The 110956-nt window shown below is 60.7% G+C and carries 114 protein-coding genes, 3 tRNA genes and 2 pseudogenes; 64 read left to right on the top strand and 55 right to left on the bottom strand.

Annotation, left to right across the window (positions count from 1 at the left end; genetic code table 11):
* Positions 1–352: 352 nt before the first annotated feature.
* Positions 353–676, top strand: a complete 324-nt coding sequence (locus tag ACM5SV_RS18090) for a hypothetical protein (RefSeq protein ID WP_113547020.1) — start codon at positions 353–355, stop codon at positions 674–676.
* On the opposite strand, the pseudogene ACM5SV_RS18085 reads toward ACM5SV_RS18090, so the two are convergent.
* A pseudogene (locus ACM5SV_RS18085) lies at positions 673–870 on the bottom strand (ATP-dependent DNA ligase); the annotation flags it as partial. The gene ACM5SV_RS18090 and the pseudogene ACM5SV_RS18085 overlap by 4 nt on opposite strands.
* 287 nt (positions 871–1157) lie before the next feature.
* Here ACM5SV_RS18085 and ACM5SV_RS18080 point away from each other — a divergent pair.
* On the top strand, positions 1158–1361 hold the full coding sequence (locus ACM5SV_RS18080; protein WP_113547021.1) for a hypothetical protein: 204 nt from the start codon (positions 1158–1160) through the stop codon (positions 1359–1361).
* Between the two features lie 119 nt (positions 1362–1480).
* Here ACM5SV_RS18080 and ACM5SV_RS18075 read toward each other — a convergent pair.
* Positions 1481–1554: transfer RNA gene (locus tag ACM5SV_RS18075), tRNA-Cys, on the bottom strand.
* Positions 1555–1816: 262 nt separating this feature from the next.
* Here ACM5SV_RS18075 and ACM5SV_RS18070 point away from each other — a divergent pair.
* On the top strand, positions 1817–2155 hold the full coding sequence (locus ACM5SV_RS18070) for a KTSC domain-containing protein (protein WP_222015722.1): 339 nt from the start codon (positions 1817–1819) through the stop codon (positions 2153–2155).
* On the opposite strand, the gene ACM5SV_RS18065 is transcribed toward ACM5SV_RS18070, so the two are convergent.
* Together ACM5SV_RS18065 and ACM5SV_RS18060 are read right to left on the bottom strand one after the other, a co-directional pair.
* Positions 2152–2490: a hypothetical protein gene (locus ACM5SV_RS18065; RefSeq protein WP_222015720.1), complete on the bottom strand. Its 339-nt coding sequence runs from the start codon at positions 2488–2490 to the stop codon at positions 2152–2154. The genes ACM5SV_RS18070 and ACM5SV_RS18065 overlap by 4 nt on opposite strands.
* 95 nt (positions 2491–2585) lie before the next feature.
* Complete coding sequence (locus ACM5SV_RS18060) at positions 2586–2903, bottom strand: hypothetical protein (RefSeq protein ID WP_113547023.1); 318 nt, start codon at positions 2901–2903, stop codon at positions 2586–2588.
* A gap of 117 nt (positions 2904–3020) precedes the next feature.
* Here ACM5SV_RS18060 and ACM5SV_RS18055 point away from each other — a divergent pair.
* Both ACM5SV_RS18055 and ACM5SV_RS18050 read left to right on the top strand, forming a co-directional pair.
* A tRNA-Asn gene (locus ACM5SV_RS18055) sits at positions 3021–3095 on the top strand.
* A 606-nt stretch (positions 3096–3701) separates the two neighbouring features.
* The gene (locus ACM5SV_RS18050; RefSeq protein ID WP_113547024.1) at positions 3702–3956 is read left to right on the top strand and encodes a hypothetical protein; all 255 of its coding nucleotides are present in this window, start codon (positions 3702–3704) and stop codon (positions 3954–3956) included.
* 259 nt (positions 3957–4215) lie between these two features.
* Here the strand turns inward: ACM5SV_RS18050 and ACM5SV_RS18045 are convergent, their stop codons facing one another.
* Together ACM5SV_RS18045 and ACM5SV_RS18040 are read right to left on the bottom strand one after the other, a co-directional pair.
* Complete coding sequence (locus tag ACM5SV_RS18045) at positions 4216–4395, bottom strand: hypothetical protein (protein WP_017993757.1); 180 nt, start codon at positions 4393–4395, stop codon at positions 4216–4218.
* 74 nt (positions 4396–4469) lie between these two features.
* Positions 4470–4646 carry a hypothetical protein gene (locus ACM5SV_RS18040; protein ID WP_012757220.1) on the bottom strand — a complete coding sequence of 59 codons (177 nt, stop codon included), beginning with the start codon at positions 4644–4646 and terminating at the stop codon, positions 4470–4472.
* Positions 4647–4731: 85 nt separating this feature from the next.
* On the opposite strand from ACM5SV_RS18040, the gene ACM5SV_RS18035 reads away from it, so the two are divergent.
* On the top strand, positions 4732–5628 hold the full coding sequence (locus ACM5SV_RS18035; RefSeq protein ID WP_222015719.1) for a hypothetical protein: 897 nt from the start codon (positions 4732–4734) through the stop codon (positions 5626–5628).
* 206 nt (positions 5629–5834) lie between these two features.
* Positions 5835–7952, top strand: a complete 2118-nt coding sequence (locus ACM5SV_RS18030; RefSeq protein WP_222015716.1) for a catalase — start codon at positions 5835–5837, stop codon at positions 7950–7952.
* A 198-nt stretch (positions 7953–8150) separates the two neighbouring features.
* On the opposite strand, the gene ACM5SV_RS18025 is transcribed toward ACM5SV_RS18030, so the two are convergent.
* Both ACM5SV_RS18025 and ACM5SV_RS18020 read right to left on the bottom strand, forming a co-directional pair.
* Positions 8151–8900, bottom strand: a complete 750-nt coding sequence (locus tag ACM5SV_RS18025) for an SDR family oxidoreductase (RefSeq protein ID WP_012757217.1) — start codon at positions 8898–8900, stop codon at positions 8151–8153.
* A gap of 101 nt (positions 8901–9001) precedes the next feature.
* Complete coding sequence (locus ACM5SV_RS18020; RefSeq protein WP_221991969.1) at positions 9002–10000, bottom strand: zinc-dependent alcohol dehydrogenase family protein; 999 nt, start codon at positions 9998–10000, stop codon at positions 9002–9004.
* Positions 10001–10027: 27 nt separating this feature from the next.
* Here ACM5SV_RS18020 and ACM5SV_RS18015 point away from each other — a divergent pair, with 27 nt between their 5' ends.
* From ACM5SV_RS18015 to ACM5SV_RS17980, 8 genes are all read left to right on the top strand, one after another.
* Entirely contained in the window at positions 10028–11074 is a 1047-nt protein-coding gene (locus tag ACM5SV_RS18015; RefSeq protein ID WP_012757215.1) for an AraC family transcriptional regulator, read from the top strand.
* 233 nt (positions 11075–11307) lie between these two features.
* A complete protein-coding gene (locus ACM5SV_RS18010) occupies positions 11308–12399 on the top strand; it encodes a PHB depolymerase family esterase (RefSeq protein ID WP_222015714.1) in 1092 nt (363 codons plus the stop codon).
* 56 nt (positions 12400–12455) lie between these two features.
* The gene (locus tag ACM5SV_RS18005; RefSeq protein WP_222015712.1) at positions 12456–13589 is read left to right on the top strand and encodes an ABC transporter substrate-binding protein; all 1134 of its coding nucleotides are present in this window, start codon (positions 12456–12458) and stop codon (positions 13587–13589) included.
* A 4-nt stretch (positions 13590–13593) separates the two neighbouring features.
* A complete protein-coding gene (locus tag ACM5SV_RS18000) occupies positions 13594–14658 on the top strand; it encodes a FecCD family ABC transporter permease (RefSeq protein ID WP_029873068.1) in 1065 nt (354 codons plus the stop codon).
* The gene (locus ACM5SV_RS17995; RefSeq protein ID WP_017993747.1) at positions 14655–15413 is read left to right on the top strand and encodes an ABC transporter ATP-binding protein; all 759 of its coding nucleotides are present in this window, start codon (positions 14655–14657) and stop codon (positions 15411–15413) included. The genes ACM5SV_RS18000 and ACM5SV_RS17995 overlap by 4 nt, the downstream gene beginning before the upstream one ends.
* Positions 15410–16027 (top strand): hypothetical protein, encoded by a 618-nt coding sequence (locus ACM5SV_RS17990; protein WP_017993746.1) that lies wholly within the window; start codon positions 15410–15412, stop codon positions 16025–16027. The genes ACM5SV_RS17995 and ACM5SV_RS17990 overlap by 4 nt, the downstream gene beginning before the upstream one ends.
* Positions 16024–16644, top strand: a complete 621-nt coding sequence (locus ACM5SV_RS17985; protein WP_003538914.1) for a hypothetical protein — start codon at positions 16024–16026, stop codon at positions 16642–16644. Before ACM5SV_RS17990 ends, ACM5SV_RS17985 begins: the two co-directional genes overlap by 4 nt.
* Positions 16641–17147, top strand: coding sequence for a hypothetical protein (locus ACM5SV_RS17980; RefSeq protein WP_017993744.1), 507 nt, complete (start codon positions 16641–16643; stop codon positions 17145–17147). The genes ACM5SV_RS17985 and ACM5SV_RS17980 overlap by 4 nt, the downstream gene beginning before the upstream one ends.
* Before the next feature lie 41 nt (positions 17148–17188).
* On the opposite strand, the gene ACM5SV_RS17975 is transcribed toward ACM5SV_RS17980, so the two are convergent.
* On the bottom strand, positions 17189–17488 hold the full coding sequence (locus tag ACM5SV_RS17975; protein ID WP_017993743.1) for a DUF6074 family protein: 300 nt from the start codon (positions 17486–17488) through the stop codon (positions 17189–17191).
* A 109-nt stretch (positions 17489–17597) separates the two neighbouring features.
* The gene (locus ACM5SV_RS17970) at positions 17598–19616 is read right to left on the bottom strand and encodes an adenine deaminase (RefSeq protein ID WP_222015710.1); all 2019 of its coding nucleotides are present in this window, start codon (positions 19614–19616) and stop codon (positions 17598–17600) included.
* 73 nt (positions 19617–19689) lie between these two features.
* Here ACM5SV_RS17970 and ACM5SV_RS17965 point away from each other — a divergent pair, with 73 nt between their 5' ends.
* The 6 genes from ACM5SV_RS17965 (at position 19690) to ACM5SV_RS17940 (ending at position 26341) form a co-directional block, all read left to right on the top strand.
* A complete protein-coding gene (locus ACM5SV_RS17965; RefSeq protein WP_128405734.1) occupies positions 19690–20730 on the top strand; it encodes an ABC transporter substrate-binding protein in 1041 nt (346 codons plus the stop codon).
* A gap of 113 nt (positions 20731–20843) precedes the next feature.
* Positions 20844–21668 carry an ABC transporter permease gene (locus tag ACM5SV_RS17960; RefSeq protein ID WP_003538905.1) on the top strand — a complete coding sequence of 275 codons (825 nt, stop codon included), beginning with the start codon at positions 20844–20846 and terminating at the stop codon, positions 21666–21668.
* Positions 21665–22456: an ABC transporter permease gene (locus tag ACM5SV_RS17955; protein ID WP_130668054.1), complete on the top strand. Its 792-nt coding sequence runs from the start codon at positions 21665–21667 to the stop codon at positions 22454–22456. The genes ACM5SV_RS17960 and ACM5SV_RS17955 overlap by 4 nt, the downstream gene beginning before the upstream one ends.
* 7 nt (positions 22457–22463) lie before the next feature.
* Complete coding sequence (locus ACM5SV_RS17950; RefSeq protein ID WP_222015708.1) at positions 22464–23522, top strand: ABC transporter ATP-binding protein; 1059 nt, start codon at positions 22464–22466, stop codon at positions 23520–23522.
* 17 nt (positions 23523–23539) lie between these two features.
* On the top strand, positions 23540–24937 hold the full coding sequence (locus tag ACM5SV_RS17945) for a dipeptidase (protein WP_017993738.1): 1398 nt from the start codon (positions 23540–23542) through the stop codon (positions 24935–24937).
* 138 nt (positions 24938–25075) lie between these two features.
* Entirely contained in the window at positions 25076–26341 is a 1266-nt protein-coding gene (locus tag ACM5SV_RS17940; RefSeq protein ID WP_221969162.1) for a glycerate kinase type-2 family protein, read from the top strand.
* A gap of 87 nt (positions 26342–26428) precedes the next feature.
* On the opposite strand, the gene ACM5SV_RS17935 is transcribed toward ACM5SV_RS17940, so the two are convergent.
* Together ACM5SV_RS17935 and ACM5SV_RS17930 are read right to left on the bottom strand one after the other, a co-directional pair.
* Complete coding sequence (locus tag ACM5SV_RS17935) at positions 26429–27385, bottom strand: NAD-dependent epimerase/dehydratase family protein (RefSeq protein ID WP_222015706.1); 957 nt, start codon at positions 27383–27385, stop codon at positions 26429–26431.
* Positions 27386–27477: 92 nt separating this feature from the next.
* Positions 27478–28434 carry a lytic transglycosylase domain-containing protein gene (locus tag ACM5SV_RS17930; protein ID WP_222015704.1) on the bottom strand — a complete coding sequence of 319 codons (957 nt, stop codon included), beginning with the start codon at positions 28432–28434 and terminating at the stop codon, positions 27478–27480.
* A 221-nt stretch (positions 28435–28655) separates the two neighbouring features.
* Between ACM5SV_RS17930 and ACM5SV_RS17925 the strand changes: the two genes are divergently transcribed.
* Both ACM5SV_RS17925 and ACM5SV_RS17920 read left to right on the top strand, forming a co-directional pair.
* Complete coding sequence (locus ACM5SV_RS17925; protein ID WP_222015702.1) at positions 28656–29378, top strand: glutathione binding-like protein; 723 nt, start codon at positions 28656–28658, stop codon at positions 29376–29378.
* A 244-nt stretch (positions 29379–29622) separates the two neighbouring features.
* The gene (locus ACM5SV_RS17920; RefSeq protein ID WP_017993734.1) at positions 29623–30393 is read left to right on the top strand and encodes a gamma-glutamyl-gamma-aminobutyrate hydrolase family protein; all 771 of its coding nucleotides are present in this window, start codon (positions 29623–29625) and stop codon (positions 30391–30393) included.
* A gap of 67 nt (positions 30394–30460) precedes the next feature.
* Here ACM5SV_RS17920 and ACM5SV_RS17915 read toward each other — a convergent pair whose 3' ends face one another.
* Genes ACM5SV_RS17915 through ACM5SV_RS17890 form a run of 6 tightly spaced genes read right to left on the bottom strand, consistent with a single transcriptional unit; the run spans position 30461 to position 36306 of the window.
* On the bottom strand, positions 30461–31120 hold the full coding sequence (locus ACM5SV_RS17915) for a peroxiredoxin (RefSeq protein WP_003538881.1): 660 nt from the start codon (positions 31118–31120) through the stop codon (positions 30461–30463).
* The gene (locus tag ACM5SV_RS17910; RefSeq protein ID WP_244432251.1) at positions 31117–31371 is read right to left on the bottom strand and encodes a hypothetical protein; all 255 of its coding nucleotides are present in this window, start codon (positions 31369–31371) and stop codon (positions 31117–31119) included. Before ACM5SV_RS17910 ends, ACM5SV_RS17915 begins: the two co-directional genes overlap by 4 nt.
* 42 nt (positions 31372–31413) lie before the next feature.
* Entirely contained in the window at positions 31414–32412 is a 999-nt protein-coding gene (locus ACM5SV_RS17905) for a TRAP transporter substrate-binding protein (protein WP_012757197.1), read from the bottom strand.
* A 13-nt stretch (positions 32413–32425) separates the two neighbouring features.
* Positions 32426–34258, bottom strand: a complete 1833-nt coding sequence (locus ACM5SV_RS17900) for a TRAP transporter large permease subunit (protein ID WP_222015701.1) — start codon at positions 34256–34258, stop codon at positions 32426–32428.
* A gap of 24 nt (positions 34259–34282) precedes the next feature.
* A complete protein-coding gene (locus ACM5SV_RS17895) occupies positions 34283–35413 on the bottom strand; it encodes an LLM class flavin-dependent oxidoreductase (RefSeq protein ID WP_222015700.1) in 1131 nt (376 codons plus the stop codon).
* 14 nt (positions 35414–35427) lie between these two features.
* Positions 35428–36306: an ABC transporter substrate-binding protein gene (locus ACM5SV_RS17890; RefSeq protein WP_222015699.1), complete on the bottom strand. Its 879-nt coding sequence runs from the start codon at positions 36304–36306 to the stop codon at positions 35428–35430.
* A gap of 219 nt (positions 36307–36525) precedes the next feature.
* Here ACM5SV_RS17890 and ACM5SV_RS17885 point away from each other — a divergent pair, with 219 nt between their 5' ends.
* From ACM5SV_RS17885 to ACM5SV_RS17850, 8 genes are all read left to right on the top strand, one after another.
* On the top strand, positions 36526–36891 hold the full coding sequence (locus ACM5SV_RS17885; protein WP_164068201.1) for an ArsR/SmtB family transcription factor: 366 nt from the start codon (positions 36526–36528) through the stop codon (positions 36889–36891).
* Between the two features lie 7 nt (positions 36892–36898).
* Positions 36899–37528, top strand: a complete 630-nt coding sequence (locus ACM5SV_RS17880) for a glutathione S-transferase family protein (protein ID WP_221991952.1) — start codon at positions 36899–36901, stop codon at positions 37526–37528.
* A 134-nt stretch (positions 37529–37662) separates the two neighbouring features.
* Positions 37663–38250, top strand: a complete 588-nt coding sequence (locus ACM5SV_RS17875; protein ID WP_018241751.1) for an ANTAR domain-containing response regulator — start codon at positions 37663–37665, stop codon at positions 38248–38250.
* A gap of 34 nt (positions 38251–38284) precedes the next feature.
* The gene (locus tag ACM5SV_RS17870; RefSeq protein WP_222015698.1) at positions 38285–39565 is read left to right on the top strand and encodes a CmpA/NrtA family ABC transporter substrate-binding protein; all 1281 of its coding nucleotides are present in this window, start codon (positions 38285–38287) and stop codon (positions 39563–39565) included.
* A 478-nt stretch (positions 39566–40043) separates the two neighbouring features.
* The gene (locus ACM5SV_RS17865; protein WP_012757189.1) at positions 40044–41312 is read left to right on the top strand and encodes an MFS transporter; all 1269 of its coding nucleotides are present in this window, start codon (positions 40044–40046) and stop codon (positions 41310–41312) included.
* Positions 41313–41329: 17 nt separating this feature from the next.
* Positions 41330–43780, top strand: a complete 2451-nt coding sequence (gene nirB / locus ACM5SV_RS17860) for a nitrite reductase large subunit NirB (RefSeq protein WP_113547042.1) — start codon at positions 41330–41332, stop codon at positions 43778–43780.
* A gap of 4 nt (positions 43781–43784) precedes the next feature.
* The gene (gene nirD, locus ACM5SV_RS17855; protein ID WP_017993726.1) at positions 43785–44120 is read left to right on the top strand and encodes a nitrite reductase small subunit NirD; all 336 of its coding nucleotides are present in this window, start codon (positions 43785–43787) and stop codon (positions 44118–44120) included.
* On the top strand, positions 44121–46778 hold the full coding sequence (locus ACM5SV_RS17850; protein WP_222015697.1) for a nitrate reductase: 2658 nt from the start codon (positions 44121–44123) through the stop codon (positions 46776–46778).
* A 29-nt stretch (positions 46779–46807) separates the two neighbouring features.
* On the opposite strand, the gene ACM5SV_RS17845 is transcribed toward ACM5SV_RS17850, so the two are convergent.
* Together ACM5SV_RS17845 and ACM5SV_RS17840 are read right to left on the bottom strand one after the other, a co-directional pair.
* On the bottom strand, positions 46808–47485 hold the full coding sequence (locus tag ACM5SV_RS17845; RefSeq protein WP_017993725.1) for an HAD family hydrolase: 678 nt from the start codon (positions 47483–47485) through the stop codon (positions 46808–46810).
* A gap of 116 nt (positions 47486–47601) precedes the next feature.
* Positions 47602–47919: a hypothetical protein gene (locus ACM5SV_RS17840; RefSeq protein ID WP_012757184.1), complete on the bottom strand. Its 318-nt coding sequence runs from the start codon at positions 47917–47919 to the stop codon at positions 47602–47604.
* Positions 47920–48129: 210 nt separating this feature from the next.
* On the opposite strand from ACM5SV_RS17840, the gene ACM5SV_RS17835 reads away from it, so the two are divergent.
* The 5 genes from ACM5SV_RS17835 (at position 48130) to ACM5SV_RS17815 (ending at position 53699) form a co-directional block, all read left to right on the top strand.
* Entirely contained in the window at positions 48130–48456 is a 327-nt protein-coding gene (locus ACM5SV_RS17835; RefSeq protein WP_012757183.1) for a hypothetical protein, read from the top strand.
* 261 nt (positions 48457–48717) lie between these two features.
* A complete protein-coding gene (locus ACM5SV_RS17830; RefSeq protein ID WP_128439342.1) occupies positions 48718–50166 on the top strand; it encodes a cryptochrome/photolyase family protein in 1449 nt (482 codons plus the stop codon).
* The gene (locus ACM5SV_RS17825) at positions 50163–51494 is read left to right on the top strand and encodes an NAD(P)/FAD-dependent oxidoreductase (protein ID WP_222015695.1); all 1332 of its coding nucleotides are present in this window, start codon (positions 50163–50165) and stop codon (positions 51492–51494) included. The genes ACM5SV_RS17830 and ACM5SV_RS17825 overlap by 4 nt, the downstream gene beginning before the upstream one ends.
* Entirely contained in the window at positions 51491–52342 is an 852-nt protein-coding gene (locus tag ACM5SV_RS17820; protein WP_113547044.1) for a DUF1365 domain-containing protein, read from the top strand. The genes ACM5SV_RS17825 and ACM5SV_RS17820 overlap by 4 nt, the downstream gene beginning before the upstream one ends.
* A 97-nt stretch (positions 52343–52439) precedes the next feature.
* The gene (locus tag ACM5SV_RS17815; protein ID WP_017993721.1) at positions 52440–53699 is read left to right on the top strand and encodes an SAM-dependent methyltransferase; all 1260 of its coding nucleotides are present in this window, start codon (positions 52440–52442) and stop codon (positions 53697–53699) included.
* Here ACM5SV_RS17815 and ACM5SV_RS17810 read toward each other — a convergent pair whose 3' ends face one another.
* Both ACM5SV_RS17810 and ACM5SV_RS17805 read right to left on the bottom strand, forming a co-directional pair.
* Positions 53700–54533 carry an SDR family NAD(P)-dependent oxidoreductase gene (locus tag ACM5SV_RS17810; RefSeq protein ID WP_012757178.1) on the bottom strand — a complete coding sequence of 278 codons (834 nt, stop codon included), beginning with the start codon at positions 54531–54533 and terminating at the stop codon, positions 53700–53702. It abuts the gene before it with no gap.
* A 98-nt stretch (positions 54534–54631) separates the two neighbouring features.
* Entirely contained in the window at positions 54632–55291 is a 660-nt protein-coding gene (locus ACM5SV_RS17805; protein WP_017993720.1) for a ChrR family anti-sigma-E factor, read from the bottom strand.
* Positions 55292–55517: 226 nt separating this feature from the next.
* Here ACM5SV_RS17805 and ACM5SV_RS17800 point away from each other — a divergent pair, with 226 nt between their 5' ends.
* Genes ACM5SV_RS17800 through ACM5SV_RS17785 form a run of 4 tightly spaced genes read left to right on the top strand, consistent with a single transcriptional unit; the run spans position 55518 to position 58753 of the window.
* Positions 55518–56555 (top strand): cysteine synthase A, encoded by a 1038-nt coding sequence (locus tag ACM5SV_RS17800; protein WP_012757176.1) that lies wholly within the window; start codon positions 55518–55520, stop codon positions 56553–56555.
* Positions 56556–56561: 6 nt separating this feature from the next.
* Positions 56562–57299 (top strand): alanyl-tRNA editing protein, encoded by a 738-nt coding sequence (locus ACM5SV_RS17795; protein ID WP_012757175.1) that lies wholly within the window; start codon positions 56562–56564, stop codon positions 57297–57299.
* A gap of 18 nt (positions 57300–57317) precedes the next feature.
* Complete coding sequence (gene sseA / locus ACM5SV_RS17790) at positions 57318–58187, top strand: 3-mercaptopyruvate sulfurtransferase (protein ID WP_012757174.1); 870 nt, start codon at positions 57318–57320, stop codon at positions 58185–58187.
* 5 nt (positions 58188–58192) lie between these two features.
* Positions 58193–58753 (top strand): GNAT family N-acetyltransferase, encoded by a 561-nt coding sequence (locus ACM5SV_RS17785; protein WP_012757173.1) that lies wholly within the window; start codon positions 58193–58195, stop codon positions 58751–58753.
* A gap of 31 nt (positions 58754–58784) precedes the next feature.
* On the opposite strand, the gene ACM5SV_RS17780 is transcribed toward ACM5SV_RS17785, so the two are convergent.
* Both ACM5SV_RS17780 and ACM5SV_RS17775 read right to left on the bottom strand, forming a co-directional pair.
* The gene (locus tag ACM5SV_RS17780; RefSeq protein ID WP_003558735.1) at positions 58785–58952 is read right to left on the bottom strand and encodes a hypothetical protein; all 168 of its coding nucleotides are present in this window, start codon (positions 58950–58952) and stop codon (positions 58785–58787) included.
* Between the two features lie 96 nt (positions 58953–59048).
* On the bottom strand, positions 59049–59858 hold the full coding sequence (locus tag ACM5SV_RS17775) for a class I SAM-dependent methyltransferase (RefSeq protein ID WP_017993717.1): 810 nt from the start codon (positions 59856–59858) through the stop codon (positions 59049–59051).
* Positions 59859–60250: 392 nt separating this feature from the next.
* Between ACM5SV_RS17775 and ACM5SV_RS17770 the strand changes: the two genes are divergently transcribed.
* On the top strand, positions 60251–60754 hold the full coding sequence (locus ACM5SV_RS17770) for a DUF1203 domain-containing protein (RefSeq protein ID WP_012757171.1): 504 nt from the start codon (positions 60251–60253) through the stop codon (positions 60752–60754).
* Between the two features lie 16 nt (positions 60755–60770).
* Here ACM5SV_RS17770 and ald read toward each other — a convergent pair whose 3' ends face one another.
* Positions 60771–61889, bottom strand: coding sequence for an alanine dehydrogenase (ald, locus tag ACM5SV_RS17765; RefSeq protein WP_222015694.1), 1119 nt, complete (start codon positions 61887–61889; stop codon positions 60771–60773).
* 156 nt (positions 61890–62045) lie between these two features.
* Here ald and ACM5SV_RS17760 point away from each other — a divergent pair, with 156 nt between their 5' ends.
* From ACM5SV_RS17760 to ACM5SV_RS17745, 4 genes are all read left to right on the top strand, one after another.
* The gene (locus tag ACM5SV_RS17760) at positions 62046–62507 is read left to right on the top strand and encodes an Lrp/AsnC family transcriptional regulator (protein ID WP_017993715.1); all 462 of its coding nucleotides are present in this window, start codon (positions 62046–62048) and stop codon (positions 62505–62507) included.
* Positions 62508–62579: 72 nt separating this feature from the next.
* Entirely contained in the window at positions 62580–63461 is an 882-nt protein-coding gene (locus tag ACM5SV_RS17755; RefSeq protein WP_222015693.1) for a DMT family transporter, read from the top strand.
* Between the two features lie 84 nt (positions 63462–63545).
* Entirely contained in the window at positions 63546–63950 is a 405-nt protein-coding gene (locus ACM5SV_RS17750) for a PilZ domain-containing protein (protein ID WP_012757168.1), read from the top strand.
* A gap of 254 nt (positions 63951–64204) precedes the next feature.
* Positions 64205–66193: a bifunctional 2',3'-cyclic-nucleotide 2'-phosphodiesterase/3'-nucleotidase gene (locus ACM5SV_RS17745; RefSeq protein WP_221991946.1), complete on the top strand. Its 1989-nt coding sequence runs from the start codon at positions 64205–64207 to the stop codon at positions 66191–66193.
* A 42-nt stretch (positions 66194–66235) separates the two neighbouring features.
* Here the strand turns inward: ACM5SV_RS17745 and ACM5SV_RS17740 are convergent, their stop codons facing one another.
* Entirely contained in the window at positions 66236–67204 is a 969-nt protein-coding gene (locus ACM5SV_RS17740; protein ID WP_017993711.1) for a LysR family transcriptional regulator, read from the bottom strand.
* Between the two features lie 139 nt (positions 67205–67343).
* Here ACM5SV_RS17740 and ACM5SV_RS17735 point away from each other — a divergent pair, with 139 nt between their 5' ends.
* The gene (locus tag ACM5SV_RS17735; protein WP_012757164.1) at positions 67344–67958 is read left to right on the top strand and encodes an FMN-dependent NADH-azoreductase; all 615 of its coding nucleotides are present in this window, start codon (positions 67344–67346) and stop codon (positions 67956–67958) included.
* A gap of 48 nt (positions 67959–68006) precedes the next feature.
* Here the strand turns inward: ACM5SV_RS17735 and ACM5SV_RS17730 are convergent, their stop codons facing one another.
* Entirely contained in the window at positions 68007–68582 is a 576-nt protein-coding gene (locus ACM5SV_RS17730) for a TetR/AcrR family transcriptional regulator (protein ID WP_221974941.1), read from the bottom strand.
* A 108-nt stretch (positions 68583–68690) separates the two neighbouring features.
* Here ACM5SV_RS17730 and ACM5SV_RS17725 point away from each other — a divergent pair, with 108 nt between their 5' ends.
* On the top strand, positions 68691–69467 hold the full coding sequence (locus ACM5SV_RS17725; RefSeq protein WP_222015691.1) for an SDR family oxidoreductase: 777 nt from the start codon (positions 68691–68693) through the stop codon (positions 69465–69467).
* A 58-nt stretch (positions 69468–69525) separates the two neighbouring features.
* Here the strand turns inward: ACM5SV_RS17725 and ACM5SV_RS17720 are convergent, their stop codons facing one another.
* The 4 genes from ACM5SV_RS17720 to ilvA form a co-directional block, all read right to left on the bottom strand.
* A complete protein-coding gene (locus ACM5SV_RS17720) occupies positions 69526–70755 on the bottom strand; it encodes an MFS transporter (protein WP_222015817.1) in 1230 nt (409 codons plus the stop codon).
* A 197-nt stretch (positions 70756–70952) separates the two neighbouring features.
* Positions 70953–72224: a sensor domain-containing diguanylate cyclase gene (locus ACM5SV_RS17715; protein ID WP_017993707.1), complete on the bottom strand. Its 1272-nt coding sequence runs from the start codon at positions 72222–72224 to the stop codon at positions 70953–70955.
* Positions 72225–72458: 234 nt separating this feature from the next.
* A complete protein-coding gene (locus tag ACM5SV_RS17710; protein WP_003538786.1) occupies positions 72459–72785 on the bottom strand; it encodes an HlyU family transcriptional regulator in 327 nt (108 codons plus the stop codon).
* Positions 72786–72822: 37 nt separating this feature from the next.
* Positions 72823–74073, bottom strand: a complete 1251-nt coding sequence (ilvA, locus tag ACM5SV_RS17705) for a threonine ammonia-lyase (protein WP_012757159.1) — start codon at positions 74071–74073, stop codon at positions 72823–72825.
* Between the two features lie 137 nt (positions 74074–74210).
* Between ilvA and ACM5SV_RS17700 the strand changes: the two genes are divergently transcribed.
* Positions 74211–74645, top strand: a complete 435-nt coding sequence (locus ACM5SV_RS17700) for a VanZ family protein (RefSeq protein ID WP_206642389.1) — start codon at positions 74211–74213, stop codon at positions 74643–74645.
* Between the two features lie 10 nt (positions 74646–74655).
* Here the strand turns inward: ACM5SV_RS17700 and ACM5SV_RS17695 are convergent, their stop codons facing one another.
* From ACM5SV_RS17695 to wrbA, 3 genes are all read right to left on the bottom strand, one after another.
* Entirely contained in the window at positions 74656–74787 is a 132-nt protein-coding gene (locus ACM5SV_RS17695; RefSeq protein WP_012757157.1) for a hypothetical protein, read from the bottom strand.
* Positions 74788–74920: 133 nt separating this feature from the next.
* Positions 74921–75005 (bottom strand) — tRNA-Leu (locus ACM5SV_RS17690).
* A gap of 210 nt (positions 75006–75215) precedes the next feature.
* Positions 75216–75812 (bottom strand): NAD(P)H:quinone oxidoreductase type IV, encoded by a 597-nt coding sequence (wrbA, locus tag ACM5SV_RS17685; RefSeq protein WP_003538774.1) that lies wholly within the window; start codon positions 75810–75812, stop codon positions 75216–75218.
* Positions 75813–76096: 284 nt separating this feature from the next.
* Between wrbA and ACM5SV_RS17680 the strand changes: the two genes are divergently transcribed.
* The 4 genes from ACM5SV_RS17680 to ACM5SV_RS17665 all read left to right on the top strand — a co-directional run bounded on the left by ACM5SV_RS17680 (position 76097) and on the right by ACM5SV_RS17665 (position 79283).
* Entirely contained in the window at positions 76097–76873 is a 777-nt protein-coding gene (locus ACM5SV_RS17680) for a competence/damage-inducible protein A (protein ID WP_012757156.1), read from the top strand.
* A 107-nt stretch (positions 76874–76980) separates the two neighbouring features.
* Complete coding sequence (locus ACM5SV_RS17675; RefSeq protein ID WP_064648899.1) at positions 76981–77823, top strand: universal stress protein; 843 nt, start codon at positions 76981–76983, stop codon at positions 77821–77823.
* Positions 77824–78003: 180 nt separating this feature from the next.
* Positions 78004–78498 carry a xanthine phosphoribosyltransferase gene (gpt, locus tag ACM5SV_RS17670; protein ID WP_017993700.1) on the top strand — a complete coding sequence of 165 codons (495 nt, stop codon included), beginning with the start codon at positions 78004–78006 and terminating at the stop codon, positions 78496–78498.
* A gap of 194 nt (positions 78499–78692) precedes the next feature.
* Entirely contained in the window at positions 78693–79283 is a 591-nt protein-coding gene (locus tag ACM5SV_RS17665) for a hypothetical protein (protein ID WP_017993699.1), read from the top strand.
* A 235-nt stretch (positions 79284–79518) separates the two neighbouring features.
* On the opposite strand, the gene ACM5SV_RS17660 is transcribed toward ACM5SV_RS17665, so the two are convergent.
* On the bottom strand, positions 79519–79800 hold the full coding sequence (locus ACM5SV_RS17660; RefSeq protein WP_157628321.1) for a hypothetical protein: 282 nt from the start codon (positions 79798–79800) through the stop codon (positions 79519–79521).
* Between the two features lie 121 nt (positions 79801–79921).
* Here ACM5SV_RS17660 and ACM5SV_RS17655 point away from each other — a divergent pair, with 121 nt between their 5' ends.
* On the top strand, positions 79922–83737 hold the full coding sequence (locus ACM5SV_RS17655; protein WP_222015689.1) for a vitamin B12-dependent ribonucleotide reductase: 3816 nt from the start codon (positions 79922–79924) through the stop codon (positions 83735–83737).
* A 240-nt stretch (positions 83738–83977) separates the two neighbouring features.
* A complete protein-coding gene (locus ACM5SV_RS17650) occupies positions 83978–84886 on the top strand; it encodes a hypothetical protein (RefSeq protein WP_012757080.1) in 909 nt (302 codons plus the stop codon).
* A gap of 186 nt (positions 84887–85072) precedes the next feature.
* Here the strand turns inward: ACM5SV_RS17650 and maiA are convergent, their stop codons facing one another.
* The 4 genes from maiA to hppD all read right to left on the bottom strand — a co-directional run bounded on the left by maiA (position 85073) and on the right by hppD (position 89299).
* Positions 85073–85705: a maleylacetoacetate isomerase gene (gene maiA, locus ACM5SV_RS17645; protein ID WP_207579916.1), complete on the bottom strand. Its 633-nt coding sequence runs from the start codon at positions 85703–85705 to the stop codon at positions 85073–85075.
* On the bottom strand, positions 85702–86727 hold the full coding sequence (locus ACM5SV_RS17640; RefSeq protein ID WP_222015687.1) for a fumarylacetoacetate hydrolase family protein: 1026 nt from the start codon (positions 86725–86727) through the stop codon (positions 85702–85704). The genes maiA and ACM5SV_RS17640 overlap by 4 nt, the downstream gene beginning before the upstream one ends.
* 39 nt (positions 86728–86766) lie before the next feature.
* Positions 86767–88128 carry a homogentisate 1,2-dioxygenase gene (gene hmgA / locus ACM5SV_RS17635; protein ID WP_012757077.1) on the bottom strand — a complete coding sequence of 454 codons (1362 nt, stop codon included), beginning with the start codon at positions 88126–88128 and terminating at the stop codon, positions 86767–86769.
* A gap of 61 nt (positions 88129–88189) precedes the next feature.
* Positions 88190–89299, bottom strand: a complete 1110-nt coding sequence (gene hppD, locus ACM5SV_RS17630; protein ID WP_012757076.1) for a 4-hydroxyphenylpyruvate dioxygenase — start codon at positions 89297–89299, stop codon at positions 88190–88192.
* Positions 89300–89429: 130 nt separating this feature from the next.
* Here hppD and ACM5SV_RS17625 point away from each other — a divergent pair, with 130 nt between their 5' ends.
* Positions 89430–89909, top strand: a complete 480-nt coding sequence (locus tag ACM5SV_RS17625) for an Lrp/AsnC family transcriptional regulator (RefSeq protein ID WP_003558671.1) — start codon at positions 89430–89432, stop codon at positions 89907–89909.
* A gap of 51 nt (positions 89910–89960) precedes the next feature.
* Here the strand turns inward: ACM5SV_RS17625 and ACM5SV_RS17620 are convergent, their stop codons facing one another.
* Positions 89961–90422 (bottom strand): Lrp/AsnC family transcriptional regulator, encoded by a 462-nt coding sequence (locus ACM5SV_RS17620; RefSeq protein WP_012757075.1) that lies wholly within the window; start codon positions 90420–90422, stop codon positions 89961–89963.
* Positions 90423–90545: 123 nt separating this feature from the next.
* Between ACM5SV_RS17620 and ACM5SV_RS17615 the strand changes: the two genes are divergently transcribed.
* A complete protein-coding gene (locus tag ACM5SV_RS17615) occupies positions 90546–91337 on the top strand; it encodes a phenylalanine 4-monooxygenase (protein ID WP_222015685.1) in 792 nt (263 codons plus the stop codon).
* A gap of 60 nt (positions 91338–91397) precedes the next feature.
* Here the strand turns inward: ACM5SV_RS17615 and ACM5SV_RS17610 are convergent, their stop codons facing one another.
* Complete coding sequence (locus tag ACM5SV_RS17610) at positions 91398–92411, bottom strand: L,D-transpeptidase family protein (protein WP_041935502.1); 1014 nt, start codon at positions 92409–92411, stop codon at positions 91398–91400.
* Between the two features lie 119 nt (positions 92412–92530).
* Between ACM5SV_RS17610 and ACM5SV_RS17605 the strand changes: the two genes are divergently transcribed.
* The gene (locus tag ACM5SV_RS17605) at positions 92531–93424 is read left to right on the top strand and encodes a LysR family transcriptional regulator (protein ID WP_419425341.1); all 894 of its coding nucleotides are present in this window, start codon (positions 92531–92533) and stop codon (positions 93422–93424) included.
* A 47-nt stretch (positions 93425–93471) separates the two neighbouring features.
* Here ACM5SV_RS17605 and ACM5SV_RS17600 read toward each other — a convergent pair whose 3' ends face one another.
* The 5 genes from ACM5SV_RS17600 to ACM5SV_RS17580 all read right to left on the bottom strand — a co-directional run bounded on the left by ACM5SV_RS17600 (position 93472) and on the right by ACM5SV_RS17580 (position 96166).
* Positions 93472–94356 carry a hypothetical protein gene (locus tag ACM5SV_RS17600; protein ID WP_012757071.1) on the bottom strand — a complete coding sequence of 295 codons (885 nt, stop codon included), beginning with the start codon at positions 94354–94356 and terminating at the stop codon, positions 93472–93474.
* Between the two features lie 71 nt (positions 94357–94427).
* On the bottom strand, positions 94428–94742 hold the full coding sequence (locus ACM5SV_RS17595) for a hypothetical protein (protein ID WP_012757070.1): 315 nt from the start codon (positions 94740–94742) through the stop codon (positions 94428–94430).
* 121 nt (positions 94743–94863) lie between these two features.
* Positions 94864–95445, bottom strand: coding sequence for a BA14K family protein (locus tag ACM5SV_RS17590; RefSeq protein ID WP_221974948.1), 582 nt, complete (start codon positions 95443–95445; stop codon positions 94864–94866).
* The gene (locus tag ACM5SV_RS17585) at positions 95442–95609 is read right to left on the bottom strand and encodes a hypothetical protein (protein ID WP_012757068.1); all 168 of its coding nucleotides are present in this window, start codon (positions 95607–95609) and stop codon (positions 95442–95444) included. Before ACM5SV_RS17585 ends, ACM5SV_RS17590 begins: the two co-directional genes overlap by 4 nt.
* 158 nt (positions 95610–95767) lie before the next feature.
* Positions 95768–96166, bottom strand: a complete 399-nt coding sequence (locus ACM5SV_RS17580; protein ID WP_113545418.1) for a DUF1236 domain-containing protein — start codon at positions 96164–96166, stop codon at positions 95768–95770.
* A gap of 298 nt (positions 96167–96464) precedes the next feature.
* Here ACM5SV_RS17580 and ACM5SV_RS17575 point away from each other — a divergent pair, with 298 nt between their 5' ends.
* Positions 96465–96731, top strand: coding sequence for a hypothetical protein (locus ACM5SV_RS17575; protein WP_012757066.1), 267 nt, complete (start codon positions 96465–96467; stop codon positions 96729–96731).
* A 73-nt stretch (positions 96732–96804) separates the two neighbouring features.
* Here the strand turns inward: ACM5SV_RS17575 and ACM5SV_RS17570 are convergent.
* Positions 96805–96948, bottom strand: a pseudogene (locus ACM5SV_RS17570) (ubiquinone biosynthesis methyltransferase UbiE); the annotation flags it as partial.
* 175 nt (positions 96949–97123) lie between these two features.
* Between ACM5SV_RS17570 and ACM5SV_RS17565 the strand changes: the two are divergent.
* From ACM5SV_RS17565 to ACM5SV_RS17555, 3 genes are all read left to right on the top strand, one after another.
* Entirely contained in the window at positions 97124–97300 is a 177-nt protein-coding gene (locus ACM5SV_RS17565; protein WP_164902301.1) for a hypothetical protein, read from the top strand.
* 62 nt (positions 97301–97362) lie between these two features.
* On the top strand, positions 97363–98751 hold the full coding sequence (locus tag ACM5SV_RS17560) for a sensor histidine kinase (RefSeq protein ID WP_222015683.1): 1389 nt from the start codon (positions 97363–97365) through the stop codon (positions 98749–98751).
* Positions 98752–98753: 2 nt separating this feature from the next.
* On the top strand, positions 98754–99377 hold the full coding sequence (locus ACM5SV_RS17555; protein WP_012757062.1) for a response regulator: 624 nt from the start codon (positions 98754–98756) through the stop codon (positions 99375–99377).
* A 27-nt stretch (positions 99378–99404) separates the two neighbouring features.
* Here ACM5SV_RS17555 and ACM5SV_RS17550 read toward each other — a convergent pair whose 3' ends face one another.
* Positions 99405–99911, bottom strand: coding sequence for a hypothetical protein (locus tag ACM5SV_RS17550; protein ID WP_012757061.1), 507 nt, complete (start codon positions 99909–99911; stop codon positions 99405–99407).
* 216 nt (positions 99912–100127) lie between these two features.
* On the opposite strand from ACM5SV_RS17550, the gene ACM5SV_RS17545 reads away from it, so the two are divergent.
* From ACM5SV_RS17545 to ACM5SV_RS17535, 3 genes are all read left to right on the top strand, one after another.
* Positions 100128–100625 (top strand): hypothetical protein, encoded by a 498-nt coding sequence (locus ACM5SV_RS17545; RefSeq protein WP_222015816.1) that lies wholly within the window; start codon positions 100128–100130, stop codon positions 100623–100625.
* A gap of 169 nt (positions 100626–100794) precedes the next feature.
* Complete coding sequence (gene xth / locus ACM5SV_RS17540; RefSeq protein WP_222015681.1) at positions 100795–101589, top strand: exodeoxyribonuclease III; 795 nt, start codon at positions 100795–100797, stop codon at positions 101587–101589.
* A gap of 105 nt (positions 101590–101694) precedes the next feature.
* Positions 101695–101877, top strand: coding sequence for a hypothetical protein (locus tag ACM5SV_RS17535; RefSeq protein WP_012757058.1), 183 nt, complete (start codon positions 101695–101697; stop codon positions 101875–101877).
* Positions 101878–101922: 45 nt separating this feature from the next.
* On the opposite strand, the gene ACM5SV_RS17530 is transcribed toward ACM5SV_RS17535, so the two are convergent.
* The 7 genes from ACM5SV_RS17530 to ACM5SV_RS17500 form a co-directional block, all read right to left on the bottom strand.
* Positions 101923–104007 (bottom strand): FAD-binding protein, encoded by a 2085-nt coding sequence (locus ACM5SV_RS17530; RefSeq protein ID WP_222015680.1) that lies wholly within the window; start codon positions 104005–104007, stop codon positions 101923–101925.
* A gap of 6 nt (positions 104008–104013) precedes the next feature.
* A complete protein-coding gene (locus ACM5SV_RS17525; RefSeq protein ID WP_222015679.1) occupies positions 104014–105183 on the bottom strand; it encodes a Gfo/Idh/MocA family protein in 1170 nt (389 codons plus the stop codon).
* Positions 105184–105207: 24 nt separating this feature from the next.
* Positions 105208–106863 (bottom strand): GMC family oxidoreductase, encoded by a 1656-nt coding sequence (locus tag ACM5SV_RS17520; RefSeq protein ID WP_419425340.1) that lies wholly within the window; start codon positions 106861–106863, stop codon positions 105208–105210.
* 9 nt (positions 106864–106872) lie between these two features.
* Positions 106873–108411 (bottom strand): GMC oxidoreductase, encoded by a 1539-nt coding sequence (locus ACM5SV_RS17515; protein ID WP_222015677.1) that lies wholly within the window; start codon positions 108409–108411, stop codon positions 106873–106875.
* Positions 108412–108426: 15 nt separating this feature from the next.
* Entirely contained in the window at positions 108427–109542 is a 1116-nt protein-coding gene (locus ACM5SV_RS17510; RefSeq protein WP_012759100.1) for an ABC transporter ATP-binding protein, read from the bottom strand.
* Between the two features lie 3 nt (positions 109543–109545).
* Positions 109546–110490: a carbohydrate ABC transporter permease gene (locus ACM5SV_RS17505; RefSeq protein ID WP_419425339.1), complete on the bottom strand. Its 945-nt coding sequence runs from the start codon at positions 110488–110490 to the stop codon at positions 109546–109548.
* A partial coding sequence (locus tag ACM5SV_RS17500; protein ID WP_419425338.1) for a carbohydrate ABC transporter permease occupies positions 110487–110956 on the bottom strand: 470 nt, incomplete at its 5' end. The genes ACM5SV_RS17500 and ACM5SV_RS17505, both read right to left, overlap by 4 nt.

Below are 110956 nucleotides of genomic sequence, written 5' to 3'. Positions count from 1 at the left end.
GCGTTTCACATAGATTATGTCATGTGGAAGATGTTCGAGGCCTCGCCCGGGAACGACGCAAGCGGGCGGAGTCAAATGGTCACCGAGATTATCGCCACACCTCCGCCAAAATATTTCTCATTGGAAATCAACGGCGGCTGCCACACCCTACCACACCTCAAGTGAATGCAAAGCTCGCAGAGATGCCGGTTCCGAAGGCAGCATCGTCCCCACCGATGCACATCATCTCTGAAACTCAAACACCTGTTGAACAACCGCGCACTTGGTAACCAATGTCACAAAAGTCCAGAAATAGTGCTTGCGCAAATTACTCGCGTGGGCTGTAGCTAATTACTTGGGTGGGGGAGAATTGATGAACATAATTAATCACGCAGGCATGTCCTCTGCGGCTGCCATAGCGTCACTGGACGAGGATGTTATTCAGCTTCTGTATATGACTGCGAAGGAAGTCGATCTCTGCTGTCTCATGACTGACGGGGAATGGGAAGACTACGACAAAACTGTTGTAAATCGCGCATGCGATCTTGGCCTCATCACCATTCATAGTCCTGGTGGCGGGTGGAGTTACGTCACGGGTTGGCGGCTCACAAAGCTCGGCGAAGAAACAATAGGAATCCCGTACAAGCTTAGCATCCTATCGCGTCTTCTGGCATTCGTCACCCGCGTTGAACGCTAGTCGATCTCATAAATCGCCGCATTGTCCTGCAGCTCGCGAAGCCCCTTGAACTGGCGGAGCTTGCCGTCATCCGTCCATGCCCTGTATTCGATCTCGGCGATCAGCGTCAGCTGTAATCAGACGACGTCCCTCCGCCTGCCGTCATAGGGAACCGCCGTCGTCTTTCGCTTGACCCTGTCCATCATGCCGCGCAGCCCGCCTCGTCGAACCTTTCGCCGTCCTTACAGGCGGCCACGCGACGGCGACGCCCAAGGAGCTGGCTTCAAGCTCATCGAACACCATGATCGCGCTCTAAGGCCACTCTGTGTGTCGCTATTTTGATATTCACCGGCTTCCGAGTGCCTGATGTCTCGCAGCTCGGCCCGCAGCACCGTCGCAGGGACATGTTCAAGCTTCGCTTGCCGGCCTCGACCATCTCACCGCCAATTCTGTTCGGAAGAGCCTCGCGACCGACGTCGCTTGTAACGAAGCGACCTCGAGCATGCTGTTGGTCGCTTGTAACGAAGCGACCGGCAGCATGCTCGAGGCGATGCTCGGCTGGGGCGATGGAAAGACCTCAAAAATTTATACGAAAATGCCGATCGCGCGCGCCTGGCACGACAGACTTGTCGCGGGAATCAACTGGGATGGCGTAAGTACCAAACTGCTTGCGCTGACCGACGAAAGCGCCGTGGCGAACGGATAAACCGGGAACACATTGCCACACCCTGCCTTTGGCGTGGCGGAACGATTCAAGTCCAAGCGGCCACACCTCGGAAATTATCGAGGCTTTTGCAATAGTTTATCGCTGTGGTGAAAAGATGTTGGAGGCCTCGCCCGGAATTGAACCGGGGTACAAGGATTTGCAGTCCTCTGCGTCACCACTCCGCCACGAGGCCTCACGCGCTCGTTATCTGAGCCGTGGCGAGCGTTTAGAATGATCGTAAGGAAATCGCAAGAGGGCATTCCGGAAAAACGCTATTCCGCGGTTGTCGAAACGACCATTTTTCCATCCCGAAACGGAGCGGGCGCGGGCTGGAATTTCCGCGGCCGTGACGATGCCCCATTTCCTGCCAATGATGGCATTTGAAACAAATTCTTGACTTGACTTCGATCACCGTCCGGGACTCAATTGCCCGCGGGAGGGTATAGGAGCTTGAGATGGATTGGGCTGCCCTCAAATCGAAGCGCGTGCGTGCAGCATACGACGCCGAAACCCGGGATCTGCATGTAAAATTCCCTGGTTCTCCGCCGGTGAAACATGCGGATATTCCGCCGCACGTCCACCAGAACCTGCTGGAAACGGACGATCCATACTTCTATTACCAGTACTATATAGCGCCGTCTCGCGTATCACCGGGCTCTCGACAACCGGCCTCCGTGGCGGCCTACGCAGTGAAGCTCGTCCTTCTCCTTGCCGCCTGCAGCCTGCTGATGACGACTGGCCTCGATCCGGACCACGGCGGAACTTTCGAGGAAAGCGAACTCAGATCCAACTAGACGCGAATGTGGATGAGCTGCGCGCCCAGCCCAATCTCAGGGCCTGCGACAAGGCGGCTGGTTCCGGCGTCGAAATTGTCGCTCCTGTTCTGAGAACGGTAGCGCCGATTATCCCGCTCGCGGTCGTTCCTCCCATCGCGCTCATTCCGGCCGTTGAAATTGCGATAGTTGCGAGGCCCGTTGTAGCTGCCGCCTTGACCGTGGTCGACCACGCAACCTTCGGGACGGCGACAGATGCCGCGAGCGTCGAAACCGCCGCTGTCTACTTGGGCCTCGGCGGAAACACCTGAGAGAAGCGCCGCTGCCGACAGGACGACAACAAAAGATACCTTCATTTCCTCACCTGGACCATTGTGACGCAATTTTGCGTTTTACATTCCATAAACCACGAATGCGAAAAGCCATCCACAGGTCCACGCCCTCCTGCCGATCAGCCAGCCGGTTTTCGCCGTCTGTGCCACCAGACAGCCAGCCGCCGCCGAAGCCGGCGCGCGAACGGCAGATCGTGCGAGAGCACGAGGAAACCGAGCGGCAGCATCCAGAAGCCGAGGATGGGCAGGAAACCCAACACGCCGCAGAAGATGAGGGCCATGCCGAGTGCCATCCGCGCGATGCGCGAGCGCGGCATGCCGATGCTGAAAGAGCCGAGCACAAGCCTGCCGCTTGCATGATCGATGCCGAAGCGCACTGCCCGTGCCTTGCGCTTCTCCCCGCCTCTAGTCTCCTGACGATCATTCACGTTTGTCATTCCCCAGAGATGGGCGCAGGCATCCCAAATACAAGTTCATTTCATTTTTTTGAAAAAACCGCTTGGCAAATCGGGAAAGCGTTTGTATTAGCCCACTCACACCGCGCCAAGCAGTGATCCCTGGTAGCTCAGCGGTAGAGCATTCGACTGTTAATCGACAGGTCGCCGGTTCGAATCCGGCCCGGGGAGCCATTTTTTCAAGTAATCGCCTGTTTCGTTGATAATCCGAAAGCAGGCGTTTTCTTCCCCACTTCCCTCCCCGGTTTTGAGATTTGATTTTTCGAAATGGGGCTCAACAAATTTTTCTTATTGATTTCTCCTGAATCTTAAATCCGCTACTGGCAGCGGATCGCACTGTAGGATTGTCTGTCGCCAAGGTTAAGAGCGTTGGGCCGGTCCATGCAATCGCACTGTCTTTCGATCGACTGACCGATCAGCCAGGCAACTAGCGCCCTCAAAGCGCGTGTCGTGCTTCTCGTCGTACCCTGGTTATTGCGCCTCCCACACCTAGCCCTAAATCAGCACCCCCCTAATCCTTGCGAAAATTCACGAGGCGGATAAATTCAATCTATCAGATGGCTTTTGCTGGTGACCACGGATGTACTGGCACCCTGCTAATGCAATCAAAGAAGGGTCGGCGCGAGCATTCGCCCGACCCTTTCTTTTTATCCAAGACCATCCCTGCCCGGGTCGCCATCCGCGCGCACATCGCCGTCAAGCCGGCGGCCTAGTCATGTGCATTTACGATGGGTAGGCAACCGCTGGCCAACCAACCGCCGGCGGTGTAAAGCAAACGCCATGGCGCTAGATCCTGAAAAAGCATTTTTAGATTACAGTGCGGCGGACTGCAGCGTGCAGTTCTGGACCGCCAACGCACCGGTCGTGCAATTCACCTCTTTGGAAGCCGCCGTCAGGTTCGCAAAAGACCATGGCGGCAGGTGGGAAGAGATTGAGATAACAGTCCATCTGCCGCGCGAGGACATCGTATTCGCCACCGGAAAAGTGCATCAACTCATTGATGCTTTACCAGGTGACCTCCGGAAAAAACCGTAATGAAGTGGATCGGCAGTCAATAGGACCGCCGACGCTCCGCCGGGCGCAGCGAAACACATACTATCGCCACAGCACCGGGATAAATCACGGCCATGGCTTTGGGTATGGCGATAGGAATCGGAATAGGCGCCGCAGTCGGGCCGACGCTGTTCGATGACGCCGCGATCGGCGCCGCCGTCGGGGCTGTCATCAAACGGAAATGACCGCCCGCCTGACGCTCCGGACGATCCCGTTCATTGTACGGGCAAGGCGACCACCTCTAATAGCTGCACGAACGGCCGTCACCGGGTCGGAAGCCATCGGCACAGGCCGGATTCATTGAATCTCCCGGCTGATATCCTGACGCCGAGCCATATGAATTCGGCGGCGTCGAGCAGGCCGAAGTCATGGCGGCAAGACTGATTGCTCCGGCTGCTACAAATGCCCGAAATCTCTTCATCGATTCCTCTCCAGTTTAGGCTATGACCGAGTGATGAGAGCTTCTGCTCTCTCCTGCCAAGATCACCTTGTTCCTCAAGATATGGCGCTCTCTTCGCCGGACGTCAGCTCCGAACGCGCAAGATTCTTATCGATCTCGATCAGCTCCGCATGAAGATCGTCGATGACCAAGCCGGCCGGGAACAAAGACCGTGGTTCAAAGTTGAGTGGCATCAACCACGTAACGTCAGTTTCTGACAGGAGGTCTTTCATGGGTCGCGGTATTCTTCTTTGGCTGCTTGGTGTTCCACTGCCGATCATCATCCTTCTTGCTCTGTTTATGCGATAGGAACAGATCATGTCGGTTTCAATGACAGGTTCCGGAGAGATTGCTACTCCGGTCGAATCCTCCAAATCCGCCATGACATGGGGACCTATCTTCGGAGGCGCCGCTGCTGCCATCGGAGTGACCCTCATTCTTTTGCTGCTTGGATCCGGGGTTGGGTTGACGATGGTGTCGCCCTGGTCGGGTCAAAGCAGTTCGCTCGGCACGGTCGGGGTGACGGCGGCGATCTGGCTGGTTGTCGTCCAATGGCTCTCCTCCGGGCTCGGTGGCTATATCACCGGCCGGCTGCGCACGAAGTGGGCGGCCGTCCATACCGACGAGGTGTTCTTCCGTGACACGGCGCATGGCTTCATCAGCTGGGCGCTGGCGACGATCTTCGTTGCCGGCTTTTTGGCCTCGTCGCTGACCTCGCTTGCCGGTGCCAGCGCACAAGCCGTGGGTTCGGCGGCCACCGCCGCAGGTACGGCGGCGTCCTCGGCGGCATCGACCGCGGATCTGCCCACCGCCTATTTTACCGACGCTTTGCTGCGTCCTGAACAGGCCCGTGCTGGAGCAACATCCGATGATACCGCAGCAACAGCAGAAGTCTCCCGCATCCTCCTCAACGGTGCGGCCGCGGGCCAGATCCCGGATGACGACAAGGCCTATCTTGCCACCATCGTCTCTGCTCGCACCGGTCTTTCCGAGGCCGATGCGCGCACCCGCGTCGACACTGTGCTGAAGCGCATCGACGACGCCAAGGTCGCCGCCCAGAAAGCCGCCGATGAGGCACGCAAGGCTGCCTCCACCACGGCATTGCTCGGCGCGTTGTCACTTCTGATCGGGGCTTTCATCGCTGCCGCCGCAGCAGCGTTTGGCGGGTCGCAACGCGACGAAGAGGAAGACCTCCTCGTCACGCCCCGGATCTAAGGCCCGAGGCTCAGGATCAACGGAAACCGGGGCGCGGGGTCGAAAGGCCCCGCGCGCCATTTATGTGGAGCCATCCCCGGCTCTGCTGTGGTTGGATCATCGTCCGCCCCCAGGCCTTTTTCTCAGTGGCGGTTTATTTCGCATCGGGCGGAACATGTGGCCGTTGGCGAGCTTCGGTTAGGTAAAACCCTTTCCGGAGAACATAGATGGCCAAGAAAACCTCCCAAACCTCGCCCTCGGACACGGCAACGATCCATGATCAGAAACTGCACCGGGGTGCAGGCGGCGAGCTTCATCAGTTTGCCGAAGACGGCATGCCGGTGCTGACCACAGCGCAAGGTGGCCCCGTTTCCGACGATCAGAACACGCTTCGTCTCGGCGCCCGCGGCCCCGCTCTCATCGATGACTTCCACTTCCGTGAGAAAATCTTTCATTTCGACCACGAGCGCATTCCCGAGCGGGTCGTGCATGCGCGCGGTTACGGCGCGCATGGCTACTTCGAAACATATGAATCCCTGGCCGCCTATACCCGGGCCGATCTTTTCCAGCGGCCCGGCGAAAAGACGCCAGCCTTCGTCCGGTTTTCGACCGTTGCCGGCAGCAAGGGTTCCTTCGATCTGGCGCGCGACGTGCGCGGTTTCGCCGTGAAGATCTACACCCAGCAGGGGAATTGGGACCTGGTCGGTAATAATATCCCGGTTTTCTTCATTCAGGACGCGATCAAATTTCCCGACATCATCCATTCCGTAAAGCCGGAGCCCGACAAGGAATTCCCGCAGGCGCAGTCGGCGCATGACAATTTCTGGGACTTCATTACGCTGACGCCCGAAAGCATGCACATGATCATGTGGGTGATGTCGGACCGCGCCATTCCGCGATCGTTCCGCTTCATGGAGGGTTTCGGCGTTCATACCTTCCGCTTCGTCAATGCAGCGGATGAATCGACCTTCGTCAAATTCCACTGGAAACCGAAGCTCGGGCTGCAGTCCGTCGCCTGGAACGAGGCAGTCAAGATCAATGGTGCGGATCCGGATTTCCACCGCCGCGACCTCTGGCAGGCGATCCAGTCGGGAAACTTTCCCGAATGGGAACTCTGCGTGCAGCTTTTCGACCAAGACTTCGCCGACACGTTCGACTTCGACATCCTCGATCCGACGAAGATCATCCCCGAGGAGATCCTTCCGGTCAAACCGATCGGCCGTCTCGTGCTCGACCGAATGCCCGACAACTTTTTTGCTGAGACCGAGCAGGTCGCATTCATGACGCAGAACGTTCCCCCCGGCATCGACTTCAGCAACGATCCCCTTCTGCAGGGACGGAATTTCTCCTATCTCGACACGCAGCTGAAACGTCTGGGCGGTCCGAATTTCACACATTTGCCGATCAACGCGCCGAAGTGTCCCTTCCACAATTTTCAGCAGGATGGCCATATGGCGATGCGCAATCCCGTCGGGCGCGTCAATTACCAGCCGAATTCCTGGAATCAGGGCCCGCGGGAATCGCCGGTTCAGGGCTATCGGCACTTCCCGGCCGAGGAGCAGGGTCCCAAGGTTCGGCTGCGCCCGGAAAGCTTTGCCGATCACTACAGCCAAGCCCGGCAATTCTACATCAGCCAGACGCCGCCGGAGCAACGCCATATCGCCGCAGCGCTGATCTTCGAACTGAGCAAGGTCGAAACACCGGTCATTCGCGAGCGTATGGTCTCGCATCTCTTGAACATCGACGAGACGTTGGCCAGCAAGGTCGGCCACGCACTCGGCTTCAAATCGATGCCGAAGCCTGCCGATGCGGCCATGCCGACGCGGCAGGATCTCGAGCCGTCGCCGGCGCTCAGCATCGTCGAGCGCGGTCCGAAACGGTTCGAAGGACGCAAGCTCGGCATTCTTGTCAGCGATGGCACCGATGCCGCTATCTTCAAGGCGCTGCTTGCCGAGATCACCGAGCAGAAGGCAACATTCGAAGTGATCGCGCCAAAGATCGGCGGCGTGACGCTCTCGGACGGCAACTGGATCGAGGCGCATCAGATGATCGACGGCGGACCTTCGGTGCTTTACGACGCCGTCGCCCTCCTCCCCTCAGCCGAGGGAACCGGCGATCTGCTGAAGGAGGCTACGGCCCGCGATTTCGTGGCAGATGCCTTCGTGCACTGCAAGTTCATCGGCTATGTGGAAACAGCGCTACCGCTCATGCAGAAGGCCGGAATTGCCGATTCACTGGATGAGGGCGTGATTGCGCTCGGAGCGGCGAAGGATGTCACGGCTTTTATCAAGGCGCTTGGCAAACTGCGTGTCTGGGGCCGGGAGCCATCGGTCAAATTGAATTGACTGACTCGTCGCCGCCGTCCGCGCCCGGGAATGCCCGTTGTAATCATAAAACCCGCGGAAACGCGGGTTTTATCTCACACTGATTGTGTTGCAGCCGTGTGGGCTCCGGTCCTAGGAAACCTTGCAGCAGGCCAGGAGGCTTAACGGCGGAATCGCCGACAACGCACCCTGTTCTCACCTTTTCCAGCCGCCTAGAGCTTATACCTGTCCCATTCCACCATCGACGGGAAGGTCGATGCCGGTCACGAACGAACTGTCTGCGCTTGCCAGGAACAGCGCGACGGTGGCCGCCTCTTCCGGCCTGCCGACCCGGCCCATCGGCATCTGGGCAAGCATCGCGGGTAGCCCTTCCTTGATGGCCTCGGCCGGGACGCCCAGCTTGCCGAAGATCGGAGTCTCGACCAGCCCGGGGCTGAGCGAGTTGACGCGAATCTTCCGATGTTTGAGGTCGGTCGTCCAACTGCGTGCAAAGGACCGTACGGCCGCCTTGGTCGCCGCATAGACCGAGTGCATCGGGGTACCCTTGCCATGCGCCACAGAGGCGTTGAGAATCACCGATGCCCCATCGCTGAGCAGCGGCAGCGCCTTCTGCACGGTGAAGAAGAGACCGCGAACATTGGCGTTGAACTGGGTGTCGAAATCCTCAACCGTTACCGCCTCGAACGGCGCGAGATTGTTGACGCCCGCGTTGGCAAAGATCACGTCGATCCTGCCGAAACGCTTGCCGACCTCCGCATAGAGCGCGTCCAGCGCGTCCAGGTCCGCGACATCCGCGACGATCGCCGCCGCGCTGCCGCCGATTTCGGCGGCGGCTTTGTCGAGCGCATCCTTATTGCGCCCGACGATGACGACCGTTGCGCCTTCCTGGGCGAAGAGCTTGGCTGACGCCAGGCCGATGCCGCTCCCGCCGCCGGTGATCACGGCGACCTTGTCAGTCAGTTTTGCCATTTCGTATGCTCCATGTGATGAGAAGGTGGGATAAAGCGCGTCGGAACTGCGCGGTTAGATTGCTTTCTGGGCGATATATACCGCCCTGGGGTGCAGATCTCTCAGCCCTCATTGGTGATGACGACCTTGCCGAACACGTTGCGTTTGCCGAAATGCTCGAATGCGGCTTTGCCGTCGGCGAGCGTGAAGCGGCTGTCGATCACCGGGCGGATGCCATTCTGCGCGACGGCGGCGATCACGTCTTCCAGATCCAGACGATTGCCGGTGGCGATCGTCTGGAACCGCGCGAAGGTGAGGAACATGTCGAGGTAGGCGGGCATCTCCCCCTGCGACAGCACTCCCACCATCGACACCTGGCCGCTAAGTGCCACCGCTTTCAACGACTGGGCGAATGTGCCGGGGCCGCCAACCTCGACCACGCGGTCGACGCCACGCCCGCCGGTGAGCGCCTTGGCTAGCTCGCCCCAATCGGGATTCTCGGCGTAGTTGATCACATGGTCGGCGCCGAGTGCGCGCAGACGCTCCGCCTTCTCGTTCGACGAGGTCGTCGCGATCACTTCCGCGCCGCGCGCCTTGGCGAACTGCAGCGCGAACAACGACACACCTCCGGTTCCCTGCGTCAGCACGCGGTGCTGCGGACCGACGCCGGCGACCGCATTCCACCCGGTGACGGCGGCGCATGGCAGAGTCGCGGCATCGTCGAAGCTGATCGAATCGGGAATGGCGACCAGCTCGTTCTGGTCGACGGTGCGATATTCGGCCATCCAGCCATCAATCTGGGTGCCATATTGGGGCACAAATTCACGAAATGGTCCCGCATGCCAGCCCGGCATGAAATTGTTCGCCACCCGGTCGCCAACCGCGAAACGGACGACCCCCGAGCCGACCGCCTCGACGATCCCGGCGGCGTCGGACAGCTGCACCCGCCCTTCTTCGAGCGGAAAGGGCGACCAGCCGTTGATGATCGTGAGGTCGCGGAAATTGAGCGAGGTCGCCTTGATGTTAACGAGGACTTCGCCCGGACCGGGACTTGGCGTGGGCTCTTCGCGTAACTCCAGGCCGTTGACGGAGCCGATTTTCTGCAAACGATAGATCTTCATGCGCAACCTCCAGATTGTGTAAGTGATATGGTGGAGATTGACGGGATCATCTATTACGTGGAGTATGCATTTTATAACCTATCGTCCGAGATTCCCATGGACCCCTTCGATTCCGTCCTCAGCGCCATGCAGCTCCAAAGCTCGCTCTTCGTCCGCATGCGTGCTCATGCACCATGGGCGATGTCGTTCGATAGCGGCGGTCAGGCGCGGCTGATCGTCATCGCTAAGGGCCGGGGCTGGTTCACCCAAGTCGGCCACCCCCCGGTCGTTGTCGAGGAAGGCGACTGCCTCATCATCAAGCAGGGGGTCATGGGCATATTGGGCGACGCTCCGGACCGGGTCGCAGTGCCCTGCTGGCAGATTGCCGACCATGTGACGGGCGAGACGGTGTCCTTCGGTGGAGACGGCGAAGCGTGCGAGTTCTTCTCGACCCTGTTTACGTTCGACCACGCTGCGGGCGAGCCCTTGTCGGCGCTGTTGCCCGATGTTGTTCATGTCGCCATGGCGAAGTCCGACGCAGGGCGGATGGTCTCGATCCTCGAACAGATCGGAAAAGAGGAGGCGCAGGCGTCGCTTGGCGGCTCCTATGTCGTCGGCAGGCTGCTCGACGTGCTGTTCATCCAAGCGATCCGAAGCTGGGCCAGTTCGGAGGGGAATATGCCCGAGGGCTGGCTCGCCGGACTGACCCATCGCCAGTTGGCGCAAACGCTGCACCGGATTCATGCCGATCTGGCGCACCCGTGGACGCTGGAGCAGCTCGCCCGCGATGTGGGGATGTCGCGCTCCACCTTTGCAGTGCTGTTCAAGTCGGTCGTCGGAGTGCCGCCGCTGACCTACATCACGACTTGGCGCATTTATCGTGCGAAACTCATTCTCGCCGCCGGCCACTCAATCTCAGCGGCGGCCGCGCAGACCGGCTATGGCACCGACATCGCCCTCAGCCGCGCTTTTAAAGCTGCGACCGGCGTGGCGCCGGGGCAGTGGCGGCGCGAGCGACGTGGCGTCGACCGTCCCGTTCCCAGTGGAGATCGATCAAGGGCGCCGGTCAGGCACCCTGTTCCGGCTGATTTGTAATCAGAAGTCATGGCGAAGACGTTCGCAGCTTTTCCGCAGGTCTTGGGATCTTTCGCCTACATTCAGGATCAAAATGTTCATGGCCCGCTGACTGCTGAAATGAGCACACGGGCAGAGTGTATTGAGAAGCTCGATGGTACGAAAAACATTGTGCACCGCAGCAACCTTTTCGTAGATTGACGCGTTTAGTTCAGCATCACCGCCATCCCGGCTGCTGATTGGCGGAGACTTTCATGAAATCTATGTCGGACACGCTCGCACGCCTTGCTGCGCTGCGAGGAACCCTTCGCGCCCAACCCACGCAGAACAACCCCGACCTAGTCGCCTTGGATGCGTTTGGCTCAAACCCCGGCGCCTTGGGGGGCTACACCTATTTGCCGTCGAAGCGCGGGAAAAACCTGGCCCTGGTCGTCGTCCTGCACGGCTGCACCCAGACTGCCGCCGGGTACGATATCGGGTCCGGTTGGTCGCGATTGGCCGAGGACTACGGCTTCGCGCTGCTGTTTCCCGAGCAACGGCGGGCAAACAATCCAAACCTCTGCTTCAATTGGTTTAACCCGGAGGACATAAGCCGCGATCACGGCGAGGTATTTTCCATTCGCCAGATGATCGCAAAGGTCGTTGCGGAACACGGTATCGACGGCAGGCGCGTGTTCGTGACCGGGCTTTCGGCCGGCGGCGCCATGGCCGCAGCCATGCTCGCCACCTATCCCGAGATTTTTGCGGGCGGCGCGATCATCGCGGGCCTGCCATATGCAAGTGCCGGGACCATTCCCGAGGCATTCGACCGAATGCGCGGTCACGGCAGCCCAACTGCCAAGGAGCTTGAACTGCGATTGAGAAACGCTTCAGGGCACAAAGGCCCATGGCCGACATTATCGCTCTGGCAGGGGAGCGCAGACAGAACCGTCGTGCCATCCAATGCAAATGCGATCGTGGAGCAATGGAGAAATATCCACGGCGTCGACGCATCGCCGGGGCGCGTCGCAGATATCGGACGACACCAGCGAAAGGTCTGGACCGATGCTCACGGTGTCGATGTAATCGAGCTGTATACGATTGCCGGGATGGATCACGGCACGCCGCTCGATGTCGACACCGGCTACGGCGCAAGCGGCCCCTTCATGCTTGACGTCGGAATTTCATCGACCGTCGAAACTGCCAGGTCCTGGGGTCTGGTCCCCTCATTTGAAAAACGGCGCGACGCAAAACCCTCGGCTGCGCAACCGGAAAACGCCGCAGGCCCATTCGGCGCGGGCAGCGACCGGGGCGGCATTCAGAAGGTCATTGAAGATGCCCTCCGGTCCGCTGGGCTGATGCGGTAGTCATATCGCTAATTAAAGTGGAGATTTGTAGACAAGAATAAATACGCGGAATAGGAATGGCGCTCATCGTCATACGGGGAGACACCATGGTTCCGCTTTCGCTTTTCATCACAACTGCTTCGCGCCGCCGCATGGCGGCTGCACTTGCCGCCGCGCTGTTGGCACCTGCAGCTTTTGCCGAAGAGATCGTCTTCAAGGATCAGGGGAACCACGAGGTGCGGCTGGCAAAGGCTGCCGAACGTGTCGTCTCGATCGTCATCCCAATGGCTTCCACCGTCATCGCGCTGGATGGCAGCACCCGGAAGCTCATTGGGATGAACCCGACGGCAAAGAGCGCCGTGGTCGAAGGGATTCTCGGAAAGATCTTCCCCGAGGCGAAGGATATTTCGTCTGATGTGACGGCGCCGAATTTCGTGCCTAATGTCGAGGCGCTCACCGCCGCCAATCCCGATCTCGTCATCCAATGGGGCGATCGCGGCGCCGATATCGTCGCACCCATCACCAATGCCGGGCTCACCACGATGCTGATCCTCTATGGCACGGAAGAGCTGACCCGCGATTATATGACCATGGCCGCAAACGCGATCGGCAAGCCGGAGCGGATCGACGAACTGGTGGAATGGCGTGATCGCGTCCAGAAGGATATCGAGGCCAAGACGACTGCTATCCCCGATGACAAGAAGCCGAATGTTCTCTACCTCGGCCGTGCGCTCTCCGATATCAGCGCCTCCGGCACCAAGGGCAATTACAATGCCTGGTCCATCGAGCTTGCGGGCGGGAGAAACGCCTCGGACGAACTCAACGGCACGGTCTCGGTGAACAAGGAACAGATCGCAGCGTGGAACCCCGACGTCATCTTCCTCAATGCATTCGAGGCAAAGCTGAATGTCGACTGGGTCTATAACGATCCGATCCTGTCTCTGACCAATGCCGCCAAATCCAAGCGGGTCTACAAGATGCCGCTCGGCGGCTATCGCTGGGATCCGCCGAGCCAGGAATCGCCGTTGTCCTGGATGTGGACGGCCAACCTGCTCCATCCCCAGATCTTCAAATACGACCTGCGGACGGAAATGAAGACGGCCTACAAGACGCTTTACAACTACGACCTGGCCGATAGCGATATCGACAATATCCTTTGGCTGAAGGAACAGGGCGCTGCCGCCGACTACGCGCAGTTCGAGGCGAAGTGACGTCATGGCGACGATAACGCAGGAGGAGACGGCGCCGGCTGCCCGCCGGATTCACCTCGCCAGGCAGACACTGGTCTTCACGTTGCTGCTGGCGCTGCTAGTGATCGCCTTCACCGTCAGCCTCTGCGTCGGACGGTTCTCCGTGCCGGCTGGACGCGCGCTGGAACTGATCTGGCAAGGGATCAGCGATCCCTCGCGGGAGCTTGCCGGGATCGACGAACGCATCGTGCTGCTGGTGCGTGCGCCGCGTGTCGTGCTTGCTGCACTTGCCGGCGCCGGGCTTGCGATCTCGGGCGCCGGCCTTCAGGGCGTGTTTCGAAATCCGCTGGTTTCGCCAGACATACTGGGCATTTCCCAGGGTGCCGCCTTCGGCGGCGCGCTGGCGATCATGCTCGGCATCTGGGGATTTCCGCTGATTGCCATGGTGTTCCTCTGCGGCATGGTGGCCGTCATCCTGGTGGGGCTGCTCTCGCGCATCAACGGCCGGTCGGAAACGGTCACCGTGATCCTGTCGGGGCTGGTCATCAGCTCGATGTTCTCGGCGGTCGTCTCGCTGCTGCAGTTCATCGCCGATCCCAATACGTCCCTTCCCGCCATCGTCTACTGGCTGATGGGGTCCTTTGCGACAGCCACCTGGGAACGCACGCTGGTGGCGGCACCCGGCCTCATCCTCGGAAGCTGCTTCCTGTGGATGCTCCGCTTCCGGCTCAACATCCTGTCGCTCGACGAAGCCGAAGCCCGCAGCCTCGGCGCCAATACGATACGCGAGAGATGGCTGGTCTTCTGCCTCATCGCCGTCATCGTCGGCAGCCAGGTCGCGGTTTCGGGCATCATCGGCTGGATCGGCATCGTCATTCCCCACGCCGCCCGCCTGCTGGTCGGCCATGATCACCGCGCGCTGCTGCCGGCAGCCGCCGTGCTCGGCGCAGGATTCATGGTCTGCATCGACACCCTCGCCCGCACGGCGACGGCCGCGGAAATCCCGCTCGGCGTCATCACCGCCCTTGTCGGCGCGCCGATCTTTGCGGCTCTCCTGCGCCATCACTATCGCGAAAGGACCGGATCATGATCGGATTGACGGATGCGGTCGTCAGGTTCGGGCCGCGCACCATCCTCGACCGCCTGAGTTTCTCTGTTCCCGTCGGGCGGTCGCTCGCCATTCTTGGCCCCAACGGACGTGGCAAGACGACCACGCTGAAAGCCATGCTCGGCTTTCAGCGGCTGGACGAAGGCGGCCGCGTCGCGCCCGCCATCGTCGGCTACGTCCCGCAGACCGGAAGCAGCAACCAGCGCTACCGCGCCATCGACGTCGCCGTCATGGGGCGGGCAGCGCATCTCGGCCTGTTCGGGCAACCGGGACCTTCCGATTTCGAGATTGCCCATTCAGCACTCGAGCGGGCGGGAGCGGCCCGCTTTGCCGATCATTTCTTCGACCGGCTTTCCGGCGGCGAACGGCAACTCGTGCTTCTGGCGCGAGCGATCGCCACCGGGTCGCAGGCGATCGTCCTCGACGAGCCGGCGGCGGCACTCGACCTTCGCAACCAGGAGCGGCTGCTGAACCTGCTCAAAAGCCTGCGCGAACCGCGCGACAAGGCGATCGCCTTCACGACGCATGATCCGAACCATGCGCTTGCCGCCGCCGACGATGCGCTGCTGATGATGCCGGATGGTCAATCGCTGTTCGGTCCAGTCGCGGAGGCGATCACGCCGGAACATCTGGAACGGCTTTACGGTGTCCCGATGCGGGTGGTCGAGCTTATCGGCCCGACAGGCGACAGGCATCAGGCGGTTCTGCCCGCCTTTGCAGGAATTTGCGCCGCATGAGCATCCTTCTGATCCAATCGCATTATCAAGACCCTTTCGGCATGAGCCCGCCGGCTTTCGCCGAGGCGACCGCGCAGGGCAAGCTGATCACCGTACGCGAGATGGAGCTGACCGAGGCGCATTTCGCCGCCGTAAGCGGCCTCATCACCACCACCCATCTCGATCAGGTCGGCTTCCTCAGATACGCGCCGGCGGTGGCGTCCTTCCTCGACCGAGGCGGCCGGTGGATCTTCAGCGGCCACATGCTTCGGCCGATCCTGCCGGAACTCGGCGCCTATATCCCGATGCCGCAGCCGAAAAGAGCCGACTTCGTACAGGTCAGGCAATTCGATCATCCTGTTTTTGCCGGCATCGACCAGAGGATGCTGGAAACGAACCGCGGCGTCGCCGGTTTCTACGGCCGCGGACACAACCCGATGCCATCAGGCGCCGTTGCGATCAATACGTTGGGACCGGCTGCGGTTCCCGTCGACTGGATCTGGGCGCGGCCGGCGGGCGGAGAAATATTGTCGCATGCCGGAAACGAGTTCTGGGGCTGCGGAGACGATCCCGACATCAAAAAGCAACTGGCCGGCCGTGTTGTCGCCTGGCTGGCGGGGGAGCTGAACCGATGAGCGTGCTCGCGATCCATCCCGGCGCCTACTACCACATCGAGACGCTGGAAGCGCCGCGTTACCGGCATCATTTCGACAGGCTGGTGCGCCCGGAGGAGCTGCCCTCGGTCGAACTCAGCGAACACCAGGTGCTGTTCATTCCCTGCCGGACGCCGGCGGACCGGATGGCGCCGCATGCGGCGCAGCTGCGCGCCTATCTCGACCAGGGCGGCACGATCGTTGCGACCGGCGAGACGGCATGGGAAGCGTTCCTGCCGGCGATCCATTTCACGCCGCAACCGACAAACTGGTGGTGGTGGCTGACCGAGGGCGCCGATCTCGGCGTCAGGATCGCAGCACCCGGCCATTCGCTGTTCGAACATCTCAGGCAGGACGATCTGACCTGGCACCTTCATGGCTGGTTCGCTCCACCAGAGGGCGTCGAGGTTCTGGCAGTGAACGAGGAAGGCAAGCCGATCCTCTATGTAGACGAGGTCACGACGGCGGGGCGCATGGTGATCACCAGCCTCGACCCCTGCTTCCACCACGGATCGCATTTCATGCCGGCGACGACGCGCTTCCTGGATGGTTTCCTTCCCTGGATGCGCAAGGAACTGGACAAGGGAAAATCGGAATGAACGAAACGAAGATCGAAGTCCTCGAAGACGGCAAGCCGCTTGCCTACGGCTTCGCCGACATCATGCATTATCACGGCTATGGTTTTCCCGGTGGTGTCGCCCATGCCTTCAAGGTGATGGAGCGCGCCTTTCCGCTGCTCAGCGCCGACGGACCGCCGGAGCGCCGCGAAATTTCGATCCGCACGGCCTTTCGCGGCCCGGGCGGGCGTGACGCCTTCGAAATGGTGACACGCGCATTGACGGAAGGGCGCTATAGCGTCGACCCCTTGCTCGATCGGCCGGAGCGCGGCGATATCCTCGCCCGCTACGTCTTCGAGCTCAGCTATCGTGGCCGCACCGTCACCCTGCAACTGTGCGACGGCCATGTCCGCGAGGAATTCATCATGCTCGGCCGCAAGCCCGACCGGACACCCCAGGAAGAGGAGCGTCTCGCCTGGCTAAAGCAGGAGATGGCGGACCGCCTGCTCGCGTTGCCGCCGGAGGCGGTTTACGAAGAGGGATAGGACGACCACTCAGATTCGGCAGACGTCCCCGAAGATCGCCACTATCGGTTTTGAGACTTGGGCAGTGGTCCGTTTTGATGGCTGAAGACGAGTTCGCTCTGGACATCTTGCTGAAACTGCAGCACCCGCTGACCGACTTCGCTCTCCGGCATACCGGCCGCCAGAAGCTGATCGGCAAGCCTGCGGCATTCGGCCTTCCAGAATTCTATCGCATCTGCGCCATGCCGCCGGCCGAGTTCGCGCGCGCAGCGCTCAATGTTGGCAGTTCCGGTTCCAGCGGGAAAGGCAATAATCTTGCCTTCATTGGCGCCGGCAGGCCGGCGGGTCATTTCAGTAGCCATCGAACACAGGTTCCTTTGATCCTGTTCGTTGTCTACGGGACTATGGTTAATGCTTTCTATTTGTTGCAGTAAGAAGATCAATCAGGTGGAAATTTAGCGGGCGGCAATGTCACCAGACAATCGGATGGGTTTTGCCGGTGAGCACGTTCACGAACCCCTGCGGCGCCAGCTCCGAGGGCGCGACCAGCACCCAGCGCCAGGGCGAACAGGTCAGCGTCGCAAACGACAGGCGCTCGGGAAATCCCGGCCACCATCGAGGCGAAAATGTCGGCTCGTACATCCAGTCGATCCCGGCACCGGCGGCATAAAGAGCCTGCATCTCCGCATCGAGAACTTCGGCCGAACGCGCCGTCATCAGGCCGCCGATTTCGTAGCGGACGCGGGCGAGAATCTTGCCGGCGGATATCAGCACCCAGCCGCCCTGCTGCTCGTTCAGGGCATTGACTGATATCGCCATCGCCTCGTCCGATGAGCCGACCGTCCAGATATTGTGCTTGTCGTGCCCGAGCGTGGAGGCAAGCGCCGTCTCCGGCGTGCGCGGCCCGGTGCCCAGCCAAAACATCCTGGAGACCTTGGCCTCCCCGGAGAACCGGTCGACAATCGAGAATTTGGTGACATTGCGCGCGGGATCCCGCTGCACGGCGCCCTCTTCCACCGGCAATTCCATGGTAATGAAATCGTCGTGCCAGTGAAACGGCCGCAAAAGTGCTGCGTTCACCGTCGTCCGGTTCGTCGGCGCCTCGATGCGGAAATCGTCAGCCGTGACCGTCCGGTCTATTTTCACGGTCCGCGTCGCCCATTGCGGCCAGTCGATTTCGGGACGCACGCCAATGAATGTCGCGCCCTCGGACACAGGACGCCCGTCGGCCCATACCTTTTCGATCGACAGGCTGGCGACGTCGCTGAGAAGAACAATATCGGCGAAGCGGCCCGGCGCGATCGATCCGACCCAAGGCGTCAGCCGCATATGGCGTGCCGGATTGAGGGTGACGCACTGGATGGCAACCTCCGGCGCAAGGCCGTTTTCAATGGCGAGCCGGACATTGTGGTCGGTCGCACCGATTTTCAGTGTGTCCGAGGCGCTGCGATCGTCGGTCACCAGGGCGATCTGCGACCAGTCCGTCAGTCCCTTGTCGATCAGACCGCGGATGACCTCCGGCAGGGAATGCGGCCTGAGCTCGATGAAAAGGCCGTGGAGAAGTTTCTGCCAGATTTCATCGAGAAACCAGCCTTCGTGATCGGAGGCGAGACCTGCCGCGGCAAAGGCATTGATCGAGGCGATGTCGCGCAGTCCGGCACCGTGGCCTTCGACCACACCGCGCTGCTCGAAGGTCGCGCCGATCATGCCCCACAGCCGATCGTAGGAGGGATTGCCGGGATCGGATATGGACGGCCAGTCCATGACCTCGTCGAGCCCGGCGACCATCAGGCTTTCGGAAAGGAAGGCCTTCTGCTCGTCGTAGCCGAACCAGCCGCCACCCCATTCATAGGCGGTCGGAGGGACGGCGGAGCCAGGCAGGGGAAAGATTTTCATCGGCGATCCGCGCCGGCGCGCTTCCAGCCAGAATTCCAGATTGCGGGCGCCGTTGACGTTGGAAAATTCGTGGCTCGCCTCGCATGTCCAGGTCACGCCATGCGGCATCACCAAAGCCGCCTCCCATTCCGGCGTCAGATGGGAGCTTTCGATATGTTTGTGTGCCTCGCCGAAGCCCGGCACCGCCTTAAGATCCGGCTCGGAGAACCGCTCGTTCACTTCGCCTTCGTAACTGCCGGCGGGGCCGACGTAAGCGATGCGGCGGCCCTTGATGACGATCTCCTGATCGTCAAGCCATGTCCTCGAATGGACATCGAGCAACCTTCCCACGCGCAACAGCCTGTCGGCGGGCCGGCGTCCGAGCGCCGTCAGCACGAGATCCTGGCGCGTCAGCACCTCGTCGGACGCGTTGATCAGCAGATCGTCGGGAAGAGCAGTGCGCGAAGTGGCCATGAATGAAATGCCCGTGAGAAGCTGGAACCGCCGGACCGTAAAGACCACACGCCGATGTGTAAAGCGATGCTCCGGTCTTGGAAAATTCTCGGCACAAGAGCGTATTTGCCCAAGTATTGAGCTTGCGACCCGACCGATCAAAAAATAGTATCCCTAAAATCCAGGGGGTATGATCCCGATTATCAACGCCGTTTTTCACAGAAGGACATTGCTCATGAAGGCCAGCCGTTTTGCCCGAATCCTGTCTCTTGCGCTGCTTGCCGCCGTCGGCAGCACCGCGGCGGCACAGGCGCAATCGAAGACGCTGACCATCTCCTGGTGGGGCTATAACGGCGAGAAGATGAATGCGAACATCATCACGCCCTTCAAGAAGATCTGCGGCTGCGAGATCGTGTTCGAGACCGGCAACAATGCCGACCGGCTCAACAAGCTGAAATTGCGCGATGGCAAAGGCGTCGATGTCATCTATCTCACCGACAGCTTCTCGCAGCTCGGCATCGAACAGGGATTGTTCCAGGAAGTCGACGCGTCGAAGATCCCCAACCTTGCGGATATCTACGAGCTGGGCAAGGCGCCTCAGGGCAAATACGGGCCTGCCTACACGATCGGACGCGTCGGCATCGTCTACGACTCCGCCAAGGTCAATCCGCCGATCACCGCCTGGGGCGACCTGTGGCGCGGCGATCTGAAAAGCTCCGTCTCCTTGCCCGGAATCACCACTACGGCCGGCCCGCTGGTCGTGCTGGAAGCCGGCAAGCATGGCGGCACCGATGCCTATGAAGACGCCGACAAGGCCTTTTCGGAAATCGAGGCACTTAAGCCCAATGTCGTCAAGAACTACAACACCGGCTCGGAGCTGGTGAACCTGATATCAACAGGCGAAGTTCGCGTTGCGCTGGCCCAGGACTTTACCCTGGCATCGATGCAGGCGGCCGTTCCGACGATGACATGGGCCAAGCTCAAGGACGGCGACATCGCCACGCTGAACACCGTGAACATCCCGAAGGGTTCGGAAAATGTCGAACTCGCCCATCAGTTCATCAACTTCATCCTGTCAAAGGACGTCCAGCAGGCCGAAGCCGAACAAGGCGTCGATGCGCCGATCTCGACAAAGGTCAGCCTGACGCCGGACCAGGCGAAGATCTGGACCTATGGCCCGGATATGGTCGCCAGCCTCACCCGCATCGACTATGCCAAGATGAACGCTGCCAAGGCCGACTGGATAGACCGCTGGAACGAAGTCTTCGGCCAATAAGCTGCGCGGTATCCGGCCTGAGGCCGGTTTATTGCCAAGCTGAACTGGAAGCGCCGCACATTCGAACCCGAGATGCGGCGCTCCTGATATCAGGACATGCCACGAGTTTTGAGATGAAGCATTTTGCCAGATGGGGATTGACGATGCCGGCGACGATTGCCGTCGTTGTGCTTCTCATCATTCCCGTCGCCATCACCATCGCCGCGACGTTTGCGGAACCGAAGGGCGTGTTTGCGCCCTATGTGACATTCTTCAGCAGCGGCTTTCGCCGGGCGGTTCTTTATCGGACGCTGGAGGTCGCCCTGGTCACGACGGCGATTTCACTCACTGTGGGTTTCATCACGGCCTATGTGATCGCGCAGATGCCCGGTCGCGCGAAGAGCATCATGATCGTCGCAGCAGTTTTTCCGCTGCTGACGGGTGTCGTCGTCCGATCCTTCGCATGGCTGATCATTCTCGGGAAGAACGGCATCCTGAACGCCATGCTGATCTCGACCGGCATTATCGGGGAGCCGCTTTCGATGCTCTATACCGAAGGTTCGGTGATCGTCGCCATGGTCTATCTCTTCGTTCCCCTGATGATCCTGACGCTCGTCGGGGTGCTTGAAGGCATCCCGCGCGATCTGATCGATGCCTCCGCCTCGCTCGGCGCGAAACCGCTGATGACATTCTTTCAGGTGATCCTGCCGCTTGCGACGCCCGGCCTCATCGTCGGCGCGGTCCTGGTCTTCACCGGCAGCTTCACCTCCTATGCGACACCGCAACTGCTCGGCGGAGAAAAGCAGATGATGATGGGGACCTTCCTCTACCAGCGCGCCATGGTGACCTTCGATTGGGTCGGCGCATCGACCATCGCCGCCATCATGGTGGTGCTGACGCTCGGCGTCGTCCTCATCATGAGCCGCATTGCACGCCGGCTCAATCCGATGGCGGTGTGATGGAGAGGCGCATTCACCCGATCCTCGCCGCCTTCGCGGCCTGCGTTTTCTTCTTCCTGCTCGCACCGCTGGTCATCATCATCGGTGCGGCCGTCAGCGACACGACCTATCTGACCTTCCCGCCGCAGGGCCTGACATTGCGGTGGTTCGTCAATATCTTCGAAATCGAGGCCTTCCGCACGACCGCGCTGACCAGCCTGCAGGTCGCTTTTTTCGGCACGGCGCTCTCCCTGCTGATCGGTGTGCCGGCCGCCTACGCGATCAACCGCTACCGCGTGGAATTGCCGCGCTGGCTTTCCACCATCTTCGTGCTGCCGATCCTGGTGCCGGAGATCGTTTTCGGCTTTTCGCTGATGAAATCGGTGACGATCGGCCTCGGGCTGCCGATCTTCATCAGCCTGCTGGTCGGCCATGCCCTGCTGATCCTGCCCTATTCGGTGCGTGTCGTCGGCGCCAGCCTGGCGGCCTTCGATTTTTCCGTCGAGGAGGCGGCGATCAGCCTCGGCTGCCCGCCGCTGAAAACCTTCCTGACCGTGGTCCTGCCGAACATCCGCGCCGGCGTCATTGCCGCCTTCATCCTCGCCTTCATCACCTCAATCAACGATGTGTCGGTTTCGGTCTTCCTGACGGGGCCGGGCATCTCGACGCTGCCGATCCAGATCCTTGCGCATATGGAACAGTTCTTCGATCCGACGATCGCATCGGTCTCGGTGCTGCTGATGTTCGTCACAGTCGGCGTCATGGCCGTCGTCGAGGCCACGCTCGGCCTCACCTTCCTGACAAAGTAGAACGCTCTTGACCGTATCCCTCACCATCGATTCCATCTCCGCCCATTACGGCAGCACGCAGGTGCTGAAGGACCTGTCGATTTCAATCATGGCCGGGGAACTGGTCTCCCTGCTCGGCTCCAGCGGCTGCGGCAAGACGACGACATTGCGCCTCGTGGCCGGTTTTCTGCAGCCGAGCAGCGGCAGCATCAAGCTCGGCGAGCGCGACCTGACCGGCCTTCCCGCACATGCGCGCGACATCGGCCTGGTCTTTCAGAACTACGCGCTTTTTCCTCACCTGAGCGTGCAGGACAATGTCGCCTTCGGCCTGAGGCAGCGTCGTATTCCCCTGCCGGAACGGACGAAAAGAACGATGGCCATGCTGGAGCGTGTCGATCTTGCCGCCCTCGCCGACCGCCTGCCGTCGGCTCTGTCAGGCGGCCAGAAACAGCGTGTGGCTCTCGCCCGGGCCCTGGTCATCGAGCCGCCGCTTCTGATGTTCGACGAGCCGCTTTCCAACCTGGATGCAAAGCTCAGGATCGACATGCGCGTCGAGATCAGGCAGCTCCAGCGCGCCAACGGCACGACCTCGCTTTACGTCACCCATGACCAGGAGGAGGCATTCTCGATCTCCGACAGGGTTGCGATCATGAATGCCGGGCGCATCATGCAGCTTGACGCACCGGAGGTGCTGTATCGCCAGCCGGCCAACGCTTTCGTCGCCCGCTTCGTCGGCTTCGAGAACCTGATCGGCATGAAGGTGACCGCGCGCAACGGCGCGCTTGTGACCGCCGAAACAACGGGCGGAGCGCGGCTGCAGCTGTCTCAGGAAACATTCGGGCCAATCAAGGACGACTTCATACTGGCCTGCCGTGCAGACGGTCTTGCCGTCAGCCGTGACGGTGATGGCATCGCGGCCGTGCTCGGCACGCGCACCTATCTCGGCCGGGCCTATCAGTATAAATGCATGACAGCCGCAGGAGAGATCACCGCCAATGGCGCGCTGTCCGACCCGCTGGAAACGGGCGCGTCCGCCGTGTTGACACCCGTGGCCGAGCAATGCTGCATTCTCGACCCGGAAGATTGAGCCGCTGAGGAGTAACGATGACCAGTGCCAACAATCAGCATATCGATGCCGTTCTTGCCCATGTGGACCGGAGCCTCGATGACAGCCTGGCGCGGCTTTTCGACCTGATCCGCATTCCGAGCATCTCGACCGATCCGGCCTATCGCGAACAATGCCGCACTGCCGCCGAATGGCTGAGCCGAGACCTAACGGACATCGGCTTCGAAGCATCGGTGCGCAAAACGACCGGCCATCCGATGGTCGTCGCCCATGAAAAGGCGGCGTCCGGACCGCATCTGCTGTTCTACGGCCATTACGATGTCCAGCCGGTCGATCCGCTGGCGCTGTGGAAGAGCGATCCGTTCGAGCCGCGCATGGAAGCCTTGCCAAACGGCGACACTGCGATCGTGGCGCGCGGTGCGTCCGACGACAAGGGGCAGTTGATGACCTTCGTCGAAGCCTGCCGCGCCTGGAAAAGTGTCACCGGGAAACTGCCAGTGCAGGTGAGCGTGCTGTTCGAAGGTGAGGAAGAGGCCGGCAGTCCGAGCCTCGCACCCTTTCTGGATACCACGGCAGAAGAATTGAAGGCCGATGCGGTTTTCGTCTGCGACACGGATATGTGGGATCGCGAAACGCCTGCCGTCACGACGATGCTGCGCGGTATCTTCAGCACGGAAATCGAGATCACCTGCGCCGATCAAGACCTTCATTCCGGCATGTTCGGCAATGCCGCGCGCAATCCGCTGCAGGTACTGTCAGATATCGTTTCGAGCCTGCGGCGCGCCGACGGTAGCGTCGCGGTCGAGGGTTTCTATGATGACGTGAAAGAACTCCCCGACTCCATCAAGGCGCTGTGGAAGAGACTGCCCTTCGACGAGAAGGCCTTTCTTCGCGATATCGGCCTGAGAGATCCGGCCGGCGAGGCAGGCCGTTCCGTCCTCGAACAGATCTGGGCGCGCCCGAGCTGCGAAATCAACGGCGTGAGCGGCGGCTATACCGGCGAAGGCTTTAAGACGGTCATTCCGGCAAAGGCGAGCGCCAAGATTTCGTTTCGCCTGGTGGAGGGACAGGATCCTTACGCGATCCGCGATGCTTTCCAGCGGCACGTGCGCGAGCGAATCCCAAGAGATTGTTCGGTCAGCTTCAGGGATTACGGGCTTTCGCCGGCAACCGTCATGCCGATAGACAGTCCGTTTCTCACCAGGACGCTTCAGGCGCTTTCGACGGAATGGCAATGCGAAGCAGCCCTTGCCGGCACCGGAGGCTCGATCCCGATCATCGGCGAATTCAAACGGCGGCTCGGATGCGATGCCCTGCTGGTCGGCTTCGCCCGCTTCGACAACCGCGTCCACAGCCCGAACGAAAAATACGATCTCTCCAGCTTCCACAAAGGCATACGATCCTGGGTTCGCATCCTGGCGGCCCTCGCCGACTGACGCGGGTGTATCGCGCCGCGCGGTTTTTCGAGAGCGGCAAAGGACGCTGTAACACTTTGAATTGCTGCATTATGCAGTAGGCTATGGTGCAGCAAGCGCCCCACATCACCATCGACACCGAGGCAGCAGAGACCACCGATGACGATAACCGCTCCCCGCGATTTCCTGAAAGGCCTGTTTGACGCGGCGGTTCGCGCCGCCGATCCGCTGACCGGCATCAAGGCGCATCTGCCTGAAAGGCCGAAGGGAAGGACCGTGGTGATCGGTGCCGGCAAGGGCGCGGCGCAGATGGCGCGGGCGCTCGAAAGCGTCTGGGACGGGCCGCTCGAAGGTGTGGTGGTCACCCGTTACGGCTATGGCTGCGAGACACGCGGCATCGAGATTATCGAGGCCGCCCATCCGGTGCCGGATGCGGCTGGCCTTGCCGCCGCAAAGCGGCTGACCGAGACGGTGAACGGGCTGACGGAAGACGATCTGGTGATCGCGCTGATCTGCGGCGGCGGCTCGGCGCTGCTGCCCGCCCCACCGGACGGGCTGACCCTAGAAGACGAGATCGCGCTCAACGAAATGCTGCTTGCCTCGGGCGCGCCGATTTCGGCGATGAATGTCGTGCGCAAGCATCTCTCCACCATCAAGGGCGGCAGACTTGCGGCAGCGACCAAAGCGAGGGTCGTCAGCCTGATCGTCTCCGATATTCCCGGCGACAACCCGGCTCATGTCGCCTCCGGGCCGACCGTGCCCGATGGTTCGACACGGCACGATGCGCTTGAGATCATCAGGCAATACGAATTGCAGCTGCCGCAGGCAGCACTCGACCATCTGAACTCGCCGAAGGCCGATGCACCGCGGCCGGACGATCCGGTCTTCTTGCGGCACGCGCATCACATCATCGCCTCCGCCGGCGTCTCGCTGGAGGCCGCCGCCGCCCTGGCGAAGTCGCAGGGGATCGAGCCGGCCATTCTTTCGGATGCGATCGAGGGGGAATCGCGCGACGTGGCGCTGGTGCATGCGGCCATCGCCCGCGAAGTGTCGGGCCGGAACCGGCCGTTTCCGAAGCCGGTCGTCATCCTTTCCGGCGGCGAGACGACGGTGACGCTGAGAACCAAGGGTGGCAAGGGCGGACGCAACGGCGAATTCGCGCTCGCCATGGCGCTTGCGATCGACGGACAGGAGGGCATTCATGTCCTCGCCGCCGACACGGACGGGATCGACGGCTCGGAGGATAATGCCGGCGCCTTTGTCGATGGCAGCACGGCAAGGCGCTTGCGCGCCGCCGGGCTCGATCCGCGCCGGCTGCTCGACGGCAATAGCAGCTATTCGGGCTTTGCGGCCACCAGCGATCTCTTCGAAACCGGCCCGACCGGAACCAATGTCAATGATTTCAGGGCTATCCTGATCCGTTAGAGCAATTTCAGGAAAAGTGCGAAGCGGTTTCCCGTCCGGAATTGCGTAAAATAAAAGCAGCCGACCGCTACGCGCGGCGCTGGCGGATCAGGTCTCGATCCGCCCCTGCCCGACCAGCCAACCCACGGATTCCTGCACCGCCTGCAGGGAGGTGTATCTCGGGGTGTAACCGAGCAGGCGTTTGGCTTTGGCGATCGAGCAATTCGGGCTGCGGGCGATATGCTCCCAGGTCGCCTTCGCATCCTCAGCCGTCTGACTTTCGGCCCAGGCGTCGAATGGGGCGAAGGTGAGTTTCGGCTCGTGTCCGAACCATCGCGACATGGCTTCCGCATAACCGCGAAGGGTCAGCGCCTGCTCCGAGACCGCGTGAAAACTTTCACCGGTCGACGCATTCCAGTTGGCGATCGCATCCATGAACATTGCCGCGACATCATCGGCATGGACGTGATGAACGGTTTCCATGCCGAAATTCGGCAGCGCCAGGGTCTCTCCGCGGGCAAGGGTTGAAAAGACCTGCAGGTTGAAATTGCCGGCCGGATTGAGCGGCGTCCAGCCGGGACCGACAATGTGCCCGGGATGGATGATGGTTGCCGGAAATCCGCGAAGCCTTGCCTGCTGCAGCAGATAGGTTTCGATTGCCGCCTTCTGCGTCCCATAGTCGCCGAAGGGAAATTTCGGCGTCTCCTCCAGCGTGGGTACGACCGTCGAATGGCCATGCGTCCAGATCGTGCCGGTATGCAGGAAGTGACCGACATGCCCCGACAGCGCCGTCACCAGATGCTCGGCACTTTCCAGCGAGAAGCAGATCATGTCGATGACGATGTCGGCTTTCACACCACGCACGGCCGGGCCGAAATCACCCGTCTGCTCCATCGCTGCCCGATCCATCTGACGCTGATCGACGGCAGCCCAGGCGTGGTTTGCCGTATAGGGCTTTGCCGTGCCGCGGCTGATCGTGACGACGTCGTGACCGGCTTCCACCAGACGGGGAACGAGATAGGTTCCGACATGGCCCGTTGCTCCGATTACCAAAACCCGCATCATCGTTCCTCCCTTGGCATTTCCGTGTTGAATATGCTGCGCTTGGGTGATCCTGCAAGCGGACTTTTCGTGATCAAGGGGCTGGACCAGGCCCGCTATCGATTTTTGAAAACAAGGCAGGTGCCGCCGTGTTTGCGGATCTGGTTGCAGAGGTCGTTGGCGTCCATGCGCGTCTGCCGGCCGACGCGGGCAGCATAACGTGGGCGAAAACCAAAGCTGCGATCACGCTGGCGCAAGATCAGCGGCTGCTCCGCATTCAGGGGCGCGGGCAGATCCTGCACGGCATCGAGAAACATTCGCCTGACTATCGCGACATTCGCATTCGCGGCGATCTGGACGCCCCAGGGCGCCCATTCACCCTCCTGACGCCAGGGCGTGTCCTTCAACGTCCGTCTCTCCGCAAGCGCCACGCAGCCGTCCAGGAAGGACTTGTCCTTGTCGAGCGGGGCAGCCGCGTCTTCCGGCGGATTATCCTTCCATTCCTCGACCGTATGCGCGGTAATCGCCAGGACGTAACCGCGCGTCTCGTAAGGTAATCTCCCTGACGTAAGGTAAGAGGAAAGTCCATTTTCGCCGGCATTGTAGGCAGCGGCGGCAAGGCCGAGATTGCCGAAACGATTGCGCAATTCGTTGAGATACTGCGCCGATTTCCGCAGGGCTTCCAATACCTGGTAGCTGTCCTCGAGACCGCGCAGTTTCGCCGTTCCGGGCATGAATTGCGCAATCCCCTGCGCTCCCTTGAAGCTAACGGCATCGGGGCGAAAGGTGCTTTCCCGCCAGATGAGACGGGCGAAATAATCCGGCGGCAAGTGACTGGCGCTGGCGAAATGCTCGATCGCGACGCAAAGATCGCGGTTGAAACTATCTTTCCGGATGCAGAGCGTCTCACCGGATCCCAACGCCGAAGGTCCCGAATACAAGCAGGCCGCCGGCCCGACGCTCCCCTCAGGCTGGGCCTTTACCGTGTCCACTTGGGAAAACAGAAGACAGAGCGAAAGCATGGCCTTGGCCAATCTCTTCCCAATGTCGGACTGACGTTTTCGGCGTGTCATCGGATCTCATGAGGTTCGAACTTCCATCGCGACGCTGGATTCTAGATACCATCGATCAAGGCGCGACGCTTCCCCATTTCCATATCTGCACCTCGGTTGTTGGCACGGACGGTCACAGGTTTCTAATTTCGCCATCGATTTTGGAACAAACATATTCGACCTGCCATGGTCGTAGCGGCATCCTGTTTGCCAGGAAGTCCCGAGCGAACGAGGATACGCAGATGATTGATCTCCACTACTGGCCGACGCCGAACGGCAAGAAGGTCTCGATCTTCCTGGAGGAAACCGGCACGCCCTACCGGCTGGTGTCGGTCAATATCGGCCGAGGCGACCAGTTCAAGCCTGATTATCTCAAACTCAACCCCAATCACCGCATGCCTGCCATCGTCGATCACGAGCCTGCCGATGGCGGCGGTCCGTTGAGCGTGTTCGAATCCGGCGCGATCCTCTTCTATCTCGCCGAGAAGACCGGCAAATTCTGGCCGCAGGATCTGCGCGGCAAATACGAGGTTACGCAATGGGTGATCTGGCAGATGGCGAACCAGGGGCCGAAGCTCGGCGAGGCAGGTCACTTCCGTCGCCTTGGCGATCGCGAAGGCGATCAGTCCTATGCGGTGCGGCGCTTCACCGACGAAGCCAACCGCCTCTACGGCGTTCTCAACATGCGGCTTCGCGACCGGCGCTATCTGGCCGGTGACGAATTCACCATCGCCGATATCGTCAGCTATCCATGGACCGTCAACTGGCAGGCACAGGGTCAGGACATCAACGAGTTCAAGCATTTCAAGCGATGGTTCGAGGAGGTCGGCGCAAGACCTGGCGTCCAGCGCGGCCTTGCGGTCGGCGCCGATCTTAGCACCGACAACAGTAAGCTCTCAGAAGAGGAACAGGCACGCATCCGCAAGATCCTCTACAACCAGCGCGCCCTTCCCGTTCCGGATTGAGCATCGGCTCGGCCAAGGAAATTCGCTTCTCCGAGCTTCGCCTTGTTCAGGCTTTTTACGGACCTGCCTTGGCGGTCGCAAAAGCTCTTGCACCTGCATCGCGACCAAGGATAACCATATAGTGACAACCGAGCCGGCAGTCAGCCCGGGGCCGGTTCCGGTTTCGCGGCGTTGCAAATCACCTGCCCGAGGGGCCAGGCGGCTTGGGTAGCAGCTGGCGTTGCGACTTGGGGTGTGACAAGCAATGGCAAGACCTGTAATCGGCATCATCGGGAACGCCCGCATCATCGAAAGCCGATTCTCGACCCAGCTTGTCGGAGAATACAATTTGCGGGCTGTGGCCGATGTCGCCGAAGCGTTGCCGCTGATGTTTGCCGGCAATCCTAAACTGGCCGATATCGCGGATCTGCTGGCTGTCGTCGACGGCATTCTGCTGACGGGTGCCAGAGCCAATGTCCATCCCAGCCGATTCAACATGGTGCCGGATCCCAAGCATGAGCCTTATGATGAGGATCGTGACGGGCTGGCGCTGCCCTTGATCGAAGCCTGTGTTGCGCAAGGCGTTCCTATTTTCGGCATATGCCGCGGTTTTCAGGAAATGAATGTCGCCGCCGGGGGCTCGCTGCATCCCGAAATCCGGGAATTGCCCGGACGCATGAACCACCGGATGCCGCGCCTTGAGACCGGCGAGATCCATCCCGACCCCACCATCGTTTTCGGCGATCGTCACGATGTTCGACTTATAGAGGACGGGATGTTTGCCCGCATCCTCGGCCGGGAGACGATCCGGGTGAACTCCCTGCATGGACAGGGAATCCTCGAACTTGGTGAGAGGGTCGTTGCCGAAGGCATTGCCGAGGACGGGACGATCGAGGCGATACGGTTCAAGGACGCGTCGGGATTTGCTCTGGGTGTGCAATGGCATGCCGAATACGATCCGCAAACCAACCCTGTTAATCGTGCGCTGTTTCAGGCATTCGGCGATGCGGTGAGAGCTCATAAAGCCATCGCTTAGTCTGATCAATAAAAAGCCGCCGCGAAGTGCTTTCGCGGCGGCTTGAGGAATGGCTTGAAAGCAGTAGTCAGGCCGTCGGCTGCTTGGTCTTCCTGAGATAGGGCAGAACCGTATCGAAGGAGCCGAAACGCGTGATCGCGTCTTCGTTGGAAACCGCGGCGGTGATGATGACGTCTTCGCCCTGGTTCCAGTTCGCCGGTGTGGCCACCTGGTGCTTGGCCGTCAGCTGGATGGAATCGATGGCGCGCAGGATCTCATTGAAATTGCGGCCCGTCGTCATCGGATAGGTCAGAATCAGCTTGATCTTCTTATCGGGACCGATGATGAAGACCGAACGCACGGTGGCGTTGTCGGCAGGCGTACGGCCTTCCGAGCTCTCGCCGGCGCCGGCCGGCAGCATGTCGTAGAGCTTGGCGACCTTGAGGTCCTTGTCACCGATCAGCGGATATTCGACGTCGAAGCCGGTGGCGGTCTTGATGTCGTTTTTCCATTTGGCGTGGCTTTCCACCGGATCGACGGAGATGCCGATGACCTTGGCGCCACGCTTGGAAAATTCCCCGGCCAGGCCGGCCATGGCGCCGAGCTCGGTCGTGCAAACCGGCGTGAAATTCTTCGGATGCGAGAACAGGACGGCCCAGCCGCTGCCGATCCACTCATGGAAGCTGATCGGTCCCTGGGTGGTATCGGCGGTAAAATCGGGGGCAATATCGTTGATGCGTAAGCTCATGGTCGGCCCTCCAAAGCCTTGTGTTCAATGTTGTTTATCTCAAATCGAGGCCATGGGATCCGTCCGCCGGAAGCGGTAGCAACATTGCGGTCAACAGGATCGCACCGGCCGAAGGTAAAAACTTCCCATTCCAGGATTTTAAGTAAGTCATATACCACGATCACCGAAGGCATGCTCTTTCGATTTCCGGCCTGCTCCGGCATTATTTTTCCGGCAAGTGCGCGCGATGAAGAGACCGATGGTTTTTCCATCGGTCCCCGTTCAAAGCTGCAGGAGAACCGTCCGCCGCTTGCTCAGGCGGCCTGGATCGATTTGATCCTGTCGATGCCGCCGACAACCGGCGCGAAATCGTCCCACACCCCCTGGGCGCCCTTCTGCCATTCGTCGAAGGCTTCCGGCTTCAAGAGTTTTCCGCCGTTGGCAAGCGCCGTCTCGACGGATTTGGATTCGTCATCGACGATCAACTGGTTGAAATAGGCAGCCCCCTCGCTGGAGGCCTGCTGGAACACCGCCTTCTGCTCGTCATTGAGGCCGGCCCAGAAGGTCGAGGCATAATAGATGACGCCGGATGCCCAGATGTGGCCGGTCTCGGTCATATCGGGCACGACCTCGTAGAGCTTGAAGCCGGCATAGGCCGACTTGGTCAGATCCATCGCGTCGGCGACGCCGGTTGCGAGCGCATTATAGGTCTCGGTGATCGGAATGCCGATCGGCGTCGTGCCGAATGCGCTCCAGAGCTTGGTGTGCAGAGGGCTCTGGATGACGCGAATGCGCTTGCCCTTGAGTTGTTCTGGCCGCGTCACCGGCTCCTTGGTCAGGAGATGGCGGGCGCCGTAATTGATGAAATCGCCGACGACGAAATTCTGCGCCTGCAGTTTCTGCTTGAGATCGGCGCCGACATCACCGGCGACGGTCCTGCGAACATGGTCGGCATCGCGGAAGAGAAAGGGCAGATCGAGGATCTGCAGTTCCGGCGCCCAGCCGGAGAGCGACGAGACCGTCGAGAGGCTGGCCTGGATGGAGCCGAGGCGCACGCCTTCGGCCACTTCCTTCTCGCCGCCGAGCGCGCCGTTCCTGACGATATTGAACTTGAACTGGCCGGGGAGTTTCGCTTCGACCAGTTCGCCGATCTTCACCCAGATCTTCGTTTCCGGCTTGTCGTCACCGAGCAGCGAGGCGATCGTGATCGTCGTCGTGCGGGCGGCGGCCGTGCGGACGAAGGCGGGCGCTGCAAGCGCCGTTCCGGCGAGAGCTGCGGTCTTCAGGAAATTGCGTCGGTTGAAATTGTCCATGGGGTTGTCCTGTTTACGAGAAGATGATGGCCCATGCGCAGAGGATTGCGAGCGAGACCAGGAGAGCGAGCAGATAGGGAACCACCGCCCGAAAGAGCTCTGAGGCGGGAATGCGCGTGACGCCGCTGACGACGAAGATCAGCATGCCGAGCGGCGGTGTGAGTCCGTGGATCATCAGGTTGACGACGATGATCACCCCGAACTGGATGGGATCGATACCGGCGGCGACCGCTGCCGGCAGCAGGATCGGGCCGAAGAGTAGGATCGCGGCGCCGATATCGAGAACGAGGCCGACGACCAGCAGGATGACATTCGACAGCAGGATGACCGTAAGCGCGCTGCCGCCGAGCACTGTCGTCAGGTGCGAGATCAGTCCGGACACGTCGTCGACCGCCAGCAAAAAGGCAAAGGGGCCGGCCGTGCCGATGAGAAGGCCGATCGCCGCCGCTTCGACTGCTGCCTGACGGAAGGCGGCATAGAGCGAGAGAATGCCGAGGCGCGCGCCGATGCCGAGCAGCAGCGTGTAGAAAGCAGCAAGAGCGGCTGCTTCCGTGGTCGTGACGATACCGATGCGGATGCCAACGACGACGATGACGCCGAGCCCGAAAGCCGGGATTGCCTGGACCGCCGATTGCCAGCGCTGTCTCGCATTTGCGCGCGGCAAGGGCACCTGTTCGCTGACCGTCAGATGGATTGCGACCGCCAGGCATATGGCCATCAAGCCGCCGGCAAAGAAGCCGCCGACGAGCAGCGAACCGACGGAGAGATTGGTCGCGGTCGCAAGGATGAGAAATGCGATCGACGGCGGGATGACATTGTCGAGAACCGATGTCGAGGCGATGATCGCCGCCGCCTGCGCCGGCCGGTAGCCGTGTTTGACCAGCTCGGGCTGGAAGGTCGATGCGCCGAATGCGGCATTTGCGACCGACGAGCCGGAGGCGCCGGAAAAGAGGACGCTGGTCAACAGCGTCGTCTGCGCCAGCCCGGCCCGGCGATGGCCGACCATGGCGGCGGCGAAGCGCACGAGCTGGTTGGCGACTCCGGAGGCCGTCAGCAGGCCGCCGGCGAGCAGGAAGAAGGGAATGGCGAGCAGCAGGAATTTCGATATGCCGGTGACGGTCGCGGAAACGATCGCCGGCTCCGGCAGGCTGCTACCGAAGGCGATGACGACATAGGCTGCGGCAAGAAAGGCGTGCGGCAGCGGCGCAGCAAGCACGAGGCCGACCGCGGCGATCAGTCCGAGGAAAATGCTCGGCGGCCAGTCGAGATCGAGCGAGATATGCGGAATGCCGGCATAGAGCGCGACACCGACGGCAAGCGAGAGCAAAACCGGCAGGATCTTGCCTTCGGCGATGCGCTGCAGCAGCAGCACGACGAGGATCAGCGCGCCGCCGGCGCCAAGAAAGCCGAAGCGGATCCATTCCGGCACGCCGAGCGTCGGCGACACGCCGCCAAGCATCGTCATGATCTCGCTGCCGCCGAAGCTCAGGATCAGCGCCGAAAGCACGGTGAACACATCGGCGCCGATCGGCGTGACCTTCTGCAGGCTTTCCGGCAGCATCTTGACGAAGACGTCGAGGCGCATGGCAAGCGCGCTGTTGAGGCTGAGCGGCGCGCCGAGCGCGATCAGGCCCACATGCAGCCAGATACCGAGATCCTCGGCGCCGATGAAGCCGGCGCTGAAGAAATAACGCAGGCAGACTGTGACGAGCACCATGGAGAGCAGCACGGCGAGAACGAGTGCCGCGGCAATGCCGAGAACCGCTTCGATCGCCCGCAGCAGGCGCGCTGCCACCCCGCTGTCCGGTGCGGCCTGTTCGATCGGATGAAATTCACTGGTGGCCACAAAACTTACCTTCTGGCGAGAGGATCAGGCGCTCTTGACGGTCGAAAGATCGCGATCGAAGAGCGTCGACCAGGTGTAGTTCCGCGCCTTCGAGACTTCCCTGCTGACATCGAGCCGCGGCAGCACCTTTTCGCCGAAACGATAGGCTTCCTCAAGCAGCGGCATGCCAGAAAGAATAAAAGTATCGACACCCGCCTTCTGATAGGCTTCGAGCGTGCGCAGAACCGTATCCGGCGAACCGACGATCGCCGTACCGGGGCCGGGCCTGACCAGGCCTATGCCGGCCCAGAGGTTCGGCGCGACTTCGAGATCGCGCAGGTTTTCCGGCTTGAGACCGCCATGCAGTGCGGTCATGCGCTGCTGGCCAACGGAATCGCTTCTTGAGACGAAACGCTGGTTGGCGGTGATCGCCGCATCATCCATACGGTCATAGAGATCGGCCGCCGCCTCCCAGGCCTTTTGGTCGGTGTCGCGAACGATGACATAGAGGCGGATGCCATATTCCAGTTCACGGCCGTAGTGGGCGGCCCGCGCCTTTACGGCTTCGACCTTCTCGCCGATCTGGGCGGGCGTCTCGCCCCAGGAGAGATAGGTGTCCACATGTTTTGCCGCGACTTCAAGCGCCTTATCCGAGGAGCCGCCGAACCAGAGCGGCGGTGGTGCGATGCTCTCGCTGACCGGCAAGGCGAGCTTGGCGCCATCCGTCGAGAAATACTTGCCCTGATAGGTGACACTCTCACCGGAAAAGAGCCGGTGCCAGAGCTGAAGATATTCGTCCGCCATGTCATAGCGCTCGTCATGCGGTAGCATCATGCCATAGGCGCCGAGCATCTTGGCGTCGCCGGAAACGACATTGATCAGCAGCCGGCCGCGGGCGAATTCCTGAAAGGTCGCAGCCATCTTGGCAAGCAATGTCGGCGCAACAAGGCCGGGATGGATGGCGACGAGAAAGCGCAGCCGCTCGGTGTGCGCAAGCAGCGCACTCGCCAGCACCCAGACATCATGGGCGCCGGTCGCAAACAGCGCCCCGGTATAACCCAGATGGTCGTAGGCCTGGGCAAGCTGCTTGTAGTAGCCGTAATCGACCTGGCGAGAGCCTTCCGGCTGCCAGGGATAAGCGCCGTCGGGCGCGCACATGTACCAGAAAACGTTCATCTCCCGATTCCTTGTTATTTCGTCATTTCCGGGCGTTTCAGCACGATGGGCTTGTCGAAATGACCGTGGCGCAGCAGGGTGTCGGCCTCTTCCTGCTGTTCGGCAATGATCTCGTCGTCGATCGGAAACACCGTGAAGTCGCGCGAGCGCACCACCTTTTCCCAGGCAGCGATATCCGTTCCCCCGCGGTCGCCAGATCCGCTGCGGTCGCCAGATCCGCCGCGGTCGCCAGATGCAAGAAGTCTGGCGGCGGCGCGCGGATCGGCGGCGATCTCGGTGCCGATCCGGCTGAGTTCGGAGACGATCGCCCGGATCTCCGCCGCCGAAAGGCCGTTCCGCTGCAGTGTCCAGAACAGCGAACGGTTGGGAATGGCCGCGCCGCAGCGGACGATCGGCCTGACGTCATCGCGCTCCAGCGCCTTTTCGAGACGTGGCGACATGGCAACCCAGGCATCGACGCGCCCTTCGAGCAGATCGGCGAGCGCATCGCGCGCCCCGCTTTCGACCCGCTCGGCATCGGGCAGGCTCATCCCCTCACCTTCGAGGCTGCGGGCCAGCAAATAGGTGTGAAAGGAACCGTCGATCAGCGAGATCCGGCGGCCCTTCAACTCGGCGACGGAGCCGATCGGACTGTCGCTTCTGACGAAGATGGCGCCGTTCGCCGGGCGCGGCGCGGAGGCAGCGATATATTCAACGCCGAGGCCGCGCATATCAGCCTCGATTGGCGGCGTCGAACCAGTGCCACCGAGATTGATGTCGCCACTTTCCAGCAGGGCCGCGGTATCGCGGCCTTCGGCATAGGAGACGAAAACGGGCTGCAGCTCGGCGAAGGCGCCAGGCCAGAGCCGCGCGAGGCGAAGATGCAGGTTATTGGGATGAACGCCAATTCTCATATTGCTTCGACCGTCGTCATGGTTGCTGCAATCAATTTACTTTTTTATAAATTGATTGCGAGGAAGCGATTATCGTCAGCAGCAGAAAATCGGCTTTGAAATCCCATAAAATCGATAGGCAATGAAATCTTTTACCAGATCGAGTGAACTGAGCGAGCCGGAGTTGAAAAATCAGCGCAGTCACTTTACTTTTTTATAGAACCTTCAAGGACGACACCGTTGACGAAGCCCGTTTCCTCAAGAGTCTGCCGCGATGTCGGCGCAGCAAGCGAATTGCTGAAGCTGATCGCCAACGCCAACCGCCTGGCGATCGTCTGCTATCTGATAGAGACGGAAGCTTCGGTCTCGGCGATGGAGGATGAGCTCGGTATCCGCCAGCCGACGCTTTCCCAGCAATTGAGCGAGCTTCGCGAGGCCGGCGTGATCGAAGGACGCCGCGATGGCAAGGCGATTGTCTATCGCGTCATCGATCCTCGTGTCAAAACGATCGTACAAACTCTGCGGGACATGTTCTCTGGCCTCGACGATGTCACCGGGCGCTTCGGAATGACGAAGCTGCCGGTCGACGAAATGATGTTCGATTGAACCTGGGATGATCGACCTCTATACTTGGATCACGCCGAATGGCTTGAAGGTCTCGATCGCACTCGAGGAGTTCGGCCTCGCCTACCGCCCCCACACGATCGACATCACCAAGGGGGATCAATTCCAGCAGGACTATCTCGCCATCAATCCGGGCGGCAAGATTCCTGTTATCGTCGATCACGAGACCGGCATCACGCTTGCCGAATCCGGCGCCATCCTGCTCTACCTCGCCGAAAAGACCGGCCGCTTCCTGCCCCGGCAGGGTGCAGCCCGGCATCACACGATCGAATGGCTGATGTGGCAGATGGGCGGCTTCGGGCCGACGCTCGGCAACGCCCATTATTTCCTGACCTACAATGCAGGTGAAGCGCCGTTCGCAGAGGATCTCTTTCGCAGGGATACCCGCCGCCTGTACGAGACGTTGAACGTGCGGCTCGAAGGCCGCGACTATCTCGTCGACGATTATTCCATCGCCGACATGGCGGTCTGGCCCTGGGTTTCCCGTTTTAAGCGCCACGAGATCGACCTGAATGCATTCCCGAACGTCAAACGATGGTATCTCAGGCTTGCGGCGCGGCCACAGGTCAAGCGCGGCTATGACGTTCCCCATTTCACATCCGAAATACCGCAGCCCTGAAGACTTTGCCGACGCGGTATATTGATCCCGCCCGAAATTTCGGCAATTTGATTATTTTTTGCGCACAGCTATTTTTGCACATTTTTCAGGCGAACGCCTTGCTAAATTTGCTGCACTGCGTCATGAATATAGCAATGACGCATCTCGATCTGACAATTCTGGTGATCGACGAAAATGCCATTCGCGCCTCCATCATCGAAGAAGGCCTGCGCGAGGCAGGGCATGTGCGCGTCACCGTGGTGCATGAGGTCAACGGCATCGCGCGAATCATCGAAACGCTGATGCCCGACGTGATCATCATCGATATCGAGAATCCCAACCGCGACATGATGGAGCACCTGTTCCAGCTGACGCGCACCGTCAGCCGCCCGATCGCCATGTTTGTCGATCGCTCCGACACAGCCTCGATCGAGGCTGCCGTCGATGCCGGCGTCTCGGCCTATATCGTCGACGGATTGAAGAAGGAACGCGTCAAACCGATCCTCGACATGGCCGTCAGCCGCTTCAATGCCTTCAACCGGCTACGGCGGGAGCTTGCCGATGCCCGCTCCGCGCTGGAGGAACGCAAGCTGGTCGAGCGCGCCAAGGGCATATTGATGAAGATGCGCGGCCTCTCCGAGGAAGAGGCTTTCGCCCTGCTGCGCCAGACAGCGATGAACGAAAAGAAGAAGATGTCGGAAATTGCCCAGAGCGTCGTCACTGCCGCGGGGCTGTTGATGTAATGGCCGACCTGATGAATTTCCGGAGGAAACCGGAGTGGATATGATGACAACGACCTCCAACTCCGGCGACGACATGCCGTCGCCCGTGCGGTTGAACAGCGAAGGACCGAAAGTGCTGCGGGCCGGTTTCATTCCGCTCGTCGATGCATCGGTGCTGATTGCGGCGGCGGAATTCGGCTTCGCGCGGAAGGAAGGCCTGACGCTCGATCTCGTCAAGGACGTCTCCTGGGCGAATGTGCGCGACCGCCTGGCATTCCGCCAGTTCGACATCGCCCACATGCTGTCACCGATGCCCGTCGCCTCCATGCTCGGTCTCGGCTCCAATCCCTCACCGACGATCACGCCATTTTCGCTGGGGCGCGGCGGCAACGCGATCACGCTATCGACGCGGCTCTTCGACAGGATGCGGAATGACGTGGGATTGCCGGAAACGGCAAGCGCGCTCGACAATGCCCGCGCCCTGGCAAAAACATTGGCGGCAATGAAGGCCCGCGGCGAGCCGCTGCCGACTTTCGGGGTCACCTACCCCTTCTCCTCGCACAATTACGAATTCCGCTACTGGCTGGCAGGCGGCGGCATCGATCCCGACAAGGATGTCAAGCTCGTCGTCGTGCCGCCGCCCATGACTTCGGATGCGCTGGCGGCCGGTGCGATCGACGGTTTCTGCGTCGGTGCGCCGTGGAACATGGTCGCTTCAGAGCGCGGCGTCGGCCGCATCGTCGCCGCCAAACAGGATATCTGGCCGTCGGCACCTGAAAAGGTGATCGGCATGCGGCCGGACTGGGCGGAAAGCCATCCGGAAACCGTTTCCCGGCTGATCGTGGCGCTCGACGCGGCAGCCCAGTGGTGCGATCGGCCGGAAAATCACGATGCGCTGGCGGCAGCTCTTGCCGACCCGCGCTATATCGCTGCCCCCGTCGAAATCATTCGCCGTGTGCTCGCCGGCGAATTCAGCCTCGACGCAAAGGGTAACCGCCGCATCATCACCGATTATTTCATGTTCCATTCCGGCTTCGCCAATTATCCCCGGCCAAGCCAGGCGCTTTGGATCTACAGCCAGATGATCCGCTGGGGACAGGCCGAGATCAGCCTCAACATGGCAAGGGCCGCAGCATCCGCTTACCGCCCGGATCTCTATCGCACGGCTCTCGGTGACGACAAATCACCTGAAGATGCCGATATCCGCATCGAAGGCAGTGACGAGGGCGACCGTTTCATGGACGGCCACGTCTTCGACCCGGCGAGGCTGCCGGACTATGTCGCAGGTTTTGCCGTCAAAAGCGCCCTCGCCTTCGTTTCCGACGACGAGGTCTAACCGATGCCGGCCTGCACAAAACGCCAGCAAGTATCTGCCCGCCTCACGACAAGCGCACAAAATATTTGCATGAGCGGGTGGTGGCCCGAAAAACAAGCAGGCGGCGCGTTTCGTAAAATATCATTTGTATTCAGTGGATTGAACGCAGATCACAAAACTGGCACGCAGTTTGCATGATCTTTATTGCACCGGTCAATGGCGATCAGCGCAGAGTGAGTGATAGACGCTCGCGGAAGATACAGAGACTGCTCTTCGGTTTGAAGAGGTAGGTTTTTAGCTTGAGCAATCCGGCCAACGGATTGCTTCCAGGCAAGTGGGCCAGAAGGCCCAAGAATTCGGCGTCCAACGGCGGGCGCCACCAGCAAAGCCGCTGATCAGGATATTTTGCGCGCCTCGGGTATGCGCGTCCTGACCAGCGGCTTTTTGTTTTAACCCTCAGCGATGGATCGGCACGACCTTGTCGGGCCTCGGAGAAGTTATGTCTGTCATCGAGAAATCACAGTTCATGTCCGCCGGCGAACCAGCCAAGGCATTGTGGATCTCCACTGTAGCCTTCACCCTCTGTTTTGCCGTCTGGACGATCTTCGCGATCATCGGCATTCGCATCAAGCAGGATCTCGGCCTGAACGAGGCCGAGTTCGGATTGCTGGTCGGCACCCCCGTGCTCACCGGTTCGCTCGTGCGCATCGTCCTTGGCATCTGGACGGGGCGTTACGGCGGCCGTCTCGTCTACACGCTGACCATGCTGGCCGCCGCATTGGCGACCTTCCTGCTCTCTTACGCCCAGACTTATACGCAGATGCTGATCGCCGGCCTCGGCGTCGGCCTCGCCGGCGGCTCCTTCGCGGTCGGTGTCGCCTATGTCTCGCCTTTCTTCCCGGCTGAGAAGCAGGGAACCGCGCTCGGCATCTTCGGTGCCGGCAATGTCGGCGCCGCCGTGACCAAGTTCGCCGCTCCCTTCGTGCTGCTCGCATGGGGCTGGCAGGCGGTTGCGGAGATCTGGGCCGTCTGTCTGGCGCTTATGGCAATCGTCTTCTGGTTCACCACGACCGATGATCCGGCCTTCCGTCTCCGCCGCGAACGCCGCGCTGTCTCCAAGAGTTTCGCGCAGGAATTCGCGCCGCTGCAGAACGTTCAGGTCTGGCGCTTCTCGCTCTACTATTTCTTCGCCTTCGGAGGCTTCGTCGCCCTGTCGCTGTGGCTGCCGCGTTATCTGGTCGGCGTCTACGGCTTCAACCTGGAAACCGCCGGCATGGTCGCCGCCGCCTATTCCATCCCGGGCAGCATCTTCCGCGCCTTCGGCGGCGTGCTGTCGGATAAAAAGGGCGCGCGCAGCGTGATGTATACGATGCTTGCCGTGTCGGCCGTCGCCACTCTCATCCTTTCGCTGCCGGCTGCTTCTGGTGGCGGGGCGGGTCCGGCGTTCGGCATCACCCCTGTCATCTTCATCGTCGTCATCTTCGTGCTCGGCTTCTTCATGAGCCTCGGCAAGGCTGCCGTCTACAAGCACATTCCGGCCTACTACCCCGAAAACGTCGGCGCAGTCGGCGGTGTCGTCGGGATGATGGGCGGCCTTGGCGGCTTCATCCTTCCAATTGCCTTTGGCCTCCTCAAGGACATGACCGGCCTTTGGTCCAGCTGTTTCCTGCTGCTCTTCGCGATCGTCGTGATCTCTCTCATCTGGATGCACCTGTCCGTAAAGCAACTGTCGCGCCAAGGGCATTCGGCGCCCGTGGCTGCAACCTGATCTAAGGACCTGGAAATATGACCGAAAAACTCGTCATCATCGGCAATGGCATGGCGCCCGGGCGCATGCTGGAGCACCTCTTCGAGCAGGCGCCGGGACGCTATGAAGTTACGATCTTCAATGCCGAGCCGCGCGTCAATTACGACCGCATCATGCTGTCGCCGGTTCTCTCCGGAGAAAAGGACTACGAGCAGATCATCATTCACGGTGACGGCTGGTATATCAAGCACGGCATCATGCTCTACAAGGGCCACAAGATCGTCAACATCGATCGTGCTGCCAAGACCGTCACCTCCGACCACGGCGTCACCGAAAGCTACGACAAGCTGGTGATCGCAACCGGTTCCGTGCCTTTCATCATCCCTGTTCCCGGCAAGGATCTGCCCGGCGTCATCACCTATCGCGATCTCGACGACGTGCAGGCGATGCTGCTTGCCGCTCAGTCGCGCGAAAAGGCTGTCGTCATCGGCGGCGGCCTGCTTGGCCTGGAAGCGGCGGCCGGCCTTGCCCAGCGCGGCATGGACGTCACCGTGCTGCACGTCATGCCGACGCTGATGGAGCGCCAGCTCGACCCCGCCGCCGGTTATCTGCTGCAGAAGGCAGTCGAGGAACGCGGCATCAAGGTCATCTGCAAGGCCAATACCAAGGCGATCGTCGGCAACGGCAAGGTCGAGGGCATCGAGCTCGACGACGGTCGCATCATCCCGGCAACGCTGGTCGTCATGGCCGTCGGCATTCGTCCAAGCGTCGGCCTGGCAAAGGACGCCGGCATTGCGGTCAATCGCGGCATCGTCGTCGATGCCGGCATGCAGACCTCGGACGGCAATATTCTCGCGCTCGGCGAATGCGCCGAGGTGGGCGGCATGGTCTATGGTCTCGTTGCGCCGCTCTATGAAATGGCCCGCATCGCCGCCGCGCATCTCTCCGGCGATCGCTCGCCGGCCTTCGTTCACGCGGATACGCCGACCAAGCTCAAGGTCACCGGCATCGAGCTTTATTCACTCGGCGATTTCGCCGATGGCGACGACCGCGAGGAGATCGTGCTGCGCGATGCCAGCGCCGGCGTCTACAAACGCCTGGTGCTGAAGGACAATAAGATCATCGGCACCGTGCTTTACGGCGAAACCGCCGATGGTGCCTGGTTCAACGACCTGAAGAAGAAGGCGACCGATATTTCGGAGATGCGCGAGACGCTGATCTTCGGACAGGCCTATCAGGGAGGGTCGCCGCTGGACCCTATGGCGGCCGTTGCAGCCTTGCCGGATGACGCGGAGATTTGTGGCTGCAACGGCGTATGCAAGGGCAAGATCACCTCGACGATTTCAGGCAAGGGGCTGACGTCGCTCGACGACGTACGCGCTCACACGAAGGCATCCGCCTCGTGCGGTTCCTGCACCGGCCTTGTCGAACAACTCATGGCGCTGACGCTCGGCGACAGCTACAATCCGACTGCGGTCCAGCCGATGTGCACCTGCACCGAACTCGGCCATGACGACGTTCGCCGGCTGATCAAGGCCAAGGGTCTGAAGAGCATCCCTGCCGTCATGCAGGAGCTCGAGTGGAAGACCTCCTGCGGCTGCGCCAAATGTCGGCCGGCACTCAACTATTACCTGGTCAGCGACTGGCCGGACGAATATGCCGACGACTATCAGTCGCGTTTCATCAATGAACGCGTGCATGCCAACATCCAGAAGGACGGCACCTACTCCGTCGTTCCGCGCATGTGGGGCGGCGTCACCAATTCGAACGAGCTGCGCGCCATCGCCGATGTCGTCGACAAGTTCGAGATCCCGATGGTGAAGGTCACCGGCGGCCAGCGTATCGACCTGCTCGGCATCGAGAAGGAAGACCTGCCCGCCGTCTGGGCCGATCTCGGCAAGGCCGGTTTCGTCTCCGGCCAGGCTTATGCCAAGGGCTTGCGGACGGTGAAGACCTGCGTCGGCTCCGACTGGTGTCGCTTCGGCACCCAGGATTCCACCGGCCTCGGCATCCGCATCGAGAAGTTCATGTGGGGTTCCTGGACGCCGGCCAAGCTGAAATTGGCCGTGTCCGGCTGCCCGCGCAACTGCGCGGAAGCAACCTGCAAGGACATCGGCGTGATCTGCGTGGATTCCGGTTTCGAGATCCATTTCGCCGGTGCGGCCGGCCTCGACATCAAGGGCACGGAGGTCCTCGGGCTTGTCCGGACCGAGGACGAGGCGCTGGAGTATATCGTGGCGCTGACGCAGATGTACCGTGAGCAGGCCCGTTACCTCGAGCGCATCTACAAGTGGGCAAAGCGCGTCGGCCTGGAGGAAATCCGCCGCCAGATCATGGGTGATGCCGAAAAGCGCAAAGCCTATTACGAGCGCTTCGTCTTCAGCCAAAAATTTGCCCAGGTCGACCCCTGGTCGGAGCGTGTTTCCGGCAAGGACAAGCACGAGTTCAAGCCGATGGCGACGATCGGCTATCCGCAGGCTGCAGAGTAAGGAGATGGACATGAACTGGATCGCAATCGGTGACATCTCCGACATCCCGCTGCGCGGCGCGCGTTGCGTGAAGACACCGCAGGGCAAGATCGCCGTCTTCCGCACCGCCGAAAACGAAGTCTTCGCCATCGAGGATCATTGCCCGCACAAGGGCGGCCCGCTCTCCCAGGGCATCGTCCACGCTAAGTCAGTCACCTGCCCGCTGCACAACTGGGTGATCTCGCTGGAAACCGGCAAGGCGCTCGGCGCCGACGAAGGCGAGGTCCGGACGATATCGGTGCTGAACGAAGACGGCAGGCTGTTCATCGCCCTGGAAAGCCTGATGATGGCGGCGGAATAGATGGCGGCTGAGGTCAAGAGCACCTGTCCCTATTGCGGTGTCGGCTGCGGCGTTGTCGCCACGGTCGATGAGGCAGGCGCAGTCAGCGTGAAAGGAGATCCGGAACATCCATCGAATTTCGGCCGGCTCTGCTCGAAGGGTTCAGCCCTTGCCGAAACCATCGATCTCGATGGCCGGCTTCTCCATCCCGAGATCGAAGGCAAACAGAGCGGCTGGGACGAGGCGCTTGATCTGGTCGCCCGCCGTTTTTCTGAAACGATCGCCGAACACGGGCCTGACGCCGTTGCCTTCTACGTCTCAGGCCAGTTGCTGACCGAGGATTATTATGTCGCCAACAAGCTGATGAAGGGCTTCATCGGCTCCGGCAATATCGACACCAATTCAAGGCTCTGCATGTCGTCTTCCGTAGCGGGGCATCGCCGCGCCTTCGGCGCCGATACGGTGCCCGGGACCTATGAGGATATCGAACTTGCGGATCTGGTGATCCTGACCGGCTCCAACCTTGCCTGGTGTCATCCCGTCATCTACCAGCGGCTTGCCGCCGCAAAGACGGCGCGGCCAAATATGCGGATCGTCGTCATCGATCCGCGCCGGACGATGACCTGCGACATCGCCGACTTGCATCTCGCCATCCGTCCTGATGGCGACGTTGCACTGTTCATGGGGCTGCTTGCCCATCTCGTGACAAGTCCGGCAATCGACCAGAATTATATCGGCGCCCATACCGAAGGTTTCGGCGACGCTTTTGCGGCCGCCGCCGCGCTTGATATCAACGATCTCCTGGAACGGACCGGCCTGCCCGCCATGCAGATCAGGGAGTTCTTCCGCCTGTTCGAGACGACGCCGAAGGTCGTGACCTGCTACAGCCAGGGCGTCAACCAATCCTCCTCCGGCACCGACAAGGTCAATGCGATCCTCAACTGCCACCTGGCGACCGGCCGCATCGGCCGCCCCGGCATGGGACCGTTTTCGCTGACCGGACAGCCGAACGCCATGGGCGGGCGCGAGGTCGGCGGTCTCGCCAATATGCTTGCCGCCCATATGGCAATCGAGAATGCCGAAGACCGGGATCGCGTGCAGCGCTTCTGGAACTCGCCCGTCATCGCAGCAAAGCCCGGCCTGAAGGCGGTCGACATGTTCCAAGCCGTAGCCGACGGACGCATCAAGGCGCTGTGGATCATGGCGACCAATCCCGTCGTCTCGATGCCGGATGCCGATAGCGTCGAAAGCGCGATCGCCGCCTGTCCTTTCGTCGCCGTGTCGGACATCCTGAAAGAGACGGATACGACCCGGCACGCAGATGTGCTTTTGCCCTCGCTCGGCTGGGGCGAGAAGGATGGCACCGTCACCAATTCCGAACGGCGCATTTCAAGGCAACGGCCGTTTCTCGACATCCCCGGCGATGCAAGGGCCGACTGGTGGCAGCTTGCGGAGGTCGGACGCCGCATGGGATTTGCCGCCGCCTTCGATTTTGATGCGCCGGACGCAATCTTTGCGGAGCACGCCGCGCTTTCCGCCTTCGAAAATAACGGCAGCCGCGATTTCGATATCGGCGCGCGCGCAGGCATAAACGGCAGCGCCTATGACGAGCTGTCGCCCTTCCAGTGGCCGCAGGCGGCAGGGACAGAACCCAGCATCACCCGCTTCTTCGCCGAGGGTGGTTTCTTCCATCCTGATGGCAAGGCGCGCTTCGTCGCGGTCAAACCGCCCGCAACCGATCGCACCAATGCCGAGTACCCCTTCACGCTAAATACCGGACGCATCCGCGACCAGTGGCACACGATGACCCGAACCGGAAAGAGTGCGCGGCTTTCCGCCCATATCGCCGAACCCTTTGCCGAGATCCATCCGCGCGACGCGATCGAGACCGGCATATCAAGCGCGGGCCTGGTCGAGATCGACAGCCCGCACGGCAAGGCAATCGTCAGGGCGCTGGTCACCGATCGCCAGGCACGCGGCGGCATCTTTGCGCCGATGCACTGGAACGACCAGTTTGCTGCAAAAGCTCGGATCGACGCGGTGGTCGCGCCGATAACCGATCCCGTTTCCGGTCAGCCGGCGTCGAAGAACGTTGCCGTCGCCGTCCGGCCCTTCCGCGCCACCCATTACGGTTTCGCCGTCTCTGCCACAAAACCCGCCGCGCCTGATGCCGCCTATTGGGCGCTGGCGAAAGCCGCCGGCGGCTGGCGGCTGGAGCTTGCCTTCGGCGAAACCGTCGAAGACTGGACGGCCTGGTGCCGCGCGGTTTTCGCCATTCCGGCCGAGATCGAACCGCTTGGTTATGCCGACCGGCAATCCGGCGACCTCAGGCTCGCCTTCTTCGACGGCGAGGTCCTGCTTGCGGCGCTGTTTCTGGCACGCGAGCCCGTCGCCGTCGCGCGCAACTGGGCGATCTCGCAGCTTTCAGCCTCGCATGGCGACCTCAGGAAACGCTTTGCGCTCGTTGCGGGTCGTCCGGGAGCAGGCAGGCCAGATCCGGGCGCCACCGTCTGCTCCTGCTTCAGTGTCGGGGTCAACCAGATCGCGGCTGCCGTGCGCGGCGGATGTCACAGCGTCGAGGCGGTCGGCAAGGAAACCAGCGCTGGAACCAATTGCGGCTCCTGCCGCAGCGAAATCGGCAGCATCATCGATCGCTGTCTTGCCGCAGCCGCGGAGTGAACCGCGCAGAAGCAAGCAGGGGAGCACTGTCAGGCCGCGTTCGGGACGATCAGCATCCTGTGATCGGAGGAGATGCGGACCGAGATCTCGTCATAGGATGAAAGCGTCGGGTGCGGCGTCTCCATCTTTTGGTGATGTGTTGCCGTGATGACCATGACATCGGCCCCCGCCGCCTCGCCGGCGGTAATGCCGGCTGCGACATCTTCGAACACCAGGCAATCCTGGGTACTGACGCCGAGGCGCTCGGCGCCCAGAATATAACATTGCGGGTCTGGTTTTCCGACCTTCACGTCCTCCGCCGTCACCATGAATCTCGGCACCGGCAGACCTGCTGCCTCCAGTCGCCGGTGAGCGAGGCGCAATGGCGAGGAGGTGACGATCGCCCAGCGATCCGGGGGCAATGAACTCAGAAAGGTCGCGGCGCCGGAAATGGCAACGACGTCGCCGACATCGACGATTTCGGCTTCGGTCACCAGCTTCGATTCATGTTCGGGATCGACTCCCGGCAGGTTCAGCCGGGTGATCGTGTCAATGCCGCGCGACCCATGCATCTTCGGCAAAAAGGTGGCGACATCGAGCCCATGGCGCCTTGCCCAGTCACTCCAAACACGCTCGGCCGCATGGATCGAATTGAGGATGGTGCCGTCCATATCGAACAGGAAGGCGGCATAGGGCTTCTCGAAGCCACGGGGCATCGGCATAGACAAAAGGCTGAATCCTTCAGGGAAAGAGTCGGACGGTGGTCGCTATCGCGATGAAACGGCAAATCATTGGGTTTTGCAAGCTTTCGGGGATGGCGGTGACGCCTCCCGACCGCCTTCACCTAAAAAGCCGCCGTACCGGAGGTCACGATCAAGTCGCAGGAAAGCCGCAGGCCGATCGGGTCGTGGCAGAGGTCGTCGGCACCATCGGCGAGTTCCAGTGCGGCCGAAACATCGGCGCGCAGGTAGGCTTGCGTCGCCGGATCGACGCGCATCGGAGCGGCGGTCCAGAGTGAGGGACGGCTGACGTCGATTGCCGAAATTTTAGCCTTGTCATTCCTGACGGCGTAGGAGGCGACCGCCATGCCACTCAGCGTCAAGGTGAGTGCAAGTACGATCTGGAGACCGAGATCTGCGGCTTCGCGAAAGGAGATGAACATAGCGGCCTCATGCCACGGTTTTTTAGTATCTCCGCATGCAAGTAGGGCATGCGCCGGCGCCGATCCAGCGACATCGCCCGTTAAGGTTTACGCATAACCATGCCGTACAGGCCGCGCGTGAATGCAGGTTTTTAGCAAATTTCGGAACAATGATTCCATCAGGCAGTTACCCCAGGGTCATCCAAGATGAAGATCCAAGGAGGATATTCCATGTCTAGATCCCTTATTGCCGCTTCGCTGCTCGCGATCGGCATGGCGTCGTCGGCTTTTGCCCAGTCTAACCCGAGTCCCATCGGGCCAACGAATGGCGGCTCGACCGATCCCGGTTCCGGCACCTATTCATCCGACTACACCAACGATGACAACGGCATTCGTCCGGTACCCGCCTCGCCGGTCGATCCGACGACGACACAGAGCATCGGCCGACCGCAGACGATGGAATGCCCCGGCATGCCGCAACAGATGTCCGGCGTCGACACGCGCGGCGGTCAGAGCGGCGCATCGATCAGCGAAGCCTGCCGCGAATACGACAACTAAAGCGCGTCGCGATCTTTCAGATTCGCTTGTCGCGCTTTAGGTCTTTGTTTTTACGCATGTCGTTGTCGCAAAACCGCTGCACACTTTTGCGCGACATGCTTTAAGCGACAGACTCCCGCTCTCAGAAAAAGGCCGGTTCAAGCCGGCCTTTTTCATGTCGCCGACAGCCGTGAAAACTTTTTCCCCCGGATGAAACTTTTGATCGGGGCGGTCCGTACATCCGTAGCGGGTTGAAAAGAGCACATGCGGGGAACGGCTTCATTGGCAAAGGACGCAGCAAAACCGGTCATCCTCTGGTTTCGCAAGGACCTGCGCCTTGACGACAATCAGGCACTCACCGCCGCCCATCGCTCCGGGCGGCCGATCATCCCGCTCTATATTAGAGAACCGGCGGCAGCAGGCACCGGTCCGCTGGGTGCTGCACAGGCCTGGTGGCTGCATCATTCACTGGAAGCGCTCAACAGGTCGCTGCAAAAGCTGAATGGACGGTTGGTGTTGGCAAGCGGCGAGGCGCTCGAAGTGCTTTGCGCCTTTATCAAGGAAAGCGCTGCCGAAGCCGTCTTCTGGAACCGGCGCTACGATCCAGCCGGAATCTCCATCGACGCCCGTATCAAGCACGAACTGGAAAAGCAGGCGATCGAGGCAAGAAGCTTTGGCGGCCAGCTGCTGCACGAACCTTCCCGGCTGATGACCGGCAACGGCACGCCCTATCGCGTCTACACGCCATTCTGGCGCGCGCTGGAGGGCGGCGGCGAACCGGAGCCGCCGCTGGACGCGCCGGCAAAACTGCGGCTTGCGTCGCAACCGAAATCAGAAGTGCTGGGGAGCTGGAAGCTGCTCCCGACGAAGCCGGACTGGGCAGGCGATTTCGTTGATCTCTGGACACCCGGCGAAGAGGGTGCCCAGCAGAGACTCCACGCCTTCGTTGAAGACGCGCTCGAGGGCTACAAGGAAAACCGAGACTATCCAGCGAGGCCGGCGACGTCGATGCTGTCGCCGCATCTGGCGCTGGGCGAGATATCCCCTGCCCGCATCTGGGATGCCACACGCGGCCTGTCGCAACGCGTGCCGGCGGCTGACATCGTGCATTTTCGCAAGGAGATCGCCTGGCGCGAATTTTCCTATCACCTGCTTTTCCATTTCCCGCGTCTTGCCTCTGCCAACTGGAACGATCGTTTCGACGGCTTCGAATGGCGCAACAACAGCGGAGATTTCGAGGCGTGGCGCCGCGGCATGACCGGCTATCCGATCGTCGATGCCGGCATGCGCCAGCTCTGGCGCCATGGCTGGATGCACAATCGCGTGCGCATGATCGTCGCCTCCTTCCTCATCAAGGATCTGATGATCGACTGGCGCCGGGGCGAGGCCTGGTTTCGGGATACGCTCGTTGATGCCGATCCCGCCAACAATGCCGCAAGCTGGCAATGGGTGGCGGGCTCGGGAGCCGATGCCTCGCCATTTTTCCGCATCTTCAATCCGGTGCTGCAGGGCGAAAAGTTCGATCCCGACGGCGACTATGTCAGGACCTACGTGCCGGAGCTTCGAGAACTCGGGCCAAAATACATCCACCGGCCGTTCGAGGCGCCGAAGAGCATGCTCGACGAGGCCGGCATCACGCTTGGCCAAACCTATCCGAAACCGATCGTCGATCACGCGAGCGCCCGCAACCGGGCGCTTGCCGCCTACAAAGCAATAAGGGATGCCGCATGAACGCGCACTTCTGTCCCGCTCCCCGCCGGCTGAGGATCGCCGTCATCGGCTCTGGCATCTCGGGCGCCTCCGCAGCCTGGGCACTGTGTCAGGTGCATGACGTTACGCTGTACGAAAGCCAGGCGCGGGCGGGAGGCCATACGGCGACGGTGGACGTGGAATACGACGGGGTTCAGATTGCGGTCGATACCGGCTTCATCGTCTATAACGAACAGAATTACCCCAATCTGACGGCGCTCTTTGCCGAACTCGGCATCGCGACGCATGCAAGCGATATGAGCTTTTCGCTCTCGCTCGACCGCGGCAGACTGGAATGGAGCGGCGGCGGGCTGTCCTCAGTCTTTGCGCAAAAGCGCAACCTGCTGCGGCCCTCGTTCTTGTGGATGATCCGCGAGATCCTCCGCTTCAACCGCACCTGCCTCGAAGATCGCACCGCCGGTCATCTCGCCTCGCGCTCGATCGGCGATTATCTCGACTGGCGCGGCTTCTCGCCCGGTTTCACCAACAACTATCTCGTGCCGATGGCGGCGGCGATCTGGTCGACACCATCAGCCCGCATGCTGCAGTTTCCCGCCGAGCAGTTCGTCAATTTCTTCGATAATCACCGGCTGATCTACCGCCGGCAGCACCAGTGGCGCACAGTGACCGGCGGCAGCCGCACCTATCTCGACCGGCTGCTTCAGCCGCTCGGCGAACGCGTGAGACTTTCCTGCGGCGTGCGCGGGGTCATCCGCTCCGAACGCGGCGTCACGATCATCGACGAAACGGGCGGCGAACACCCGTTCGACAAGGTGATCTTCGCCTGCCACAGCGATCAGACAGCCCGCTTGCTTGTCGATGCCACCGATCGGGAAAGCAGGCTGCTCGCCGCCATCCCCTATCAGCCGAACCGCGTCGTCCTGCACCGCGACCAGTCGCTAATGCCGCAGCGACGCAAGGTTTGGGCCTCATGGAATTATCTCCGTTCCAGCCGTGAAGATGGAAAGGCCGACGTCGCCGTGACTTACTGGATGAACCGGCTGCAAGGCATCGACAACAGATTCCCGCTGTTCGTGACCCTCAATCCCGACCGCGAGCCGGACCCCCATAAGATGTTTGCCGAATTCACCTACGAACATCCGCAGTTCTCGGCGGACGCCATGGCTGCGCAACAGGCGCTTGTCACCATTCAGGGACAGAACAATTGCTATTTCGCCGGTTCCTGGACGGGATACGGATTTCACGAGGATGGACTGGTTTCCGGTCTGGCGGCGGCAGAAGCCTTGGGCGGGATCATACCCTGGCGGACGGCCCGAACCTGGGAACCTCAACCGGACGTGGCGGCATGACAGGGCTCGGCGAAAAGCGTGGCATGAACGCGGTGGCCAACGGCCCTCCACCGGATGCCGCCGCAGGTCTCTATGTCGGCGAGATCATGCATCAACGCATGAAACCCTTCGGCCATCGCTTCCGCTACCGTGTCTTCTCGCTGCTTGTCGATCTCGACAGGCTGGACGAGGCTGGCCGGCTATCGATGCTGTTTTCCGTCAACGGGCGCAATCTCGTCTCGTTCCAGGAAAAGGACCACGCCGAAACCAGAAATACGTCGCTGCGCGCCTATGCCGACCGGCTGCTCGCCGAGGCGGGGCTCGACCGCGCCGACAGGATCCTGCTTGTCTGTTATCCCCGCATTCTCGGCTATGTCTTCAATCCGCTTTCCGTCTATCACGCCTATGATGCCGCTGGCGCAGTCATCGCGATGATCTACGAGGTGCGCAATACTTTCGGCGAGCGGCACAGCTATGTCTGTCCCGTCGGCCGTGGCGAGATGTCGGAAAGCGGGCTTCGCCAGAGCTGCGACAAGCTCTTTCACGTCTCGCCCTTTATCGGCATGGCGGCGCGCTATCATTTCCGCATGCTGCCGCCCGGTAAAGAGATCCGCTGGCGCATCCTTGAAACAGATAGTGAAGGACCGCTGCTCTCGGCGACATTTTCCGGACGGCAGGTGCCTTTGACAAACGCTTCGCTGCTGGGCTTGACGGCGCGCATACCCATCCTCACTTTCAAGATCATGACCGGAATTCATTGGGAAGCACTCAAATTGTGGCTGAAGGGCGCGCGGTATGTCAGGCGTCCTGCGCCCCCACCTGAAGTCAGCGTCCGCCAAACCCGCCCGCTTGCGGAAGCGGCGGAATGACATTAGCGTTCGATGCAATGGCCGGGGGGCGGCTGCGTGTATCATCAAGGGTGGCTTCGTCCCTAACCGGCAGGAAAATGCTGGAGGAGGAAGAGAAATGAGCAAGGCGCAGGACTGGAATCTGCTGGCTCGTGATGCTGTGACGCTGACGGCCGAAAACATGTCCCGCATGGTGAAGGGTCTGCCCTTCAAGGCAAAGCTGGCGCTGCGCGGACTTCTGCATATGCAGCACGGTTCGCTTGCCGTTACCCTTCCCGACGGCCGCAGGCTGCTGGTCGAGGGCAAGAAGGCCGGGCCAAAGGCGGCGCTCAGCCTCCACAACTGGAACCTTGCCTATCGAGCGCTGACGAGCGGCACGATCGGGGTCGCCGAAACCTATATGGACGGCGATTGGGACAGCCCTGATATCGCCGCCTTCCTCGAACTCTTCCTCGTCAACGGCGAGGCCGTATACAGCTATGCGCATGGCAAGGGCGGTCTTGGCCGCCTGTTCGAGCGCGTCCGCCATTGGATGAACACCAACACCAAGACGGGCTCGAAGCGCAACATTTCCGCTCATTACGATCTCGGCAACGATTTCTACAGGGAATGGCTCGATCCGAGCATGACCTATTCTTCTGCACTCTATTCGACCGGCGCCAACGATCTGCAATCGGCCCAGAACGCCAAATACCGGGCGCTTGCCGAGGCGACCGGCATCGGGCCCGGCGATCATGTGCTGGAGATCGGCTGCGGCTGGGGCGGGTTTGCCGAATTTGCGGCGAGTGAGCTGAACTGCAAGGTGACGGGGCTGACGATCAGCCGCGAGCAGCTCGCCTTTGCCGAGGAGCGCATTCGCAAAGCCGGCCTCGATGACCGCGTGGAATTCCGCTTTCAGGATTACCGCGATGAGGCAGGGCTCTACGACCGGATCGTCTCGATCGAGATGTTCGAAGCGGTCGGCGAGAAATACTGGCCGTCCTATTTCTCCAAGCTCAGGCAATGTCTGAAGCCGGGCGGCAAGGCTGGGCTGCAGATCATCACGATCAAGGACGAGTCCTTCGACCAGTATCGCAGCAACCCCGACTTCATCCAGAAATATGTCTTTCCCGGCGGTATGCTGCCGACGCGCAATCATCTGGCCGAACTTGCCGGCAAGGTCGACCTGTCGCTGGTCAAGGACTTCGGCTTCGGGCTCGATTACGCCCGCACGCTGGCCGAATGGCGCGAGCGTTTCTGGTCGGTCTGGGAACGCATCCGCCCGATGGGCTTCGACGAGCGTTTCAAGCGGCTCTGGGAATTCTATCTGTTTTATTGCGAGGCCGGCTTCCGTGCCCGCAATATAGATGTGCGCCAAGTCGTGTTCTCGCGCCGTTGATCATTCCGCCGCATGCGGTGTCACCGGGTGGCGACCAGCCGATGGCGGTCGCTCCCGCCAGCCGGTCACGCGGTTCACCAGCGTGAAATAAGCGCTGTAGGGGAGCAAGCGCGCGAGCTTCAGCATGGTGGTGAAGCGCTTCGGAAACGTGATCTCGAAGGCCTGCGATTTCAACCCGGCGGCAATCTCCCGGGCGGCCTCCTCGACCGATACCAGCGACGGCATCGGAAAGGCATTCTTCCTCGTTGCCGGCGTATCGACAAAGCCCGGGCAGACGAGCTGGATGCGGATGCCCATCTTGTCGAGATCGAATTTCAGGCTTTCGGCCATATTGATCAGCGCCGCCTTGGTAGCACCATAGGCAGCCCCCGTCGGCAGGCCGCCATAACCGGTGACGGAGGAAACGATGGCAATTTGTCCCTGCCCCTTCGCCTTCATATGGCGGATCGCCGGCAGCAGACAGTTGACGACGCCGGAGAGGTTGACGGCAAAGCTCTTCTCGAAATCGGTGCGATTCAGATCCTCGGCATGGACAGGCAGGTAGACGCCGGCATTGAGGATCGCCATGGCGAGCGTGCCGTGCTCATATTCGATGGAGGCCATGACATGTTCCATGTCCTCGGCATCGGTGACGTCGCCGTCGAGCACAATGATACTGCCCGAGAGGCCATTGGCTTCGGCTTGCAGTTCGACAAGCTTTTCGTGGCTTCTGGCCGTGACGGCGACCTTGTATCCTTCGCCGACGAGCCTCAGTGCAAGCGCCCGGCCGATGCCTGAGCTCGCGCCCGAAATCCAGACGATTCCATGTTCGGGATGGGCAATGAAGTCACGCATGACATGTTCCTCCGGGCTGCCTGATCAATGCAAAAACAGGTCCGGAAGTTCCTCAACCCCGCCGGATTTACGGCTCTATCACACCATTGTGGCTGCTTTCAGCCGATCAAGTCGCCGATCATCTGACGAAAGGATCCGGTGAGCTTGACCGGTCCATCCGAGACGGCAAAGGCGATGCAAGGCCTGTCCTTTTCGGCTACCGGCCGGTGGTCGACCGTCTCGTCGGCAATGGAGATGTCGCCGGGACCGAAACGGCCGCGTTCATCGTTGAAGGCGCCGTCGAGAATGAGGATCAGTTCCATGCCTTTGTGGGTGTGCGCCGGCAAGGCTCGGCCCGGCCGGATCCACATCAGGCTGACCTCGCAGCCGTCCATGTCGAGCGAATATTCCCTGAAACCGGGCAACCGCCGACGCCAGCGAACGTCCTCGGCCTCGAAGCCCAAGAGATTGCGCAACGCTTGGGGAAACAGCGCGTTCTCCGGCCGCGCGGCCGTCTGCGGCGCCGTGACGGGAGACGCAGAGGAAAAGATCGCCGCAAGCCGCCCGTCGCGATCGGCAATGGCGACTTCAGGCGCGTTTTCCAGAGCTTCGCCGGCCAGCAGCTCGAGGCTGTTCACCAGGCTGCGATTATCCGGTTTCATTTCGAGATGAGACTGCACCAACACACGCGCCGGCTCGGGCAAGGAGCCGGCAACATAATGCGCCATCAATGCATCGATCGTGTCGATCTGCTCGTGAACCATGTCGGTTTTGGTCACGCCCCGTTGCCGCGCTCCGTTTTCGCTTTGTCGTCATCCGTACGGGGAAAGTCAATCTTCGGATCACCCCTCACACCGCTGGATTGCCGGCCATGCGTCATTTCGGGGGAGGAAAGCCAAATTTTATCGCGTCCGACAGAGGTGTGGAATAGCTTTTCTTGCCAACTCAGCCTTGTGAAGGGAAAAGACCGTTCCTAAAGTAAGAGTTCGAATAGAGGCAGATTCCATGACCTTCCACCCCTCCGTCCTTGAAGCCATCGGCAACACGCCCCTAATCAAACTCAAGGGCGCCTCAGAGGTGACCGGCTGTACCATTCTCGGCAAGGCGGAGTTCCTGAACCCCGGCCAGTCGGTGAAGGATCGGGCCGCGCTCTACATCATCCGCGACGCAGAGCGGAAGGGATTGCTTCGTCCGGGCGGCGTCATCGTCGAGGGTACGGCCGGCAATACCGGCATCGGGCTGACGCTGGTCGCCAAGGCGCTCGGTTATCGTACCGTCATCGTCATCCCGGAAACGCAGAGCCAGGAAAAGAAAGACGCGCTGAAGCTGCTCGGCGCCGAACTCGTCGAAGTACCCGCCGTTGCCTACAAGAACCCGAACAACTACGTGAAGGTGTCCGGGCGGCTGGCAGAGCAACTGGCGAAGACCGAGCCGAACGGGGCAATCTGGGCAAACCAGTTCGACAACGTCGCCAACCGTCAGGCGCATATCGAAACAACCGCCAAGGAAATCTGGAAAGACACCGACGGCAAGGTCGACGGCTTTGTCTGCTCGGTCGGCTCCGGTGGCACGCTGGCAGGTGTGGCGGCCGGCCTCAAGGCTTTCAGGTCTGCCGTCAAGATCGGCATCGCCGATCCCGATGGCGCTGCTCTCTATGAATTCTACCAGAACGGCGCGCTGAAATCCGAGGGATCCTCGATCACCGAGGGCATTGGCCAGGGCCGCATCACCGCCAATCTCGAGGGTTTCACGCCTGACTATGCCTATCGGATCTCGGATGCCGAAGCGCTTCCCTATCTCTTCGACCTTGTCGAGAACGAGGGCCTCTGCCTTGGCGGCTCGACGGCGATCAACATTGCCGGCGCGGTCAATCTCGCCCGGGACCTTGGACCTGGTCACACGGTGGTGACGATCCTCTGCGATTACGGCAACCGCTATCAGTCCAAGCTCTTCAACCCGGACTTCCTCACCTCGAAGGGGCTGCCCGTTCCGGGCTGGATGGCCAAGTCGCCCGATATCCACGTTCCCTACGAGCCCGTGTGAGACCCCATGTCCGTCAATGCCCTCTATCGTGACGACTTCTATCTCTCGACGTGCGATGCGGTCGTCACCGCCGTTCACGAAGACGGGGGCATCGAACTGGACCAGACCTGCTTCTATGCGACATCAGGTGGCCAGCCTGGTGACACCGGAGAGCTCGAACGCGCCGACGGCAGCAAGATCGCGCTCGGCCAGACGAAGCATGGTCCAAGCAAAGATGTCATCATCCATGTGCCGCTCGAAGGTGCGCCGCGGCCCGTGGTCGGCGAGACGCTGGTGCTGCATGTCGACTGGCCGCGCCGCTACAGGCTGATGCGCATGCACACGGCCTGCCACCTGCTTTCCGTCGTCTGCTCCTATCCGATCACCGGGGCTGCCGTCGGCGAAGAGGAAAGCCGCGTCGATTTCGACATGATCGAGACGATCGACAAGGACGCGGTGACGGTCAAGCTGATGCAATTGGTCGAGCAGAATCATCCGGTCACTCTGCAATGGATCACCGACGAGGAGCTTGTGGCCAATCCCGATATCGTCAAATCGAAGAACGTGCGCCCACCGATGGGGCTCGGGCGCGTCAGCCTCGTCTGCATCGGCGAGAACTCCTCGATTGACAGCCAACCCTGCGGCGGCACACATGTCTCCGAGACTCAGGAAGTCGGCCGGATCCATATCGCCAAAATCGAGAAGAAGGGCAAAGAGAACCGGCGCTTCCGCATCCGCTTCGGCACGCCCGGCGACGAAGCCTGACCATCAAGGGAGACCATCATGAGTGAGACCAAGAGCCGTTTCGTCGTTTCGGCCGACTGGCTGCAGTCCGAGCTCGGCAAAGCTGACCTTCGGGTGCTGGACGCCTCCTTCTATCTGCCGGCGCAGAAGCGCGATGCCGATGCCGAATATGCTGCCGGCCATATTCCCGGCGCCATCCGCTTCGATCAGGACAAGATCGCCGACCATTCGACATCGCTGCCGCACACGATCCCCTCGCCCGATTATTTCGCCGCCGAAGTCGGCCGGCTCGGCATCAGCGAGAATGATCGGATCGTCGTCTATGACGGTATCGGTCTGTTCGCCTCGCCCCGCGTCTGGTGGCTTTTCCGGGTGATGGGCGCGAAAAACGTCTTCGTGCTCGATGGCGGTCTCGACGGCTGGAAGGCCGAGGGCCGTCCGCTGGAAACCGCAGCACCCAATCCTGCGTCGGCGACCTTCACGCCCAATTTCGATGAAAGCCGCGTGGTGACGCTCGATAGGATGCGCGACATCGTCTCCAGCGGCGCGATGCAGATCGCCGATGCCCGCAGCGCCGGCCGCTTCGCAGCCGCCGAGCCCGAACCGCGCGCCGGCATGCGCTCCGGCCATATGCCCGGCGCCCGCAGCCTGCCCTCCGGTGTCTTCGCCAGTCAGGGCCGTTTCAAGTCGCTGCCCGAACTCAGGCAGACGATCGAGGATGCCGGCATTGATCTTTCAAAACCCGTCGTCACCTCCTGCGGCTCGGGAATCACCGCCGCGATCATCACGCTGGCGCTGGAATCGCTCGGCCATCACGACAACAAGCTTTATGATGGCTCGTGGAGCGAATGGGGCAGCCGTGACGATACACCCATCGTTACCGGTCCGCCGACGCCGGTCAAAGCCTGATCGCCATGGGAAAGGCACCCGCTTCGCTGAAAGCTCACATCACCCGGCTCGAAATGACGGCGCCGCCAAAGGCAAGCATGCCGGTGCCCGTCAATATCCAGACGGCGATCATGCGCGCTCCCGAGATCCCGCTGCCCTTCTACCGCTATCTCTACCGGCAGGTGGGTGCCCGCTGGCAATGGGTGGATCGGTTGCGCATGAGCGACGAGCAGCTTGCCGAGACGCTGAACGACAAGCGCAACAATATCAGCGTTCTCTACGTGAACGGCGCGCCCGCCGGCTTCTACGAATATTTCTGCGAAGACGAGGATATGATCGAGCTCAGCCATTTCGGCCTGATCGAACATGCGCTCGGTCTCGGCATCGGCAAGTGGTTCCTGCTGCAGGCGCTCTATGCCATCTGGTCGCTCAATCCGAAGCGGGTCACCACCACCACCAACAACCTCGACCATCCGCGCGCGCTGCAGCTCTACCAGATGTACGGCTTCTCCCCCGTCTCGACCGGCACCGGCATCGTCCGGCCGCTCAGCGACAAGGAGCTTCTGGAGATTGCGCGGAAAAGCTGACGGCTTCTTTCCCTGACGTAGCCAGAGGCAACTAACGCTGCGTCAGGCTGTTCGGGCGGCGTGGGTCGTTGCGGCGCTCGAAATCGAGCGTGCGGCCCGACTGCTCCTTCAGTTCCGCCACTTCCCGGCGCAGAGCCCTGAGCTCTTCCAGTATTTCCGCATTCTGTTGCGCCAGCAGCGCGAGATCGATGTCGGGCAAGGGCTTCTCCTTTTCGTCATGCAGTTTTGCGGAATTCGATAGCAAATGCCAGCAATGTCGGCTTGACCCAAAGCCGGCATTCACGCTGAGCGGAAATCACATAACGCACGAGGGACTGTCGCCGTACCGGCGGCCGCTGATCAGCCATGCGCGCGAATCGAATTGAATTCCGTGGGGTGTCTGGTGCGCCTCCAGCATGTCGAGCAGCCGCGCCCGTATTTCGGCTGTCGCGACGGAACGATCGAGGGCGTTCTTCACATTTTCAAATGTCTGAATCGTCGCCAATGCAGTCTCGGGATCTGGACCGTAGAACACAGGCTCGTTGATTTCACGAAACTCGATGGTAGCGAACCCTGCCGTTTCGAGCAGTCCAGACGTAACCGAGGGTTCGCTCAGCGAAAAGGCTTTGCTGGCCGCAACCGGACCGGTTGAATCCGGGTCAAGCGCCTCATGTATGGCGGTCGCCCACTCATTGCGGTCTCTGTCCTGCCAGACCATGAAAATGAAACGCCCACCCGGGCGTACGGCGTTGGCGATGTTGGCGAAAGCCACCGCCGGATCGGCGAAGAACATGACGCCAAATCGACTGATGCAAAGGTCGAATTCCCCTTTTGCGAAGTGGTAGTTCTGTGCATCCGCCACTTCGAACGTCGCATTGGGTAATCCCTCCTCGGCGCTGCGCCGGCGGGCAATCTCCAGCATCGTGACGGACAGGTCTATTCCGTGCGCTCGTCCTGCTTCAGCAGCGCGCGCGGCGTCACGTGTGGTTTGTCCGGCGCCGCAACCGATATCGAGAACACGATCAGACCGCCCGACCGCGGCGGCGACCCGAAAATGCGCGTTATGGAGAGCAAGCTCGGCATCATAGAAGTCCGCGAAGTTCAATGCTGCTTCTTCAGCCATCATCTGTCCCTCCAAACCGAAATTCGTGAGGCCGCCAGCCAGCGCACCCTCTCAAAACCGAACAGCGGCCCGACCCTGTGCCACCCGATCGTGTACCACGGTATGAAGACGCCAGACATACCCGGCGCAGCGACGAGAGACACGATCGAGCCGACGAGCAGCGAGAAGAAAGCTGGTCCATGACAGGCGTCGACCCGCTTGGGGGCGACCCGTGGTGACCCGCTTTTGGCGCACTCCCGCAGTGTCTGAGGTTACGCGCAGGGTGGAAGCGTGCGCTTTGAGGACGAAGCATATTCCGCGTTTCACTCGATCGCCCAATGCCTGCGGCGCGCAAGAATCGGGTGGCTTGCGCGCTCGTCGAGGTGCATTTCATGGCAATACAAAGGAGATCTATCGTGACCGCCATTCGTTTTGTTGCCATGCCGACGACCGACGCCGAACACCTCTGGAACGGCGGCCGCGACGCCTATGACAGGCTGCCCGAGACGATCGTTTCCGATGGTCCCGGTCATCCCTGCCGCCATTGCCTCGAAAATATCGATGCGGGCGAGGCGTTGCTGGTCTTCGCCTACCGGCCCTTCCCCGAACTGCAGCCCTATGCCGAAACCGGCCCGGTCTTCCTGCACAAGCAGCCTTGTGCACGCTATGCCGCCGAAGAGATCATGCCGCCGGTGCTGACGACGAGCCGCGACTTCATCGTCCGCGGCTATAGTGAAAACGACCGCATCGTCTACGGCACCGGCGCGGTGACCGCTATCGGCGATATTCCAGCCTATGGCGAAGAGCTGCTGGGACGATCTGGTATCGCCTATGTGCATGTGCGCTCAGCGCGCAACAACTGCTTCCAATGCCGGATCGACAAAGTAAAGGCGCCGGCCCTGGTGGAGGCCGGCGCCTGACCTTGAGTCAGCTAGCTTACGCTACGTTCAGCACGCTCTCCGGCGCGAAGGCCTCGTAGCCTAGCGCGTCGGCGACCGGCTTGCTGGTGATGCGACCCTTGTGGACGTTGAGGCCGTTCCTCAGATGCTTGTCTTCGGCAATAGCGCGCAGGCCGCGATCGGCAAGCGCCAGGCCATGAACCAATGTGGCATTGTTCAGCGCGTGCGCCGAGGTGACCGGCACGGCGCCCGGCATGTTGGCGACGCAATAATGCACGACGCCGTCGACTTCATAGGTCGGATCGGAATGGGTCGTCGCATGCGAGGTCTCGAAGCAGCCGCCCTGGTCGATGGCGACGTCGACGACGACGGAGCCCTTCTTCATGCCGGAGAGCATCTCGCGGGTGACGAGCTTCGGAGCGGCAGCGCCCGGGATCAGCACGGCGCCGATAATGAGATCGGCCGAGAAGACTTCCTCCTCCAGCGCCTGGATGCTGGAATAACGGGTGTGGATGCGGCCGGCGAAGATATCGTCAAGCTGGCGCAAGCGCGGCAGCGACTTGTCGAGGATGCTGACATCGGCGCCGAGGCCGGCGGCCATCCTGGCGGCATGCAGGCCGACAACGCCGCCGCCGATGACCGCGACCTTGGCCGGCAGCACACCAGGTACGCCGCCGAGCAGGACGCCGAGGCCACCATTGGCCTTCTGCAGCGCGGTCGCTCCTGCCTGGATCGACAGGCGTCCGGCGACCTCCGACATCGGCGCCAGCAACGGCAGGCCGCCGCGCTCGTCGGTCACCGTCTCATAGGCGATCGCGGTGACGCCGGAGGCGATGAGACCCTTGGTCTGTTCGGGATCCGGCGCCAGATGCAGATAGGTGTAGAGAAGCTGGCCGTCACGGAGCTGCGCCCATTCGGCGGGCTGCGGCTCCTTCACCTTGACGATCATATCGCACTTTTCGAAGATATCCTTGGCGGAGGCGGCGATCTTGGCGCCAGCCGCAGCATAGGCGGCATCATCAGCGCCGATACCGACGCCTGCCTTGGTCTCCACCCAGACATCGTGGCCGTGGGCAACATATTCGCGCACCGAAGCCGGCGTCAGACCGACGCGATATTCATGATTCTTGATTTCCTTCGGGCAACCGACACGCATGCGCGTTCCTCTCAATTTTATCTCCGCGGCCGCGGATTTTTCAGATGAGGAATCCAACCATCAAGACAGTGAAATGTCCTTGCAAAGACGATTTGCGAAGACGCGATTTTTCGGCGATTATTGCACTTATCCTATCTTTTTTCGAAGGTTCTTCGAATGGCCGATCTCGACACCATCGATCTTGCGATTCTCCGGGCATTGCAGGCCAATGCCCGCATGACCAATGCCGAGCTTGCCGAAAGAATCGGACTGTCGCCTTCAGCCTGTTCGCGCCGGCTCGACATCTTGGAAAGAAGCGGCGTCATCGGCGGCTACCACGCGCGGCTTTCACACAAGGCGCTCGACTACAAGATGATCGCCATCGTGCATATCTCTCTCTCCGGCCAGTTCGCCAAGACACTGGCGGAATTCGAGGCAGCGGTGAAGCTCTGCCCGAACGTGCTCGTCTGTTACCTGATGTCGGGCGAATACGATTACATCCTCAGGGTCGCCGCCCGTGATCTGGAGGACTATGAGCGCATCCACCGCGACTGGCTGTCGGCCCTTCCCCACGTCGTCAAGATCAATTCGAGCTTCGCGCTCAGAGAAATCATCGACAAGCCGAATGTCGGCCTTTGAGGCCTTGCATCTTTGCCGAAAGCCTGCCCAGACTTTTCACGCTCGCGGGCGTTTCCCGCTCATTGGCAAGTCATGACATCGAAGACCCAAGGCTATATTTTCGTTCTGCTGGCGATCACCATCTTCTCCTTGCAGGATGCCATCTCGAAACATCTGGCGACGGCCTATCCGCCAATCTTCGTGACGATGATCCGCTACTGGGCCTTCGCGCTTTTCACGATCATCCTCGCCTCGAAGATGCGCGGCGGCATCAAGGCGACGGCCCGCACCAAACGCCCTCTCCTGCAGGTGACCCGCGGCGTGCTGCTTGCCGTCCAGGTGGTACTGGCCATCACCTGCTTTGCGATGATCGGCCTTGCCCGTTCACAGGCGATCTTTTCCGCGACGCCGATCCTGATCGCGCTGCTGGCGATGCCGATCCTCGGCGAGCGGGTCGGCTGGCGGCGGTGGGCAGCGATCGGCGCCGGACTTTTCGGAGTGCTGCTGATCCTGAAGCCGGAAGGCGAGTTTTTCGACCTCAAGCTGCTTCTCGCCGTCATTTCCTGCTTCAACTTCGCCTTCTACGTCATTGCCACCCGTCTGGTCAGCCGCGACGATTCGTCGATGACCAGCTTCTTCTATACCGGCGTCGTCGGCGGCGTCACGATGACGCTGGTCGGACCGTTCTACTGGAGCTGGATGTCGCCGGGCGACTGGGGCTGGATGGCGCTCGTCTGCGTCACCAGCATTTCCAGCCATTATTTCCTGATCCGCGCCTATGATATTCTCGATGCCGCCGCCGTCCAGCCGCTGACCTATCTGTCACTTGTCTACGCCTCTGTCATCGGCATGGTGATCTACGATGAAACGCTCAGTCTCAATATGATCGCTGGCTCGATCATCGTGGTTGCCGCCGGGATCTTCACGGTCTGGCGCGAACATGTGGTGGGACGCAGGGCCGCTGCTGCCAATTGACGTTTCACTGCAATTTTAGCCAAGCCCCTAAAACCATTTCAATTTTCCGGCGCTATGCTCCCTGGCTATATCAAGGGAGACAGTATGACCCGCAACTTGAAAATCACGGCTCGAAAGGCCGACCGAAAAAACTGCCGCGTGTTCGGCCATGTCAAATATCTGAACAGCCAGGTGGATGCCCGCATCCTCAACCTATCGCCAACCGGTGCCGCCCTGGAGATGAAGGGGCCGCTCCATGCCGCCTCCGGCAGCAAGGTGCGCATCGAGGCCGAAAACCTCGGGCTGCTCGAAGGCATCATCCGCTGGAAGCATAATGGCCGCGTCGGCATCCAGTTCGACGTGAATTCGAATGCGCGGGCGCAGATCTCCTCCTATTTCCGCTTTTTCCATAAGGAGATGCGGCCGGTGCTGGCGGTGCGTCCGCTGGTTAGAACCGCCGTCAACGTCGAGCGGACGCCTCACTTAACAACATCGGCACCAAACTCGTAAGGTGCCCGGCCTTTGCGCCGAAGGAGCGGCTGAGATCGCTCCAGCAACTGCGGTTGACACCGACGCCGAGGGTGACCGCGCCTTGCGTCTGTGGCAGCCTGGCGCTGAGGGACTGCACCATAAATTGCATTTCGGAGCGATGACGCTTTTCCGGCGGATTGTTTTGACGTCCTGTCATTTTCGCAGTGTACTCCTCGCCAAATCGTCCTAATTCTGACGGGCCGGACGATGCATGATCCTGAAGGAGAGTTTCCATGTCTTCCATTTTCGATGTTGGCGTAATGAGCCGCCGTTCCCTGCTCGGCGGCCTCGCCGCCACTTCCGCCCTGGTGCTGCTGCATCCTTTCAGCGCGCGCGCCAGCGCCAACCAGGCGCATCTGAGGCTGATGGAAACGACTGACATTCATGTCAATGTCTTCCCCTATGACTATTATGCCGACAAGCCGAACGACACGATGGGCCTGTCGCGCACCGGGACGATCATCGACGGCATCCGCGCCGAGGCCGTCAACTCACTGCTGATCGACAATGGCGACGTGCTGCAGGGCAATCCGATGGGTGATTACATGGCCTATCAGCACGGCATGAAGGACGGCGACGTCCATCCGGTGATCAAGGCGATGAACACGCTCGGCTATACTGTGGGCACGCTCGGCAATCACGAGTTCAACTACGGCCTCGACTTCATGTTCAAGGTACTATCAGGCGCAAACTTCCCCTTCGTCTGCGCCAACCTGACCAAGGGCCAGCTCGCCTCGGACCCGAAGCAGGACAATCTCTTCTTCAAGCCCTACATCATCGTCGAAAAGCAGATCAAGGACGGCGCCGGCAATGAGAGCCCCGTCAAGATCGGTTTCATCGGCTTCGTGCCGCCGCAGATCATGCTCTGGGACATCAAGAACCTCGAAGGCAAGGCGCAGACGCGCGACATCGTCGAGGCCGCCAAGGCCTGGGTTCCCGCCATGAAGGAAGCCGGCGCCGATATCGTCATTGCGCTCTCGCATTCCGGCATCGATGGCAGCGCACCGTCTGACAAGATGGAAAACGCCTCGCTGCATCTCGCCGCCGTCGATGGGATCGACGCGATCTTCACCGGCCACCAGCATCTCGTCTTCCCCGGCCCGAAGAGCTGGGACAGCGTCGCCAATGCCGACCCCGTCAAGGGCACGCTGCATGGCAAGCCCGCCGTGATGGCTGGTTTCTGGGGCTCACATCTCGGCCTTATCGACCTGCTACTCGAGAAAGACGGCAATAGCTGGAAGATCGTCGATTTCACCTCGGAAGCACGGCCGATCTATCATCGCGACGACAAGAAGAAAGTGGTTGCCGACTACGCCGACAAGAAGGACGTGGTCGAGGCCGCCAAGGCCGAGCACGAGGCGACACTTGCCTATGTCCGGACCCCGGTCGGCAAGACGTCCGCACCGCTCTATTCGTACTTCGCGCTGGTCGCTGACGATCCTTCCGTGCAGGTCGTCAGCCAAGCCCAGACCTGGTACATCAAGCAGATGCTCGCCGACACCGCGTTCAAGGACCTGCCGGTGCTTTCGGCGGCGGCCCCCTTCAAGGCCGGCGGCCGCGGCGGCGCCGATTACTATACCGATGTTCCGGCCGGCGATATCGCCATCAAGAACGTCGCCGACCTCTATCTCTACCCAAACACGGTGCAGGCTGTCGCCATCACCGGCGCCCAGGTGAAGAACTGGCTCGAAATGTCGGCCGGCATGTTCAATCACATCAAGGCTGGCTCGAAGGATACAGCACTGCTCAACAACGATTTTCCGTCCTACAATTTCGACGTGATCGACGGCGTCACCTACCAGATCGACCTGTCGCAGCCGCCGAAGTATGATTCATCAGGCAAGCCGATCAATCCGGACTCCAACCGCATCCAGAACCTCGCCTTCAACGGCAAGCCGATCGATCCGGCCCAGAAGTTCGTCGTCGTCTCGAACAACTACCGCGCCGGTGGCGGCGGCAATTTCCCTGAGATCACCGCGGACAAGGTGATCTTCCAGGCGCCTGATACCAACCGCGACGTCATCGTCCGCTATATCCATGATCAGGGCACGATCAATCCGTCGGCCGACGCAAACTGGACCTTCAAGCCGCTTCCGGGCACGACCGCGACCTTTGAAAGCGGCCCGAAGGCAAAGCAGTTCCTCACCGAGGTCAAAAGCGTCAAGATCGAGGATGCCGGCGAAGGGGCCGACGGTTTCTCGAAGTTCAGGCTGGTTCTTTAGGCCGAAGAGGATGCCGGCGAAGGCGCGCCCGCCGCGCCTTCGTCATTCGGCCGCGAGCGGTGTCGCGGGTTCCTGGAGTTCCGCCATCTGAGCATGGAAATCGGCCTGGTTCGGGCAATGGGAAAGCCGCGTGCGGAACGCGTCGATCATCCAGGTGGCGGCAGGTCCGGGCGGGTTGGCGAGCTGGCGCACCGAATATATCGGATACTCCCCCTGTTCGTAGGCATCCAGATCGAGATGGACGAGCGTGCCGCTGACGAGATCGCCATGAATCACGGAAGCCGGAAGGCCGCCCCAGCCAAGGCCGGCCTTGATGAGCTGGTGCTTCGTCGCGATATCGCTGACACGCCATGTCTTGTAGGAGAGAACGTTGAAATCGCGCCCCTTCGTCCGGCCCGACGCATCGGTGACGACAAGCTGCACTTCCTCGCGGACGTCGCCAAGCGTCAGCGGCCGGCCGATCCCGGCAAGCGGATGGTTGCGCGCGGCAACCGGCAACATGAAGGAATGACCGATCCGCTCCGTGACGATCGAATCGTCCTGCTGGACGACCGCGCCACCAATCCCGATCGTCGCCTTGCCGCTGAGGACGAGATCCATGACCATTCCGAGCTCGCCGACATTGAGGCTCAACGAAACGGATGGAAACATCTCGCGGAATTCGTGGAGTACATCCACCAGGGCTCGTGAAGGCACCATAACGCTGATGGCGACGGATACCTCCGCTTCGAGCCCTTCCCTCAGGCTCTTGACGCGCGCCCGCATGACTTGCAGGTCGCCCAGAATGCGCCGCGCATCCTCCAGCATCGCCTTGCCCGCCTCCGTCAGCTTCGGCTGACGCGCGCCGGAGCGCTCGAAAAGCGGCACTTCCAGCTGTGCTTCCAGATTGGCGATCGTATAGCTGACGACCGACTGCGCCCGGTTCAGCGCCCGCGAAGCGGCCGAGAAGCTGCCAGTCTCGGCAACAGTCAGAAACACCTGCAATTGGTCCAGAGTCGGGTTCGGCAGCATCTTCTATCCATTCCATCGATAGTTTCGATCGACATTATCACCGTTTTTTCGATAGCAGGCCAGACCTATTTTCCTCATCGAGACTACGGCTCACCTCCCAGCAACGGGCCGTCAAATCCCATTCGAAAGGAAATGCACCATGTCGTCCATCCTTCTTCTGACGTCCAGCCCGCGTGCCGAATCGCTCTCGACGCCGATCGCCGTTGATCTCGCCGAAAAGCTGAAGAACCAGAATCCGGGCAGCGTCGTCGTCCGCCGCGACCTTGCCGCCACCCCGCTGCCGCATATCGATGACCTCTTCACCGGCGCAATCCGCAAGCCGGCCGAGGCCCGCACCGCTGAGGAAGCCGTGGCCGTCAAGACCTCCGACGAACTCGTCAGCGAACTGCTTGCCGCCGATACGATCGTCATCAGCACCGGCCTCATCAACTTCAACATCTACTCGTCGCTGAAGACCTGGATCGACAACGTCGCCCGCGCCGGCCTGACCTTCAAGTACACGGAAAGCGGCCCGGTTGGCCTCGCAACCGGCAAGAAGGTCTATGTGGTGCTCGCCTCGGGTGGTGTCTACTCGCAGGGACCGGCAGCCGCCTTGAACCATGCCGTGCCGTACCTGAAGTCGGTTCTCGGTTTCCTCGGCATTACCGATATCGAGACCATCTATGTCGAAGGCTTGGCCTTCGGTCCGGAAGCTGCCGAAAAGGCGATCGACGCCGCTAAGTCGCGCGTCCAGGAAATCGCACTGGCCGCCTGATCGGCTCTTCAACGCTCTGTGGAACGGCCGGCTTTTGCCGGCCGTTTTTCATTTGTCGATATCGGCGACAAAATCCCGGACCGTCGCCAGGATTTCGGCCGAGAGTTCCTCATCGGACGAAATTCTGGCAAGGCCGACGCCGCCGGCCATCATCGCGAAGGCCATGATCGCCTTGCGCCGCCGTTCGCTATCGTCCGCTCCCGCAGCCTTGCTCGCCAATGACGCGAAATTACGCCTGAGCCCCTCCGTCGCGATCCCCCGCGCCTTCTCACCGCTGCGTGATATATCGGAGGTCAGCGCGGCAAAAGGGCAGCCCTCACCCGGATTGTCGCGGTGATAGGCGCTCACATAACGGTCGGCGACATCGGCGGCCGTCATCTCCGCCGGGTTCACCCCCTCGGCCTCCAGCTTGCGCCCCCATGAATCGAAAGCGGATTGGATCGCCTCGGCGACCAGATCGTCACGGGAGGCGAAATGCTTATAGAAGCCGCCGACGGTCAGCCCGGCTTCCTTCATCAGATCGGCGACGCCAATACCTTCGAGCCCCTCTTCGCGTAGTCGCTTCGACGCGATCTCGATAATCTTCTCGTGCGTCTTCTGTTTTTCCAGCTGCGAACGGCCCATCGGACATCTCCCCGGCACTGCCTATTGACTCATGTAGATTATTATCATAATCCTTATAGATAACGATCATAATCTATATCATTGTCAATTCCAAGAGGAGCATGAATCATGCGTCTAAGAAACAAGGTTGCCCTGATCACCGGCGGAAACAGCGGCATCGGTCTTGCGACCGCCAGGGTCTTCATCGACGAGGGTGCCAGGGTGGTGATCACCGGCCGCAACCCGGAAACGCTCGCTGCCGCCGAAAAGGCGCTGGGAGCCGGCGTGTTGGCGCTGAAGGTCGATGTCACCGATGCCGCCGCCACCGAGAAGGCGTTTGCGGAAGCCGCCGGAAAGGTCGGCAAGTTCGACATCGTCTTCGCCAATGCCGGCATCGGCGGCGCGACGCCGCTCGGGGAGACATCACTGGAGCAGTTCAACCAGATCATCAGCACCAATCTCACGGCGGTTTTCTTCACCGTGCAATCGGCCCTGCCGCACCTCAATGACGGCGCTTCGGTGATCCTCAACGGTTCCGTGCATGCCGTGCTCGGCGCTCCCGGCTGGACAGCCTATGCGGCGACCAAGGCGGCAGTCCGGGCCATGACGCGCAATATGGCATCCGAGCTCGCACCGCGCGGCATTCGCGTCAATCAGGTAACTCCCGGCGGCACGAAAACGCCGATCTGGTCGCCGATGGCCCAGACGGAAGACGCCATGTCGGCGCTCGAGGCGCGCATCGGCGGCATGAGCCCGCTCGGCCGCATGAGCGAAGCCGACGAAATCGCCAAGGCGGCGCTCTATCTGGCTTCGGATGATGCGGCCAATGTCACCGGCATCGAGATCACCGTCGACGGCGGCATGACGAGTGCCCCCTCCGGCGCCAAGATCTTCCGCGCTGCCTAAGTGAGCCGGGCTGGGCAGGTCAAACTTGCCCGGCCCCTTCGCCGGCCTCGGTCACCCGTCATAGAGTGCTTGTATTGTCTCCTACGGATGCTTTGTTTCGTTCTTGCGTCGCACGGTGGGCAACACGAAACAGGACGATTGCAAAATTCAGGACGGCAAGCAGAAGCACGACGTACAGCATGGTCTGCACGCCGGAGGAAACGATCAGATTGCCGGCGATCAGTGGAAAGCCGAAGACGCCGATGGAATAGGCGAGCGAAAATAACAGCAGCGATTGCGGCATAAGGCCGGCGGGAGCCTCATTGGCCGCCAGGCCGTTGATGACGGAATAAGTCAAGCCATAGCCCACTCCCAGCATCGCCGCGCCTCCCAGATAGGCAAACTGATTTGATGTCAGCATCAGGAACAGCACGATCGATGCCAGCGTCAGACTTGTCAGGACCACAAGCGAATAGAGTGGGTCTTTCTTGACCACATATCCCGCCACGAACAGCCTGCTCAGAATCGCGGCGGACATGAAGCCGATGAAGAACAGGGAGTAGTCGAATCCGTGCGCCTTGGCGTAGCTGGTCTGAAAGCTGGACAGCCCGCCGAAAATCGCGCCGCCGATGCCGACCATGACGATGGAATAGATGGCCCGCGAGCCGATCACCTCGCGTGCTGAGCCAAATGAGATCTTGTTAACATGGGGCAAAATCTTGCCGGCATTGGTCAGCCGGATATGGAGCAAAAAGTAAAACGCACCGCCGGCGAGACTGGCAAGGAACGCAAATGCGAAGGCCGCCTCGATCGGCATCGACCAGCTGGTAGCAATGCGGCCAATGATCGGTCCGGCTCCGATGCCCGACATCATCGATCCCGAAAGCAGGGCAAAAAACCGGATCCGATGTTCGGGTTCGACGATCGCGGCGACCAGAATAGGGCCGAGCGCATAGAAGGTGCCCCAGCCTATGCCGAGGATGAAACCGACCACCATCAGGCTCAGCCCAGCTGAGGGAACCATGGCGAATCCCAGCGCTGACGCGGCAAGAAACAATCCCGAAACAGCCACCGCCCGCGCCGAGCCAATGGCATCCGCGATGTGGCCGGACAGGATCACGAGAATGACGGTGCTGACAGTCGCAGCCGAAATGATCAGGCCGGCCAGCGCCTCGTCGCCACCACGCTGGCCAACCAGCACCGGGATCAGAAAGGTCACGCCATAGGCAATCGAAAGAAGAAACCCTCCGATGCACAAAACGGCAAACTCGCCGCCATCGACTTTCTGTGCTGCAACTGAATCACTCATGTCCACGCCCCTCGCAGGAAAGCTCATCCGGAATGCTGCGGCAATGGAGATCACGTTTGTGTTATGCTAACAAGCCGTTTTTATGGCTCTCATAACATGTTGAAAATACGTAAATATACGGGAATGTGTTGCTGTTTACGCAACATCCTAAACACCCGCGGCCGACCGCGCTGCGCTGATCGACGAGCCCACCAGGTCTAACTGAGTTTCACCACGCCGGAGCGGCCGACGACACAGTTGCGGCCGCTCTTCTTGGCCACATAGAGCCTGCCGTCGGCAGCCGTCAGCACGGCGGTGAAATCGACGCCGTCCTCGTCGGCAGTCGCAACACCGATGCTGACCGTGATCGGCCTGTCATCCGGCGTCTTGACGCTGGTTGCAATCGTCCAGCGCAGGCGCTCGGCAAGCAGCAGACCTTCCTCGTGGTCAGTGCCTGGACAGACGGCAACGAATTCCTCGCCGCCGAAGCGGAAGACGCGATCGCTCGAGCGCAACGTCGTGCCCAATCGGGCGGCGATCGCCTTCAGCACCTCGTCGCCCTGGAGATGGCCGTAGCCGTCATTGACATCCTTGAAGTGATCGGCGTCGAGAATAAGAACGGTGGCGTATAGCCCCTGCCTCAGCGCCTCACGCAGCATCAGCGGCGCTTCAACCTCCATGCGCGTCCGATCGTAAACGCCGGTGAGCATGTCGCGGCCGGTGCGCTCCAGAAGGTCGTTATAGCGCTCGCGGAACGTCAGGTCGCCGAACACGTCGCTGATGGAGCGTGCGGACCCGCCCGCACCGACACGGCGAATACGATACTCATAGAATGCGAACATCGCCGCGTAGAGGCAGACGGCAAGCATTTTTGCCTTCCATCCGCCCCAGAATGCGGCGATCGGCACATCCAGGAAGTAATGCAGCGCGGCGAAGAAGCCGATCTGGTCGAAGGTCAGCAGCGCGAACCCCGAAATCAGGAAACGCAGGACGACCCGGCGGCGGAAGAAATCGCCGAGTTTTTCGTAAAGCAGGATGATGCCGAGCGAATCGACATAGAGCAGCGCCGTGCCCCAGACCATCAGCCAGCCCATCTCCTTGAGGAAATCGACGTCGGGTGTGAGGTTGGTCGATATCTGCAGCGGCTGATGCAGTTGCAGCACCCAGGCAATACCGACGGTGAGCAGGTTGCCGAGGAAGAGACCGTAGATCGGCTGGCGCACCGTCGCGGCATCCTCCTGCAGGTAAAGCATCAGGATCATCATCAGCTTGCCGGAGAAGAAGACGGATGAGCCCGGCGACACATCCCCGAACGGCAGCGAAACATAAAACACCGCCGCCAGATAGGTCTCCATGAAATGCATGACGCCGAGCGCCGTCAGGAAAACCCCGAGACCGAGCCGGTGACGGAAATGCAGAAGCGTCACCATCAGCACGAAATAGGCGATGGCTTCGACGACGAAGAGAAGGAGGTTGAGTGTCTCCATCATGAGACCTCGGCTCCGGACGTTCGGCCTCCTGCTGGCGCGGTGATCGCGACAGAGAATCCTTTGGTCAATCGTCCGAAACAGTCAAACACGGGGGTGTCCTGCAAATCCTGCAGGCGATACCTTTCACCGCAATCCTTTAAGATTGCGTGAGTGAGAACGCGCTCGCTGGAGAGCACCCCGGTCACACAGGAATAGTTACAGCCGGTATCAAGGACCCATCCCCGGATCCCGATTTCAGACCTGACGAAGCTTCTCGCCGTCGCCAAAGAGCGACGAACCATGCTGATCGATGATCTGCTGCGCCTTGCGCACCGTGCATTCGAGCGCGTCATCGGAGGAGGAAAACAGATCGGCGCGGATGAAATTTCGCACCAGTACCTCGTCGCCGACCTTCTTTTCGATGCGGCCGGCAAGGCGATACTGGCCGCCTTCCTTGCGCGGCTCGGCATAGATCGTGCAATCGCCGTAAAGCTGCGGCTCGCCGGAAGGGCCTGCTGCCTCCGAAGCCGGTTTGCCGCCGCCGGAGAACATCGAAAAGATATTTGAAATGAACGAAGCCATGCTCCGCCTTTAGCACGACGATATCGCTGTCGCCAAGTCAAATGATCAGGTTGGCGAGGATCTCGTTTTCGGTGATATCCTCGTAACCCATGCCGGCTGCTTCGAAATTTCCGATCAGCCGGGCGAAATTCTCTGGCGCCTTGGTTTCGATTCCGATCAGGATGGAGCCGAAGTTGCGCGCCGATTTCTTCAGATATTCGAAGCGGGCGATATCGTCGTCGGGGCCGAGCAGATTGAGGAAATCCCGCAGCGCGCCGGGGCGCTGGGCGAGGCGCAGGATGAAATATTTCTTCAGCCCTGCGTAACGCATGGCTCTTTCCTTTACGTCAGGCAGGCGCTCGAAATCGAAATTGCCGCCGGAGACGACAGCGACGATGGTCTTGCCGCGGATCGCTTGGACGTCCATCGCGGCGATCGCCGTCAGCGACAGGGCGCCGGCCGGCTCCAGCACGACGCCTTCGACATTCAGCATTTCCTGAATGGTGACGCAGATGGCGTTCTCCGGCATCAGTTGCACTTGGCTTGCCGGGAAATCGCGAAGAGCGGCGAAGTTCAGGTCGCCAATGCGCCCCACCGCCGCGCCGTCGACGAAATTGTCGACCTTGGCAAGTGTCACTACCGCGCCCGCCTCAATGCTGCGCTTAAGGCTCGGCGCGCCGGCTGGTTCGGTGAAGACAAAAGCCGATTTTGGCACGGTGCCGTCGAGATAGCCGGTGATGCCGGCAGCAAGTCCGCCGCCGCCGACCGGCAGGACGACCATGTCTGGCACCGTTCCTTCCGGCAGCTGCTGCATGATTTCGGCGGCCACCGTCGCCTGGCCTTCGATGATGTCGGCATGGTCGAAAGGCGGCACCATGACACCGCCGACCGCCTCTACGTGTTCGCGCGCGGCCTGGTAGCACTGGTCGAAGAAGTCGCCGAACAGCCGGATGGTGATGAATTCGGCGCCGAACATACGCGTTTTGTCGATCTTCTGCTGCGGTGTCGTCACCGGCATGAAGACGACGCCCGGCACGCCGAAATGGCGGCAGACGAAGGCAAAGCCCTGGGCGTGATTACCGGCCGAGGCGCAGACGAAGGTCTTGCCGGCCGCACCCTGCCCGATCGCCTTGCGGAAGAAATTGAAGGCGCCGCGGATCTTATAGGAGCGCACCGGCGACAGATCCTCGCGCTTCAGCCAGATATCGGCCCCGTAGCGGGCCGACAGATGATCATTGAGCTGCAGCGGCGTTGCCGGAAACAGGCTGCGCATTGCCTCTTCGGCACTTTCGACATCAAGTTTCGTCACGGGCGTGGTCCATTCTCAAGAATACCACCGCCGCTATGGCACGAGCCGACCGGCAAAAGAAAGCCCGTTTCGGCCGTTTCCGGTTCGCTCCCGGACCGGTTCGCTCCGAGGAAGGCTTTCTTAAGCCAATCGCGAAATTGGCGGCACATGAACTGATTTTAACTGTCAATGAAAAGGGCGGCCACTTATATGAAGCTATGATGATCTTCAAATTCGCAAAACCGCTCGCCTGGCTGCTGCTTGCCTTCATCATCTTCGCTACGGTTTCCCCGATCGGAGAGAGGCCGGACACGGTCACCACGGTCGATGTCGACCGTGCGGCCGCCTATCTTCTCGTCGGCTTGGCCTTTGCGCTCGGTTATCCCAAACAGTGGAAGATGGTGGCGGTGCTGCTGATCGTCGGCGCATTCGCCATCGAATATCTGCAATATCTCGCGCCTACCCGCCATCCGCGCCTGCATGACGCGAGCATCAAGGCGATGGGCGCAGCCCTCGGGCTGCTGGCTGGCTGGGTGATCAACAGGTGGCGCGAGACCAAAGCGCCAAACGCGCTTCCTTTCGCAGAACGCTGATTATCTCGAGTTAGAAATCGCTCAACTGCACTGCCCAGAAGAACAGTGGTATCGCAGCTATCGCAGTTCCGAGAACAAGTGCGACGCTGGTCTTGAAGATCCGGATGCGCCGAACCTTGGTCCCATTCCAATCGTAAACCATCGTCTTACTCCCACAAGACAATACTTACTCAACCGCCTTACTGTCGCGGCGCAATCCTTGCATCGAAAATGTCATTGTCAAGCAAAAACACGCTTTTACGCGCAGATGCGGGCAAATTCAAAGTGGATAGTTGTGGTGCGGGCGACGGGGGTCGAACCCGTACAGCCAAGGCCGAGGGATTTTAAGTCCCTTGCGTCTACCAGTTTCGCCACGCCCGCTTGCGGCATTTTCAATATCTTGCGCCATTGGCGATGGGAAGAGCCGGGAGGCGTAAAAATCGCGCCTGTTTTGGCCGGCAGCACCGACGAATGATCGGCCAAGCATTTCCGCTCGAAAGCCGCCACTGATCAAGGGCCGCCAGTCTGTGGACAAAAAGAGGCGCGGCGAGCCCCATGCCCGCCGCGCCTTCATTATTTCAGCGTCAAAGATCAGGCGAGCTTGGCAGCAAGCTTGGCGACATGGGCGCCCTGGTATTTCGCGCCTTCCAGCTCGATCTCGGAAGGCTGGCGCGAGCCGTCGCCGTTGGTGATGGTGGAGGCGCCGTAAGGCGAGCCGCCCTTGACTTCCTCGGTGCCCATCTGGCCCTGGAAGGCGTAAGGCAGGCCGGCAACGACCATGCCCTGGTGCAGGAAGGTCGGGATGAAGCCGAGGATGGTCGATTCTTGGCCGCCGTGCTGGGTTGCCGAAGAGGTGAAGACCGAACCGAGCTTGCCGACAAGCTTACCGGCGAACCAGAGGCCGCCCGTCTGATCCCAGAAATTGCGCATCTGCGAGGCGACCGTACCGAATCGGGTGCCGGCGCCGACGATGATGGCGTCATAGTCCGCCAGTTCATCGACGGTGGCGATCGGAGCCGCCTGGTCGACCTTGTAATAGGAAGCCTTGGCGACATCTTCCGGAACCAGTTCCGGAACGCGCTTGACGGTGACCTCGGCACCGGCCGATTTCGCGCCTTCGGCGACGGCATAGGCCATGGTTTCGATATGGCCGTAAGCCGAATAATAAAGAACGAGAACCTTCGCCATCTTCTATCTTCCTTGAAACATCGTTGAATTTCGTGCCCGACGTGACTTCTATCAGCGCGCCTGGTTGAACAAAGCCCCGCCCTCAAGAACTCAGTGTTCAACACCCGGAGACGAAAATTCGCTTGCGGTTTTCATTTCGGCAAAAATGACGCATCGCCCCAATTTAAAAGTTAGAGCATCATGTCGTCCGAACCCGCCTGCACTTTTCGGCATCATGCTCTTGGTGTTTGCAAAGCGACCGAACGGCGCTACCTATTCCCCAGCCTCACATCACGGAACATCCTATGAGCCAAGACATCGTCGTCACCGCCGCCATGCTCGCCATCGGCGACGAACTTCTCTCCGGCCGCACCAAGGATAAAAATATCGGCCATCTCGCCGATTTGCTGACGCTTTCCGGCATCGATCTCAAGGAAGTGCGCATCGTCGCCGACGACGAGGACGCGATCGTCGAGGCGCTGAACGCGCTTCGCGGCAAATATGATTATGTCTTCACCTCGGGCGGTATCGGGCCGACGCATGACGACATCACCGCCGACGCCATCTCCAAGGCTTTCGGCGTGCCCTGCGAATATGACGAGACGGCGATGACGCTGCTTGCCGAGATGTATCGGCGCCGTGAAATGGAATTCACCGAGGCGCGCCAGCGCATGGCGCGCATGCCGCGCGGGGCTGCCCATATTCCCAATCCGGTCTCGACCGCGCCCGGCTTCATCATCGGCAACGTCTACGTCATGGCCGGTGTGCCGCAGGTCTTCCAGGCGATGGTCGACAATGTGCTGCCGACGCTTCGAACCGGCACGCCGGTGCTTTCGCTCGCCATCGCCTGCCCTTACGGCGAAGGTGAGATCGGTACGCCGCTGACCGCGATCCAGAAAGCACATCCGGAGACCAGCATCGGCTCCTACCCGCGTTATATCGGCCAGAAATTCTCGACCGAGATCGTCGTGCGCGGCCGCTCCCAGGCGGTTATCGATGCAGCCGGCGCCGAGGTGCGGGCAATGATCGACGCTATCCGCCAAAGAAAGGACATTGCCGAAAACCATTCCGCCGAGGCTTGAGGGCAACGCCGGAACCTGGGGCATCCTTGATCCCTATCAAGGAACAGGAGAACGGTCCGGCGCATTCCTTCCCTCGCGCAAGCCGTTTCAGCGCAAGGAGAATTGATATGTCTTACAAAACCATTCTCGCCATTCTCGATACATCTGACAATAGTACCGCGGTTGCCGATTTCGCCTTTGCCATCGCTGCTGAAAGCGGCGCCCATGTGATCGGCCTGCATGCCGAAATCATCTCCGCCGTGCCGCTGGTGGCGCCGATGGAAATCCCCGATCCCGTTGCCGTGCAGGCGCTGCAGGACATGGCGCATAGCGAAACGATTGCGGTTGAGCGCATCTTCAGGGCGAAAGCGGAGGCATCAGGCGCCTCCTCCGAGTGGCGCAGCTTTGCCACATCGACCGGATACGGCTCCGCGCCGCTGATCGAAAGTGCGCGCAGCGCCGACCTCTTGATCGCCTCGCAGGCCGACCCGGCCAGACCTTCCGACAGCCACGTCGACGTCGACAGCTTTCTCTTCGAAACCGGTCGGCCGGTGCTGATGATCCCCTATATCATCCGCCAACCGAAGCCGATCAAGCGCGTGCTGATCGCCTGGAACGGTTCGAAGGAGGCGGCGCGCGCGACCTTCGACGCGCTGCCGATCCTCAAAGCCGCCGACGAGGTGGAGATCTTTTCGGTCGATCCGGCCGACACGGCGCTGCAATCGCCGCTGACGGCAGGCGCCGACATCGCCGCGACGCTTGCGCGTCATGGCGTGAAGACGACGCTTTCGACGGCACAAAGTGTGGACAAAAGCGCATCGCATGTCATCGAGAACCGGCTTTCGGACAGCAGCATCGATCTTCTCGTCATGGGCGCCTATACGCACTCCTGGCTCTGGCAGATGATCTTCGGCGGCACGACCAAGACCCTGCTGCAATCGATGACGGCGCTGACCCTGTTGTCGCGTTGATTGGCTGCTCTTGCCTTTTGCCGGCAAATCCCGCTAATTGCGGCGACCGATGACAGCTTCGAGCTCGGCCCCCTCTCGCGCAGTTCCGGCTGCGCGATTTGCGTTTTGCCAATCGCCGCTTCAAGCCTGTCCGGTCGCCGGCCAACGGCGTGTCGTTTTTTCATGCCGCGGAGCAGCCCGATGTCCCTTCCCGATAAAGCCTTTCCCGTTTCCTGGGATCAGTTCCACCGCGATGCGCGCGCCCTTGCCTGGCGGCTTGCCGGCTTGAATCAGACATTTAAGGCGATCGTCTGCATCACCCGCGGCGGCCTCGTTCCGGCCGCGATCATCTCGCGTGAACTGAACATCCGGCTGATCGAGACCGTCTGCGTCGCGTCCTATCATGACTATGTGAACCAGGGTGACATGGTGCTGCTCAAGGGAATAGCGCCCGAACTTATGGAGAATGGCGGCGAAGCCGTGCTGGTCGTCGACGATCTGACCGATACCGGCAAGACCGCCGCACAGGTGCGCACTATGCTGCCGAAAGCACATTTCGCCTGCGTCTACGCCAAGCCGAAGGGCGTGCCGACGGTCGATACTTTCATCACCGAGGTGAGCCAGGATACCTGGATCTATTTCCCCTGGGACATGGGTTTCACCTATCAGGAGCCGATCGCCAAGGGCGCGGGCTGATCGTTACAGACCAAAGCGCGCGACAATCGTATTTACCACTTGAAATTGTTCCAGATTTTGTCAGCGAGGTCTTCGGAATCCGCTATCGGGATCTGCACATCTATTTTATCTTTTGCTCATAAAATCGACAGATGCGAATCGTGTCGGGTTGCGCCTCAAGCGTGCGGCGAACAATACGGGTATAGGGAAGCAAGATGGCTCGATGGGGGCATGTAGGAGCGGTTGTGACTGTCGGGCTGGGGACCTTTCTGTTGCCGCTGGCGCCCGTCCATGCTGAGCCTGCCTACGTTCCCCTCGTGCACGACTACGTCGAGAAGCGGATCCGACCAATTGTGGAAACGCCATTGGTACTGAAGGCCATTGCCGAGCAGAACGCGAAATTCGGCAATGTCAGCGAGATGGATATGCGGGTACTCGATGAGGCCTACCGGTCGGAAGTCAATCAGCACCACCTGCAGATGGTCAAGCTGTTGCTCGACAAATCCGTGTCGCAGTACCTGAGGGAAAATCAGGATGCTTCGCAGGGCGCGATTCTCGAATTTTTCGTCACGGACTCGCATGGGCTGAATGTCGGGCAGAGCACCATCACCGCCGACTTCTGGCAGGGCGACGAGGAGAAATATCTCCAAACCTTCGCCAGCGGCTCCCGCGAGATCTTCATCGACCGGGCGGAACGCAACGAATCCACCCAGAACCTCGAGACGCAGGCGAGCTTCGTCGTCATGGACGAAGAGAACAGGCCGATCGGCGTCGCCATCGTCACCATCGCCATCGATGCGCTCTAACAGCATGTCGCGCAAAAGTTTGCGCTTTTGCGATAACGACGTGCTTTAGGAGCACTGATTTCACCGGCGAATCGGCATGCTCATTTGCGGCGGAAATGCCATCACAAGATTTGCCGCATGACGCTTTTTTGGCGTTTCGACCTTTTCCTTAGCCGGCAACACCTGCAAGCCATTGTAATATCAGCGCTCCCCGGCTTTCCCCAATCTCCACAGGCGCATCCACAACATGTTGTGGTTAGCAATCAATTAAAAGCCAGCCCTTGACGGAATCAGCTGTTTCAAACTTTACTGATCCTGATGTTGCGGCGGCGACAGGACCGGAGGTAACGAGCCCGGTTCCCTTTTGAAAATTAGGACGCGGAATCAGGGCGATGGACCGGAAACAGTTCAGGCCCGACAGGATTTTTGCGCGGTTTTCAGCCTCCAAAAAAAGTGACATCGGGGCTGGCGATAATAAGCTGTTAATACTATATTTAGTGTTTGCAGCCACCATCACCACAAGATACAGGAAGGACATCTCCGGATGACACCCCTGTCACAATACGGAAACGAGACTGGCTGCGCGACGACAAAGTGCCGCCGGATAGGAATTTTGCGCCGAGGTCGCGGGGACCAGGCGCCAACACGAGGTCAAGACAATGCGCATCGAACGTCGTTTCACGAAGGCCGGCCAAGGCGCCTATGCGGATATCGAATTCCGCAAGGCGACGAGCGAGATCAAGAACCCCGACGGTTCGATCGTGTTCCGCCTCGAGAATATCGATGTTCCCGCGCAGTTCTCCCAGGTCGCGACCGACGTTCTGGCGCAGAAGTATTTCCGCAAGGCCGGCGTTCCCACCCGACTGAAGAAGGTCGAGGAAAACGATGTTCCTTCCTTCCTGTGGCGCTCCGTTCCCGACGATGCTGCGCTGAAGACCCTGTCCAAGGACGAACAGACCGGCTCCGAAATCGATGCGCGCCAGGTCTTCGACCGTCTTGCCGGCACCTGGACCTATTGGGGCTGGAAGGGCGGCTATTTCTCCTCCGAGGAAGATGCCTCGGCCTTCAAGGACGAGCTTGCCTATATGCTCGCCACCCAGCGTGTCGCCCCGAACTCGCCGCAGTGGTTCAACACCGGCCTGCATTGGGCCTACGGCATCGACGGCCCCGGCCAGGGTCATTTCTACGTCGATCCCTTCACCGGCAAGCTGACCAAGTCCAAGTCGGCCTACGAACACCCGCAACCGCATGCCTGCTTCATCCAGTCTGTCGAGGACGATCTCGTCAACGAAGGCGGCATCATGGACCTCTGGGTGCGTGAAGCGCGCCTCTTCAAATACGGCTCCGGCACCGGCTCCAACTTCTCGATGCTGCGCGGCGAAGGCGAAAAGCTTTCCGGCGGCGGCCGCTCCTCCGGCCTGATGAGCTTCCTGAAGATCGGCGACCGCGCCGCCGGCGCCATCAAATCGGGCGGCACGACACGCCGCGCCGCCAAGATGGTGGTCGTCGACATCGACCATCCCGATATCGAGGAATACATCAACTGGAAGGTCAAGGAAGAGCAGAAGGTTGCGGCTCTCGTGACCGGCTCGAAGGTTGTCGCCAAGCATCTGAAGGCGATCATGAAGGCCTGCTTCAATTGCGAAGGCGGCGACAACGGCGATTGCTACGACCCCAACAAGAACCCTGCCCTGAAGCGCGAAATCCGCGCCGCCAAGAAGGACCAGGTTCCCGAGAACTACGTCCAGCGCGTCATCCAGTTTGCCCGCCAGGGCTACAAGGATCTCCAATTCAAGACCTACGACACGGATTGGGATTCGGAAGCCTACCTCACGGTATCCGGCCAGAACTCCAACAACTCCGTCTCGATCAAGGACGACTTCCTGCGCGCCGTCGAGAATGATGGCGAATGGAACCTGACCGCCCGCAAGGACGGCCGAGTGATGAAGACGCTGAAGGCACGCGATCTCTGGGAAACCATTTCCTACGCTGCCTGGGCCTCGGCCGATCCGGGCATCCACTTCAACACGACGATGAACGACTGGCACACCTCGCCGGCCGGCGGCCCGATCCGTGGCTCGAACCCATGCTCGGAATATATGTTCCTCGACGACACGGCCTGCAACCTTGCCTCGCTGAACCTGCTGCAGTTCAAGGACAAGGCCACCAAGCGCATCAACATCGCCGACTACGAACATGCGGTTCGCCTGTGGACCGTCGTGCTCGAAGTCTCGGTGATGATGGCGCAGTTCCCGTCGAAGCGCATTGCCGAACTCTCTTACGAATACCGCACGCTCGGCCTCGGCTACGCCAATATCGGCGGTCTGCTGATGTCAACAGGCATTCCCTACGACTCCACTGAGGCCCGCGCCATTGCAGGCTCGTTGACCGCGATCATGACCGGCATCTGCTATGCCACCTCGGCCGAAATGGCTGCCGAGCTTGGGCCCTTCCCGAACTTCGCGCCGAACCGCGAGAGCATGCTCAAGGTCATTCGCAACCATCGCCGTGCGGCGCATGGCGAGAGCTCCGGCTATGAGGCGCTGTCGATCAACCCGGTCGCGCTGATCCATTCGGAAAACCCCGACCAGGATCTCGTCGCCCACGCCAAATCGGCCTGGGACAAGGCGCTCGCGCTCGGTGAACAGCATGGCTACCGCAATGCCCAGGTCTCGGTCATCGCGCCCACGGGCACGATCGGTCTCGTCATGGATTGCGACACCACCGGCATCGAGCCCGACTTCGCCCTCGTCAAGTTCAAGAAGCTCGCCGGCGGCGGCTACTTCAAGATCATCAACCGCGCCGTGCCCGACGCGCTGCGCACGCTCGGCTATTCGGAAAGCCAGATCGCCGAGATCGAGGCCTATGCCGTCGGCCACGGCAACCTGAACCAGGCGCCGGCTGTCAATCCGTCGACGCTGAAGACCAAGGGCTTCACCGACGAGAAGGTGGAAGCCGTCAACGCCGCGCTGAAGAGCGCCTTCGACATCAAGTTCGTCTTCAACCAGTGGACGCTCGGCGCCGACTTCCTGAAGGAGACGCTGAAGGTTTCCGACGAACAGCTCGCCGACATGAGCTTCAGCCTGCTCGACCATATCGGCTTCTCGAAGAAGGACATCGAAGCCGCCAACATCCATGTCTGCGGTGCGATGACGCTGGAAGGCGCGCCCTTCCTCAAGAATGAACACCTGCCGGTCTTCGATTGCGCTAATCCCTGCGGCAAGGTCGGCAAGCGCTACCTCTCGGTGGAAAGCCATATCCGCATGATGGCGGCGGCTCAGCCGTTCATCTCGGGCGCGATTTCCAAGACGATCAACATGCCGAACGAGGCGACCGTCGAGGATTGCAAGAACGCCTACATGCTTTCCTGGAAGCTTGGCCTCAAGGCCAACGCGCTCTATCGCGACGGCTCGAAGCTGTCGCAGCCGCTCAATTCCTCACTGATTGAGGACGAAGACGACGAGGATGCGCTGGAGGAACTGCTGCAGGCGCCGCTGGCCGCCCAGGCCGTCACCGTCACCGAGAAGATCATCGAGCGGGTGATCGAACGAGTTTCGCGCGAACGCGAAAAGCTGCCGAACCGCCGCCAAGGATATACCCAGAAGGCCGCCGTCGGCGGACACAAGGTTTATCTGCGCACCGGCGAATTCGGCGACGGCCGCATCGGCGAGATCTTCATCGACATGCACAAGGAAGGTGCTGCCTTCCGTGCGATGATGAACAATTTCGCCATCGCCATCTCGCTCGGCCTGCAATATGGCGTGCCGCTCGAGGAATATGTCGAGGCCTTCACCTTCACCAAGTTCGAGCCGGCCGGCATGGTCATCGGCAATGACGCGATCAAGAACGCCACCTCGATCCTCGACTATGTCTTCCGCGAGCTTGCCGTCTCCTATCTCGGCCGCCATGACCTCGCGCATGTCGATACGTCTGATTTCTCGAACACGGCGCTCGGCAAGGGCATCCAGGAGGGCAAGACCAACCTGCTCTCCACCGGCTGGACCCGCGGCTACAAGCCGACGCTGGTGTCCGGCACCGGCGGCGAACGCCAGGCAGGCGAACCCAAGGGTGCGGCCACCGCCGCCCCTGCCCGCGCCGCTTCCACCGGCACTGTGACCGCCTTTGCAGGCAGCGCTGCCCGCAAGCTGGAGCCGACGATCGCCGTCTCCACCTCCGAAATCGTCGCCTTCAAGCGCGATTACGAAGAGCGCGCCAAGGAATTGGCGGAAGAGATCGCCGAAGAGGTGACCGAGGAACTCACCAGCGACGCAACGGCCCTCTTCTCCGACAAGGCGGCAGCCGACGCGGCAACGGCGAAATCCGAAGCCAAGAAGCGCGAAGCCGAACGCCGCCAGCGCTCGATCATGCAGGGCTATACCGGCAACATGTGCTCGGAGTGCCAGAACTTCACGATGGTGCGGAATGGGACTTGTGAGAAGTGCGACACGTGCGGTGCTACGAGCGGGTGCAGCTGAGTAGGCGGTGATTGTGTAGCGCCACCCGAAGGCGTCCGAGAAAAATTGATCGATAGTGAAAAGCCGCCGACAGTCAGCTGCGGCGGCTTTTTTTGGCCGAGACGATCGCCACTCGTTTGAAGCTCGAGATAGACGCCGCGGTCTTCTCACTTCTCCTACAGCCTGCCTGGTGAGCTACGAGCAGGCTTGCAAGAACATTCGTCGCAATGTTGAATAGTTACAGTAAACGCGGGGGAATCGATGCGTTACATCGTGGCTGGGTTGTTGTTTCTATGCGCATTTCCTCTGTCTGCGGCGGAGATCACGCGAGAGCCGTTGGAGGGCGACACAGACCTGATCTCCGTCACGGGCGTCTTGAACGAAGGCGACGAAATTGTCTTCAGAAACCTGGCCGCCGCCTCCAGCAAAGCCCTTGTTTTTCTAAACAGCGAGGGCGGTGATCTCAAAGCCGGGATTGAGATCGGACGTGCCATCCGCCTTCGAGGCTTTGCCACTGCCACCCCGCCGGGGACCTTGTGCGCGTCGGCTTGCGCCCTGACCTGGCTTGCCGGTTCGCAGCGGTTTCTTCAGCCCGAATCCAATATCGGTTTCCATGCCGCCTATCGCGTGGTCGACGGAAAGGCCAGCGAGAGTGGTGTCGCCAACGCACTGGTCGGAGCTTATCTCAACCAGTTGGGATTGTCCGAGACTGCCATCGCCTACGTGACGTCGGCACCGCCTGAAGGCATCGCGTGGCTGACGGCCGCGAAGGCGCAGATGGTGGGCATCACTTACGACGCGATTGACGAGGACGGACCTGATCCGGCGTCCGAGGCGGGCAAGACGTTTCCCCACGATCCCATGGGCACGGTGACGGCCTTCTACTCCGCGCTCGCCGCAGCCGATGGTGAAACCGCCTCAGCGCTGGTCGTTCCGGAGAAACGCGGCCAAGGCCCATTCAACGAAGTGTCGATCCACGCCTTCTTCGGCGCGATGTCGGAGCCGCTCAAACTCACGGGAACGGCACTACGCGGCAATGATGATGTCCGGGTTTCGTACGAATACGTCACCAATGATGGACGTCGCTGCCAGGGTCGTGCCGATGTCCAGACCACCTACGTGTTTGGCAAGACCCTGGTCTCGAGGATCAAGGCGCTTGATGGCTGCTAGACAAATTACCGCACCTCGCCCGCGGACCGGCGATGCTTACTCTTCATACCTACAGGAATTGGCATCGCATTCGCCGCGATCGTGAGATCCCAGTCCACGCGATCTGGTGTGTGCCGGCCATTGATGCGAGAGCCGCAGGAAGAAGGGGATGCTTCTTCGAATTTCGTCCCGGGTCCCGCTCTGCCGTTACGGCTTCACGCGGTCGGGATGCGCCGCCTGGAAGGCCGGCAGGTCTGCGCATCCGGCGTCGATGTCGACGATGCGCTTGAAAGCGGTCAACTCAACGCCCCAGCGACGGGCGTTGTAGACCTGGGGAACGAGGCAGAGGTCCGCCATCGTCGGCGTATTTCCAAAGCTGAACGCGCCATCGGCTTTGCCGATCATGGTTTCCAGTTTGCCCAGTCCGTCGGTAATGAAATGCTTCATCCATTCCTCGCGGGCATCGGCCTTGTCAGCCATGCTCATCAGATGTGACACGACATGCAGGTTGCAGATCGGATGGATGTCCATGGCGACCGCATATGCGAGAGCGCGGACTTTCTGGCGATCGGCAATGTCAGATGGCAGCAATCCGCATTCCGGCCTGGTCTCAGCGAGGTATTCGACGATCGCCAGCGACTGCGTCAGTGTTTTCCCGTCGATCACCAATGTCGGCACCAGTCCCTGCGGGTTGAGGGCCAGATATTCCGGCGTCCTGTGCGCGCCCTCCAACAGGTTGATGGGCACGGTCTGATAATCGATGCCCAGGAGATTGAGCGCGATGCGGACGCGATAGCTCGCCGATGATCGCCAGTAGTCGTAGAGAACGACCTCCTTCATTGCGGCCCGGCTCCGCTGTATTTCTCGACCGTCTGCTCGATCGCCCCGAAGATCGAATGGCCGGCCTTATCCTTCATCTCGATGCGGACCTGATCGCCGAACTTCATGAAGGCGGTCTTCGGCGATCCGGTCTCGATGGCCTCGATCATCCTGAGTTCGGCGATGCAGGAGTAGCCGCTTCCGCCGTCTTCCACCGGCTTGCCCGGGCCGCCGTTGAGCTTGTTGGACACCGTTCCCGAGCCGATGATCGTGCCGGCCGCGAGATTGCGGGTTTTGGCGGCGTGGGCGATCAACTGGCCAAAATCGAACGTCATGTCGATGCCGGCGTTGGCCGTGCCGAATGGCTTGCCGTTCAGGCTGACGAGCAGCGGGAGATGCAGCTTGCCACCGTCCCACGCATCTCCAAGCTCATCCGGCGTCACCGCGACCGGAGAAAATGCCGATGCCGGCTTGGACTGGAAGAAGCCAAATCCCTTCGCCAATTCGTCCGGGATCAGACCGCGCAGCGAAACGTCGTTGACGAGCATCAGCAGGCGGACGGCGCCGCGTGCAGCCTCCGGGCTGGACCCCATGGCAACGTCGCCGGTTATGACGGCGACCTCGCCCTCCATGTCGATCCCGTAAGCCTCGTCGGCCATCACGATCGGGTCGCGCGGCGCAAGGAAAGCGTCCGACCCGCCCTGATAGATCAGCGGATCGGTCCAGAAGCTCGCCGGCATCTCGGCGCCGCGTGCCTTGCGCACCAGTTCGACATGGTTGACGTAAGCGGAGCCGTCGGCCCATTGATAGGCGCGCGGCAAAGGTGACGTAGCGTCATGTTCGTGAAACCGGGTCGTCGGCTGGGCGCCGGTCTCGACGCCTTCGGCAATGAGCGCGAGCCTCGGAGCCACATGCTCCCAGTCATCGAGTGCTGCCTGCAATGTGCGGGCGATATGACCGACCTCGGAACAGCGGGTCAGGTCGCGGGAAACGACGACGAGCCGGCCGTCCCGCGTGGAGTCTTTTAACGTCGCAAGTTTCATGTCCGAATTCCGTGCAGGAGGATGACTTCAGTTGATGCATCACTTGATGCCGGGGGTTCCGTCGAACTTGCGTTCCAGGCCGTCCCAGCATTCCAGGTAATTATCCTGTAGCGTTTCGAGCTCGGCTGCGTATTTCGTCAATTGCTGCGGGTACCGGGTCTCGAACATGAAGGCCATGGTGTGATCGAGCTTCACCGGTTTGAGCTCGGTATTGGATGCCTTTTCGAAGGCGAGCGCGTCCGGTCCGTGGGGAAGCATCATGTTGTGCAGGCTCATGCCACCAGGCACGAAGCCCTCCTCCTTGGCGTCATACTGGCCATGGATCAGGCCCATGAATTCGCTCATGATGTTGCGGTGGTACCAGGGCGGACGGAATGTATGCTCGGCGACCAGCCAGCGCGGCGGAAAGATCACGAAATCGACATTCGCCGTGCCCGCATCTTCGGTCGGCGCGGTCAGCACCGAAAAGATCGACGGATCGGGATGATCGAAGCGGATAGCGCCGACCGGCGAGAACGTCCGCAAGTCGTATTTGAACGGGGCGTAGTTGCCGTGCCAGGCCACCACATCCAGCGGCGAATGGCCGATGTCGGTGACATAGAATTTTCCGCACCACTTCACATGCACGCGGCACGGCGTTTCCTTATCCTCGAATGCGGCGACAGGCGTCTTGAAGTCACGCGGGTTTGCCAGGCAGTTGGCGCCGATCGGTCCGCGGTCCGGCAGGGTGAATTTCGCGCCGTAGTTCTCGCAGATGTAGCCACGCCAGACCGTCTGGTCGCCACCCCTCATGATCTTGAACATCATGCCGCGCGGGATCAGGCATATTTCCAGGGGCTCGACATCCATGATGCCCATTTCGGTGAACACTCTGATGGCGCCGAGCTGCGGCACGATCAGCAATTCACCATCGGCGTTGAAGAAGTAATCGTCGACCATGTCCTCATTGAAGACATAGGCATGGGCTGACATGCCCACCTGGGTGGTGGCATCGCCTGCCGTGGTGATGGTCCGCACCCCCTCGAGAAACGTCAGCTTCTCCGAGGGTGCGGGGATGGGATCCCAGCGAAGCTGGCCGAGAGGAAGCGAATGTTCGTCCAGGCAAGGTGCGGTTTTCCAGAGCGGATAGGACGCGTTGGAGAAGCGACGGGTGTGACGCACGCTCGGGCGGATGCGGTAAAGCCAGGACCTTTCGTTGGTCCCGCGCGGCGCGGTGAACGGCGAGCCGGAAAGCTGCTCCGCATAGAGACCATAGTTGCATTTCTGCGGACTGTTCTGGCCTTGCGGCAAGGCGCCGGGAAGCGACTCGGTTTCGAAGTCATTGCCGAACCCCGGCATATATTTCAGCGTGTTTGCTGTCGCGGCTTCACCATCCGACGTCTGGATCGATGTCTGGTCCATGCTCACTCCTCCCCGAACACTCCAGCGCCGCGCGTCTGAAAGATGCGCGGCGCTAGTGAGTTTACTCCGCTGCAGTCCCGATGACACCACGCTTGATCTGATCGGCCTCGATCGACTCAAAGAGAGCCCGGAAATTGCCTTCGCCGAAACCCTCGTCGCCCTTGCGCTGGATGAACTCGAAGAAGATCGGGCCGATGACGGTCTTGGAGAAGATCTGCAGCAGGATTTTCGTCATCCCGCCATTCACCACACCTTCGCCATCGATGAGGATGCCGTGCTTCTTCATCCGTTCGACAGGTTCACTATGGCCGTTCACGCGTTCATAGGACATGTCGTAATAGGTCTCCGGCGGACCCGGCATGAAGCGCAGGCCGTTGTCGGCAAGCCTGTCGGTGGCGTCGTAAATATCCTCCGTTCCAACGGCGATGTGCTGAATGCCCTCGCCCTTGTACTTCTTCAGATATTCCTCGATCTGGCTGGTGTCGTCCTTCGATTCATTCAGCGGAATGCGGATTTTGCCGCAGGGCGAGGTGATGGCGCGGCTCACCAGACCGGTGATGCGCCCATCGATATCGAAGAAGTGGATCTGCTTGAAATTGAACAGGTTGCGGTAAAAATCCCACCACTTGTCCATGTTGCCGCGAAAGACGTTGTGCGTCAGATGGTCGAGATAATAGAAGCCGATCCCTTGGGGATGCGGGTCGCGCTCGCCGAGCCAATCGAACTCGGCCTCGTAGGCCGATCCCTTGGCACCATAGGTCTCGACGAAATAGAGCAGCGAGCCGCCGATGCCGACAATCGCCGGAACATCGAGCATCTTGTCGTCCCCTTCATACGGGACAGCGCCTTTTGACACCGCATGCTTGAACGCGTGTTGGGCGTCGACGACGCGCCAGGCCATCGATGGGGCGCAGGGACCGTGATTTGCGACGAAGCGCGCGGCATGGCTGCCGGGTTCGGCGTTCAGGACATAGTTGATGTCGCCTTGTCGCCAGACGGTGATATCTTTCGTCTTGTGTTTGGCGACCGCAACATAGCCCATGCGTGTGAAGAGTTCGCGCAGCGTTTCGGGCTCGGGATGGGCGAATTCGACGAATTCGAAGCCGTCGGTGCCGGCCGGATTGTCGGCGGTGATTTCCGAGGGCGGCGCGTCATGCGGGAAAGGACCCATTTTCTTTCCTCCAGAGGAAATTGCATTTGATATGCAAAGTGTGGCCCAAAACGCGTGCAAAGTTCTTGCATTCTTTATGCTTCAGGAGGAGATTATGCACGATCTGTGAGCGTTTTGGAGATTTCGTGCAATGGATGAGCCGCTCGATAAATTGGACCTGCGCCTGCTCCAGGAACTGCAAAAGGATGGCAGGCTGACGAACAACGAGTTGGGCGAGCGGATCGCGCTTTCACCGTCGCAATGTTCGCGCCGGCGCACAAGACTGGAGGCTGAAGGATATATCCGCAGCTACCGCGCCTACCTCGATCGGCAGAAGCTTGGTCTCGATATGCTGGTGGTCATTTCCGTGACACTTGCGACCCACAACAGAGACAATGCCCGCCGGTTTTCGCAATTGATCAACGGGTTGCCTGAAGTTCTCGAAGCCTATGCGCTGACCGGTGAAATGGACTATCACCTGACGGTCGCGACCCGCGGCCTCGCCGACCTCTCGAAATTCGTCAACGACGTGCTGTTGCCCCACGAGTCGGTGCAGCACGTGAAGACGTCGATCGTCCTCGACACGCTGAAGACATTCGAAGGCTTTCCGGTGCTGATGCCGGGCCATTGACATGGCGACAGCACGCGATGATGTCGACAGCATCGCCCTGCGCAGTCATATCTAGAGCGGCAATTCGGTCGAGAATTTCAGCTCGCGCAGCACAAAGCTCGAGACCACCGTGCGCACATGCGGGTTGCGCATGAGATAGCGGGTCATGAAGGCTTCGTAGCTTTCCACGTCGCTTGCCCTTATCTTCAGCATGTAGTCGAAGGCGCCCGACAGGGCGTAGCATTCCATGATCTCCGGCCGCTCCAGCACCATCGAAGCGAAAGATGCGACCGCCTCTTCGTGGTGATCCTCCAGCGTCACATGCGCGATCACACAGAGCTTGAGATCGAGTTTTCCAGGATCGAGCAGCGTCACCCGCTTGCGGATGACGCCGTCGGCTTCAAGCTCCTGGATCTTCCGCCATGCCGAACTCTGCGACATGCCGGCCTTTTCCGCCAGGTCGGCCAGCGACAGGCTGCCGTCGGCCTGGACGAGCTGCAGAAGCTTACGGCGAAAATTCCCAGGTTCTTTCATTTTTGGCGTCTCTTTCGGGAATATTTGCCACCATTATGGCGACAGCCAGCATGAAAGAAAAGAAAATCCTCCAAACTCGGATCATAATGGCAGGAAAAGTGCCCTGCTCGGGAGGATCAGCACATGACCAAGGAAAGCAGCTATACCGCCAAACTGCCCGGCCCGGATGGTTTGTACGACTACACCCCGGATGAAGATGTTATCTGGGGCGAACTCTACCGGCGTCAGATGACGCTGCTTTCCGATACCGCCTGCCGCGAATATCTGGACGGCGTCAAAATGCTGGGGCTGAAGCCGGATAAGGTGCCTCAGCTTCTCGATGTGAACAGACGCCTGAACGAGACCACCGGCTTTGGCGTCGAAGGTGTGCCGGCGCTCATTCCGCCCTCACGCTTTTATGAACTTCTGTCACAAGGCAAATTCCCGCTTGCAACCTTCCTGCGCCGTCGCGAACATATCGACTATATCGAGGAGCCGGACCTGTTCCACGAGGTCTTCGGCCACTGCCCCATGCTCACCAACCAGAGCTATGCCAATTTCGTCCGGCATTTCGGCGAAACCGCCGTCCGCCTCGGCAAGGGCTATTCATGGCATCTGTTCCGGATCTTCTGGTTCACTGTCGAATTCGGCCTGATCAATACGCCGCAGGGACGCCGCTGCTTCGGCGCGGGCATCGTCTCATCGCCCAACGAAGCGAAAGTAGCAATGGAAGGCAAAGCGTGCGAATTCCGGCCGTTCGATCTGCTGAGCGTGCTGCGGACGCCCTACCGGATCGATATCCTCCAGCCGATCTACTATGTGATCGACAGCTTCGCCGATCTTGAAGCGATCGTGGAGCAGGATATCGAGGCCACGATCCTCAAAGCAAAACAGCTGGGAGATTTCGCCCCGGCTTTCGAAGCCAAAGCTTCGTGAATCGCGAATGATAGGGAGCGACGCCAACACATCGCGTCGACGACGGACTGGAGAAGGCAGTCACTTCGGAGCGGCTGAACTTCGATTGACGAAGTCCACCACGACCCCTGGTTTGACCATAGCCGCCAACTCTTCGGCATCCCAGTTCGTCAACCGCACGCAACCGTGCGAGCCAACCTTGTCGATGAGCTTCGGTTCCGGTGTCCCATGTATACCATAAGTCGGCTCGGTCAGATCGATCCAGACCGTACCAACAGGACCGTTCGGCCCTTTCGGGATCGTCAGGACCTTATCGTTCTTTCCCTGTTTGAAGTTGCGCTTCGGGTCATACCGGTAGACCGGCATCCTCGCGACACCCTTGACCTTGTGTTTTCCTGACGGCGCCGGATTGTCTTCGCTTCCGATCGTTGCGGGATAGACTGCAAGCAGCGATCCATCCGCGGCATAGGCGAGCACCTGCCCCGTCTTCCTGTCGGCCTCGATCTTCTTGACCTTTCCTTGCCTTGGAGAGCCGGGATCCACGACCCACACCGTATCGCCAGGAGCAAACTGCGAAGCCAGGTTGAGCGCATGCACGAGATCGATGCCCATGTGGAACCGCTCGGATAGTTTCTCTGCAACGCTCGTATATCCCAAGCTCTGCATCTTTGCCTTCTCGCCATAGTCTTCGGGAATCTTGTCGACGACGCCCGCGGCATCCTCTGCCGAGACGACATAGCTTTCAACGATCGGGGCAACGATGGCGGCATTGCCTTCAAGGCGGGAGGCGACCTCTGGATCCAGCCTCCCATCGACAGGAAGATTGTTCATCGCCTCGAAGCCGGCCACGGCCTTGTCTACGTTTTCGCCGGAGAGGCCATCGATCACGCCGGGAGACGAGCCTGCACGGTCGAGCAGGACCTGAAGGCGGACGATCGCCGGGTCCGGATCTGCGGGCTTGGGCTTCCCTGCCTCAAAGGAAGCAATCGACGCGCTATTGATTGCTTCGGGTCGGAGTTCCCGCGCGCTAGCACCGCCAACGGAGATGGTGAGAGCGAGCAGCGACATCGGCAGGGCTGTTTTCATGGACGACAAATGGTCGGCGGCGCAACTTGTTCCAGTGCGACCCGAGCCAGAGGGGTGTTCACGATGATTTCAATGTCCAGCCTCAGCAAATTCAGTACAACGGCCATTTGATCCGAAGGAGCTCGTGAATGCCGCGCGAGAGCGTCAATGACCTGATGGCCTTTCTGGCGGTCGCCCGAGAGAAGAGCTTTACGCGGGCGGCTGCGAAGCTGGGCGTGTCTCAATCGGCGCTCAGCCACGTTGTCCGCCAGCTCGAGGCGCGGCTCGGGATCCGGCTGCTGACCCGTACCACGCGGGCCGTTTCGCTCACTGACGCTGGAGAGCGGTTGTTCCAAGGCGTGGGGCCTCATTTCGACGAGATCGAGGCTCAACTCGAAACCATCACGGAATTCAGGGAAAAGCCGGCCGGGAACATCCGCATCACGGCATCCGACCATGCGATCAACTGGATCATCTGGCCGAAGCCCCAGCGTTTCCTGCCGAACAACCCTGACATCAAGGTGGAGTTGATGCGCGAAAACGGGCTGTCTGACATCGTGACCGAGCGCTTCGACGGCGGCGTCCGGATGGGAGAGCAGGTGGCGAAAGATATGATCTCGACACGCATCGGGCCTGATTTCCCTTTTGCCGTCGTCGGCGCACCCTCATATTTCGACGGCAATGGGGTTCCGGAGCATCCGCAGGACCTTGTCCGCCACAACTGCATCAACGAGCGCCTGCCCACGTATGGCGGCTTCTGGGCATGGGAGTTCGAAGACAACGGGAAAGAGATCAGGATCAGGGTGGAGGGACAGCTTGCCTTCAATAACTCCTATCAGAGTGTGGAAGCGGCGCTGGACGGACTTGGCTTGGCATACGTACCGGAAGACGTCGCGCTACCTCATATCGCGGAAGGCCGTCTGAGACGCGTGCTGGAACCCTTTTCCCCACACTGGGATGGCTACCATCTCTACTATCCCAGCAGAAGGCAGTCCTCTCCGGCTTTCGTGGCGCTGGTGGACGCCCTGCGCCACCGAACCTGACGATCGGCATCGGGTATAGTCATTCTCTTTTCTACGGCAAGCAGCGCTCACGGCGTCTTCGCGTATTTCCTGGCTTCGCGCGATCTTGCCGTGCGACGGGCCGGCCTCAATTCCTCGATCGTCGGCAGCCACCACTCGGCGTTTTGAATCGGAAGCATTTTCGCGGGCCAGGTGCGGACGAGTTCTTCGAATGTGGGCGGCCGCCAATATCCCCAGACGTGATCCTCAGTAATGCCGGGATAGACGTCCACAACGACGTCCGGGTCGACCAGTTCGCCTGAGATTTCGGTAAAGACGACGATTCCATAGGCGATGACCACAGGACGTCCTATCGGCGGCAGGTCGTCGCTTCGAAGCGGGTAACGATGACGCTTTCGTTCCGCAGAGCGGAGCTTGCTGCGTATATCCTGTTCGGTCCCCTTCCGCTCCTCGGCTCGACGTCGTCTCTCCTCCGGCTCGTTTCTGCGAGCCGCCGCCTCGATATCAGACCATCTGCGTCGGAGTTCCTCATAGGACCGAAAGGGAACGTGCCATATCCTGAGATCGCCGTCCCACCGTGAGAATGGCACTTCGCGCAATTCGTCGACGACGGTCTTCGAGTACGGCGTGCGGATTCGAAAGCCTGCCTTGCCGAGTTCAAGATATGGACTGTCGATGGGATCGAAGACGAAGGCGTCGCGTCCCTTCGCATCCGCATGGGCGTCGGCTTCGGCCTCGATCTCGGCAAGCCATCGTCCGATGCGGCGGGACGCCGTCCGTCCGGGAACGAACCACGCCTTTCGGGCATCACTCCAGCGGGCCCGGGGGAAGCGGCTTCGGAATTGCTCGACAGTCATCCTGTCGTAAGGGAAGGAAATGTCCGCGCCCGGCTTCGCATCGTCTTCGTCGGACGGCGCCTCGTCGTGATCAGCGGCGGATTTCCTTTCTGTCATGGAAGGAGAACGCTGGCGCGAAGGGATCGGTTTCCGGTGAGGCGCCAGTTTGGCCACCGCTGGCGACCCTTTCAGTGAATTGTCTTCGATCGCTTCTCGGCATGCGAAATGTCATCGAGCGTCGCAATCAGCTTTTCGAACTCGTTCAAGACCCGATGGAACTCGGCGTCCTGCATGTTGGCGATTTCCGATATCGTCGAGGACACGGACGCAATCAGCCTGTCGATCCAAACACAGTGCTCGGCCGGCACATGTCCGAGAACCTCCCGACGATGCGTCTTCAACTCGCGGAGGATGCGAACGATAAGGGTTCCCCTGTCCGCTCGGCTCAAGAGCGGAAGCCTTGTCTGCGCCTGCTGGATTTCCGTTATCAGCGCCGTCGCCATCCCTGATCTCCAACACTTTAGTACAACCGGGTATCACAACCGCAGCGTTCGAAACACGGACTTAAGTCCGATTCGCCAGCGTGGTGCAGCATCATCCGCACCGCGCGACCACCGCCGATAATCAATTGCTCGTCGCAACGAGATCCGACATGTCACAGCTGCGCCGCGGTCCTTCCCATGGTTGATACGTATTGTCTTCCGGTCGATACGAGTTGTAGCGAGCGGCGCACCGGGCTGCCGCCTGTGCATTCACTTTCGTACCGACGCCTTCACCGGCCTCCGCGACAGTCCGCTGGAACGGCGAAGCGCATTCGCGGGTCTCGCCGCTATAGGCCCGATAGCTGTTGGTCGCGGGATCGAAAGAGCGGTAGCGGTTTGCACACCAGCTAAGATGCGAGGCCGAAAGTCTGGGCTGCGGTGTCTGAAGTTCGGCGCGCGGGCGAGCCGAATCCGGCCTCGCCGCTGACGCCACGCTGGCCGACGCCTCGGTCACATAGCTGGAATAGAGAGGCGCAATTCGTTCATAGTGCTGCTGCCGAGGATCGACTTTCACCGGCGTCGTCGTCCATAGATCGGGCGCTGCGAGCTCCTTGAAGGCGTGAGGCTCGGAATCCGCCACGACATAGGATGCGACAGATGCGGCAGCGACGCAGACCCCGACCGAGCTTAAGATGCCAAAGGCAACCGATGCGATGGCTTTCATCGTCCCGACCCCTGCTGTTGAGCCTGTGGAATCCAGACGCGGCCGGCGGCACTGCTATGTCGGCCGCCGGTGGCGACAAGCACGGCGAGAATGCCGGCGATTGCCAGCAGGATGGCGATCAGCGGCACGGCCAGACCACGGGATTTCTCTTCGGAATAGATCATGTTCCTCTCCTCGTTGGCGCTCCGGCGGCGGAGTCGCCGCCGGGGCATCGGCTGTTTTTGGCCGCACGACGACGCTGCCGTCGGTCGTGCGGCGGTTCCCAGACTTGAGCGATGATTTCCGGATGGAGGACGCGGCGGAGGCCGCGTGTAGGATCAGATCACTTGATAACCTGGATCACCTTGCGGGACGACGGTTCGACGATGACACGTTCATCATTGACGACCGCGTAAGCATAGGTCGGGTCATCCGGAATAGGCGTCACGACAACCGTCTCCGGCAGGGGCTGGCCGACGACAACCTTCTCCTTCATGACCACGCGCGCCGATGGTGCCGGAGCCTCGCGGACATAGGTGACGACCTTTTGCGGCGGCGGATCGATCGCAGTACCCACGACTGCGCCGGCAACGCCGCCGACAGCAGCGCCAACGGGGCCGCCGACGATCGCCCCAGTGATCGCGCCACCCGCCGCACCGTTGACGGTCGAGGACTGGGCGAATGCGATGCCCGACATCAGGGTCGCGGCAGTTGCCGCACCGACGATAAGCTTGGAGATCATTTTCTCCTCCTTCTGTTTCGAGGCGGCCTTCGTGACCGCTGGCAAACCAACTAGCTGGAGGCGCGGTCGTTCCACGGCCCGGACTTCAGTCTGATAGACCCCGGCCTTTGGTCCCAAACCCATGTCAATGCCCGTCGCCGGCGCTACTTCAGGATCGAAGACCCCACATACGGGCTTACAGCGCCACGCGTCTTTTCAGACGCGTAAAGGACGCTGTAACACTTTGAATTACTGCATAATTTATCCTTAAATCGATGCCGTTCTGAGGAATTATACAGGAGGCAGGAGACTGAAGGAGATGGCACGATCCAACCGCCGGGAAGCTGGACGCCGGCGCCTGGCGATGCGTTTGCCGCATATGCGGACGCTGATCATGGCAGCGTGCGACCCGTTGCAGCTCGAGCTCTTCGAGGCCTACCAGATGGCAGTCGAAGCGCGCGACACACTTCGAGGACGACCATCCAATTCGAACCTCGTACGGGAATACGACGAGACCTGCTTCGAGATCGAGCAGCACGTCATCCGCGCGATGCAAGAACCTTCCTACACGCAGCGCACGAGCTGAATCCCTGCGCCGTCACACCTTGGCGGACAGAGCTTTGGAATTCCATTTGAAAAATCGCGCGATTGGTCCGCTAGCGCTCGGCGACGATCGCCAACTCCGAGGCATAGGGCTCGAAGGGGATCGGCACGAGAAGGCTATCGTAAAATTCGGCGACGCCTTCCTCGAACGGCTTGAGAGAAGCGATAGATGCGGCGCGGGCGCTGCCTTCGATGTCCATGGAAATCGTCACTCACAAGCCTCCAAACCCAAGTCGGTCGGTCAGGAAATATGCCTGAATCTGCTGATGTCTACGGGGGTCAGACCTTGGTCCCAACCTCCTCCGACCGAAGTCCCTGAGGTGGAACGCGCATCGGACTCGCGCCGTTTCGAACGATACGGAAGGAGATCTGAACATGAACCAGAGTCATAGATCCCGAGTGAATGGCGCCTGTAACGCGTCCGTCTTCGCACTAGTCATCGTTCTGGCCGCCCTTCTCTACATCTTCGGCGCAGCCATATCAGGCGACACCGTCGGGTTGACCCAAAGCATAAGAGGCGCCGAGGTGTTCGACACCAGGAATGTGCCCTGATGCTGTTTGGAAAACCCTAAAGACGCGGTAGGTTAATCGGGCAGTCTCTTACCGGTATCAAAATGAATTGGCTTCGCCGCTGGAATGCCCGCTCACTCGCCTCCCAGTTCTTTATCGCGGGTGGGCTCATTTCGATCGCCGCCATGTTCGTGGTGGGCTTTTTTGTAAGCCACCTGATCGAGGAGACCGTCATCCACAATTCGGGCGCGGCGACGGCGCTTTATGTGGACAGCGTGATCGCGCCGCTACTTCCCAATATGCAAACCGAGTCACTGCTGGACGATGCGAGTGCCCAGGCTCTGGACGAGACGCTCGGTCAGGGTGCACTCGGCAAACGCCTTGTTTCGTTCAAGCTGTGGCGAAACGACGGCACCATCCTCTATTCGAACGAGAAGGAGCTGGTGGGCAAGACGTTTGCGGTCAGCGACAAGCTGCAAAGGGCATTCGCAGGATCTCTCGTCGCGCGCTACGAAATCGCCAGCGATCCGGAAAGCGACAAGGAGCGCGCGCTCGGCAAGCCGCTGATGGAGATCTATAATCCTGTGCTCCAGCCATGGTCCGGACAGGCGGTCGCCGTCCTTGAGTTCTACGAGACAGCAGAAGGACTGGGCGATAGTCTGGCGCATGCCAGGCTCCGGAGCTGGGGCGCCGTCGCCGCTCTGACGGCGACCTTTTTCCTTGTTCTCTCCGTTCTGGTGTTCCGGGGTAGCCGCACGATCGAGGCGCAGCGCAAGGATCTCAACGAACGCGTCACCGAACTGTCTGCGCTGCTGGCGGAAAACCGTGGACTCCAGCGTCGTCTGCAGCGCGCCTCCCAGCGGGCGGCAGCGCTGAACGAAACATATTTGCGCAGCATCGGTGCAGATCTGCATGACGGTCCAGCCCAGCACATTGCCTATGCCTCACTGCGCCTGGACAGCGACGTGTTGATCAATGCCTCCACCCAGCCCGAAGCGCGCGAAAAGGAGCTTACCTGGATACGTTCGAGCCTTGCCGAGGCGATGACGGAAATCCGCAATATCTGCAGCGGACTGGTGCTTCCGCAGATCGAAAAATCCTCAATCACCGAGATCGTCACGCGGGTCGTCGACGCGCATCGGCACAAGACCGAAAGCCATGTGGAAACGATTGTCGACGAAGATGGACCGGACCTTCCTCCCGCCGTGAAAATCTGTATCTATCGCTTCGTTCAGGAAGCCTTGAACAACGCTTATCGCCACGGCGGCGGCGTTCAGCAGGCGGTCAGGGCCGTCTCGCACAAGGGTCATGTCCGTGTCGAGGTCAGCGATCGCGGCGACGGCTTCGATCCGACGGAGGTGAGGCCAACGAGCCTTGGCCTCGTGGGGTTGCGGGAGCGCATCGACAGCCTGGGAGGATCCTTCGACATCAAGACAGGCGAAGGAGGAACGACCGTGACCATGATCTTCGAGCCAATGGAAGTAGGAGAGTAGAGATGACATCAATCACCATCGGCGTCGTGGACGATCATCCGCTTTTTCGCGAGGGTGTAACGCGTAGCCTGTCGGAGATCAGCGGCTTTGTCGTCGTTGGTGAGGGAGCCAGCAGCGACGACGCGGCGATGATCGCCTCGGACAACCACCCCGACATCATGCTTCTCGACGTCTCGATGCCCGGCGGCGGGCTGTCTGCGGTCAGTGACGTCCTGGCGCGGAGCCCCACAACGAAAGTGCTGATGTTGACGGTATCGGAGGAGGTGGACACATTGCTGGGAGCTCTGCAACGGGGCGCGATGGGTTATGTTCTGAAAGGTGTCGGTTCGCGTGGCCTCGCCGAAGCAATCCAGACCGTCCTGCGTGGCTCGCGATATATCTCGCCGACGATGTCGGCAAAAGTCATGGAGAATTCGCTGAATGGCGGAACCTCCGACAAGAACAGTCTGACGCCCCGGGAACGCGAGGTGATGGATCTTGTCGCCCAAGGCCTGTCAAACAAGCATATCGGCTTGCGCCTCAGCCTGCAGGAAAAGACCGTGAAACACCATATGACTCAGATTCTGAGCAAGCTTGGCGCCTCGAACAGGACTGAAGCGGCTCTACAATGGCGGGAACGGCGCTGAAAGATATTGTCGCCCGACGATCACGCTTCAGCGAAGAAAGCGGCTCAGCCGGCGGGCATCGTTGGCCGTCGCCTGTCGATTTATGATCGTCCGGCCCTTCGAGTCCTTCATAATGTAGCGACCGCGCTGCAGGACTTCAGTGATACCATTCGAATGACGGACGTCGATCGAGCCATCGGACGCAGCTGTCGCTCTCGCTCCCGATCCTGCTGACGACCCGGTGCTAGAGGAGGAGGAGGAGGAGGAGGAGGAGGACCCTCCGCCGCCGGAGGAATTCCCACCGGAGGAGTTCCCGGAACCGCTGTTGCCGTTGCCGCCACCGTTGCCATTCCCTCCCCCATTGCCATTGCCGTTGCCGCCGCCGTTGCCATTCCCTCCACCATTCCCGTTGTTGCCGTCCTTTGCCTGCGCAAAGTCCACTGCCAGAACAGGAAGGGAACCGCCAAAATTCAAACTGGCTGGTGATGCGGCAGCGACGAGGGCGACCGCGGCGCTGCCGCCCAATCTCAGAAAATCGCGTTTCCGGATACTCATGCCATAGCCTCGTTCGTCCGTTCCCGGCCGTTTCCCATACAATATATGACGTATGAGATTTCTCGCTGTTCCTCGTAAAGAATGCAACCGACCTAGGTAGTAGGGCCGGCAAGACTTTGGTCCGGCGTGACCCGATTGCAATGCTCGGAAGCATTTCTATGGAACTTCTTTCCCTGTCGTCGCTTTGATTGTCGAAGTGCAACAGAGGAAACCCCAATGGCAAATCCGAACGACTCCCCTGCAGTCCAGTCGATGCGAAAAGAGCAGGCAGAGCAGCGAAACCGGGCCCAAAAAGGCGAACTCGACAAAGCAATCGAGGATACCTTTCCGGCGTCCGACCCGGTGTCAGCCACCCACACCTCCATTCCTGCCGGCCGCAGCAACGTCGAGGCGGCCGAGCGTGTGAAGCGTGAGCCAGATCCCACCAGGCTGGACGAGGAGTTTCCGCTCGTCGATCAAGCCCTGCGCGCGAGCGGCGAAACCGCACACCCCTCAGAGAGATTTGATGTCGATCGCGAAGAAATGCGCGCGCTTCAGAAAGAAGCCGGTCGGATGGCGGAATCTGCTTCGGAGCTGGCTTCTGGAACAGCCCGCCTGGCAAAGGCGGAAGCTCGCACATTCGTCCATGACCTCGAGGATCGCATACGCCGGCAGCCGCTGACAGCCGCAGCGATCGTCGCCGGCATCGCCTTCGTCTTCGGCGCGACGCGTTGAGGAGCCAAGTGACAGTCGGCTCGCTCGATCACCCCGAGAGGATTCGACCGGCGGACCATTACGGTGTAGAGAGCCGCCTCCATTGGGACGATTGCGGGCTCAGATTTCCTGAGGACGAAACTCAGGAGCGCTTCTAGAGCCCGTCCGTGCTTCGACTTCCGAGGGCATCGTGAAAATCGCAACCTACAATGTCAACGGGATCAATGGGCGACTGGACATCCTGCTGCGCTGGCTCAAGGAGGATGTCCCTGATGTAGTCTGCCTCCAGGAACTGAAGACAGACGATGCCGGGTTTCCGCGAAAGGAGATCGAACGGGCCGGCTACGGCGCCATCTGGCACGGGCAGAGATCCTGGAACGGGGTGGCCATCCTGGCGAAAGGCAAGACACCGATCCTGACGCGTCGCGGTCTTCCCGGCGATCCCGATGATACCCATAGCCGCTATATCGAAGCTGCCGTCGACGGCATTCTGGTCGGATGCCTGTATCTTCCCAACGGCAATCCGTTCCCGGGAGCGAAGTTCGAGTACAAGCTTCGCTGGTTCCGTCGCCTGCAGGACTGCGCCGCCGAACTCCTGGAGCTCGGGGTGCCTTCGATCCTGGCCGGCGACTTCAACGTCATGCCGACGGAGATCGACGTCTACAAGCCTGAACGCTGGCTGGACGACGCCCTCTTCAGGCCGGAAGTGCGCAAGGCCTATGCTCATCTCGTCGCTCAGGGCTGGACCGATGCGGTCAGGCATTTGCATCCAGAGGAGCGGATCTACACCTTCTGGAAATACTGGCGGAACAGCTTCGAACGTGACGCAGGGCTTCGGATCGACCACTTCCTGCTCAGTCCGGCAGTCGCCCCGTTGCTTCGATCGGCAACCGTCCGGAAAAAACCGCGCGGCTGGGAGCATACGAGCGACCACGCGCCCGTCATGATCGAGCTCGACGTTTCCGAAGCTGGAGCCGATATATAAGCCGCAGGCCGCTCGCGAGCGAGGGAACCTGTCACGTCGCCGAGAGTTAGCCCAAAAGCGCGGGACGGCATTTGCCCCGCAATTTTCCAACCGGACGCAACCGCTATGGACGAAAGCAAGAACTACCTGAACACCGACGAGATCCAGGCCGACGACCAATTGTCGCCGAAGCCGGTCGAAGGCAAGGATCCGCCAAGGCGGGTGCGCAGAAGCGAGGAAGCTATCGCCGAAGGCTCTGACGACACCGAGCGCGTCCGAGTTCCGCCCCCGGTTTCGAATCCCGATTGATCAGCCGCACGGCTCCGTCTCGAAGTGACGCCTACCGGCATCGCCTCATTTGTCCGCGCCCAGATCGTAGATGCGGCCTGTCAACCAGGCTGGCCAGTCTCGCTCGAAGAAGGACTTGGCGCTTTCATCCAGCATGCGGTTCGGACGGGTTGAAAGCCTGATCTCATCGCCATCAAGCCGAACGACGATCTGTTCCTTGCGATGCGCCTCGCGTTCCTTCCGAAAACGATAATCCTGCAACGGCCCTGAACGCGCCAGCGGAAGGGATTCGCCTTCGGCATCGCATATCGCCCGCGCGCCACGGCTGCCGCCTCCATTGCGAATGAAGAAATCAAGCGCGCTGAGCACGGCTTCCGACACGAGCGCCATATGCCGCCATTGCACACCTCGAACGGCCTCCGCTGCGCGACCGTAGGCAATGCCGTTCGCATGGATTTCAGCGTTCAGTTTGCGCGCTTCGATCAAGGCCCGGCCTACGCTTTCTTGATCACAGATGATGCCAGCCTTTTCGCTCATTCGCGCCTGCACTTGCGAACGGATCGATTTGACGGTGAGCGGGCTCTCGGTCCGAAGGACGGCACGGAGGTCGGCGATGCCCGCCTCTGCGATATCGGCGATGTCATCTCCTGCCGACCGCTTTGCCCTGCCGCTCGCGCTGATGTGCTCTGCCGCGCGCGTACCGAAGACTTGCCCGGCATTGAGCGCCGCTCCACCCGGCCGCGTCACGCCGTGTGTGCCCGATGCTTCTCCGACAGCGTAACAGCCGCCGAGACTGCTGCGGCCCCAGGTATCGACCATGATGCCGCCGTTCATGTGCTGGTTGTTGACGGCAAATTCCAGCGGCTCCTCGGCGATATCGATCTTGTAGCGGCGGTAGAGCTCGATCGCGAGCGGGTTCATATGCTTCAATCGATCGATCGGCATGTCCTGGTCGGCGCCGGCCTTGCCGAGATAGTTGCGGACGTCTTCGTCAAGTCTCTCCAGACTGAATGGCAGGTCGCCCGGCACGGATAGGGGATTGCGATTGAAGTCCATAAAGACGCGCCGCCCTGCGGCGGTTTCGCTGGAGATGGCAAGGTCTACCAGGCTTGAGCCGAAATCGAGCATGCGCGTCGCGTGAAATGGCCATTGATAGCCCTTGCGAAAGACGTTCGAAGCCAGCTCCTGCGTGCTGCGGTAGTATTCTGCCAGGAAATGGTGCTCGGCGCCCTCGGTATCGAGCGAGTAGATATGCGGGATCGCCTGGACGTATGTGCCCGACAGATTCCATGGGAACCCTTCCCTGCGTGTTCCGATACCAAACTGGCTTTCGGTCAGGTTGACGAGCTCGACGCCTGCCTCGAGCGCCAATCCGAGAGAGCCGAAGCAGCCGTTGGGATAAACGCTGTCGCGATATAGTTCACCCGGCCCGCCGGCGGCGAGCACAATCACGCCACTGACGAACAGCGCGATGCCCAGCGGGTTCTCCTCCGTGCGGTCGCTGGCGCGCATGGCGAGTATTCCGACAACATGGCGGTCATCGCCATCGCCCTCGGTGAGGATCTTTACCGCGGTGGTCTGGTTGTAAAACGGCACTCCGAGCCGGATCGCCTCCTCAGCCAGCACCTTGACCATCAGGCGCGATGTGCGCGGGCCACAACTGGTGGCGCGGCCGACCTCGTCATGGTCGGTCTGATATCTGAGCGTCCCGCCAAGCGGATCCTGAGGCAGCGGCAGACCTAAGAACTGGAGCGATGCCATCATCCGGGACGATCCCACAGCCTCGACATACGCGGTGTCCTCGTCCATTGCGCCGCCGCTGCGGATGGCTCGGGCCATCGCCTTGTAATTGTCGCCCTGATCGGCAGTGTTTGCAGTGTGAAGGGTCTGTTTGTCGGATCCAGAACAGGCCGAGGTTCCACCCCACGCGCTTTGGCTGATAATGACGACGTCGTCGCCGCGCCGCTTCATTTCCACCGCCGCACGCAGACCTGCCGCGCCGGATCCGACGACGACGCAACCAGCCCGATAGACCGGCACCTCGAGGCCGGCGAGCCGGACCACGTCGAAAGGGGCGGGCTCGGTTGGGAGCCGCGGCATGTCGACATCGGTCAGTGCGTCAAGAATTTCCTGCGGAACGTCTATGGTCATCGGCGTTCAACCCAGCGGGATGTCGACCCAGCGTTTTTGCCGGGAGGACTCCATGCATGCGTCGACGATCTGGCAGATGTGGTGGCCGGTATCGAATGTCGGCCACATCGGCCTGTTTGCAACAATCGAGCGGATCACCTCGGCCACCTCGATGATCTTGCTTTCATTGTAGCCCAGACCGAAATTCGGCAGAGGAAGGAAAGCCCTGAAGGTGGGATTTTCAGGACCCACGTCGATCTCCCGAAAGCCGCGCCGCCCCGTCCGGTCGTCGTTGGAATAGAAGCGCAGCCGGTTTATCTCGTCATAGCTATAGGCGATGCTGCCTTTCGTTCCATAGATTTCGTAGGTCTGCATGAACTTGCGGCCGGTCGCGACACGGCTGAAATCGACGATCCCGCCGGCACCGTTCTCGAACCGGCACAACAGGTTCGTGGCATCGGGGTTGGTGACATCAGCCCAGGACTCGTTGCCTGACAGTTTCATCTGTTCGCCATAGGCAAGGCCCTCGACGACAGGCCGACGCGGCGTCACGATGAGATTGTCGGCAATCAGGGAACTGACTCGCCCGACCAGGAAATCCATGAAGCTGAAGATGTGCGAGCCGGTATCACCGACGATCCCGGTCGGCGCGAGCTTTCCGTCGGCCCGCCACATGAAGGGCGCGTTTGGATCGCCATACATGTCGACGTGCTGGCAGCCCCGGAAGAGCTTGATCTCGCCGATTTCGCCGGATTGAATGATATCTTTCGCCAGATCATGGACGGGATTCCGGGGAAAGGCGTGTCCGACTCGGGTAATGACACCCTTTTCCCTGGCGATGTCGGCCAGTTCCCGCGCTTCGGCGGCGGTGTTTGCCAATGGCTTTTCGCAATAGACATGTTTGCCGGCCAGCAAGGCCGCCTTGGCCACCTGGTAATGAAGGTGGTCGGGCAGGCAGATATCGATCAGATCGACCTCAGGATCAGCGACCGCCAGATTCCAATCCTGAAGAATTTTTGCACCCGGCGCCCTGTGGGAAAGATCCCCGGCTGCCTTGGAGGGACCTTCGACTAGAGCGACCATCCGTGCCGTGCCGTCCGACACTCCGAAGAAATGCGGAAAGGTCTGATAAGCCATCGTGTGGACCTTTCCCATCCAACCCGAGGCGCCAAGCACTGCAACTCTGACTTCAGACATTGTCGTCTCTCCTCTCGACATGGCCTACCGGATTTCGGTGCGGGCCCGAGGCCTCGCATCGTTGCGTTCGTAGGCAAAGATGGTGGGGGCAAGTGCCGGCAAGCCCCGGATGAGGTCCGATCCTTTTTCGCCGACCATGATCGTCGGAGCGTTGGTATTGCATGACGGGACGCGCGGCATGACGGATGAATCGCAGACCCTGAGGCCTTCCAGGCCATGGACCTTGAGATCAAGCCCGACAACCGCGTCGGGTCCCGCTCCCATCTTGCAGGTGCCGACCGGATGATGGTCGGTCTTTGCGTTGGCGCAGCCGTAGTCGAAAAGCTGCTCGTCGGTCATCACCTTCGGTCCAGGAAGTCTTTCGGCCATGACATAGGGCTTCAGCGCCGCCTGCTGCATGATCTCGCGCGCGAGCTTGAGCCCTTCCAGGGACATCGTCCTGTCGTGGGGATCGGACCAGTAGTTGGGGTCGATCAATGGAGAGGCGGCCGGATCGGAGGATGACAGACGCACCGTCCCCCGCGACCGCGGATGCAGATAGGCGGAGTTAAGGGTCACGCCGGCATTCTTGAGCCGTTCGACACCCGCTTCGATGCCCGAACCCAGGCCGAGGTGGAACTGGATATCAGGCGAACGGGCTTCAGGATCTGCGTACCAGAAGCCGCCGGTCTCGAAGAGCGACGAGGCGACAGGACCGGTCCGGAACAGGACATATTGAATCCCGGCCCAAAGTGTCCGGTGGAGTTTTGCAACACCGTCATAAGTGTGATCGCCCGTGCATTCAGCGATGACGAAAAGATCCAGGTGATCCTGGAGGTTGCCGCCGACACCCGGCAGATCGTGAAGCACCTTGACGCCCACCGACCGCAGATGGTTGGCCGGTCCTATGCCGGACTGCAAAAGCAGCTTCGGCGATCCAATGGCGCCGGAGGAAATCAATACTTCGCGTTCGGCGCGCACGACCTCCAAGCCGCGCGAGGTCACGATCTCGACGCCCGTCGCACGGCCTCCCTCCAGGACAATACGCGCGACGCGCGCGCCCGTCCGGACCGTCAGGTTCTTGCGGTCCTTGATCGGCGAGAGATAAGCGAGCGAAGCCGACGACCGGCGGCGGTTGCGCTGCGTCAGCTGATAAAATCCCACGCCCGCCTGCTGGCGTCCGTTGAAGTCGTGATTATAGGGAATGCCGAGCTCCTGCCCTGCACGAATATAGGCGTCACAGATCGGCAGCGGCGCAGCAGGCAGCGAGACGCCGAGCGGACCACCATAGGCGTGGTAGTCATCGGCGAAACGCTGGTTGTCCTCCGCACGTTTGAAATAGGGAAGAATCGAACGATAGTCCCAGCCCTCGCAACCGTCTTCGCGAGCCCAGAGGTCATAATCCGCCGCATTTCCGCGCGTATAGAGCTGTGCGTTGATGGACGAGCCGCCACCGATGACTTTCGCCTGCGTATAACGAAGCACGCGGCCTTTCATGTGTTTCTGGGGAACGGTTTCCCATCCCCAGCTGGCGACGCCTTTGGTCATCTTGGCGAAGCCCGCGGGCATGTGAAAAAGAGGATTCCAGTCGCCTCCACCCGCCTCGAGCAGGAGTACGCTGACATCGGGATCTTCGCTCAGCCGATTTGCAAGCACGCATCCTGCAGGGCCGGCGCCGGTGATGATATAGTCGAAACCCATCTTACTGTCCTATTTTGTCCGTTCGGTCTGCCAGCGCGTGTCTGATGCCTGCAAGTCCTTCGATGCGATGTGATCTGCCACTCTCAGCGCCTGGGCGGCGATAGTGAGCGCAGGATTCACCGCGGCCGATGTGGGGAGGAAACTGGCGTCGACGACGAAGAGATTTTCGTGATCATAAGACCGGCAATACGCGTCGAGCGGCGCAGCCCCGGGATCGTTTCCGATGCGGATCGTTCCGCACTGATGGGAGGGCGTGCGCTTGTCGAAGGGCCTCGCCAGCACGATCGGAAACCCAATCGACTTCAAAATCGCCTTCAGCCTGGCGACAAGCGCGAGATGAGAGTCCCAGTTGGTTCGCTGCCATTGGAGAATAATCCGATCTCCATCCACCATGACGCGGCTTTCGGGATGGGGAACGTCCTCGCTCATCGCGTAGAAGTCGATGGCATGGCCGGTGATGAAGCGCAGAAGCCACTCCGGAGCCTGAGGCAGAGAGCCCTTTAGAACTCTCTCGGAGATGCGCCCCAGGAGCTGGACGTTGCCGAGGGGCGGTCCTCCCTCCCCATCCGAGAGATAGAAGTCGTTGAAGGCAAACGTCTTCTGGTAGATGGAGGTATTCCTGAACCGCGGTGAGACCCCGATGACGGCGGACGCATTGTGGTTCATGAAGTTGCGGCCCACTTGGTCGGAAGAGTTCGCCAGCCCTCTTGGGAAATGGTCGTTTTTCGAACGTAGCAAAAGCACGGACGACTGCACCGCCCCGGCAGAAAGGATCACGGTCTCAGGCAAAACGGCCACCGTCTGCCCGTTCTTGACGTAGATCACCCGGTCGATCCGGCTCCCCGCTCCCGTGTCGAGCCTCGTCACGCGCGCATTGGTTTCGAGCCGGACGTTCTCGTGTCTCAGCGCCACTGCGAGGGCTGCGGTCTCGGCGTCCATCTTGCCGTCGCGGGCGTTGGGATGCGCATCCCATGGCGTGGGTGCTTTGGAGAGCCAGGCGTCGAGGTCGAGGCCGAGCGGCAGGGAAAACGGATGCAGGCCTTTCTGCTTGAGGCGCGCCCTGATATCGGCGATCGGCGCCTCGTCCGGGACGGGCGGGTACTCGTAGGCAGCCGAGTGGTGCGGTTCGGTGGGATCTTCACCCAGACTGCCGCGAACCTGATACATGCGTTCCGCCTTGCAGTACCACGGCTCCAGGGCTTCATACGGAAACGGCCAGGCCGGCGACACGCCCTCCCGGTGCTGGATGACGTCGAAATCTTGCTTGCGATAACGTGACAGCACGGCGCCGTAGAATTTCGAATTCCCGCCGACATTGTAGTAGTTGCCGGGATTGAAGCCGTTGCCGTTTGCCTCGTACCAGGTTTCCTTCGGTCGAAAATGTCCCCGCTGGAAGATCGCGCGTTGGTCGCGGTTGACCGGAAGATCGGCGATCTGATCGCCGGCTTCGAGGATCAATATCTGCGCGCCGGTCATGGCCAGGCCGGCTGCGACCGTGGCGCCGCCGACGCCTGAACCGATGATGACGATGTCAGGTGAACCGCTCATGTTAGCACCTGGCCCTCACCCGATCCTGAGCTGGCTACTGGGATCGAAGAAGACGGCCTTATCGAGATTGAATGCGAGGCGGGTGTTTTGTCCTGGAGCGATGCCGGTATCGGCGCGCAGGCGGGCGACGACGGATTTACCGCCGAGCTTGGTGACGGCGAAGGTGTCGGAGCCGGCCGGTTCCACCACCTCGATCAGGCAATCGCCCTCGGTCAGCGAGCGCGCCTTGCGGTCGGCGCCATCGGGATCGGTCAAGGCCTCCGGCCGGATGCCGAAGATCACCTGTCTGCCGGTATAGGCGGTCAGGCCGTCATTGCCTGAGATGACGGGCAGTCGGAGCGGGGCGGCATTCGGCCGCTCCAGCGAGACTTCGAGGCCGCCGGCGCCGTTTTCGACGGTGGCGTTGAGCAGGTTCATCGCCGGCGATCCCATGAAATCGGCGACGAAGATGTTGGACGGGCTGTTATAGATCTCGGCCGGCGTGCCGAACTGCTGCAGCACGCCATCCTTCAGTACGGCGATCTTGGTCGCCAGCGTCATCGCCTCGATCTGGTCGTGGGTGACATAGACGAAGGTGGTGCCCATGCGCTGATGCAGCCGCTTGATCTCGGTGCGCATGTCGACGCGCAGCTTGGCGTCGAGATTGGAGAGCGGTTCGTCGAACAGGAAGACCTGCGGATTGCGCACCAGCGCCCTTCCCATGGCGACACGCTGGCGCTGGCCGCCGGAGAGCTGGCTCGGCTTGCGGTCGAGCAGATGGCCGATCTGCAGCATGTCGGAGACTTGGGCGATCGCCCTGGCGCGCTCCTCCTTCGGCACACCGCGGATCTCCATGCCGAAGGCGATGTTGCCCGCCACCGTCATGTTCGGATAGAGCGCATAGGACTGGAACACCATGGCGATGTCGCGCTTGGAGGGATGCAGACCGCTGATGTCGCGCCCGTCGATCTTGATATCGCCTGAGGTGATCGTCTCCAGCCCGGCAATGGTGTTGAGCAGGGTGGACTTGCCGCAGCCGGATGGGCCGACCAGCACGAGAAAGCCGCCCTTTTCGAGTTCGAGGTCGATCCCCTTGAGAATGTCGACGGCGCCGAAGCGCTTTTTGAGACCGGAGATTTCGAGGAAGGCCATGGATTACCCTTTGACAGCGCCCGCCATCAGACCGCGCACGAAGTAGCGGCCGGCGAGGATATAGACGATGAGCGTCGGCACGGCGGCGATCATCGCCGCCGCCATGTTGACATTGTATTCGACGACGCCCGTCGAGGTGTTGACGACATTGTTCAGCGCCACCGTCATCGGCATGGTGTCACCGGTGCCGGCATAGGCCGAGGCAAACAGGAAGTCGTTCCAGATATTGGTGAACTGGTAGATCACCGTGACGACGATGATCGGCAGCGAGTTCGGCAGCATGATGCGGCGGAAGATCTGGAAGAAGCTGGCGCCATCGACCTGGGCGGCCCTGACCAGCTCGGTCGGAAAGGCCTCGTAGAAATTGCGGAAGAACAGCGTCGTGAAGCCGAGGCCATAGACGACATGCACGAAGACCAGATTGACCGTCGGATTGCCGAAGCCAAAGTTGAAGCCCGTGGCGTTCTGCAGCGTCATGCCGAAGCGGCCGAGACTGCCGAGGATCGTTGCCATCGGCAGCAGCACCGACTGGAACGGGATGAAGCAGGCAAACAGCATCAGCCCGAACACCAGCGTGTGGCCGGGAAAGCGCCATTTGGTCAGCACATAGCCGTTCAGCGCCCCCATGATGGTGGAGATCGCCACCGCCGGCACCACCATCTTGATCGAGTTCCAGAAGTAGCCCTTGATGCCGGCGCAGGTCAGCCCGACGCAGGTCTCGCCCCAGGCCTTGATCCAGGGGTCGAAGGTCGGCGATTGCGGCAGCGCCAGCATGTTGCCGTTCTGGATCTCGTCCATGGTCTTGAACGAGGTCGTCAGCATGACGAAGAGCGGCATCAGGTAGAGGACGGCGAAGATCAGCAGCAGGCCGTAGATGACGGTGCGGCCGATCCAGCGGGTGTTGGTGCTGTTCTGCGAGATTGCTGTCGGAGGGGTCACGCTGCTCATCGCGCCTTCTCCTTCAGTTCGGAATAGAGATAGGGAACGATGATCGCCGAGATCGTCATCAGCATGATGATGGCGCTGGCCGAGCCGACGGCCATCTCGTTGCGCTTGAAGGTGTATTCATACATGAAGTTGGACGGCAGCCAGGCCGAGCCGCCGGGGCCGCCGGAGGTCAGCGCCACCACCAGGTCATAGGACTTGATCGCCATATGGGCGAGCACGATGAAGGCGGAGAGAAAGATCGGCCGCAGCAGCGGAATGACGATGCGCCGATAGAGCTGGAAGGCAGAGGCGCCATCGATCTGCGCTGCCTTCATGATCTCGCCGTCGATGCCGCGCAGGCCCGCCAGGAACATCGCCATGACGAAGCCCGACGCCTGCCAGACGCCGGCGATGACGACGGTGTAGATGACGAAGTCCTTGTTCTTGATCCAGTCGAAGTGGAAGCTCGTCCAGCCGAAGTGGTGCA

It is taken from the genome of Rhizobium sp. CRRU65, assembly GCF_048551595.1.
GTDB classification, from domain to species: domain Bacteria; phylum Pseudomonadota; class Alphaproteobacteria; order Rhizobiales; family Rhizobiaceae; genus Rhizobium; species Rhizobium leguminosarum_J.
This window is presented reverse-complemented; position numbering and strand designations above follow the sequence as displayed.

Bases quoted from the DNA above. Each gene is read 5' to 3' on its own strand.
- ACM5SV_RS17755 (WP_222015693.1), top strand. From the start codon at position 62,580: ATGACATCGAAGACCCAAGGCTATATTTTCGTTCTGCTGGCGATCACC.
- ACM5SV_RS17595 (WP_012757070.1), bottom strand. From the start codon at position 94,742: ATGGCGACGGCGCTGATAACGGAAATCCAGCAGGCGCAGACAAGGCTT.
- ACM5SV_RS17520 (WP_419425340.1), bottom strand. From the start codon at position 106,863: ATGGGTTTCGACTATATCATCACCGGCGCCGGCCCTGCAGGATGCGTG.
- ACM5SV_RS18090 (WP_113547020.1), top strand. From the start codon at position 353: ATGAACATAATTAATCACGCAGGCATGTCCTCTGCGGCTGCCATAGCG.
- ACM5SV_RS18025 (WP_012757217.1), bottom strand. From the start codon at position 8,900: ATGGCAAAACTGACTGACAAGGTCGCCGTGATCACCGGCGGCGGGAGC.
- ald (WP_222015694.1), bottom strand. From the start codon at position 61,889: ATGCGTGTCGGTTGCCCGAAGGAAATCAAGAATCATGAATATCGCGTC.
- ACM5SV_RS17895 (WP_222015700.1), bottom strand. From the start codon at position 35,413: ATGAACGTTTTCTGGTACATGTGCGCGCCCGACGGCGCTTATCCCTGG.
- ACM5SV_RS18050 (WP_113547024.1), top strand. From the start codon at position 3,702: ATGGCGCTAGATCCTGAAAAAGCATTTTTAGATTACAGTGCGGCGGAC.
- ACM5SV_RS17820 (WP_113547044.1), top strand. From the start codon at position 51,491: ATGACAGGGCTCGGCGAAAAGCGTGGCATGAACGCGGTGGCCAACGGC.
- ACM5SV_RS17975 (WP_017993743.1), bottom strand. From the start codon at position 17,488: ATGGCTACTGAAATGACCCGCCGGCCTGCCGGCGCCAATGAAGGCAAG.
- ACM5SV_RS17815 (WP_017993721.1), top strand. From the start codon at position 52,440: ATGAGCAAGGCGCAGGACTGGAATCTGCTGGCTCGTGATGCTGTGACG.
- ACM5SV_RS17580 (WP_113545418.1), bottom strand. From the start codon at position 96,166: ATGATCTCCAAGCTTATCGTCGGTGCGGCAACTGCCGCGACCCTGATG.
- ACM5SV_RS17745 (WP_221991946.1), top strand. From the start codon at position 64,205: ATGTCTTCCATTTTCGATGTTGGCGTAATGAGCCGCCGTTCCCTGCTC.
- ACM5SV_RS18020 (WP_221991969.1), bottom strand. From the start codon at position 10,000: ATGAAGATCTATCGTTTGCAGAAAATCGGCTCCGTCAACGGCCTGGAG.
- ACM5SV_RS17905 (WP_012757197.1), bottom strand. From the start codon at position 32,412: ATGGACAATTTCAACCGACGCAATTTCCTGAAGACCGCAGCTCTCGCC.
- maiA (WP_207579916.1), bottom strand. From the start codon at position 85,705: ATGAAGGAGGTCGTTCTCTACGACTACTGGCGATCATCGGCGAGCTAT.
- ACM5SV_RS18040 (WP_012757220.1), bottom strand. From the start codon at position 4,646: ATGAAAGACCTCCTGTCAGAAACTGACGTTACGTGGTTGATGCCACTC.
- ACM5SV_RS17880 (WP_221991952.1), top strand. From the start codon at position 36,899: ATGATCGACCTCTATACTTGGATCACGCCGAATGGCTTGAAGGTCTCG.
- ACM5SV_RS17740 (WP_017993711.1), bottom strand. From the start codon at position 67,204: ATGCTGCCGAACCCGACTCTGGACCAATTGCAGGTGTTTCTGACTGTT.
- wrbA (WP_003538774.1), bottom strand. From the start codon at position 75,812: ATGGCGAAGGTTCTCGTTCTTTATTATTCGGCTTACGGCCATATCGAA.
- ACM5SV_RS17785 (WP_012757173.1), top strand. From the start codon at position 58,193: ATGGGAAAGGCACCCGCTTCGCTGAAAGCTCACATCACCCGGCTCGAA.
- ACM5SV_RS17760 (WP_017993715.1), top strand. From the start codon at position 62,046: ATGGCCGATCTCGACACCATCGATCTTGCGATTCTCCGGGCATTGCAG.
- ACM5SV_RS17665 (WP_017993699.1), top strand. From the start codon at position 78,693: ATGGCTCGATGGGGGCATGTAGGAGCGGTTGTGACTGTCGGGCTGGGG.
- ACM5SV_RS17515 (WP_222015677.1), bottom strand. From the start codon at position 108,411: ATGAGCGGTTCACCTGACATCGTCATCATCGGTTCAGGCGTCGGCGGC.
- ACM5SV_RS17930 (WP_222015704.1), bottom strand. From the start codon at position 28,434: ATGACACGCCGAAAACGTCAGTCCGACATTGGGAAGAGATTGGCCAAG.
- ACM5SV_RS17775 (WP_017993717.1), bottom strand. From the start codon at position 59,858: ATGATGGCTGAAGAAGCAGCATTGAACTTCGCGGACTTCTATGATGCC.
- ACM5SV_RS17730 (WP_221974941.1), bottom strand. From the start codon at position 68,582: ATGGGCCGTTCGCAGCTGGAAAAACAGAAGACGCACGAGAAGATTATC.
- ACM5SV_RS17750 (WP_012757168.1), top strand. From the start codon at position 63,546: ATGACCCGCAACTTGAAAATCACGGCTCGAAAGGCCGACCGAAAAAAC.
- ACM5SV_RS17675 (WP_064648899.1), top strand. From the start codon at position 76,981: ATGTCTTACAAAACCATTCTCGCCATTCTCGATACATCTGACAATAGT.
- hmgA (WP_012757077.1), bottom strand. From the start codon at position 88,128: ATGGACCAGACATCGATCCAGACGTCGGATGGTGAAGCCGCGACAGCA.
- ACM5SV_RS17935 (WP_222015706.1), bottom strand. From the start codon at position 27,385: ATGATGCGGGTTTTGGTAATCGGAGCAACGGGCCATGTCGGAACCTAT.
- ACM5SV_RS17650 (WP_012757080.1), top strand. From the start codon at position 83,978: ATGCGTTACATCGTGGCTGGGTTGTTGTTTCTATGCGCATTTCCTCTG.
- sseA (WP_012757174.1), top strand. From the start codon at position 57,318: ATGAGTGAGACCAAGAGCCGTTTCGTCGTTTCGGCCGACTGGCTGCAG.
- ACM5SV_RS18060 (WP_113547023.1), bottom strand. From the start codon at position 2,903: ATGACAAACGTGAATGATCGTCAGGAGACTAGAGGCGGGGAGAAGCGC.
- ACM5SV_RS17960 (WP_003538905.1), top strand. From the start codon at position 20,844: ATGAAGCATTTTGCCAGATGGGGATTGACGATGCCGGCGACGATTGCC.
- ACM5SV_RS17840 (WP_012757184.1), bottom strand. From the start codon at position 47,919: ATGTTCATCTCCTTTCGCGAAGCCGCAGATCTCGGTCTCCAGATCGTA.
- ACM5SV_RS17620 (WP_012757075.1), bottom strand. From the start codon at position 90,422: ATGAAAGAACCTGGGAATTTTCGCCGTAAGCTTCTGCAGCTCGTCCAG.
- ACM5SV_RS17800 (WP_012757176.1), top strand. From the start codon at position 55,518: ATGACCTTCCACCCCTCCGTCCTTGAAGCCATCGGCAACACGCCCCTA.
- ACM5SV_RS17990 (WP_017993746.1), top strand. From the start codon at position 15,410: ATGAGCATCCTTCTGATCCAATCGCATTATCAAGACCCTTTCGGCATG.
- ACM5SV_RS17735 (WP_012757164.1), top strand. From the start codon at position 67,344: ATGTCGTCCATCCTTCTTCTGACGTCCAGCCCGCGTGCCGAATCGCTC.
- ACM5SV_RS17915 (WP_003538881.1), bottom strand. From the start codon at position 31,120: ATGAGCTTACGCATCAACGATATTGCCCCCGATTTTACCGCCGATACC.
- ACM5SV_RS17710 (WP_003538786.1), bottom strand. From the start codon at position 72,785: ATGGCTTCGTTCATTTCAAATATCTTTTCGATGTTCTCCGGCGGCGGC.
- ACM5SV_RS17985 (WP_003538914.1), top strand. From the start codon at position 16,024: ATGAGCGTGCTCGCGATCCATCCCGGCGCCTACTACCACATCGAGACG.
- nirD (WP_017993726.1), top strand. From the start codon at position 43,785: ATGGACATGAACTGGATCGCAATCGGTGACATCTCCGACATCCCGCTG.
- ACM5SV_RS17605 (WP_419425341.1), top strand. From the start codon at position 92,531: ATGCCGCGCGAGAGCGTCAATGACCTGATGGCCTTTCTGGCGGTCGCC.
- ACM5SV_RS17825 (WP_222015695.1), top strand. From the start codon at position 50,163: ATGAACGCGCACTTCTGTCCCGCTCCCCGCCGGCTGAGGATCGCCGTC.
- ACM5SV_RS17910 (WP_244432251.1), bottom strand. From the start codon at position 31,371: ATGGAAAAACCATCGGTCTCTTCATCGCGCGCACTTGCCGGAAAAATA.
- ACM5SV_RS18010 (WP_222015714.1), top strand. From the start codon at position 11,308: ATGAAATCTATGTCGGACACGCTCGCACGCCTTGCTGCGCTGCGAGGA.
- ACM5SV_RS17505 (WP_419425339.1), bottom strand. From the start codon at position 110,490: ATGAGCAGCGTGACCCCTCCGACAGCAATCTCGCAGAACAGCACCAAC.
- ACM5SV_RS17920 (WP_017993734.1), top strand. From the start codon at position 29,623: ATGGCAAGACCTGTAATCGGCATCATCGGGAACGCCCGCATCATCGAA.
- ACM5SV_RS17510 (WP_012759100.1), bottom strand. From the start codon at position 109,542: ATGGCCTTCCTCGAAATCTCCGGTCTCAAAAAGCGCTTCGGCGCCGTC.
- ACM5SV_RS17940 (WP_221969162.1), top strand. From the start codon at position 25,076: ATGACGATAACCGCTCCCCGCGATTTCCTGAAAGGCCTGTTTGACGCG.
- nirB (WP_113547042.1), top strand. From the start codon at position 41,330: ATGACCGAAAAACTCGTCATCATCGGCAATGGCATGGCGCCCGGGCGC.
- ACM5SV_RS17555 (WP_012757062.1), top strand. From the start codon at position 98,754: ATGACATCAATCACCATCGGCGTCGTGGACGATCATCCGCTTTTTCGC.
- ACM5SV_RS17995 (WP_017993747.1), top strand. From the start codon at position 14,655: ATGATCGGATTGACGGATGCGGTCGTCAGGTTCGGGCCGCGCACCATC.
- ACM5SV_RS17965 (WP_128405734.1), top strand. From the start codon at position 19,690: ATGAAGGCCAGCCGTTTTGCCCGAATCCTGTCTCTTGCGCTGCTTGCC.
- ACM5SV_RS17795 (WP_012757175.1), top strand. From the start codon at position 56,562: ATGTCCGTCAATGCCCTCTATCGTGACGACTTCTATCTCTCGACGTGC.
- ACM5SV_RS17560 (WP_222015683.1), top strand. From the start codon at position 97,363: ATGAATTGGCTTCGCCGCTGGAATGCCCGCTCACTCGCCTCCCAGTTC.
- ACM5SV_RS17715 (WP_017993707.1), bottom strand. From the start codon at position 72,224: ATGATGGAGACACTCAACCTCCTTCTCTTCGTCGTCGAAGCCATCGCC.
- ACM5SV_RS17850 (WP_222015697.1), top strand. From the start codon at position 44,121: ATGGCGGCTGAGGTCAAGAGCACCTGTCCCTATTGCGGTGTCGGCTGC.
- ACM5SV_RS17980 (WP_017993744.1), top strand. From the start codon at position 16,641: ATGAACGAAACGAAGATCGAAGTCCTCGAAGACGGCAAGCCGCTTGCC.
- ACM5SV_RS17660 (WP_157628321.1), bottom strand. From the start codon at position 79,800: ATGTCCTTCCTGTATCTTGTGGTGATGGTGGCTGCAAACACTAAATAT.
- ACM5SV_RS17625 (WP_003558671.1), top strand. From the start codon at position 89,430: ATGGATGAGCCGCTCGATAAATTGGACCTGCGCCTGCTCCAGGAACTG.
- ACM5SV_RS18045 (WP_017993757.1), bottom strand. From the start codon at position 4,395: ATGAAGAGATTTCGGGCATTTGTAGCAGCCGGAGCAATCAGTCTTGCC.
- ACM5SV_RS17530 (WP_222015680.1), bottom strand. From the start codon at position 104,007: ATGACCATAGACGTTCCGCAGGAAATTCTTGACGCACTGACCGATGTC.
- ACM5SV_RS17565 (WP_164902301.1), top strand. From the start codon at position 97,124: ATGAACCAGAGTCATAGATCCCGAGTGAATGGCGCCTGTAACGCGTCC.
- ACM5SV_RS17890 (WP_222015699.1), bottom strand. From the start codon at position 36,306: ATGAGAATTGGCGTTCATCCCAATAACCTGCATCTTCGCCTCGCGCGG.
- ACM5SV_RS18005 (WP_222015712.1), top strand. From the start codon at position 12,456: ATGGCGCTCATCGTCATACGGGGAGACACCATGGTTCCGCTTTCGCTT.
- ACM5SV_RS18015 (WP_012757215.1), top strand. From the start codon at position 10,028: ATGGTGGAGATTGACGGGATCATCTATTACGTGGAGTATGCATTTTAT.
- ACM5SV_RS18070 (WP_222015722.1), top strand. From the start codon at position 1,817: ATGGATTGGGCTGCCCTCAAATCGAAGCGCGTGCGTGCAGCATACGAC.
- ACM5SV_RS18030 (WP_222015716.1), top strand. From the start codon at position 5,835: ATGGCCAAGAAAACCTCCCAAACCTCGCCCTCGGACACGGCAACGATC.
- ACM5SV_RS17655 (WP_222015689.1), top strand. From the start codon at position 79,922: ATGCGCATCGAACGTCGTTTCACGAAGGCCGGCCAAGGCGCCTATGCG.
- gpt (WP_017993700.1), top strand. From the start codon at position 78,004: ATGTCCCTTCCCGATAAAGCCTTTCCCGTTTCCTGGGATCAGTTCCAC.
- ACM5SV_RS17550 (WP_012757061.1), bottom strand. From the start codon at position 99,911: ATGAGTATCCGGAAACGCGATTTTCTGAGATTGGGCGGCAGCGCCGCG.
- ACM5SV_RS17695 (WP_012757157.1), bottom strand. From the start codon at position 74,787: ATGGTTTACGATTGGAATGGGACCAAGGTTCGGCGCATCCGGATCTTC.
- ACM5SV_RS18080 (WP_113547021.1), top strand. From the start codon at position 1,158: ATGCTGTTGGTCGCTTGTAACGAAGCGACCGGCAGCATGCTCGAGGCG.
- ACM5SV_RS17545 (WP_222015816.1), top strand. From the start codon at position 100,128: ATGGCAAATCCGAACGACTCCCCTGCAGTCCAGTCGATGCGAAAAGAG.
- ACM5SV_RS17865 (WP_012757189.1), top strand. From the start codon at position 40,044: ATGTCTGTCATCGAGAAATCACAGTTCATGTCCGCCGGCGAACCAGCC.
- ACM5SV_RS17525 (WP_222015679.1), bottom strand. From the start codon at position 105,183: ATGTCTGAAGTCAGAGTTGCAGTGCTTGGCGCCTCGGGTTGGATGGGA.
- ACM5SV_RS17945 (WP_017993738.1), top strand. From the start codon at position 23,540: ATGACCAGTGCCAACAATCAGCATATCGATGCCGTTCTTGCCCATGTG.
- ACM5SV_RS17725 (WP_222015691.1), top strand. From the start codon at position 68,691: ATGCGTCTAAGAAACAAGGTTGCCCTGATCACCGGCGGAAACAGCGGC.
- ACM5SV_RS17680 (WP_012757156.1), top strand. From the start codon at position 76,097: ATGAGCCAAGACATCGTCGTCACCGCCGCCATGCTCGCCATCGGCGAC.
- ACM5SV_RS17585 (WP_012757068.1), bottom strand. From the start codon at position 95,609: ATGATCTATTCCGAAGAGAAATCCCGTGGTCTGGCCGTGCCGCTGATC.
- ACM5SV_RS17835 (WP_012757183.1), top strand. From the start codon at position 48,130: ATGTCTAGATCCCTTATTGCCGCTTCGCTGCTCGCGATCGGCATGGCG.
- ACM5SV_RS17720 (WP_222015817.1), bottom strand. From the start codon at position 70,755: ATGAGTGATTCAGTTGCAGCACAGAAAGTCGATGGCGGCGAGTTTGCC.
- ACM5SV_RS17575 (WP_012757066.1), top strand. From the start codon at position 96,465: ATGGCACGATCCAACCGCCGGGAAGCTGGACGCCGGCGCCTGGCGATG.
- ACM5SV_RS18035 (WP_222015719.1), top strand. From the start codon at position 4,732: ATGTCGGTTTCAATGACAGGTTCCGGAGAGATTGCTACTCCGGTCGAA.
- ACM5SV_RS17615 (WP_222015685.1), top strand. From the start codon at position 90,546: ATGACCAAGGAAAGCAGCTATACCGCCAAACTGCCCGGCCCGGATGGT.
- ACM5SV_RS17600 (WP_012757071.1), bottom strand. From the start codon at position 94,356: ATGACAGAAAGGAAATCCGCCGCTGATCACGACGAGGCGCCGTCCGAC.
- ACM5SV_RS17535 (WP_012757058.1), top strand. From the start codon at position 101,695: ATGGACGAAAGCAAGAACTACCTGAACACCGACGAGATCCAGGCCGAC.
- ACM5SV_RS18065 (WP_222015720.1), bottom strand. From the start codon at position 2,490: ATGAAGGTATCTTTTGTTGTCGTCCTGTCGGCAGCGGCGCTTCTCTCA.
- ACM5SV_RS17810 (WP_012757178.1), bottom strand. From the start codon at position 54,533: ATGCGTGACTTCATTGCCCATCCCGAACATGGAATCGTCTGGATTTCG.
- ACM5SV_RS17590 (WP_221974948.1), bottom strand. From the start codon at position 95,445: ATGAAAGCCATCGCATCGGTTGCCTTTGGCATCTTAAGCTCGGTCGGG.
- ACM5SV_RS17925 (WP_222015702.1), top strand. From the start codon at position 28,656: ATGATTGATCTCCACTACTGGCCGACGCCGAACGGCAAGAAGGTCTCG.
- ACM5SV_RS18000 (WP_029873068.1), top strand. From the start codon at position 13,594: ATGGCGACGATAACGCAGGAGGAGACGGCGCCGGCTGCCCGCCGGATT.
- ACM5SV_RS17640 (WP_222015687.1), bottom strand. From the start codon at position 86,727: ATGAAACTTGCGACGTTAAAAGACTCCACGCGGGACGGCCGGCTCGTC.
- hppD (WP_012757076.1), bottom strand. From the start codon at position 89,299: ATGGGTCCTTTCCCGCATGACGCGCCGCCCTCGGAAATCACCGCCGAC.
- ACM5SV_RS17875 (WP_018241751.1), top strand. From the start codon at position 37,663: ATGACGCATCTCGATCTGACAATTCTGGTGATCGACGAAAATGCCATT.